The 108534-nt window shown below is 66.7% G+C and carries 118 protein-coding genes (2 of these 118 running past the window's edge); 74 read left to right on the forward strand and 44 right to left on the reverse strand.

Annotated elements, in window-relative coordinates:
* A protein-coding gene (gene clpB, locus ACRDNQ_RS09220) for an ATP-dependent chaperone ClpB (protein WP_431828358.1) crosses the window boundary here: on the forward strand, positions 1-644 show its 3' end. The gene continues 1972 nt to the left of window position 1, outside the view; only the last 644 of its 2616 coding nucleotides appear in the window; the start codon falls outside the window, past its left edge; the stop codon is at positions 642-644.
* Between the two features lie 457 nt (positions 645-1101).
* Here the strand turns inward: clpB and rpmE are convergent, their stop codons facing one another.
* The 4 genes from rpmE to ACRDNQ_RS09240 form a co-directional block, all read right to left on the reverse strand.
* Positions 1102-1323: a 50S ribosomal protein L31 gene (gene rpmE, locus ACRDNQ_RS09225; protein ID WP_431828359.1), complete on the reverse strand. Its 222-nt coding sequence runs from the start codon at positions 1321-1323 to the stop codon at positions 1102-1104.
* Positions 1324-1336: 13 nt separating this feature from the next.
* Positions 1337-1720: a 50S ribosomal protein L19 gene (gene rplS / locus ACRDNQ_RS09230; protein ID WP_431828360.1), complete on the reverse strand. Its 384-nt coding sequence runs from the start codon at positions 1718-1720 to the stop codon at positions 1337-1339.
* A 537-nt stretch (positions 1721-2257) separates the two neighbouring features.
* Complete coding sequence (locus tag ACRDNQ_RS09235) at positions 2258-2641, reverse strand: HIT domain-containing protein (RefSeq protein WP_431828361.1); 384 nt, start codon at positions 2639-2641, stop codon at positions 2258-2260.
* An 8-nt stretch (positions 2642-2649) separates the two neighbouring features.
* Positions 2650-4227, reverse strand: coding sequence for a DUF5928 domain-containing protein (locus ACRDNQ_RS09240; RefSeq protein ID WP_431828362.1), 1578 nt, complete (start codon positions 4225-4227; stop codon positions 2650-2652).
* 154 nt (positions 4228-4381) lie between these two features.
* Between ACRDNQ_RS09240 and ACRDNQ_RS09245 the strand changes: the two genes are divergently transcribed.
* A complete protein-coding gene (locus tag ACRDNQ_RS09245) occupies positions 4382-5185 on the forward strand; it encodes a sulfotransferase family protein (RefSeq protein ID WP_431828363.1) in 804 nt (267 codons plus the stop codon).
* Between the two features lie 71 nt (positions 5186-5256).
* Here the strand turns inward: ACRDNQ_RS09245 and ACRDNQ_RS09250 are convergent, their stop codons facing one another.
* Entirely contained in the window at positions 5257-6243 is a 987-nt protein-coding gene (locus ACRDNQ_RS09250) for an adenosine kinase (protein WP_431828364.1), read from the reverse strand.
* Positions 6240-6884 (reverse strand): endonuclease III, encoded by a 645-nt coding sequence (gene nth / locus ACRDNQ_RS09255; RefSeq protein ID WP_431828365.1) that lies wholly within the window; start codon positions 6882-6884, stop codon positions 6240-6242. The genes ACRDNQ_RS09250 and nth overlap by 4 nt, the downstream gene beginning before the upstream one ends.
* A 111-nt stretch (positions 6885-6995) precedes the next feature.
* On the opposite strand from nth, the gene ACRDNQ_RS09260 reads away from it, so the two are divergent.
* From ACRDNQ_RS09260 to ACRDNQ_RS09280, 5 genes are all read left to right on the forward strand, one after another.
* Positions 6996-7847: a methylated-DNA--[protein]-cysteine S-methyltransferase gene (locus tag ACRDNQ_RS09260; protein WP_431828366.1), complete on the forward strand. Its 852-nt coding sequence runs from the start codon at positions 6996-6998 to the stop codon at positions 7845-7847.
* A gap of 104 nt (positions 7848-7951) precedes the next feature.
* Positions 7952-8605: an OmpA family protein gene (locus ACRDNQ_RS09265; RefSeq protein ID WP_431828367.1), complete on the forward strand. Its 654-nt coding sequence runs from the start codon at positions 7952-7954 to the stop codon at positions 8603-8605.
* 173 nt (positions 8606-8778) lie between these two features.
* The gene (locus tag ACRDNQ_RS09270) at positions 8779-9546 is read left to right on the forward strand and encodes a FadR/GntR family transcriptional regulator (RefSeq protein ID WP_431828368.1); all 768 of its coding nucleotides are present in this window, start codon (positions 8779-8781) and stop codon (positions 9544-9546) included.
* Positions 9547-9649: 103 nt separating this feature from the next.
* Positions 9650-11092 carry a dihydropyrimidinase gene (hydA, locus tag ACRDNQ_RS09275; RefSeq protein WP_431828369.1) on the forward strand — a complete coding sequence of 481 codons (1443 nt, stop codon included), beginning with the start codon at positions 9650-9652 and terminating at the stop codon, positions 11090-11092.
* Positions 11093-11094: 2 nt separating this feature from the next.
* A complete protein-coding gene (locus ACRDNQ_RS09280; protein ID WP_431828370.1) occupies positions 11095-11484 on the forward strand; it encodes a VOC family protein in 390 nt (129 codons plus the stop codon).
* A gap of 8 nt (positions 11485-11492) precedes the next feature.
* Here the strand turns inward: ACRDNQ_RS09280 and ACRDNQ_RS09285 are convergent, their stop codons facing one another.
* From ACRDNQ_RS09285 to ACRDNQ_RS09310, 6 genes are all read right to left on the reverse strand, one after another.
* Positions 11493-13154, reverse strand: a complete 1662-nt coding sequence (locus ACRDNQ_RS09285; RefSeq protein ID WP_431828371.1) for a tetratricopeptide repeat protein — start codon at positions 13152-13154, stop codon at positions 11493-11495.
* Between the two features lie 154 nt (positions 13155-13308).
* Complete coding sequence (locus tag ACRDNQ_RS09290; RefSeq protein ID WP_459117291.1) at positions 13309-13893, reverse strand: F0F1 ATP synthase subunit B; 585 nt, start codon at positions 13891-13893, stop codon at positions 13309-13311.
* Positions 13890-14414: a F0F1 ATP synthase subunit B' gene (locus ACRDNQ_RS09295; RefSeq protein ID WP_431828373.1), complete on the reverse strand. Its 525-nt coding sequence runs from the start codon at positions 14412-14414 to the stop codon at positions 13890-13892. The genes ACRDNQ_RS09290 and ACRDNQ_RS09295 overlap by 4 nt, the downstream gene beginning before the upstream one ends.
* Positions 14415-14496: 82 nt before the next feature.
* Complete coding sequence (locus tag ACRDNQ_RS09300; protein WP_368476381.1) at positions 14497-14733, reverse strand: F0F1 ATP synthase subunit C; 237 nt, start codon at positions 14731-14733, stop codon at positions 14497-14499.
* Positions 14734-14783: 50 nt separating this feature from the next.
* Positions 14784-15491: a F0F1 ATP synthase subunit A gene (locus ACRDNQ_RS09305; RefSeq protein WP_431829102.1), complete on the reverse strand. Its 708-nt coding sequence runs from the start codon at positions 15489-15491 to the stop codon at positions 14784-14786.
* Positions 15492-15539: 48 nt separating this feature from the next.
* A complete protein-coding gene (locus tag ACRDNQ_RS09310; protein WP_431828374.1) occupies positions 15540-15866 on the reverse strand; it encodes an AtpZ/AtpI family protein in 327 nt (108 codons plus the stop codon).
* Positions 15867-16121: 255 nt separating this feature from the next.
* On the opposite strand from ACRDNQ_RS09310, the gene ACRDNQ_RS09315 reads away from it, so the two are divergent.
* Positions 16122-16472, forward strand: a complete 351-nt coding sequence (locus ACRDNQ_RS09315; RefSeq protein WP_431828375.1) for an ArsR/SmtB family transcription factor — start codon at positions 16122-16124, stop codon at positions 16470-16472.
* Positions 16473-16532: 60 nt separating this feature from the next.
* Here the strand turns inward: ACRDNQ_RS09315 and ACRDNQ_RS09320 are convergent, their stop codons facing one another.
* On the reverse strand, positions 16533-17150 hold the full coding sequence (locus ACRDNQ_RS09320) for an outer membrane protein (RefSeq protein WP_431828376.1): 618 nt from the start codon (positions 17148-17150) through the stop codon (positions 16533-16535).
* Positions 17151-17388: 238 nt separating this feature from the next.
* Here ACRDNQ_RS09320 and ACRDNQ_RS09325 point away from each other — a divergent pair, with 238 nt between their 5' ends.
* On the forward strand, positions 17389-18117 hold the full coding sequence (locus ACRDNQ_RS09325) for a BUD32 family EKC/KEOPS complex subunit (RefSeq protein WP_431828377.1): 729 nt from the start codon (positions 17389-17391) through the stop codon (positions 18115-18117).
* Between the two features lie 7 nt (positions 18118-18124).
* On the opposite strand, the gene ACRDNQ_RS09330 is transcribed toward ACRDNQ_RS09325, so the two are convergent.
* Both ACRDNQ_RS09330 and ACRDNQ_RS09335 read right to left on the reverse strand, forming a co-directional pair.
* Positions 18125-19009, reverse strand: a complete 885-nt coding sequence (locus ACRDNQ_RS09330; protein WP_431829103.1) for a LysR family transcriptional regulator — start codon at positions 19007-19009, stop codon at positions 18125-18127.
* Positions 19010-19161: 152 nt separating this feature from the next.
* Positions 19162-19992 (reverse strand): hypothetical protein, encoded by an 831-nt coding sequence (locus ACRDNQ_RS09335; RefSeq protein ID WP_431828378.1) that lies wholly within the window; start codon positions 19990-19992, stop codon positions 19162-19164.
* Positions 19993-20256: 264 nt separating this feature from the next.
* Here ACRDNQ_RS09335 and ffh point away from each other — a divergent pair, with 264 nt between their 5' ends.
* Genes ffh through rimM form a run of 6 tightly spaced genes read left to right on the forward strand, consistent with a single transcriptional unit; the run spans position 20257 to position 23848 of the window.
* A complete protein-coding gene (ffh, locus tag ACRDNQ_RS09340; RefSeq protein WP_431828379.1) occupies positions 20257-21741 on the forward strand; it encodes a signal recognition particle protein in 1485 nt (494 codons plus the stop codon).
* Between the two features lie 17 nt (positions 21742-21758).
* The gene (locus ACRDNQ_RS09345; RefSeq protein WP_431828380.1) at positions 21759-22361 is read left to right on the forward strand and encodes a GNAT family N-acetyltransferase; all 603 of its coding nucleotides are present in this window, start codon (positions 21759-21761) and stop codon (positions 22359-22361) included.
* Complete coding sequence (locus tag ACRDNQ_RS09350) at positions 22358-22660, forward strand: chorismate mutase (protein ID WP_431828381.1); 303 nt, start codon at positions 22358-22360, stop codon at positions 22658-22660. The genes ACRDNQ_RS09345 and ACRDNQ_RS09350 overlap by 4 nt, the downstream gene beginning before the upstream one ends.
* A 51-nt stretch (positions 22661-22711) precedes the next feature.
* Entirely contained in the window at positions 22712-23122 is a 411-nt protein-coding gene (gene rpsP / locus ACRDNQ_RS09355; RefSeq protein WP_431828382.1) for a 30S ribosomal protein S16, read from the forward strand.
* 40 nt (positions 23123-23162) lie between these two features.
* A complete protein-coding gene (locus tag ACRDNQ_RS09360; protein WP_431828383.1) occupies positions 23163-23339 on the forward strand; it encodes a hypothetical protein in 177 nt (58 codons plus the stop codon).
* Positions 23336-23848 carry a ribosome maturation factor RimM gene (gene rimM, locus ACRDNQ_RS09365; RefSeq protein ID WP_431828384.1) on the forward strand — a complete coding sequence of 171 codons (513 nt, stop codon included), beginning with the start codon at positions 23336-23338 and terminating at the stop codon, positions 23846-23848. Before ACRDNQ_RS09360 ends, rimM begins: the two co-directional genes overlap by 4 nt.
* A gap of 34 nt (positions 23849-23882) precedes the next feature.
* Here rimM and ACRDNQ_RS09370 read toward each other — a convergent pair whose 3' ends face one another.
* Positions 23883-24494, reverse strand: coding sequence for an NAD(P)H-dependent oxidoreductase (locus ACRDNQ_RS09370; RefSeq protein WP_431828385.1), 612 nt, complete (start codon positions 24492-24494; stop codon positions 23883-23885).
* 172 nt (positions 24495-24666) lie between these two features.
* Between ACRDNQ_RS09370 and trmD the strand changes: the two genes are divergently transcribed.
* Positions 24667-25497 (forward strand): tRNA (guanosine(37)-N1)-methyltransferase TrmD, encoded by an 831-nt coding sequence (gene trmD / locus ACRDNQ_RS09375; RefSeq protein WP_431828386.1) that lies wholly within the window; start codon positions 24667-24669, stop codon positions 25495-25497.
* Between the two features lie 77 nt (positions 25498-25574).
* Here the strand turns inward: trmD and ACRDNQ_RS09380 are convergent, their stop codons facing one another.
* On the reverse strand, positions 25575-26519 hold the full coding sequence (locus ACRDNQ_RS09380; RefSeq protein ID WP_431828387.1) for an ABC transporter ATP-binding protein: 945 nt from the start codon (positions 26517-26519) through the stop codon (positions 25575-25577).
* 80 nt (positions 26520-26599) lie between these two features.
* On the opposite strand from ACRDNQ_RS09380, the gene ACRDNQ_RS09385 reads away from it, so the two are divergent.
* The 5 genes from ACRDNQ_RS09385 (at position 26600) to ACRDNQ_RS09405 (ending at position 31171) form a co-directional block, all read left to right on the forward strand.
* Positions 26600-26791: a zinc-finger domain-containing protein gene (locus ACRDNQ_RS09385; protein WP_431828388.1), complete on the forward strand. Its 192-nt coding sequence runs from the start codon at positions 26600-26602 to the stop codon at positions 26789-26791.
* Positions 26792-26888: 97 nt separating this feature from the next.
* On the forward strand, positions 26889-27359 hold the full coding sequence (locus ACRDNQ_RS09390; protein WP_431828389.1) for a hypothetical protein: 471 nt from the start codon (positions 26889-26891) through the stop codon (positions 27357-27359).
* Between the two features lie 59 nt (positions 27360-27418).
* The gene (gene polA, locus ACRDNQ_RS09395) at positions 27419-30217 is read left to right on the forward strand and encodes a DNA polymerase I (protein ID WP_431828390.1); all 2799 of its coding nucleotides are present in this window, start codon (positions 27419-27421) and stop codon (positions 30215-30217) included.
* Position 30218: 1 nt separating this feature from the next.
* A complete protein-coding gene (locus ACRDNQ_RS09400; RefSeq protein ID WP_431828391.1) occupies positions 30219-30593 on the forward strand; it encodes an MmcQ/YjbR family DNA-binding protein in 375 nt (124 codons plus the stop codon).
* Positions 30590-31171: a YdeI/OmpD-associated family protein gene (locus ACRDNQ_RS09405; RefSeq protein WP_431828392.1), complete on the forward strand. Its 582-nt coding sequence runs from the start codon at positions 30590-30592 to the stop codon at positions 31169-31171. Before ACRDNQ_RS09400 ends, ACRDNQ_RS09405 begins: the two co-directional genes overlap by 4 nt.
* A 12-nt stretch (positions 31172-31183) precedes the next feature.
* On the opposite strand, the gene ACRDNQ_RS09410 is transcribed toward ACRDNQ_RS09405, so the two are convergent.
* Positions 31184-32026: a bestrophin-like domain gene (locus ACRDNQ_RS09410; protein WP_431828393.1), complete on the reverse strand. Its 843-nt coding sequence runs from the start codon at positions 32024-32026 to the stop codon at positions 31184-31186.
* Between the two features lie 160 nt (positions 32027-32186).
* Here ACRDNQ_RS09410 and ACRDNQ_RS09415 point away from each other — a divergent pair, with 160 nt between their 5' ends.
* Positions 32187-33110, forward strand: coding sequence for a cation diffusion facilitator family transporter (locus ACRDNQ_RS09415; RefSeq protein WP_431828394.1), 924 nt, complete (start codon positions 32187-32189; stop codon positions 33108-33110).
* Between the two features lie 11 nt (positions 33111-33121).
* Here ACRDNQ_RS09415 and ACRDNQ_RS09420 read toward each other — a convergent pair whose 3' ends face one another.
* Positions 33122-33349: a DUF2798 domain-containing protein gene (locus ACRDNQ_RS09420; RefSeq protein WP_431828395.1), complete on the reverse strand. Its 228-nt coding sequence runs from the start codon at positions 33347-33349 to the stop codon at positions 33122-33124.
* A complete protein-coding gene (locus ACRDNQ_RS09425; RefSeq protein ID WP_431828396.1) occupies positions 33346-33948 on the reverse strand; it encodes a DUF1285 domain-containing protein in 603 nt (200 codons plus the stop codon). The genes ACRDNQ_RS09420 and ACRDNQ_RS09425 overlap by 4 nt, the downstream gene beginning before the upstream one ends.
* 64 nt (positions 33949-34012) lie before the next feature.
* On the opposite strand from ACRDNQ_RS09425, the gene ACRDNQ_RS09430 reads away from it, so the two are divergent.
* The 12 genes from ACRDNQ_RS09430 to ACRDNQ_RS09485 all read left to right on the forward strand — a co-directional run bounded on the left by ACRDNQ_RS09430 (position 34013) and on the right by ACRDNQ_RS09485 (position 48527).
* Complete coding sequence (locus ACRDNQ_RS09430) at positions 34013-35020, forward strand: AAA family ATPase (RefSeq protein ID WP_431828397.1); 1008 nt, start codon at positions 34013-34015, stop codon at positions 35018-35020.
* On the forward strand, positions 35017-35889 hold the full coding sequence (locus tag ACRDNQ_RS09435) for a DUF58 domain-containing protein (protein ID WP_431828398.1): 873 nt from the start codon (positions 35017-35019) through the stop codon (positions 35887-35889). Before ACRDNQ_RS09430 ends, ACRDNQ_RS09435 begins: the two co-directional genes overlap by 4 nt.
* The gene (locus ACRDNQ_RS09440; protein WP_431828399.1) at positions 35889-38684 is read left to right on the forward strand and encodes a DUF4159 domain-containing protein; all 2796 of its coding nucleotides are present in this window, start codon (positions 35889-35891) and stop codon (positions 38682-38684) included. The genes ACRDNQ_RS09435 and ACRDNQ_RS09440 overlap by 1 nt, the downstream gene beginning before the upstream one ends.
* 2 nt (positions 38685-38686) lie before the next feature.
* Entirely contained in the window at positions 38687-40774 is a 2088-nt protein-coding gene (locus ACRDNQ_RS09445) for a hypothetical protein (protein WP_431828400.1), read from the forward strand.
* 29 nt (positions 40775-40803) lie between these two features.
* Complete coding sequence (locus tag ACRDNQ_RS09450; protein WP_431828401.1) at positions 40804-41346, forward strand: GNAT family N-acetyltransferase; 543 nt, start codon at positions 40804-40806, stop codon at positions 41344-41346.
* Between the two features lie 57 nt (positions 41347-41403).
* Positions 41404-42852 carry an FAD-linked oxidase C-terminal domain-containing protein gene (locus ACRDNQ_RS09455; RefSeq protein WP_431828402.1) on the forward strand — a complete coding sequence of 483 codons (1449 nt, stop codon included), beginning with the start codon at positions 41404-41406 and terminating at the stop codon, positions 42850-42852.
* 65 nt (positions 42853-42917) lie between these two features.
* Positions 42918-44036, forward strand: coding sequence for an FAD-binding protein (locus tag ACRDNQ_RS09460; RefSeq protein WP_431829104.1), 1119 nt, complete (start codon positions 42918-42920; stop codon positions 44034-44036).
* On the forward strand, positions 44036-45355 hold the full coding sequence (gene glcF, locus ACRDNQ_RS09465) for a glycolate oxidase subunit GlcF (protein WP_431828403.1): 1320 nt from the start codon (positions 44036-44038) through the stop codon (positions 45353-45355). Before ACRDNQ_RS09460 ends, glcF begins: the two co-directional genes overlap by 1 nt.
* A gap of 64 nt (positions 45356-45419) precedes the next feature.
* Positions 45420-46241, forward strand: a complete 822-nt coding sequence (locus ACRDNQ_RS09470) for a trypsin-like serine peptidase (RefSeq protein WP_431828404.1) — start codon at positions 45420-45422, stop codon at positions 46239-46241.
* A 1-nt stretch (position 46242) separates the two neighbouring features.
* Positions 46243-47118 carry a trypsin-like serine peptidase gene (locus ACRDNQ_RS09475; RefSeq protein ID WP_431828405.1) on the forward strand — a complete coding sequence of 292 codons (876 nt, stop codon included), beginning with the start codon at positions 46243-46245 and terminating at the stop codon, positions 47116-47118.
* A gap of 85 nt (positions 47119-47203) precedes the next feature.
* Complete coding sequence (locus tag ACRDNQ_RS09480; RefSeq protein WP_431828406.1) at positions 47204-47944, forward strand: trypsin-like serine peptidase; 741 nt, start codon at positions 47204-47206, stop codon at positions 47942-47944.
* A gap of 118 nt (positions 47945-48062) precedes the next feature.
* Positions 48063-48527: an Hsp20 family protein gene (locus tag ACRDNQ_RS09485; RefSeq protein ID WP_431828407.1), complete on the forward strand. Its 465-nt coding sequence runs from the start codon at positions 48063-48065 to the stop codon at positions 48525-48527.
* Positions 48528-48603: 76 nt separating this feature from the next.
* Here ACRDNQ_RS09485 and ACRDNQ_RS09490 read toward each other — a convergent pair whose 3' ends face one another.
* Both ACRDNQ_RS09490 and rpe read right to left on the reverse strand, forming a co-directional pair.
* Positions 48604-50772, reverse strand: coding sequence for an esterase-like activity of phytase family protein (locus tag ACRDNQ_RS09490; protein WP_431828408.1), 2169 nt, complete (start codon positions 50770-50772; stop codon positions 48604-48606).
* 115 nt (positions 50773-50887) lie between these two features.
* A complete protein-coding gene (rpe, locus tag ACRDNQ_RS09495) occupies positions 50888-51577 on the reverse strand; it encodes a ribulose-phosphate 3-epimerase (RefSeq protein WP_431828409.1) in 690 nt (229 codons plus the stop codon).
* A gap of 154 nt (positions 51578-51731) precedes the next feature.
* Between rpe and deoC the strand changes: the two genes are divergently transcribed.
* Together deoC and ACRDNQ_RS09505 are read left to right on the forward strand one after the other, a co-directional pair.
* Positions 51732-52733: a deoxyribose-phosphate aldolase gene (gene deoC / locus ACRDNQ_RS09500; protein ID WP_431828410.1), complete on the forward strand. Its 1002-nt coding sequence runs from the start codon at positions 51732-51734 to the stop codon at positions 52731-52733.
* 4 nt (positions 52734-52737) lie between these two features.
* Positions 52738-55089 carry an aldehyde dehydrogenase family protein gene (locus ACRDNQ_RS09505; RefSeq protein ID WP_431828411.1) on the forward strand — a complete coding sequence of 784 codons (2352 nt, stop codon included), beginning with the start codon at positions 52738-52740 and terminating at the stop codon, positions 55087-55089.
* A 9-nt stretch (positions 55090-55098) separates the two neighbouring features.
* Here ACRDNQ_RS09505 and ACRDNQ_RS09510 read toward each other — a convergent pair whose 3' ends face one another.
* Positions 55099-55734 carry a DUF1523 family protein gene (locus ACRDNQ_RS09510; RefSeq protein WP_431828412.1) on the reverse strand — a complete coding sequence of 212 codons (636 nt, stop codon included), beginning with the start codon at positions 55732-55734 and terminating at the stop codon, positions 55099-55101.
* 58 nt (positions 55735-55792) lie between these two features.
* Here ACRDNQ_RS09510 and ACRDNQ_RS09515 point away from each other — a divergent pair, with 58 nt between their 5' ends.
* The 3 genes from ACRDNQ_RS09515 to ACRDNQ_RS09525 are packed head-to-tail and all read left to right on the forward strand — an operon-like array spanning position 55793 to position 57863.
* A complete protein-coding gene (locus ACRDNQ_RS09515) occupies positions 55793-56533 on the forward strand; it encodes a glucose 1-dehydrogenase (protein ID WP_431828413.1) in 741 nt (246 codons plus the stop codon).
* Complete coding sequence (locus ACRDNQ_RS09520; protein WP_431828414.1) at positions 56530-56874, forward strand: hypothetical protein; 345 nt, start codon at positions 56530-56532, stop codon at positions 56872-56874. Before ACRDNQ_RS09515 ends, ACRDNQ_RS09520 begins: the two co-directional genes overlap by 4 nt.
* Positions 56868-57863 (forward strand): P1 family peptidase, encoded by a 996-nt coding sequence (locus ACRDNQ_RS09525; RefSeq protein ID WP_431828415.1) that lies wholly within the window; start codon positions 56868-56870, stop codon positions 57861-57863. Before ACRDNQ_RS09520 ends, ACRDNQ_RS09525 begins: the two co-directional genes overlap by 7 nt.
* Here the strand turns inward: ACRDNQ_RS09525 and ACRDNQ_RS09530 are convergent.
* Positions 57855-58652, reverse strand: a complete 798-nt coding sequence (locus tag ACRDNQ_RS09530) for an alpha/beta hydrolase (protein ID WP_431828416.1) — start codon at positions 58650-58652, stop codon at positions 57855-57857. The two genes, ACRDNQ_RS09525 and ACRDNQ_RS09530, sit on opposite strands and share 9 nt — an antisense overlap.
* 65 nt (positions 58653-58717) lie before the next feature.
* On the opposite strand from ACRDNQ_RS09530, the gene ACRDNQ_RS09535 reads away from it, so the two are divergent.
* Positions 58718-60193, forward strand: coding sequence for an NAD-dependent succinate-semialdehyde dehydrogenase (locus ACRDNQ_RS09535; RefSeq protein WP_431828417.1), 1476 nt, complete (start codon positions 58718-58720; stop codon positions 60191-60193).
* Between the two features lie 17 nt (positions 60194-60210).
* A complete protein-coding gene (locus ACRDNQ_RS09540; protein ID WP_431828418.1) occupies positions 60211-60720 on the forward strand; it encodes a DUF4329 domain-containing protein in 510 nt (169 codons plus the stop codon).
* Between the two features lie 83 nt (positions 60721-60803).
* On the opposite strand, the gene ACRDNQ_RS09545 is transcribed toward ACRDNQ_RS09540, so the two are convergent.
* The gene (locus tag ACRDNQ_RS09545) at positions 60804-61115 is read right to left on the reverse strand and encodes a hypothetical protein (RefSeq protein WP_431828419.1); all 312 of its coding nucleotides are present in this window, start codon (positions 61113-61115) and stop codon (positions 60804-60806) included.
* A 63-nt stretch (positions 61116-61178) separates the two neighbouring features.
* Positions 61179-64448, reverse strand: coding sequence for a carbamoyl-phosphate synthase large subunit (gene carB / locus ACRDNQ_RS09550; RefSeq protein WP_431828420.1), 3270 nt, complete (start codon positions 64446-64448; stop codon positions 61179-61181).
* A 129-nt stretch (positions 64449-64577) separates the two neighbouring features.
* Here carB and ACRDNQ_RS09555 point away from each other — a divergent pair, with 129 nt between their 5' ends.
* Together ACRDNQ_RS09555 and ACRDNQ_RS09560 are read left to right on the forward strand one after the other, a co-directional pair.
* On the forward strand, positions 64578-64907 hold the full coding sequence (locus ACRDNQ_RS09555) for a DMT family transporter (RefSeq protein WP_431828421.1): 330 nt from the start codon (positions 64578-64580) through the stop codon (positions 64905-64907).
* 4 nt (positions 64908-64911) lie between these two features.
* The gene (locus ACRDNQ_RS09560) at positions 64912-65565 is read left to right on the forward strand and encodes a CPBP family glutamic-type intramembrane protease (RefSeq protein ID WP_431828422.1); all 654 of its coding nucleotides are present in this window, start codon (positions 64912-64914) and stop codon (positions 65563-65565) included.
* On the opposite strand, the gene ACRDNQ_RS09565 is transcribed toward ACRDNQ_RS09560, so the two are convergent.
* Entirely contained in the window at positions 65562-66257 is a 696-nt protein-coding gene (locus tag ACRDNQ_RS09565; protein WP_431828423.1) for a cyclic nucleotide-binding domain-containing protein, read from the reverse strand. The two genes, ACRDNQ_RS09560 and ACRDNQ_RS09565, sit on opposite strands and share 4 nt — an antisense overlap.
* A 128-nt stretch (positions 66258-66385) precedes the next feature.
* The gene (locus tag ACRDNQ_RS09570; protein WP_431828424.1) at positions 66386-67615 is read right to left on the reverse strand and encodes a class I SAM-dependent methyltransferase; all 1230 of its coding nucleotides are present in this window, start codon (positions 67613-67615) and stop codon (positions 66386-66388) included.
* A 213-nt stretch (positions 67616-67828) separates the two neighbouring features.
* Here ACRDNQ_RS09570 and bchE point away from each other — a divergent pair, with 213 nt between their 5' ends.
* From bchE to ACRDNQ_RS09590, 4 genes are all read left to right on the forward strand, one after another.
* Complete coding sequence (gene bchE / locus ACRDNQ_RS09575; RefSeq protein WP_431828425.1) at positions 67829-69493, forward strand: magnesium-protoporphyrin IX monomethyl ester anaerobic oxidative cyclase; 1665 nt, start codon at positions 67829-67831, stop codon at positions 69491-69493.
* Positions 69486-70076 (forward strand): bacteriochlorophyll 4-vinyl reductase, encoded by a 591-nt coding sequence (bchJ, locus tag ACRDNQ_RS09580; protein WP_431828426.1) that lies wholly within the window; start codon positions 69486-69488, stop codon positions 70074-70076. Before bchE ends, bchJ begins: the two co-directional genes overlap by 8 nt.
* Before the next feature lie 123 nt (positions 70077-70199).
* Positions 70200-71975 (forward strand): aspartate--tRNA ligase, encoded by a 1776-nt coding sequence (gene aspS, locus ACRDNQ_RS09585; protein WP_431828427.1) that lies wholly within the window; start codon positions 70200-70202, stop codon positions 71973-71975.
* A gap of 337 nt (positions 71976-72312) precedes the next feature.
* Entirely contained in the window at positions 72313-73026 is a 714-nt protein-coding gene (locus ACRDNQ_RS09590; RefSeq protein WP_431828428.1) for a GNAT family N-acetyltransferase, read from the forward strand.
* Between the two features lie 3 nt (positions 73027-73029).
* On the opposite strand, the gene ACRDNQ_RS09595 is transcribed toward ACRDNQ_RS09590, so the two are convergent.
* Positions 73030-73749, reverse strand: a complete 720-nt coding sequence (locus ACRDNQ_RS09595) for a response regulator (RefSeq protein ID WP_431828429.1) — start codon at positions 73747-73749, stop codon at positions 73030-73032.
* Between the two features lie 135 nt (positions 73750-73884).
* Between ACRDNQ_RS09595 and ACRDNQ_RS09600 the strand changes: the two genes are divergently transcribed.
* The gene (locus ACRDNQ_RS09600) at positions 73885-74661 is read left to right on the forward strand and encodes a creatininase family protein (protein WP_431828430.1); all 777 of its coding nucleotides are present in this window, start codon (positions 73885-73887) and stop codon (positions 74659-74661) included.
* Here the strand turns inward: ACRDNQ_RS09600 and ACRDNQ_RS09605 are convergent.
* The 7 genes from ACRDNQ_RS09605 to ACRDNQ_RS09635 form a co-directional block, all read right to left on the reverse strand.
* On the reverse strand, positions 74658-75284 hold the full coding sequence (locus tag ACRDNQ_RS09605; RefSeq protein WP_431828431.1) for an NAD(P)H-dependent oxidoreductase: 627 nt from the start codon (positions 75282-75284) through the stop codon (positions 74658-74660). The two genes, ACRDNQ_RS09600 and ACRDNQ_RS09605, sit on opposite strands and share 4 nt — an antisense overlap.
* Positions 75284-75865 (reverse strand): NAD(P)H-dependent oxidoreductase, encoded by a 582-nt coding sequence (locus ACRDNQ_RS09610; protein ID WP_431828432.1) that lies wholly within the window; start codon positions 75863-75865, stop codon positions 75284-75286. The genes ACRDNQ_RS09605 and ACRDNQ_RS09610 overlap by 1 nt, the downstream gene beginning before the upstream one ends.
* Positions 75866-75956: 91 nt before the next feature.
* Positions 75957-77357: an FAD-binding oxidoreductase gene (locus ACRDNQ_RS09615; protein WP_431828433.1), complete on the reverse strand. Its 1401-nt coding sequence runs from the start codon at positions 77355-77357 to the stop codon at positions 75957-75959.
* On the reverse strand, positions 77354-78628 hold the full coding sequence (locus tag ACRDNQ_RS09620) for a cytosine deaminase (protein ID WP_431828434.1): 1275 nt from the start codon (positions 78626-78628) through the stop codon (positions 77354-77356). The genes ACRDNQ_RS09615 and ACRDNQ_RS09620 overlap by 4 nt, the downstream gene beginning before the upstream one ends.
* On the reverse strand, positions 78625-79500 hold the full coding sequence (locus tag ACRDNQ_RS09625) for an ABC transporter permease (protein ID WP_431828435.1): 876 nt from the start codon (positions 79498-79500) through the stop codon (positions 78625-78627). The genes ACRDNQ_RS09620 and ACRDNQ_RS09625 overlap by 4 nt, the downstream gene beginning before the upstream one ends.
* Positions 79501-79504: 4 nt before the next feature.
* Positions 79505-80233 (reverse strand): ABC transporter ATP-binding protein, encoded by a 729-nt coding sequence (locus ACRDNQ_RS09630; RefSeq protein WP_431829105.1) that lies wholly within the window; start codon positions 80231-80233, stop codon positions 79505-79507.
* Between the two features lie 95 nt (positions 80234-80328).
* Positions 80329-81342: an ABC transporter substrate-binding protein gene (locus ACRDNQ_RS09635; RefSeq protein WP_431828436.1), complete on the reverse strand. Its 1014-nt coding sequence runs from the start codon at positions 81340-81342 to the stop codon at positions 80329-80331.
* A 232-nt stretch (positions 81343-81574) separates the two neighbouring features.
* Here ACRDNQ_RS09635 and ACRDNQ_RS09640 point away from each other — a divergent pair, with 232 nt between their 5' ends.
* The 3 genes from ACRDNQ_RS09640 (at position 81575) to trxC (ending at position 83207) form a co-directional block, all read left to right on the forward strand.
* Positions 81575-81970 carry a RidA family protein gene (locus ACRDNQ_RS09640; RefSeq protein ID WP_431828437.1) on the forward strand — a complete coding sequence of 132 codons (396 nt, stop codon included), beginning with the start codon at positions 81575-81577 and terminating at the stop codon, positions 81968-81970.
* Between the two features lie 112 nt (positions 81971-82082).
* Positions 82083-82712 carry a ParA family partition ATPase gene (gene parA, locus ACRDNQ_RS09645; RefSeq protein ID WP_431828438.1) on the forward strand — a complete coding sequence of 210 codons (630 nt, stop codon included), beginning with the start codon at positions 82083-82085 and terminating at the stop codon, positions 82710-82712.
* A 63-nt stretch (positions 82713-82775) separates the two neighbouring features.
* The gene (gene trxC / locus ACRDNQ_RS09650) at positions 82776-83207 is read left to right on the forward strand and encodes a thioredoxin TrxC (protein ID WP_431828439.1); all 432 of its coding nucleotides are present in this window, start codon (positions 82776-82778) and stop codon (positions 83205-83207) included.
* A gap of 23 nt (positions 83208-83230) precedes the next feature.
* Here trxC and ACRDNQ_RS09655 read toward each other — a convergent pair whose 3' ends face one another.
* The gene (locus tag ACRDNQ_RS09655; protein WP_431828440.1) at positions 83231-83437 is read right to left on the reverse strand and encodes a cold-shock protein; all 207 of its coding nucleotides are present in this window, start codon (positions 83435-83437) and stop codon (positions 83231-83233) included.
* Between the two features lie 165 nt (positions 83438-83602).
* Here ACRDNQ_RS09655 and ACRDNQ_RS09660 point away from each other — a divergent pair, with 165 nt between their 5' ends.
* From ACRDNQ_RS09660 to ACRDNQ_RS09670, 3 genes are all read left to right on the forward strand, one after another.
* The gene (locus ACRDNQ_RS09660; RefSeq protein ID WP_431828441.1) at positions 83603-83872 is read left to right on the forward strand and encodes a DUF167 domain-containing protein; all 270 of its coding nucleotides are present in this window, start codon (positions 83603-83605) and stop codon (positions 83870-83872) included.
* Between the two features lie 103 nt (positions 83873-83975).
* Complete coding sequence (locus ACRDNQ_RS09665) at positions 83976-84263, forward strand: sll1863 family stress response protein (protein WP_431828442.1); 288 nt, start codon at positions 83976-83978, stop codon at positions 84261-84263.
* Positions 84264-84369: 106 nt separating this feature from the next.
* Positions 84370-84573, forward strand: a complete 204-nt coding sequence (locus tag ACRDNQ_RS09670) for a YgaP family membrane protein (protein ID WP_431828443.1) — start codon at positions 84370-84372, stop codon at positions 84571-84573.
* Positions 84574-84787: 214 nt separating this feature from the next.
* On the opposite strand, the gene ettA is transcribed toward ACRDNQ_RS09670, so the two are convergent.
* Complete coding sequence (gene ettA / locus ACRDNQ_RS09675; RefSeq protein WP_431828444.1) at positions 84788-86443, reverse strand: energy-dependent translational throttle protein EttA; 1656 nt, start codon at positions 86441-86443, stop codon at positions 84788-84790.
* A 135-nt stretch (positions 86444-86578) separates the two neighbouring features.
* On the opposite strand from ettA, the gene ACRDNQ_RS09680 reads away from it, so the two are divergent.
* Positions 86579-86827, forward strand: a complete 249-nt coding sequence (locus tag ACRDNQ_RS09680) for a hypothetical protein (protein WP_431828445.1) — start codon at positions 86579-86581, stop codon at positions 86825-86827.
* 7 nt (positions 86828-86834) lie between these two features.
* On the opposite strand, the gene ACRDNQ_RS09685 is transcribed toward ACRDNQ_RS09680, so the two are convergent.
* Positions 86835-88685 (reverse strand): extracellular solute-binding protein, encoded by a 1851-nt coding sequence (locus tag ACRDNQ_RS09685; RefSeq protein WP_431828446.1) that lies wholly within the window; start codon positions 88683-88685, stop codon positions 86835-86837.
* Between the two features lie 132 nt (positions 88686-88817).
* On the opposite strand from ACRDNQ_RS09685, the gene ACRDNQ_RS09690 reads away from it, so the two are divergent.
* On the forward strand, positions 88818-89417 hold the full coding sequence (locus tag ACRDNQ_RS09690; RefSeq protein WP_431828447.1) for a nicotinate-nucleotide adenylyltransferase: 600 nt from the start codon (positions 88818-88820) through the stop codon (positions 89415-89417).
* Between the two features lie 93 nt (positions 89418-89510).
* Positions 89511-91016: a D-alanyl-D-alanine carboxypeptidase/D-alanyl-D-alanine endopeptidase gene (dacB, locus tag ACRDNQ_RS09695; protein ID WP_431828448.1), complete on the forward strand. Its 1506-nt coding sequence runs from the start codon at positions 89511-89513 to the stop codon at positions 91014-91016.
* Between the two features lie 54 nt (positions 91017-91070).
* Here the strand turns inward: dacB and ACRDNQ_RS09700 are convergent, their stop codons facing one another.
* Complete coding sequence (locus ACRDNQ_RS09700) at positions 91071-91442, reverse strand: tellurite resistance TerB family protein (RefSeq protein ID WP_431829106.1); 372 nt, start codon at positions 91440-91442, stop codon at positions 91071-91073.
* A 157-nt stretch (positions 91443-91599) separates the two neighbouring features.
* Here ACRDNQ_RS09700 and ACRDNQ_RS09705 point away from each other — a divergent pair, with 157 nt between their 5' ends.
* Positions 91600-93177 (forward strand): lysine--tRNA ligase, encoded by a 1578-nt coding sequence (locus ACRDNQ_RS09705; protein ID WP_431828449.1) that lies wholly within the window; start codon positions 91600-91602, stop codon positions 93175-93177.
* On the opposite strand, the gene ACRDNQ_RS09710 is transcribed toward ACRDNQ_RS09705, so the two are convergent.
* Positions 93174-94019, reverse strand: coding sequence for a CHAD domain-containing protein (locus ACRDNQ_RS09710; RefSeq protein ID WP_431828450.1), 846 nt, complete (start codon positions 94017-94019; stop codon positions 93174-93176). The genes ACRDNQ_RS09705 and ACRDNQ_RS09710 overlap by 4 nt on opposite strands.
* Positions 94020-94132: 113 nt before the next feature.
* Between ACRDNQ_RS09710 and ACRDNQ_RS09715 the strand changes: the two genes are divergently transcribed.
* Both ACRDNQ_RS09715 and ACRDNQ_RS09720 read left to right on the forward strand, forming a co-directional pair.
* Complete coding sequence (locus tag ACRDNQ_RS09715) at positions 94133-94543, forward strand: DUF4864 domain-containing protein (RefSeq protein WP_431828451.1); 411 nt, start codon at positions 94133-94135, stop codon at positions 94541-94543.
* A 173-nt stretch (positions 94544-94716) separates the two neighbouring features.
* Positions 94717-97008: a glycosyl hydrolase family 28-related protein gene (locus ACRDNQ_RS09720; protein WP_431828452.1), complete on the forward strand. Its 2292-nt coding sequence runs from the start codon at positions 94717-94719 to the stop codon at positions 97006-97008.
* A gap of 23 nt (positions 97009-97031) precedes the next feature.
* On the opposite strand, the gene ACRDNQ_RS09725 is transcribed toward ACRDNQ_RS09720, so the two are convergent.
* Positions 97032-97523 (reverse strand): HugZ family pyridoxamine 5'-phosphate oxidase, encoded by a 492-nt coding sequence (locus ACRDNQ_RS09725; protein WP_431828453.1) that lies wholly within the window; start codon positions 97521-97523, stop codon positions 97032-97034.
* A gap of 122 nt (positions 97524-97645) precedes the next feature.
* Here ACRDNQ_RS09725 and ACRDNQ_RS09730 point away from each other — a divergent pair, with 122 nt between their 5' ends.
* From ACRDNQ_RS09730 to ACRDNQ_RS09770, 9 genes are all read left to right on the forward strand, one after another.
* Positions 97646-98053: a universal stress protein gene (locus ACRDNQ_RS09730; RefSeq protein ID WP_431828454.1), complete on the forward strand. Its 408-nt coding sequence runs from the start codon at positions 97646-97648 to the stop codon at positions 98051-98053.
* A 48-nt stretch (positions 98054-98101) separates the two neighbouring features.
* Positions 98102-98422 carry an antibiotic biosynthesis monooxygenase family protein gene (locus ACRDNQ_RS09735; protein WP_431828455.1) on the forward strand — a complete coding sequence of 107 codons (321 nt, stop codon included), beginning with the start codon at positions 98102-98104 and terminating at the stop codon, positions 98420-98422.
* Positions 98423-98484: 62 nt separating this feature from the next.
* Positions 98485-99081 carry a carboxymuconolactone decarboxylase family protein gene (locus ACRDNQ_RS09740; protein ID WP_431828456.1) on the forward strand — a complete coding sequence of 199 codons (597 nt, stop codon included), beginning with the start codon at positions 98485-98487 and terminating at the stop codon, positions 99079-99081.
* Positions 99082-99094: 13 nt separating this feature from the next.
* Positions 99095-99679, forward strand: coding sequence for a rhodanese-like domain-containing protein (locus tag ACRDNQ_RS09745; RefSeq protein ID WP_431828457.1), 585 nt, complete (start codon positions 99095-99097; stop codon positions 99677-99679).
* Positions 99680-99681: 2 nt separating this feature from the next.
* Positions 99682-100245 (forward strand): hemerythrin domain-containing protein, encoded by a 564-nt coding sequence (locus tag ACRDNQ_RS09750; protein WP_431828458.1) that lies wholly within the window; start codon positions 99682-99684, stop codon positions 100243-100245.
* An 88-nt stretch (positions 100246-100333) separates the two neighbouring features.
* A complete protein-coding gene (locus ACRDNQ_RS09755; protein WP_431828459.1) occupies positions 100334-100723 on the forward strand; it encodes a c-type cytochrome in 390 nt (129 codons plus the stop codon).
* 134 nt (positions 100724-100857) lie between these two features.
* Complete coding sequence (locus tag ACRDNQ_RS09760) at positions 100858-101163, forward strand: TFIIB-type zinc ribbon-containing protein (RefSeq protein ID WP_431828460.1); 306 nt, start codon at positions 100858-100860, stop codon at positions 101161-101163.
* Between the two features lie 61 nt (positions 101164-101224).
* The gene (locus tag ACRDNQ_RS09765) at positions 101225-101842 is read left to right on the forward strand and encodes a carbonic anhydrase (protein ID WP_431828461.1); all 618 of its coding nucleotides are present in this window, start codon (positions 101225-101227) and stop codon (positions 101840-101842) included.
* Positions 101843-101868: 26 nt separating this feature from the next.
* A complete protein-coding gene (locus ACRDNQ_RS09770) occupies positions 101869-102642 on the forward strand; it encodes a DUF6782 family putative metallopeptidase (RefSeq protein ID WP_431828462.1) in 774 nt (257 codons plus the stop codon).
* A gap of 13 nt (positions 102643-102655) precedes the next feature.
* Here ACRDNQ_RS09770 and ACRDNQ_RS09775 read toward each other — a convergent pair whose 3' ends face one another.
* Positions 102656-103087, reverse strand: coding sequence for a hypothetical protein (locus ACRDNQ_RS09775; RefSeq protein ID WP_431828463.1), 432 nt, complete (start codon positions 103085-103087; stop codon positions 102656-102658).
* A gap of 5 nt (positions 103088-103092) precedes the next feature.
* Complete coding sequence (locus tag ACRDNQ_RS09780) at positions 103093-103482, reverse strand: GFA family protein (RefSeq protein ID WP_431828464.1); 390 nt, start codon at positions 103480-103482, stop codon at positions 103093-103095.
* 160 nt (positions 103483-103642) lie between these two features.
* On the opposite strand from ACRDNQ_RS09780, the gene ACRDNQ_RS09785 reads away from it, so the two are divergent.
* The 5 genes from ACRDNQ_RS09785 to ACRDNQ_RS09805 all read left to right on the forward strand — a co-directional run.
* Entirely contained in the window at positions 103643-103897 is a 255-nt protein-coding gene (locus ACRDNQ_RS09785) for a GlsB/YeaQ/YmgE family stress response membrane protein (RefSeq protein WP_431828465.1), read from the forward strand.
* A 197-nt stretch (positions 103898-104094) separates the two neighbouring features.
* On the forward strand, positions 104095-105723 hold the full coding sequence (locus ACRDNQ_RS09790) for a peptide ABC transporter substrate-binding protein (protein WP_431828466.1): 1629 nt from the start codon (positions 104095-104097) through the stop codon (positions 105721-105723).
* A gap of 66 nt (positions 105724-105789) precedes the next feature.
* Entirely contained in the window at positions 105790-106713 is a 924-nt protein-coding gene (oppB, locus tag ACRDNQ_RS09795) for an oligopeptide ABC transporter permease OppB (RefSeq protein WP_431828467.1), read from the forward strand.
* Between the two features lie 3 nt (positions 106714-106716).
* The gene (locus tag ACRDNQ_RS09800; protein WP_431828468.1) at positions 106717-107646 is read left to right on the forward strand and encodes an ABC transporter permease subunit; all 930 of its coding nucleotides are present in this window, start codon (positions 106717-106719) and stop codon (positions 107644-107646) included.
* Position 107647: 1 nt separating this feature from the next.
* Positions 107648-108534, forward strand: partial view of an ABC transporter ATP-binding protein gene (locus ACRDNQ_RS09805; RefSeq protein ID WP_431828469.1) — the 5' end (the start) only. It continues 961 nt past the right edge of the window; the window shows 887 of its 1848 coding nt (coding positions 1-887); it begins with the start codon at positions 107648-107650; its stop codon lies off the right edge, out of view.

The following is a 108534-nucleotide window of genomic DNA, read 5'->3' on the forward strand; positions in this document are numbered from 1 at the left end:
GTGTGCTGACCGAGGCGGTGCGGCGCCGGCCCTATCAGGTCGTGCTGTTCGACGAAGTCGAGAAGGCTCACCCCGAAGTCTTCAACGTGCTTTTGCAGGTGCTTGACGACGGGGTGCTGACCGACGGCCAGGGACATCGGGTCGATTTCAAGCAGACCCTGATCGTTCTGACCTCGAACCTTGGGTCGCAGGCGCTGAGCCGGCTTCCCGACGGGGCGGATGCGGCCGAGGCCAAGCGCGATGTCATGGAAGCGGTGCGGGCCCATTTCAGGCCCGAGTTCCTGAACCGCCTCGACGACATGATCGTCTTCGACCGGCTGACGCGGTCCGACATGGATGGTATCGTCGCAATCCAGCTTGGGCGTCTTGAAAAGCGTCTGGCTCAGCGGAAGATCACGCTCGACCTAGACGAGGGCGCGCGCCTGTGGCTGGCCGACGAGGGCTATGATCCGGTCTATGGCGCCCGGCCCCTGAAGCGCGTCATCCAGCGCAGCCTGCAGGATCCGCTGGCCGAGATGATCCTGGCCGGCGAGGTCGCCGAAGGCGCCACCATCCAGGTCACGGCCGGACCCGATGGCCTGATCGTGGGCGAGCGTGTGTTGTCCTCGAACCGTCCGCGCCCCGGGGACGCGGTCGTCCACTGAGCCATCGACCCTGATGGCAAAGGCCCCGCGCGTGGCGCGGGGCCTTTTGCATCCGGCAGGCCTTCGGCCCGCCTCGCCGTTCGCCTTGTCCTCAAGCCCGCCGAGGACCAGCTGGCAACACACGGCAACACTGACCGGGCCTGGGAAGATGCCGACGATCCCCTGGTGATCAGACCCCCGAGGGCAACGGGAATGGCAAGGATCGCCGGGACATTCGCGCCGAACTGTTCGCGCTCCGCATCACGATCGCCACGATGGGTTGCCCAGTCCGACGGCGCCTCGGTTCCGGCATTGATGCGCTTTCTGCAAGGCCTCTCGGGTCATGCGCCAAGCCGCTGCACGGACGCAGGGGCCGGGCTGAGAGCGGGGCTTCAGGTCCTTGCCCGGGGGCCACGATCACGAAATGAAAACGCCGCCTCGAGTGGGCGGCGTTTCCAAATCTTCAAGGCGAGGCTGATCAGAAGCCGAGGCCTTCGTATTTCTTCTTGAACTTCGACACGCGGCCGCCGGTATCCATCAGGCGCGTGCCACCGCCGGTCCAGGCCGGGTGAACGCTGGGATCGATGTCAAGCGACAGCGTGTCCCCTTCCGAACCCCAGGTCGACTTCATCTTCAGAATCTCGCCGTTCGTGAGCTTCACGTCGATCAGGTGGTAGTCGGGATGAATGTCTTTTTTCATTGCGTGATCCCCCTTACGCGCCAGCGCCCGACTGGGCCTTGTAGGTGGTGTCCTCGGCGATGCGCGCCGACTTGCCGCGACGCGAACGGAGGTAATAAAGCTTCGCCCGGCGGACCCGGCCGCGGCGCACCACGGTGATCGAGTCGATGTTGGTCGAGTGAAGCGGAAAGACGCGCTCGACGCCCTCGCCAAAGGAAATCTTGCGGACGGTGAAGGATCCGGCGATGCCCTTGCCGTTCTTGCGGCTGATGCAGACACCTTCGTACATCTGCACGCGCGACCGCGTGCCTTCCGTCACCTTGTAGCCGACGCGGATGGTGTCGCCGGGCTTGAAGTCCGGGATATCCTTGCCGAGCGCGGCCACCTGCTCGGCTTCCAGTTGCGCGATCAGATCCATCTGACCAACTCCTATCTGCCTCCGGTTTTCCCGGAGAGGTTTCGTCCGCCTCAGAGCTCCGCGTCTTCGCCTGGGTCCGCCCCAATCCCGTGAAAGGGGCGCCCGCCGGAGGTTCAGGTCGTCGTTCGCTTGTTCCGCCCGCTTGCCCCGGAATGGCCGCAGAAGCATGCGGCCGGACAACGCCAGACGGGTCCGCCGGCCGATTCAGCCGCGAACCCGCGCCGTATAGGGCGGGGCAAGCGGCGAAGCAAGTCCAAACCGAGGGGTGCTGGGGGCTCTGCCCCCGGCCCCGCCTTGCGGGGCCACCCCCGGGATACTTCCAAGTCGATGGAAACGGGGGCGGTCCGCTGGAACCGCCCCCCAGGGCAAGGACGGTTCTTTCGAACCCGCCTCCACCGACCGCGGTCATCGGCGTCCCCGCCTGTACCGCGGGATCAGCATGCCGCCGTCGCCGTTAAGAAACCCCTAAAGTCCCTCCATCGACCCGAAAGTATCCCGGGGGAGGCGAAGCCGGGGGCAGAGCCCCCAATCCACCGTCTATCCAGCGCGCATCAGCATCGGGCCAAGAGGCCGGCCCGCAAGGATGTGCATGTGGAAGTGCGGAACCTCCTGCACGGCGTCCGCGCCGGCGTTGGCGATCGTGCGAAAGCCGTTGCCGCCCTCGCCCGGACAGACCCCCAGCAATTCGCAGACCCGGCCAAAGGTGCGCGCGAAGTCGACGATCTCGGCCTCCGACGCCTTGGCACAGAAGTGGTCGTGCGTCACATAGGGGCCTTTCGGGATCACCAGCACATGCTGAGGCGCCTGCGGGCGGATGTCGCGAAAGGCCAACGTGTACGCGGTTTCAAGAACGGTGTCGTTCGGGATCTCTCCACGAAGGATCTTCGCGAAGATGTTCTGGGGGTCATAGGAATAGGGCATCTCTCTCCTCAATCTGCAAACAGGGTGGGGTGGCTGGCGATGCGCAGGGCGCTTTCGGCGGGAATCCCGAGGAACCCCTCAATGGCCCTGGCGTTTTCTTCAGGCGATGCCCGTTCGCGGATCCTGAAGACCCCGGCCAACCCACAATCGCGGATGGCGTCGACTTCGGCATGCACGGTATTGCGCAGGGTCGGCAACAGCTGCCGGACGGTCGCGGGTGGCGTGTCCTGGCTGACAAGCCCGATCCGCAGCGCGTGCCCGATCAGGTAATGGTCGGACAGGTCGCACTCGATCGCGAGCGTCCGCGTGGCGTTGCGGTCGGCATGAACATCGCGCAAAAGGTCGATGTTCGCCGGATCGAGGCAGATCAGAAGGCGGTCTGTGGCGAAATGCTCGAAGAGCAGACGCAGGAATGCGCGGCGGTGCCGCGTCCGTTTGCCGATCGTCATGCCGATTCCCCCAAGGTCGGGCAGGGCGACATCTTCCTCGTCGAAGATGTAGTCGAGCATCGCGACATTCGAGACGAAGCTGACGTCGTCGGCAAAGCGGCGGGCAACATGCCATTTCTTGCACACGACGATCAGAAGTTCGCGCCCGGCCCCCACGCTGGTGTCGCTTTCCCAGAAGCGTCGGCCGTGCCGGCGACCGATCCGACCTTGCCGCGTCACGAAATCGTAAAGCCGTCGGGCGTCGGTGGCAGGCGGGAAGACGTGCCCCGTCTCGGAATAGAGCCGCCCAAGCCGTTCCTTCAGGGCAGTCGCCCCGGGCGAGATCTTGCGGGCGAAGAACTCTTCCTGTCCCAGAAGCAGGTCGCCGTGGTCGTTGTAGAAGGTCACCGGCATCCCGTAATCCGAGAACATCAGGAAGGTGGGTGGCCGCAGGCGGATCTCGTCGCGCGGCACCAGGTGGTGCACAAGGGTCTGGAAGAAGATTTCGTCAGGGATCCATGTGCGGCGGAAGAAGCGGATCACCTCGGGCCGGCGCTGGCAGAAATCGAGGATCGCGTCGACCGTGGCGCGGCGCAGGCACCACCACTGGCTGCCGATCCGGATCTGCAGACCCGGCGGCGGACGGCGGCGCAGGCCAAGCGCCTTCTGCGCTGCGATCGAGGCATAATAGAGCCGCTTGTGCCGTCGCTCGTTGAAGATGTGCCGGTAGATCAGGCGTTCTTCCTGAAAGCCCGTCTTGATCCAGCCCGAGGTGTGGAAGTCGACGCTTTCGATGCGGTCCGCGTCGTCGCGGTCAAGCGCGGCGTGAACATGCTCGGCCGACTTGATCGGCCGGCAGTCGCCTGAGATCAGGTAGAAATGCGTGGCTTCCGGGAAGGCGTCGCGCGCGGCCGACAGCGCCTGAAGTGTAGCTTCGACCAGGCTCCACTCTCCCCAGCCGCAGCGGATCCGACGACGGGCGAAAGTGACGCTGGGGTTGTTCTTCAGCGCATCGGCAAGGATCTGGAACTCGGCCTTCGGCGCCCGGGCGTCATAGTGAATCGCCACAAGATCGCCGGGGGCGGTCAGGTCGGCGACCAGTTGCAGCACCCCGGCGGGATCCCGATGGCAGAGAAGAAGGAAGGCGATCCTGGCCATGTGAAGATGCGGGGGCTCGTCAGGCTGTCCGGGGTGGCCTACCTGTTACCCGTGAACGGTCGTTGAAGAAACAGTCGTTTTTTGCTTGTTTCCTTCATAGCGTATGCGTGTGCCTGCCTGCCCCGCCAGACCGGCGCCCGACTTGGGAGAGAGAATGGGTTTTCCCGGCACCTGGATGACCGAGAGCGAGAGCATGGTCTATCGCGTGGTGCCGAAATGCGCCTGCTCGACCATTGGGCAGATCATGTTCCATTCCGATCACGGTCGCTACTTCGATGGCGATATCCATGACGCCACGGAGGGGCTTCACAAATGGGCGCAGGAGCGCAGCCAGCCCCTGATCGAGGCGAACGTCCGCGGGCATGGGTCCTACACCTTCACCTGCGTGCGCAATCCCTACACGCGGATCCTGTCGTCCTTCTTCGACAAGATCTGCGGCATCCAGCGCAACGGGCAGCGCTATCGGGGCAACCTCGTGCCGCAGATGGCGCTGAAATACGGGATCGAGGTCGAGGGCGACTTCGATCAGATCAAGGCGTTCCGGCGCTTTCTTCTGTTTGCGCGCGACACCATCCGCTTCCGCAAGCCGATGGACCCGGACATCCACTGGTCGCCCATGTCGGGGCATGTCGCGACGCTGATCGCGGGCGGTGGGCGCTATGACCACATCTTCTTCACCGAGCGGTTCGACGAGGGGATGAAGGTCGTCCTCGACAGCGTGACGACGCCTGTGACCGTCGATCTGGCCAAGGTGCCGCGTTTCAACGAATCCTCGGGCCACGGGCCGAAGCGGGCGCATCCGGTCGAGGCGTTCTTCGACGACCTCGCCATGCACCTGACCTACGAGATCTACAAGCGCGACTTCGAGCTGTTCCGCTATGACCCCTGGGATCCGTCGAACAAGATGCCCACGGGCGAGATCGACCTCGACGAGGTTCACAAGAAGCTGGCGGACTGAGGCGAAGCGCCTTGCCCCCGGACGCGTGGGACATGTCGCGGTCGACGTCGCACGGGCGCAGCGCCCGCGCGTCAGATCAGCCCGTCCTTCCGGAAAAGCGCCTTCAGATCGGTTTCGGGTCGGGCGCCGAAGTGGCTGATCACCTCGGCTGCGGCGACGACGCCCATCCGACCGCAGATCTCGAGGCTTTGACCCGTGGCGATGCCATAGAGAAAGCCCGCGGCGAACTGGTCGCCCGCCCCGGTCGCGTCGACCGGGACGACGCGGCGCACGGGCACCACCGCTTCCTCGTCTCCGCGCACGATCACCACGTCCGCGCCTGACCGGGTGCACACGATCAGGCGGCCTTCCCCCGCGGCGGTTTCAAGCGCGGCACCAAGGTCGTCGGTCTCGTAGAGCGACTGCCATTCGGCCTCGTTGCCGATGACGAAGTCGAGGTCTTTCACAAGCCGGCGGAAGTCGCCGCGGTGGCGGTCGACGCAGAACGGGTCGGACAGCGTGATGCCGGCCTGCCCGCCGGCTTCGCGGCAGAGTTTCGCGGCGCGTTCGAAGGCGGCCTTCCCCTTGTCCTTGTCATAAAGATAGCCTTCGAGAAACAGGATCTCGGCCCGCCCGGCGACGTCGTCGCTGACGTCCTCGGGGCCAAGCTCGGCCGAGATGCCGAGGTAGGTGTTCATCGACCGCTCGCCGTCCGGCGACACGAAGATCATCGAGCGCGAACTGGGTAGCTCGCCCCCCGCGACCGGCGGGTTCGGGAAATCGGTGCCGCCCGCGATCATCTCGCGCGCATAGAAGCGCCCGAGCGCATCGTCGTGGACCCGTCCGATGAACGCGGTCGACAGCCCAAGGTTGCCAAGGCCGGCAAGCGTGTTGGCGACCGAGCCGCCGGGCTGCTGCACGGGCGACCTCATGGCGCCATAGAGCATCTCGCCCCGGTTGCGTTCGACAAGCTGCATGATCCCCTTCTCGATCCCCATCAGGTCGAGAAAGCTGTCGTCGCACTGGGTCAGCACGTCGACGATGGCATTGCCTATGCCGACAACCTGGTAGGTCTTCATGGGGTCTTGTCCTCGTAGGAGCAGAGATCGCGGATCAGGCAGGCGCCGCATTTCGGCTTTCGCGCCACGCAGGTGTAGCGGCCATGCAGGATCAGCCAGTGATGGGCGTGTTGCTGGAATTCGACCGGCACGTTGTCCTCGATCGCGCGCTCGACGGCGATCACGTCCTTTCCCGGCGCGATCCCGGTGCGGTTGCCTACCCGGAAGATATGCGTGTCGACGGCCTGCGCGGGGTAGTGGAACCACATGTTCAGAACCACGTTCGCGGTCTTGCGCCCCACGCCGGGAAGCCCTTGCAGCGCGGCGCGCGACGACGGCACCTCGCCGCCGTACGCGTCGACCAGAAGGCGCGAGAGCTTCATCACGTTCTTCGCCTTGTTGCGGAAGAGGCCGATCGTCCTGATGTGCTCGACCAGCCGCTCTTCGCCCAGATCCAGCATCTTCTGGGGCGTGTCGGCGATCTTGAACAAGGCCCGCGTCGCCTTGTTGACGCCCGCATCCGTGGCCTGCGCCGACAGGGCCACCGCGACCAGAAGGGTGAAGGCGTTCACATGCTCGAGCTCTCCCCTCGGCGCCGGCTCGGCGGCCTGGAAGCGCAGGAAGACCTCTTTCATCGTGGCGTAGGGAAGCTGTGCGACCATGCGAGGCGTTATGGCCGCTGGCCCGGGCGTGGGCAAGCCGTGCTTTGCCGCAGGATTCGGGTCGCGGGTCGTAAGCGGCGCGACTATCTCTGTGGCATGAGGATGGATGCCATGACGACGATGACCACGCCCGAGGACAGCTATTACTACAAGCTGATGCGCCGCGCGATCGACCGGATCGATGCCGAAGACGGGCGCGAGTTGCGGCTTGAGGATCTGGCCGCCGAGATGAACCTGAGCCCCGCGCATTTCCAACGCATCTTCAGCCGCTGGGCTGGCGTCAGCCCCAAGCGGTTCCAGCAGTGGCTGACGCTCGAGCACGCCAGACGACTTCTGGCCGAGCGCCACACCACGCTCGAGACCGCCGATGCCGTCGGGCTGTCGGGGTCGGGCCGTCTACACGACCTCTTTCTGCGCTGGGAAGCGATGAGCCCCGGCGACTATGCGCGCGCCGGAGCCGGGCTGACGATCCGGTGGGCCTGGGTCGACAGTCCGTTTGGCCCAGCCCTTCTGATGGGCACGGATCGGGGCATCTGCGGAATCGGCTTCGCCGCCGAAACGGGGGCCGACGCCACCATGGCCGACATGAGGGCGCGCTGGCCGAAGGCCACCTTCGTCGAGGACCCGGCGACGATTGGGCCCCTGGCCGGGCAGGCCTTTCCGAAGGTGGCAGGCGCGGGGAAGGCCCCCCTTTTCCTGATCGGCGCACCCTTCCAGATAAAGGTCTGGGAGGCCCTTCTTCAGATCCCGACCGGTCATGTCACGACCTATTCTGACATCGCACAGGCCATCGGGCACCCGCAGGCTGTGCGGGCCGTGGGAACGGCGGTCGGGCGCAATCCGGTCAGCTGGCTCATTCCCTGCCACCGGGCGCTGCGCAAGTCGGGCGGGCTTGGCGGCTATCACTGGGGGCTGCCGGTCAAGCGCGCGATGCTGGCCTGGGAGGCGGCCGAAACCGCCTGATGGGCGGGGATTTGCCGAATCCCGATGATTTGCGCCTGTTTCCGTCTGATCAAACGCGGTATATCGGCGTTGGAGATGCCATGCATCATCAAGGGGTAACGAGCATGAAAAAGACGAAACCGATCCTTGCCGCCGTCGTGGGCCTTGCGGCGCTGACCGCCTGTACCGACGCGCAACTGGCCAATTCGAACCCGAGCGCCGGTGCCGGCGCAGCCGTGGGCGCGGTGACAGGCGCGCTGATCGGAACCGCCCTGTCGGACGGCGACAACCGCAGCCAGGGCGCCATCGTCGGCGCGGCGCTGGGCGCGGGTGCGGGCGCGCTGATCGGGCAGGACCTGGCCCGTCAGAAGGCCGAGCTTGACAACAGCTTCGCCAACGGGTCGATCGATGTGATCAACACCGGGTCGGAGCTGATCGTGCGGATGCCGCAGGATATCCTGTTCCCGGTCAGCGGCTTCACGGTCACGCCCGCGCTCGAAAGCGACCTTCGGGTGCTTGCGGGCAGCCTCAACCGCTATCCCAACAGCATTGTCACGGTCACGGGCCACACCGATTCGACCGGGTCGGCGGGCTACAACCAGACCCTGTCCGAGCGACGGGCCGAGTCGGTTGCCGCGATCCTGCGTGCCAGCGGCGTGAACGCGGCGCGGGTGCGCACGGTCGGCGCGGGCGAGAACCAGCCGATCGCGTCGAACCTGACCGAAGAAGGTCGCGCGCTGAACCGCCGGGTCGACATCACCATCACGCCGCTAAGCTGATCGCCGCGCCCGGCCGCAAGGCCGGGCGTCCGGCGGCATCACACCTCAGGGAAGGCAGGCTCCGGGAAACCGGGCCTGCACGCGGTGAGCGATCACGGCGGCCCGAGGCCTGCGTCAAGCGAATTGCCGAGGGCCCGGATTGGTCATATGTGTTTACCGATGAGGAGGGGTTCATGCCGTTCGAGAAGGTCGAGCAGGGCAAGCTTGCCGACGCCGTGGTGCGCCAGATCGAGCTTCTGATCCTGCGCGGTATCCTGCAGCCGGGCGAGCGCTTGCCCTCGGAACGGGAGTTGAGCGAGCGCATGGGCGTCTCGCGCCCGTCGCTGCGCGAAGCCGTGTCCGCGTTGCAGCGGAAGGGTCTTCTGACGGCCCGGCCCGGGGCTGGGATTTTCGTGTCGGACGAGCTTGGCGCACAGTTCTCGCCGGCGCTGACATCGCTGTTCGCCAGCCACGAAGAAGCCCTGTTCGACGTCATCGCGTTCCGCCGCGACATCGAGGGGCTTGCCATCGAACGCGCGGCCCGGGCCGGATCGGACACCGACCTCAGGGTGGTGGACGCGATCTTCACCAAGATGGAAGCCGCCCATGCCCGCCGCAGTGCCGCCGAGGAGGCTGCGCTGGACGCGCAGTTCCACATGGCCATCGTCGAGGCAAGTCACAACGTGGTCATGCTGCACATGATGCGGTCGATGTTCGAGCTTCTCAAGAAGGGCGTCGTCGTCAACCGGCAGGTGATGTTCCGCCAGCGCACGACGCGCGACACGCTGCTTGACCAGCACCGGGCCATCAACGCCGCCTTGCAGGCGCGCGATCCGGTGGCCGCACGGGCGGCGGTCGAGGCGCATCTCGACTTCGTCGAGGCGGCCCAGCGCCTGCAGGTCAGGGCCGACCGGAACGAGGCCGTCGCCCGCAAGCGGTTCGAGCACGAGCAGTCGCGCTAGGTGGGGGCGCTGCCCCCCGGCGGCACGCCGCCGTCCCCCGGAGTATTTCGGCAAGAGAAGAAGGGGCTTGCGCGGGCCGTCGCGGGCAGGTGAACTGCCGGGCATGCCCGATGCTTTCGACCTTGTCCTGCGCGACGCGCTGATCGTCACCGAAGACGGGGTGCAGGCGGGCGATCTGGGCGTGCGGAACGAGACGATCGCCGCGATCGGGGCGGTCGGCGGCCGGGGGACGCACGAGATCGACGCCGGCGGGCGGCCGCTTCTGCCGGGCGGGGTCGATCCCCATTGCCACATCGAGCAGATGTCGGGGATGGGCCTGATGAACGCCGACACGTTCGAGACGGCGACACGCGCGGCGCTTCTGGGCGGGACGACCACGGTGATTTCCTTCGCGGCCCAGGCCAAGGGCGAGGCGCTGTCCCGGACGCTGTCGGACTATGCCGCGCGCGCCCGACGCGGGGCGATGATCGATCACGCCTTCCATATCACCGCGACCGACCCCGGCGTTCCCGACTTCGCCGTGGACCTGATCCGCGCGATCGGCGCGGGGCACCGGTCGGTCAAGGTCTTCACGACCTACGCCATCCGTCTGTCGGACCGGCAGATCCTGGACATTCTTGCGCTGGCGAGGCGTGCGGGTGCGCTGGTCTGTGTCCATGCCGAGAACGACGCGATGATCGGCTGGATGAAGGACGCGCTGCTGGCGTCCGGCCTGATCCGGCCCGAGCACCACGCGCTGTCGCACCCGCGTCTGGCCGAGGTCGAGGCGGTCGAACGGATGATCCGCTTCGCCGAGTTCCTGGCCCAGCCGGTGATGCTGTTCCATATCTCGACGGCCGAGGCGCTGGCGGCCATCCGTGCCGCGAGGGCGCGCGGCGTGCCGGTCTGGGCCGAGACCTGTCCGCACTATCTTCTGAGCACCGCCGAGGTGCTGAAGCAGCCCGGTGTCGAGGGCGCGAAGTGGATGTGCTCGCCGCCGCAGCGCGAGGCGGCCGATTGCACGGCTCTTTGGGACGGTCTTTCGGACGGGACGCTTGATCTTGTCTCGTCGGACCACGCGCCCTACCGGTTCGATGCGACGGGAAGGCTGGCGGCGGGACCGTCGCCGCGATTCGACCAGATCGCGAACGGATTGCCCGGCTTGCAGACGCGGTTGCCGCTTCTGTTCGACGCCATGGTCAGCGCGGGTCGGGGCGGGCTTGAGGCCTTCGCGAGGGTGACGGCCACGGCGCCGGCCCGGGTCTATGGTCTGGAAACCAAGGGTCGGATCGCGGTGGGGGCGGACGCCGACCTCGTGCTTTGGGACCCCGAGCGTCAGTCCACCTATGGCGCCGACGATCTGGACGACAACGTGGGCTACAACCCCTGGGCGGGTACGACCGTGACGGGCTGGCCCGATATCGTGATCCAGCGCGGGCGGGTGATCGCCGAGGGCGGGCACTGCCGTGCGCGGCCCGGAGACGGGCGCTGGCTGCCACGGACCGCGATCGGATGCCGGACCGCATGCGCCCCCGCGCCCGAGGTCCGAACCGTTATGGAGGAGTGACCATGCCACCCCCGAAGATGCGCACCGAACTGGCCATCACCTTCCTCTACTACCGCGATTTGCCGACGGCGGCCGCCTTCTACGAGGAGGTGCTTGGGCTGACCCTGGCCATCGACCAGGGCTGGTCGAAGATCTATCGCCTGTGTGATGGCGCGCATGTCGGCCTTGTGGACGAGGCGCGGGGGATGCACCGCGCCGCCGATCCCAAACCGGTGCAACTGTGCCTTCGGGTGTCGGATGTCGATGCCTGGTATGCCTATGCCTTCGAGCGGGGACTGCCGAACCTTTCGCCACGGTTCGAGAACCACGCGCTTGGCATCCGCGCCTTCGTCTTCGAGGACCCCGAAGGCTATCAGATCGAGATCCAGCAGGCGACGCGACCGGGCGCCTGACGCTGGCCCTAGGCCTGGTGCGCGGCAGCCCGGGCGCAGAAGCACGACGCGCCCACGGACACGTCCGCGCGCGCCAGCGCGATGTCGAGCCGGGGCCGGAGTGCGGCGGCTTCGGCAACGCGGCCCTGTCGGGACAGACAGTCGTGAAGGCCCTTCAGGCTCCAGACGTTGTCGGGATGGATCGAGGACCGGGGAAGGTGGCCGCCAAGGCCCAGATCTTCGCGGTAGACGGCTTCGGCCTCGTCGAGCCGGCCCTGTTCCAGAAGAAGCGCGCCAAGCGCGTGGCGCGCAGGCTGCATCCAGCCCCAGGGTTCGTCATAGGGCAGTCCGTCGTCCAGCGTGACCGAGCGCCTGAGGTGATCGAAGGCCACATCGTGGTCGCCCTTGCGATAGGCGATCTCGCCCGCAAGCATTTCAGCCGCGATCCCCAGCAGGTCGACGCAGCGGTTGTTGTGCAGAAGCCGGGTCTCGGGGACGCGCGCCCAAGCGGCGTGAAAGTCCCGTTGGTGCGCCTCGGCCTCGGCGATGCGGCCCAGCGCCGCGCAGGCCACGCCCTTGGCGTAATGCAGTGTCGCCGTGAGATTGGCGTAAAGCTCCGCGTCATGCGGCAAGGGCTCGGCGATCAGCTCGTGCCACTTGCCGAAGCGGATGAAGACATGCGGGCGCATGGCCAGATAGCTTTCCATGTAATCGGCCATGGGCGGCGAGGGCATGCGCAGTAGCGCCTCGGGCGTGGTGGCGATCATTTCGTCTGCAGCGGCCAGCGCGGGCGCGTATTGGCCAAGGAACATCGCCCCGTAGATCGCGAAGTGATAGTCGTGCTGGCGGTAGGCGGTGTAGAAGTCCATCCCGCCTTCGCGGTCGTACCACTTCCGGTCTGCGGCGATGGCGGCATGGTTTGACCGCAGGACGTCCGAATAGGCGCCCACCAGAATGTCGATATGACTGGCCATGTGAACCAGGTGCCCGGCATCCGGCACCAGCGTCCGCAGCCTGTCCGCATGCCGCAGCGCCTTTTCCGGGACGGGCGACATCTCCATCAGGTGGACGTAGAGGTGCAGAAGCCCGGGATGATCCCAGGCCGCCGGCGTGCGCCGAAAGGCGGTTTCGAGGACCGCGCGCGCCTCGGCCGTATCGGCTCCCGGGGCGGGGCCGCCGGTGGTCAGGTCCCACATCCGCCAGGGCGTGCGGTCCATCAGCGCCTCGACGAAAAGCGCGGCGATGTCGAGATCCTCGGGGTAGGCGGCATGCACCGCCCGCATGGCGTCGGCATAGGCATCGTTCCAGCACGACATGTCGTCGATCGGGTCGGCCTGCGGATAGCGCGCGGAGAGCGCTTCAAGCAGGGCGCGCTCTTCTGCGCTGGCACCAGCGGCGCGCAGCCCGGCCGCTGTGGCCGCGTGCGCCTCGGACAGGACGGCGGCCCGGGTGGGGCCATCCATCAGATCCCACGTCAGGTTGTAGTTGGGGCCGGTCGCGTAAGCGATACCCCACCAGGCCATGGCACAGTCCGGGTCGGCCTCCAGCGCGCGCCTGAAGCAGGCGATGGCTTCGGCGTGGTGGAACCCGTAGGTCCAGACGAGGCCCCGGTCGAACCAGGCCTGCGCCTTGGCCACGGCGGTGGTGACGGGGCGGCCATGCGCGCCGAGGTCAAAGGGATAGTCCGACATGCCGGAAGTGTCCGCCGAGTCGCGGTCCGGTGCAAGCCGGGGGCTCTGCCCCCGGACCCCCGGGATACTTCCAGGTCGATGGAGAGGCTTGGGTCGCCCGAATGAAAAAGGCCCGCCACGAGGGGCGGGCCGATCTCTGGAGCGCGGGGCCCGATCAGTGCAGGCGGGCTTCGACGGTCTTGATCGCGTCGTCGATCAGCCCGGCCGCGCTTTCCTTGGTCATCTGCTTGGCCAGCACGTCGCCGGCGGCCGCGATGGCCACCTGCACCGCCTGATCACGCACGCCGCGAATGGCCGAGGCCTCGGCCGAGGCGATCTTTTCCTCGGCGGCCTGCAGACGGCGGGCGACCGACTTCTCGAGGTCGCGCTTAGCCTCGTCGGCGGCAAGCTGCGCTTCTTCCCGCGCCTGAGCGACGATGCGCGCGGACTGTTCGGCCACTTCGCGCTGCTTGCGCTCGTAGCTGGCGAGAAGCGACTGCGCCTCGTCCCGAAGGGCGCGGGCTTCGTCGAGGTCCGAGCGGATCTGGACGGCGCGCTTGTCGAGCAGGCCCGCGATCATTCCCGGAACCTTGAAGTACCACAGCACGCCCATGAAGATCAGGAACGCGATGGTGACGATGAAGTCCGTGTTCGTGAGCTTGTAGAACTCGGCCGAGAAGATGTTCTTCGTCGCCGCCGACGCCGGAAGTGCTGCGGCCACGAGGACGGCGGAAAGGAGAAGCCTGTTCATCCGTCTCACTCCTTGATCCGGGCGTTCACGGCTGCGGTGACGGTGCGAGCGTCGGCCTTGCCGCCAAGCGCCGCGACGATTTCCTTGGCGGTATCGCGGGCGACTTCCTTGACGGCGTCCATCGCGCCGTCGCGGATTTCCGCGATCCGGGCTTCGGATTCGCTGGCGCGCGCCGCGATCTCGGCGTCTGCCTTCGCCAGGGCAACGTCAAGGTCGGCCTGGATTTCGGCCCGGGCCTCGGCGGCGATCTTCTGCGCCTCACTGCGTGCGTCGGCCAGCGCCTTTTCATAGGCCGCTTCCGCCTCTTGCGCGCGCAGCTTGAGCTCCTCGGCCGCGGCGATGTCGTTGGTGATCGTTCCCTGACGCTCGGCCAGAACCGCAGAGATGCGCGGCAGCGCGACGCGCGTCAGGATCAGGTAGATCACGACAAGCGTGACCACCAGCCAGAAGATCTGGTTGGAAAAGGTCGAGAAGTCGAGCTGCGGAAGTCCGCCTGCCGCTTCTTCGGCCCCGTGGGTTTCGGTTGCCATCGTGCTGTCCTCGCGCGCGCTTCAAGGCCTGACACCGGACGCCCGCGGGGCGGACGTCCGGCCGTAAGGATCGAAGGACGTCTTAGACCGCGAACATCAGCAGAAGCGCGACTAGGAACGCGAAGATCCCCAGGGCTTCCGCGAAGGCGATGCCGATGAAGAGCGTCGCGGTCTGGCCGGCGGCGGCCGACGGGTTGCGCAGGGCGCCGGCAAGGAAGTTGCCGGCGACGTGGCCCACACCGATGGCGGCCGCGCCCGAACCGATGGCGGCGAGGCCGGCACCGATGAATTGACCCATGCTTGCGATATCGCCTTCCATGTCGTGTTTCTCCTTACGTTGGAATTGGCAGAATTGGGTTCGCCTGACCGTCAGTGATGCGGATGCAGCGCATCCTTGAGATAGACGCAGGTCAGGATGGTGAAGACGTAGGCCTGGATCGCGGCGACCAGGAACTCGAGCGCGTAGATCGCGACCATGCCGCCGATGGCGATCGGTGCGATCAGCGCGGCGCCGGCGAAGGCGGCGAAGACCTTCATCACCGCGTGGCCCGCCATGATCGCGCCGGCAAGTCGGACCGAATGGCTGAGCGGGCGCACGAAGAACGAGATCAGTTCGATCACGGCCAGGATCGGCCGCAGGCCGAGCGGCGCGGACGAGACCCAGAAGAGGCTGAGGAACGAGGCGCCATTCTTGACAAAGCCCACCACGACCACCGTTGCGAACACCGCAAGCGCCATGACCGCCGTGACCGCAATGTGCGATGTCGGGCTGAAGCTTGTCGGGATCAGCGCGAGGTAGTTCGAGAACAGGATGAAGAGGAACAGCGTGAAGATGTAGGGAAAGAACTTCAGCGCGTCCTTGCCGGCCACGTCCTCGACCATCTTGTGAACGAAGCCATAGACCAGTTCGGTGACGGACTGGGCGCGGTTCGGGACGATGGCGCGGCCACGGGTGCCAAGCAGGAACAGCGCCGCGATCGCGGCGACGGCCAGCGCCATCCAGAGGGTGGCATTGGTGGGCGTGTACCAGTGAATTGCGTCGCCGCCGAAAAGCGGCTTCACGATGAACTGGTCCATCGGGTGAAACTCGAGCCCGCCACCGCTGTGCGCTTCGTCCGCCACGTCCTAGCCCTTCTTCTTCGCGGCCTCGTCGGCCAGTCGTTTCTCCTGGATCTCGCGCGCCGAGCGGACCATGGTCAGCACCCCGGCGGCGAAGCCCAGCAATGTGAACAGCATCAGGAAAATGGGCTGCGTTCCGAAGAGCGTGTCCAGCCCCAACCCGATGCCGAAGCCGATCAGAAGACCGGCAACCAGTTCGATCACCATCCGCCACGCCAGTTGCGCCTGCGAATAGTGTTCCTCCGTATGGGGTTTGGGCGCGTCGCCTCCCTTGGCTTTCGCGATCCGCTGCTCCAGCGCCTTCAGGCGGTCCGCATCGTGATCGTCAGCCATGAGAAAAACCCCATTGGACAGTCGCGGGATGTCTAGGCAGCGAGGGGGGGCGAGTCAATGGGGCCGGCGATTGCTGTCGTCGGTCATTAACGCATTGAAATAGAGGAACTCTATCTACCGCCACCTCGCATCGGTCCTTCCGTTCCGGGCTTCGGGATCGTCAATCGCGCGGTTTCGGCATATTCAACCCGGAAGTTGAATTTGCGGCGCCGACCGGGATTGACGGGCAGGCACCCGCGCCGCTAGGGCGGGGTCGTGACGCGTACATCCACCCTAGACGTCGTTTTCGCCGCGCTGTCGGACCCGACCCGACGCGCGATCCTGACCATGCTGCTTGAAGACGATATGGCGGTGACCGACGTGGCCGAGCCGTTCGAGATGTCGTTGGCCGCGATCTCGAAGCATCTGGCCGTTCTGGCAGAGGCTGGTCTGATCAGCCAGGAGAAACGCGGGCGGGTGAAGTGGTGCAAGCTCGAACCCGACGCACTGCGGGGCGCAAGCGTCTGGATGCAGGGCTTCGGACAGTTCGAGCCTGTGCACCTTGACGCTTTCGAGCGGTTTCTTGCGGCCGAGCTTCACGATGGCGGGGACGAGGACCCCGCCTGACGAAGATCGACGCGGCCCCAGCTGATCAAGCCGGGCCGCGCCGTTGTGCTGAGCGGATCGTCAGAACCGGTACATCGCGCGAAGGTAGACGGCGTTCACGTCCACGTCGCCGCCCGACGATCCGATGCCGTCGAAGGAGTTGTAGATGTATTCACCGCCGAGCGTCCACGCGTCGCTCATCCGCCAGTCGTAGCCCAGGCCAAGCGAATAGCCGTCCGAGCTTCCGTCGATGAAATCGGACACCCCGTCGACGCTGGTATAGGCAAAGCCCGCGCTGCCGAAGAGCAGGCCGTTGCCCACCTCGTAGCCAAGGATCAGCTTCAGCCGCGCCATCTGGTCAAGGCTTGCGGATTCGCCGGTGTCGGGGTCGGTCACCGTCAGGTCGGTCCAGTCGTATTGGAACTCGGGCCCCAGATACCAGCCGCTCCCCAGGCTCCAGAGATAGCCGGCGGTAAGGCCGCCGATGACGTTGTTTTCGTCGAAGTCGTTGATGTCGAGGCTGAAGTCGCCGTAGGCATAGCCAAGCTGGCCACCGATGTAGCCGCCTTCCCAAGCCGCAGCCACCGGTGCCGGCGCGACGATGACAACCTCTTCGGCCGGAACGGGTGTCGGCCCCGCCGCGAAGGCTGCGCCGGCGGCAGTGGAAAGAAGGATGGCAAGCGATGCTTGTCTGAACATTGTGTGCTCCTTGTCAAATGCGGAACAGGGCCTGCTGTCGTCCCGCAAGCCCCGTGAACCATTGATGAGTTTCTTACATATAGGAACGACTACGCATTGACCTCGGTCAACCGGTGAACTTTCGGCGGAAAGCTGCCGGTGAGCCGCTACCGGGCCGCAAGGTCACGCGGTCGTGGCAATCACCCACGCTGCGTTTCGATATCTTTTCACGCCTGCCGGCAGCCCCTAGGTTCAGGACATGACCGCTGCTGCCGATACCGATCCGGACCTGATTGCCCGTGTCGCACAGACCACGGACCGGATCGAGCGTCTTGAGCATCAGGGCCAGGTGGTCTGGGTCAAGCGCGAAGAACGACTGTCGCTGCGGATGCGGCTTCAGAAAGGCGCGGGCGCCTCGGCCTTCGAACGCGAGCGCGCGGCCCTGCATCGCCTTGCCGGGCTTGATGTGCCTGTGCCGCCGATCCTTGCCGAGGGGCCCGATTTCTTCATGACGCCCGATAGCGGCGTCTCGCTTCAGACCATGGTGCGTGACGATCTTGGCGCAGACGGCGAACGTCGCGCGGCCTTCGTGGCCGCGGCCCAGGGTCTGGCCGGACTGCATGCCCGCCGGATCTCGCACGGGCATCCGCGTCTGAAGGATATCTGCTGGAAGGACGGGCGCATCACCTTCATCGACTTCGAGCGCTTCAGCGACAAGCTCAACACGCCAAGCGGCCACGCCCGCGATTTGGCGACCTTCGTCTTCAGCGCGATTGCCGAAGCGGGCGGGCCGACGGGCGATCTTGACGCCGCCCGCGACGCCTACCGGACCGCGGACGAGCAGGGCATATGGGAGCGGACGCGCACGCTGGTGCGCCGGCTGCGCTTCATCGACTGGCTGACGAAGCCCCTTCAATTCCGCCCCGACGGCAAGTCGCGCGAGTTCAAGGCGATTCCGGCCACGTTGCGCTATTTCGAACGGGGCTGACCCGGCCTCAGACGCCGATGTTCCAATCCCTGGCGCTGGCCTTCAGATGCTTGAGGAACGTCTGAACCTTCGGCGTACGGTGCAGATCGACATGGGTCACCAGCCAGAGGCGTGCGATCCATTCCTCACGCGGCGGGACGACCATGGTCAGCCCGTCAAGACGCTCGGCCTCCCATGTCGACAGAAAGCCGATGCCGGCGCCGGCAAGCACCGCGTCGCGGATCGTCTCGGTCTGCGAGGCGCGATAGACCATGGCAGCGGCCGGAACATGCGCGCGCAGCCAGGCGTTGAACGGTGCGCGCGAGGTATCGTTGTCGTGGGCCACGAATTCGTGGCCGGCAAAGTCGCCGTCGTTCTTCGGGCAGCCCTTGCGTCGGACGTAGCCCTGGCTTGCATAAAGCGCGACCTCGATGCGGCCGAAGGGTTGAACGACGTTGTCGGGCTGTTCCGGGGCCTGGCCGGCGCGGATCGCCACGTGCGCCTCGCCGTATTCCAGGCGGAAGACGCGGTCGTCGGTCAGGTAGCGCACGCGCAGGCCGGGGTGATCCTGCTGGAACGACACCAGCGTGGGCGTGACCAGCGGCGAGAGCGACCCAAGCGAGGTCACCACAAGATCGCCCGTGACGCTTTCGCCTTGCCCCTTGATCCGGCTGACCAGTTGCGAGAACTGGTCGTCCGTCGCCTGTGCGACCTGCAGAAGGTCCTTGCCCGCCTCGGTCGCGGTATAGCCCCGGGCGTGGCGCTGGAACAGTTTCACGCCAAGCTGCTCTTCCAGCGCGTCGATATGGCGGATCACGGTGGCGTGGTGGACGCCCAGCACCTCGGCGGCACCGCTGACCGTGCCCTGGCGGGCCACGTGATAGGCTGTCCGGATTTCGTCCCAGGTGCTGATCGACATCGTGAAGCGCCTCTTGTCCTGCGGGGGCGTTCTGCGATGCGGCGTACCGGATTGCAAGGCGCGGCCCCGTGTCGGAGCATCACATTTTCGCACATCTTCCGTGAAATCGACCGCCCGACTTGCACGTATGCATGGTCGTGACTGGGTCAGACCGCGGCCTTCCGCAGCCTTGCGGGCCGTGTCTCGCGGACCGGGGGCATTCCCAGAAGGGCCAAGAGCCGTTCGGTGTCGCGCCGGCCGTCTTCGTCAAGGCCGAGGGTGGCCCACTCGGCAGCAAGCGCCGCGCGTTCAAGTGTCACCACCTCGCCCAGGCTGCGCACGCGCGGCACGCCAAGTCTGCGCAGGTGGTCGAGCAACCGGTGCGAATGCAGGATCGTCGGGCGCGCGTCGAGCGGCTCCCACGCGTCAAGCAGCGTGACACGGCGCAGGTTGAATTCGGTCGGCAGGACATAGAACCGCAGGTCCGAGGCCCAGAGCAGGTCCTTCAGCGCGACCTGGTCGCGGGTCGCGCCGGCGGCGCGGTATCGTGCGGCCCAGTCGGCGAAGAACCGCGCCATGGCGGGCGAGTTCCGGTAAAGCACGACGCCCGAGTTGAGCTGCGGAAAGGCATAGGGCGTCCGCTCGGCATGGCCTTCCTGCACAAGATCCGACGCCCGGCGCATGTCATGGGCCAGCGCAAGGTCGAACCGCTGCATCAGGTCGAAGAGATCGCCGAACGGCGCCAGGATCAGCGTGTCGCAATCCAGGTAAAGCGTGCGATCGAACCGCGACAGCGGCATGCAGTCGATCTTGGCGCGGGGATGGACGCGCGCAACGGTATGGACGGCGTCGAAGACCTCAAGGCCGGGTGCGTCGGGGCAATCGGTGAAGACATCGACCGGCAGGCCCGGGTTGTGGTGCCTCAGCGTTGCAGCCGATGCCCGCGCAAGATCGAGGTAATCCTGGCCCGTGGCCACGTAGATCGCGCCGTCTGTCATCGTATCCGGTCCCGGACGTGCCTCCCGAAGCGCGAAGGCTAGCACGCGGCGGCGTCTCGGCAATGGGGATTTCGCCTCGCGCTTGACTCGCGGGCGTGTCGGGCCTATTGCGCGCCGGTCAGCCGGAAGCGTCCAGTCTTCCGGTCCCCGCCCAAGCGGGGATCGCCCCCCACCAGCGAGTTTCGCCCGTGGGGGCGTTTGGGCTTTGAGCGGTCCCCGCCTATCTTGGGGGCCAGATCGCCAACCGCGGAAGGAGCGCGCGAGATGTTCGAGAACCTGTCAGAACGCCTCTCTGGCGTCTTCGACCGGCTGACCAAGCAGGGCGCGCTGTCGGACGACGATGTCAGGACCGCCCTGCGCGAGGTGCGGGTGGCGCTTCTGGAGGCCGACGTGTCGCTGCCCGTGGCGCGCGACTTCGTCGCGGCCGTGCAGGCCAAGGCGACCGGGCAGGCGGTGACGAAATCGGTCACGCCGGGCCAGCAGGTCGTCAAGATCGTCCATGACGAACTGGTTCATGTCCTGGCCGGGGATGACGACGATCCGGGCGAACTGAAGGTCGACAACCCGCCCGCGCCGATCCTGATGGTCGGCCTCCAGGGCGGCGGCAAGACGACGACCACCGCGAAGCTGGCCAAGCGGCTGAAAGAGAAGAACGGCAAGCGGGTTCTGATGGCCTCGCTCGACGTGAACCGCCCGGCGGCGATGGAGCAGCTTCAGATCCTTGGGACGCAGATCGGCGTCGATACCCTGCCCATCGTGAAGGGCGAGACGCCGGTGCAGATCGCGAAGCGCGCCAAACAGCAGGCGACGCTGGGCGGCTACGACGTCTACATGCTCGACACCGCCGGCCGGCTGTCGATCGACGAAACCCTGATGGCCGAGGTCGAGGCGGTGCGCGACGTGGCCCGGCCGCGCGAGACGCTTCTGGTCGTCGACGGCCTGACCGGGCAGGACGCGGTCAACACCGCGCAGAACTTCGACGACCGCATCGGCATCTCGGGCGTGATCCTGACGCGGATGGACGGCGACGGGCGCGGCGGCGCGGCCCTGTCGATGCGCGCCGTCACCGGCAAGCCCATCAAGTTCGTCGGCCTTGGCGAGAAGATGGACGCGCTCGAGGAATTCCGCCCACAGCAGATCGCGGGCCGGATCCTTGGCATGGGCGACATCGTGGCCCTGGTCGAGAAGGCGCAGGAAGTGCTCGAGGCCGAACAGGCCGAGCGTATGATGAAGCGCTTCCAGAAGGGTCAGTTCAACATGAACGACCTCAGGGGGCAGCTTGAGCAGATGCTCAAGATGGGTGGCATGGAAGGCATCATGGGGATGATGCCGGGGATGTCGAAGTACAAGGGCCAGATGGATGCGGCCGGCCTCGACGACACCGTCCTGCGCCGGCAGATCGCGCTGATCAACTCGATGACGAAGAAAGAGCGCGCCAATCCGCAACTTCTTCAAGCCAGCCGCAAGAAGCGCATCGCGGCCGGCGCCGGCCTTGAGGTGTCGGAACTCAACAAGCTTCTGAAGATGCACCGTCAGATGGCGGACGCGATGAAGAAGATGGGCCAGATGGGCAAGAAGGGCATGCTGAAGAACCTTGGCGGCCTCTTCGGCGGCAAGGGCGACGCACCGAGCGAGGCCGAGATCGAGGCCGCGCGCAAGCAGGTCGGCGCACTGCCCAAGGGATTTCCCGGCATGGGCGGCGGGATGCAGCTGCCGCCAGGCCTGTCGGGCTTCGGGAAGAAGAAGTGACGGGGGCCCAATCTCATATGGCGGCGCCGACGCCGGCAGACGCGCCTTGGCTTCGGCCGGTGCCCGAGGCGGCGACGCTTCGGGGTGCGCTGGCGCGGGCCGTTCCCGTCATCGAGACCGAGCGGCTGCGCCTGCGCGCCCCGCGGGTCGAGGACTGGCCGGCGCTGGAGGAAAGCTGGACAAGTGCGCGCGCAGTCTATCTTGGCGGTCCCTTCACGCCCGAAGAGGGCTGGAGCGACTTCTGCAGGATGGTGGCGGGCTGGCTCCTGCGCGGCGTCGGCTACTTCACGGTCGAGCGGCGCGAGTCCGGCGAGGTGCTGGGCTTCGTCGGCATCAACCACGACTGGGGCGACGCCGAACTCGAGGAAGGCTGGCAGGTCACCGCCGAGGCCGAGGGCAAGGGCTATGCCACGGAAGCCGCGCGTGCGGTGCGTGACTGGGCCTTCACGACGCTGGGCCTTCGCGGCTTCGTCAGCTACGTCGATCCCGCGAACGCGCGGTCGCAGGCTCTGGCCCGTCGCATCGGCGGCGTCCTCGACCCCGAGGCACCGCTGACCGGCCCCAACGACGACGGACACACCATCGTCTTCCGCCACCGTGCAGAAGGGATCGCCCGATGACAGATCATGCCGCCCGCGCGGCCGAGCTTCTGGCTGGCCATCGCGCCTCGATCGACCGGCTGGACGCGATCCTTGTCTATACGCTGGCCGAGCGCTTCAAGCACACGCAGGCCGTCGGGCGGCTCAAGGCCGAACACGGATTGCCGCCCAGCGACAAGGCGCGCGAGGCGCAGCAGATCGAACGGCTTGAATGGTTGGCCAAGGAGGCCGACCTCGACCCCGAATTCGCCAAGAAGTTCCTGGGTTTCGTCATCCAGGAAGTGATCCGGCACCACCAGAGACACCAGAACCAGACCTGAAATCGGCGGGTCATGCCCGCCCTTGCAACGCCATCCGAAGGAGACACGACAATGGCAATGAAGATCCGACTGGCCCGCGGCGGCTCGAAGAAGCGCCCGCATTACTCGATCGTCGCCGCCGATTCGCGCATGCCGCGCGACGGCCGCTTCATCGAGAAGCTGGGCACCTACAACCCGCTTCTGGCCAAGGACAGCGAAGACCGCGTGAAGATGGATGTCGAGCGGGTGAAATACTGGCTGGGCGAAGGCGCGCAGCCGACCGACCGCATCAGCCGCATGCTGGAAGCGGCCGGCATCGTCGAGAAGAAGCAGCGCGCCAACCTCAAGAAGGCCGAGCCGGGCAAAAAGGCCAAGGACCGCGCCGCCGAGAAGGCCGCGAAGGCTGCCGCCGCTGCCGAAGCCGCGGCCGCCCCGGCCGCAGAGGCTACGCCCGAGGCCACCGAAGAGCAGGCGGCGGAGTGATCCGCCGCGCCCCTGGGCGACATGGCCACCTGATACGGCGATGACCCTGCTTGGCGTTCCCGGACTCGGCACCCTGCGCCGCCTTCTGACGGTCGCGCTTTGCGGCGCGGCTTTCTGGGCCGGTGGCGAGGTTCAGCGTGCCGCCATGATCGACCGCTGTCTCGACGCTGGCGGGGCGGTCGATGCCCGGGGTCTGTGCCGGGGTCTGGCCCGATGACGGCCCGGATTTGCGTGGGGGCCATCGCGGGCGCCTTCGGTGTGAAGGGCGAGGTGCGGCTGAAAAGCTTTTGCGCCGAGCCCGCCGCGATCGTGGACTACGGGACTCTGACCGACGAGGCCGGCACGCGCCGTTTCGACGTCACCCTGACGGGGCAGGTCAAGAACGGGCTCTCGGCCCGGCTTTCTGGCGTGCGCACGAAGGAAGAGGCGGACGCGCTTCGGGGTGTCCGGCTTTATGTCGAACGGGACCGCCTGCCTGACGTGGGCGAGGACGAATTCTACCACGCCGATCTTATTGGGTTGCGCGTCGTCGACACCGGCGGCACCGAAATCGGCACCGTCCGCGCGGTCCTCAACCATGGGGCATCCGATCTTCTCGAGGTGCACGCTCCCGGGAAGAAGGTGACGGTCCTGTTGCCCTTCACCCGCGCCGTGGTGCCGACGGTCGATCTGGCCGGCGGGCGGATCGTCGCCGACCCGCCCGAGGGACTGTTTCCCGAAGACTGACGTCCCCGCGGGAACGCCAGTCTTCGGCCGTGGTTCAGGCCGCGATGCGGTTTGCCTCTTCGGTCTGGCGCGTGAACTGCACCAGACGCCGCGACTGATGAGCGACGGCGGCCTTGCCGGCCTCGTCGAAGGCGCCGGCGGTGGTCGAGAAACCGTAGGGGTTGCCGCCGGCGGCGAACAGCACCTGGTCGGTGTAGCCCGGCGCGACGATCACGGCTCCCCAGTGCATCACGGAGGTGTAAAGGCCAAGAAGCGTGGATTCCTGGCCGCCATGGGTGTTTTGCGCGCTCGTGGTGGCAGTGAAAGTCTTGTTCGCAAGCTTGCCCTTCATCCAGAGCGGCCCGAGCGTGTCGATGAACGCGCGAACCTGGCTCGGGAACGAGCCATAGCGCGTCGGGGCGGACCAGAAGTATCCATCGGACCAGACCATGTCGTCATGGCTGATGACCGGGATGTCGCTGACCTTCTCGGTCTGTGCCTTCCAGGCGTCCTGCCCGGCGACGACCTCGGCCGGCGCCGTTTCGGCGAAGCGGACAAGGCGCACCTCGGCTCCCGCCTCGCGCGCGGCCTCGGCGGCGGCAAGGGCGACCTGGTGGTTGGTGCCGTAGGTGGAATAGAAGGCGACAAGGATCTTGGGGGTGCTCATGTGCGGTACTCCAATCGGGTGGTGGTCAGCGTTGACGAACACCTATGCCGCGCCTCAATTCGTTGAAACACGCATACCCGCTCGCCCCATGTGCGGGAATGCGCAGACTGGGGTGTCTGTTGCCGATGGTCCGGCGGGGTCGTAGAGAGGGGCAGGTCCGAAGGGTGAGCAGATGACGGAAAAACCAGCGGAAAAACCTGTGAAATCCCATGGCCGCCTCGCGATTGGTGCCTCGGCCCGTCCCCGAGAACTGATGACCGACACGCCGGTGATCGCCGGGGCCTGGGAGGCGCGCGTGATCACCCTGTTCCCCGAGGTGTTTCCCGGCGTTCTCGAGGCCTCGCTGACGGGCAAGGCGCTGAAGGACGGGCTGTGGCGTCTGGCGACGTTGGATCTGCGCAGCTTCGGGCTGGGGCGGCATCGCGACGTCGACGATACGCCCGCGGGCGGCGGTGCGGGGATGGTGCTGCGGGCCGACGTGGTGGGGCGCGCGCTCGAGACGGCCGCCGAAGGAACGCCGGACGACCGGACGCGCTGGCCGGTGCTGGCGATGTCGCCCCGGGGGACGCCCTTCACCCAGGCGATGGCGCACCGGCTTGCGGGGGCCGAGGGCGTCACCATACTGTGCGGCCGGTTCGAGGGGATCGACCAGCGGGCGCTCGACCATTTCGGCGTCGAAGAGGTGTCGATCGGCGATTTCGTCCTGACCGGCGGCGAGATCGCCGCGCAGGCGGTGATCGACGCGTCGGTGCGGCTGCGGCCCGGTGTGCTGGGCAACGCGGCGTCGACCGAAGAGGAAAGCTTCTCGCGGGGGCTTCTCGAGCATCCGCAGTTCACCCGCCCGGCGGTCTGGGAAGGCCGCGCGATCCCCGAGGTGCTGACCTCGGGCAATCACGGCGCCGTGGCGCGCTGGCGGCAGGAGCAGGCCGAGGCGCTGACGCGCGCGCGGCGGCCGGACCTCTGGCACGACTGGGTGGCGGCGCGCGAAGGCGGCAAGGGGTAGGGGGCACTGCGCCCACGCCCCGCCTGCGCGGGGCAGGGCCAAGGACACTTGCAGATCGAAGGGGATGCAGCCGCGCGTCAGGCGGCGCCGGAACGGGCGCGGGTGATTTCCAGGAAGACGTCCTGCAGGTCGGGCTCTTCCGTCGCCACGTCCCGCAGGCGGATGCCGGCGGCGCGCACCGCGGCCAGAATATCTTCCGGCGAGGTGCGGCTGCGCCGATAGGCGATGGCGATCGATCCGTCGGGGCGACGGGACGCGGTGCAGCCTTCGGGCAGGGGAAAGTCGGCCGGGGCCGGGTCTTCGCCGTGGACGACAAGGGTCTTGGCGTCCATCCGCCCCAGAAGGGCAGCGGTCCGGTCACGGGCGACGACCTGGCCGTGATTGATGATCGCGACCTCGTCGCACATGTCCTCGGCTTCCTCGAGGTAGTGCGTGGTCAGGATCACCGTCATGCCTTCGGCATTGAGCTTGCGCACATTGCGCCACAGCATCTGGCGCAGCTCGATGTCGACGCCGGCCGTCGGCTCGTCGAGGACAAGGATCGGCGGACGGTGGACCAGCGCCTTGCCCAGAAGCAGACGCCGACGCATCCCGCCCGACAGGGTGCGGGCATAGGCCTCGGCCTTGTCCTCGAGCCCGATCATGCGCAGGATCTCGTCGGTGCGGCGGCGCGACTTCGGCACACCGTAAAGCCCGGCCTGCACCTCGAGCGCGGCGCGCGGGGTGAAGAAGGGGTCGATGTTGAGCTCCTGCGGCATCACCCCGATCGAGGCGCGGGACTGGCGCGGGTTCACATCCTGGTCGAAGCCCCAGATGCGCACGCTGCCCGAGGTCTTCAGCACCAGACCGGCAAGGATGTTGATCAGCGTCGACTTGCCAGCCCCGTTCGGCCCCAGAAGGCCGAAGATCGACCCTTGGGGAATGGCGAGGTCGATGCCTTTCAGCGCCTCCTTGGGCGGTTCGCCCGCCGAGGCCGCATAGGTCTTGCGCAGGCCCGTGATCTCGATCGCGTTTTCGGTCATGGCCTGTCCGCGTGCTCTTGTTCCCGTCAGGCGCTTCGCTATCATGCCCGGACCAGCCTTTCCACAGACGAGGATGCAAGGTGCCCCCGACGCCAATCGACGCCCCGGAAACCGAGATCGTAAGCCAGTGGCGCGTCGCCTGCGACGGCGGGGAAGGCGCGCTTGGGCATCCGCGCGTGTGGTTGTCGATCCCCCATGACAAGGGCTGGGTCGAGTGCGGCTATTGCGACAAGCGCTTCGTGCACGAGGATTTCGCGGACAAGCCAAAGTAGACCGCGCTGTCGCGGCCGCCGACCAAAGTCCCCTTCCGGTTTCACAGAATGGCCACAAACGCCGTGCATGGGGCGTGGTTGCAGTGTGGAGGCCGGAATGTTCGAAGACGCGCGACACAATCTGTTCGGCACGTGGGGTTTCTGGAGTGTCCTGGTGGGCGGACTTGCGGTGATGCTGGTCTTTCTCCAGATTGCCGGGCCGTCGCTCGAACCGCAGCCGTCGATCGGAAACCAGATCGGAGAGATTGCCGGGGACATCGCCCGCAGCGCCTGGGAATCCTTCCGTGGGGAATATTTTCCTGAACCTGAGCCTGCCGCGCAGTCGAAGTGGATCGCGGTTGGGCTTCTGGCACCGCTCATGGGTGTCGTCGCCATCGTCCTTTCCCTGATTTCCGCCGTTCGCCGCGAGAACTGGCATTATCCCTTCTACGGGGCCGGGCTTGGGGGCGCTGCCATCGTCTTTTACTTCTTCTGGTGGGTGGCGGCCCTGATCGCCGGGGCGATGATGATCGTCGCGATCGTCGAAAACCTCGGTTCGATCTTCGATGGCGGTCTCTTCGGCGGATAGGCGTCTGGACTTCGCGGCTTCGCTGTCCCATGCCTGTGGGGCACCGAGAGGAGTCCAACATGGCATTCGGCAAGGGACATCACCTTCAGCTGATCGACGGCTCGGCCTTCATCTTCCGGGCGTTCCACGCGTTGCCGCCGCTGACGCGAAAATCCGACGGGCTGCCGGTCGGCGCGGTATCGGGTTTCGTGAACATGCTGTGGAAGCAGGTCGAAGAGGCGAAGGGGGCGGATGCGCCAACCCACGTGGCGGTGGTATTCGACAAGGGCTCGCACACGTTCCGCAACGACATGTACGATCTTTACAAGGCCAACCGCGAGGCGATGCCCGAGGACCTGCGCCCGCAGATCCCCCTCACGCGTGAGGCGACGCGGGCCTTCAACATCGCCTGCCTCGAGCAGGAGGGGTTCGAGGCCGATGACATCATCGCGACACTGTCCTGCAAGGCGCGCGACGCCGGCGGGCGGGTGACGATCATCAGCTCGGACAAGGATCTGATGCAATTGGTGGGCGACGGCATCGAGATGTTCGATGCCATGAAGAACAAGCGCATCGGCGTCGACGAGGTGGCCGAGAAGTTCGGCGTCGGTCCCGACCGGGTCGTCGACGTGCAGGCGCTGGCCGGGGATTCGGTCGACAACGTGCCCGGTGCGCCGGGCATCGGGATCAAGACCGCCGCCCTTCTGATCAACGAGTTCGGATCGCTCGAAGACCTGCTGGCCCGGGCCGAAGAGGTGCCGCAGCCCAAGCGCCGGCAGGTGCTGATCGACCACGCCGACCAGATCCGCCTGTCGAAGGAGCTTGTGAAACTCGATTGCGACATGGATCTCGACTACGACCTCGACAGTCTTGAGGTGAAGGAACCCGATCCGGAGGCGTTGCTGGGCTTTCTGGCGTCGATGGAATTCCGCACCATCTCCAAGCGGGTGGCCGAGAAGCTGGGGGTCGAGGCACCGGTGATCGCCGAGGCGCCGCTCGAGACGGTGTCGGAAGACGCGCCGGCCGACACCCTTCCGTTCGATGTCGACGCCTACGAACGGGTGACGGACGCCGAAGCGTTGCGGCGCTGGATCGCGCTGGCCCATGGGCGGGGATACGTGGCCGTCGACACCGAGACGACCGGCCTGAACGAGATGACGGCGGATCTTGTCGGCATCTCGCTTTCCGTCGAGCCGGGGCAGGCGTGCTACATCCCGCTGGCGCATAAAGCCGGGGCGGCCGACGATCTGTTCGGGTCCGACGCCCTGGCCCAAGACCAGATGCCGATGGATGCTGCGCTGACCCTTCTCAAGCCGATGCTCGAGGACCCGGCCGTCCTGAAGATCGGCCAGAACATGAAATACGATGCCAAGATCTTCGCGCGCTATGGCATCGCGGTGGCGCCGATCGACGACACGATGCTGATGTCCTACGCCATGTTCTCGGGCCTGCACACGCATGGCATGGACCTGCTGAGCGAGCGCTATCTCGAACACACGCCGATCCCCATCAAGTCGCTTCTGGGGACGGGCAAGGCGCAGGTGACCTTCGACCGGGTGCCGATCGACGAGGCGGTGAAATACGCAGCCGAGGATGCCGACGTCACCATCCGGCTTTGGCAGGCGCTGAAGCCCCGGCTGCACCGCGAGCAGGTGACGACCGTCTACGAGACGCTCGAACGTCCGATGGTCGCCGTGCTGGCCGAGATGGAAATGGCCGGCGTCAAGGTCGACCGCGACACGCTTTCGCGGATGTCGAACGCGTTTGCCCAGAAGATGGCCCAGCTCGAGGACGAGATCCAGACGCTGGCGGGCCAGACTTTCAACGTCGGCAGCCCTGCCCAGGTGGGCGAGATTCTGTTCGAGAAGATGGGCCTGCCCGGCGGCGAGAAGGGCAAGACGGGCAAGTACTCGACCCCGGCCGATGTCCTCGAGGATCTGGCGACCGAACACGAGCTGCCCGGCCGCATCCTTGACTGGCGTCAGCTTCAGAAGCTCAAGTCGACCTATACCGACGCGCTGCAGGACCATGTGAACCGCGACACCGGGCGGGTGCATACCTCTTACGTGATCTCGGGGGCGGCGACGGGGCGGCTAGCCTCGACGGACCCGAACCTCCAGAACATCCCGATCCGCACCGACGAGGGCCGCCGCATCCGCGAGGCCTTCGTGGCGCCCGAGGGCCGGGTGCTGGTCAGCCTGGACTACAGCCAGATCGAACTGCGCATCCTGGCCCATGTCGCCGGGATCGACGCGTTGAAGCAGGCCTTCCGCGAAGGGCAGGACATCCACGCGGCGACCGCATCCGAGATGTTCAACGTGCCCCTCGACCAGATGACGCCCGAGGTGCGGCGTCAGGCGAAGGCGATCAACTTCGGCGTGATCTACGGGATCTCGGGCTTCGGCCTGGCGCGCAACCTGCGCATCCCGCGCGACGAGGCGCAGGGCTTCATCGACCGTTACTTCGAACGCTTCCCCGGCATCCGCGCCTACATGGACGCCACCGTTGCCTTCGCGAAGGAGAACGGACATGTCCGCACGCTTTTCGGGCGCAAGATCCACACGCCCGAGATCAACGCCAAGGGTCCCCACGCGGGTTTCGCCCGGCGCGCCGCGATCAACGCTCCGATCCAGGGCACGGCGGCCGACATCATCCGCCGCGCGATGATCCGCATGCCCGCGGCGATCGACGGGCTTCCCGCGAAGATGCTGCTTCAGGTGCACGACGAACTTCTGTTCGAAGTCGACAACGCCGCCGCCGACGACCTGATCGGCATCGCGCGCGACGTGATGGAAGGGGCGGCCGCCCCGGCCGTGCACCTTGACGTGCCGCTCGTGGTCGATGCGGGCAAGGGCGCCAACTGGGCCGAGGCGCACTGAGATGGAAGCCGGCGCGCCGCTGTCGTCCTATGACGACCTGCGCGCGTTCGCGCTGTCGCTCGGCCTGCCAGAGGTCGAGGACGGAACCGCCTGGGGTCATCCCTGCCTGCGCGCGCATGGCAAGATGTGGGTCTGGTGGTCGCCCTATGCGGATGCGGCGGTCTTCAAGGCGGGCAAGGACGAGCGCGAGATGCTGATCGCGGCGGACCCCGAGACCTTCTTCCTGCACCCGCACTATGCGCCGTACACCCTCGTGCTTGTCCGGGGCGGTCGGATCGACCGTGGCTGGGCGTGGGCACGCCTCATCGCGCAGTGGCGCGACGCCGCGCCGAAGCGCTGGCTCAAGGCGTGGGACGCGGCGAAGGAAGACCCATGATGGCGCGGGCCGCCGAAGGCGCGCCCAGGATCGAGGTTCGCTCGCGCGCCGAGCTTCGCGACTGGCTTGCCGGCAACCATGGTTTGGGCGATTCGGTCTGGCTCGTTACCTTCAAGAAGCACATGCCAGACTATCTGCCGTACGGCGACCTGATCGAGGAGCTGCTGTGTTGGGGCTGGATCGACAGCCAGACCCGCGGCGTCGACGCGGACCGGACCAGCGTGCTGATCGCGCCGCGGAACCCGAAGTCGGCCTGGTCGGCTGTCAACAAGGCAAAGGTCGAGGCCGCCCGCGCCTCGGGCGCGATGACCGAGGCGGGCGAACGCCTGGTTCGCATAGCGCAGGAGAACGGCATGTGGACGTTTCTTGACGATGTCGACCGGCTGGAGGTGCCCGATGACCTTGCGGCGGCGCTGGGTGACCTGCGCGCGGCCTGGGACGCCTATCCCAGGTCGGTCCGGCGTGGGACGCTGGAATGGATCAAGACGGCGAAGGCCGACCAGACGCGGGCGACACGGATTGCGGGCGTCGTGACGTCCCTGCACGCCGGTCTGCGCCCACCGCCCTTTCGGCGCTGAGACGCGGTCCGATCAGATCCTGCCCTTCAGCGCCTGCTCCATATCGAAGATCGTGGCGCTGATCGGGGCGGTGCTGACGCGGATCAGGCCGTCGTTGGTTCGCTGGGTGTCGACGATCGTCAGCATCACGACGAACAGGATCGAGGCAAGAACGAAACTGCGCCAGTTCAGTGTCCGACCCTCATGCCCGGCTTGGTTGCCGATCAGGTAAAGCGACACAAGGGCCGCCACCAGCATCATGGTCTGCGCCACTTCCGACACCGGGATCGCCAGCGTCTCCACGCGGTAGAGATGCGCGTCGAGCGCATCGTTGACCGCGCCGGCGACGAAGGCCTGCAATGGCGCCGGCAGGGGGTCGGCGGTGGCCGAAAGCGTCAGCGGCCAGATCTTTTCCTGTTCGCGCAGACTATTGTCGAGAAAGGCGCGCACAGAGGCCATGTCGTTCAGCGGCTCCGGCGGGGCGACCCTGGTCCTGGCATAGTCGAGAAGCGCCGTCTGAAGGTTGGTTCGCCCGGGGTCCGGAAGATAGTCGGCGCGGAGGAAGGCGGTGCCAAGCGCGGCGGCCTCGTTCGTGATGGCCGATTTGGTTGCCTGGCTCGTGCTGAGCGCGTTCCCGAAGCTGAAGGCGAGGAGCAGCCCGAGAAGGGCAAGGATCGCCCCCACCTCGACGTCGTTGCCCGGGGCGTCATCGATGCGCCCCACCGCCGCGCGCCGCCGACGTGCTGCGGACCCGACCTTGTGGCCGACGATCACCGCCGAGGGCAGCAGGACAACCAGCACGATCGTGACCCAGTAAAGTCGCATGAAAGGCAGGGTGATATTGGTGAAAAGCGCCGCCGATGTCGTCGTATCCATCCCCGCCTCCCCGGACCGCATCCCAACTGACTGCCGAAACTCCTACATAGTCGCGGCGACGACGCCAGCGAAGAAATCGGCGCCGATGCTGCAGCGCCGCAGCGGACACGCGAAGGCGGGATGCATTGGCAAATCATGGGGCGCGCCTTAGGACAACGCCATGGCCCACGACCATGCCCATGTTCATCGACCCGATCCCGCTGTCGGCGACCGCAGGGTGCTTTGGGCCGTGATCATCAATCTTGCGCTGACCGTCGTGCAGGTGGTGGCCGGGATCGCGTCAGGATCGCTCGCGCTGATCGCGGACGCGGTCCACAACCTGGCCGATGCCATGTCGCTGGTAATCGCCTTCGCGGCGCGGAAGGTGGCGCGGCGGCCGTCGGATGGCGACATGACCTTCGGTTACGGCCGGGTCGAGGTGGTGGCGGCGCTGGTCAACTATACTACGCTGATCGTGATTGCCCTTTACCTTGCGTCCGAGGCGGTGATGCGCTTCGCCGATCCGCCGGGGGTCGAGGGATGGATCGTCGTTGCGGTCGCGGGGGTCGCGCTGCTGATCGACGCGGCGACCGCCCTGCTGACCTGGCGGTTGTCGAAGGACAGCGTGAACATCCGCGCCGCCTTCCTGCACAACCTGACCGACGCGCTGGGATCGCTGGCGGTCATCGTGGCGGGGTCGTTGATCCTTCTTTACGACTGGCGCCTGATCGATCCGATCGTGACGCTGGGCATCGCCGGGTACATCCTGTGGCTTTCGGTCGCCGGCATCGTGCCGGTCGCGCGCATTCTGATGCAGGCAAGTCCCGATGGCGTCGAGACCGACGCCGTCTGCGCCGCGATCGAGGCGGTTCCCGGGGTGCGGTCGGTGCATCACCTGCATCTGTGGCAAATGGACGAACGCACCGCCTCGCTCGAGGCGCATGTCGTCCTCGACGGAGGCGGAATGGGCGACGCCGCGCGGGTGAAGGACCACATCCGCGCGCGTCTTCAAAAGAGCTTCGGCATTTCTCACGCCACGCTCGAGACCGAATTGCCCGACCAAGGCTGCCCCGACACGCAGCGCATCGGGCACGCGGACGCCTGACGCCTGCCGGCCTACGGCTTTGCGGTGATCCGCGCGATCAGCCGCGTCACGATCGGGCGGAAGATCACGAGTGTCGGAAAGGCCACGGCCCAGGCAAGGGCCCAGGCACCCATCCAGGCCCCCCCGAAGCCCGGTCCTGTTCCAAGCGCCCGGGCCGTTGCGATGCCGGTGACAAGGAAGGACATGATGCCCGAAAGGATCAGGGCGATGGCGATCGGGGCAAGACGGGCGGGAATCATTCGGGGTGGTCCTCGTAAACGGTCGATGATCGCTCTATCGGGAAAAATGCGCCACCGGACCAGAGGCCGAACCAGCCCTTCCTGTCGCAGCCAATCTCGACAAGGCGGTAGAAACTCTTGCGGTCGATCAGGGCCTCGAGGTTCGCGCGCACAAGGACATAGGGTGCCGGTTCACCCGTGATCGGGTCGTGGGCGACGCGGATCGGGGCGTCCGGCCCCGCCGTCGTGCGGTCGCCGGTGTTGGTCGTGAAGGTCAGGGTCTGGCCCGGTCCGGTTCCCGCAACTTCGAAATCGACGGCGACGAAGGGCGCGTCGTCGACCCTGATGCCGACCTTCTCGACCGGAGTGACAAGGAAATAGTCGTCACCGTCCCGTCGCAGAATGGTCGAGAATAGCCGAACAAGCTCTTTCCGCCCGATCGGCGTGCCAAGATAGAACCATGTGCCGTCCCGCGCGATGCGCATGTCGATGTCGCCGCAGAAGGGCGGGTTCCACAGGTGCACCGGCGGCAATCCGCCCTTGGATGCGGCAGATGCGCTTGCGGCGAGGGTCTCGGCTGAAGGTTTCACGATCATTTGTGCGCTTTTCGATTTTGCCATTTGGCGCGTCCGGCATAGTTCGGTCTAGTATCGCACCAAAGATACCGCTTGATGAGGATTTGTCATGACCCAGCCGAACGACCTTGTGACCGAGATCGAGGTGCTGGGCGGCAAGCTTGCCGAAGCGAAGGCCAGCATCACCCGTCGCTTCATCGGGCAGGAAAGGGTCGTGGACCTTGTGCTGTCGGCCATCCTGTGCGGCGGGCACGGTCTTCTCATCGGCCTTCCGGGCCTTGGCAAGACCCGGCTGGTCGACACCCTGTCGACCGTTCTCGGGCTGGATGGGGCGCGCGTGCAGTTCACGCCCGACCTGATGCCCGCGGACATTCTCGGGTCCGAGGTGCTTGAGACCGCGGCCGACGGCAGCCGGTCGTTCCGCTTCATCGAGGGGCCGGTCTTCTGCCAGCTTCTGCTGGCCGACGAGATCAACCGCGCCAGCCCCCGCACCCAGTCCGCGCTTCTGCAGGCGATGCAGGAGAAGTCCGTAACGATCGCCGGCAAGGCCCATCCGCTCGACAAGCCGTTCCACGTTCTGGCCACGCAGAACCCGATCGAGCAGGAGGGCACCTATCCCCTGCCCGAGGCGCAGCTTGACCGGTTCCTCGTGCAGATCGACGTGCCCTATCCCGACCGAGCGACCGAGCGCGAGATCCTGCTGGCCACGACCGGCGTCGACGAGGCCGAGGCGGTCAACGTCTTCACCGCGGCGGAACTGATCGCCGCGCAGACGCTAGTGCGGCGGATGCCCGTGGGCGAGGCCGTGGTCGAGATGATCCTTGATCTTGTGCGCGCCTGCCGTCCCGGCGACGCGGCCGCGCCGGCCATCGTGAACGATGCCGTAGGCTGGGGCCCGGGTCCGCGCGCGGCGCAGGCGATGATGCTGACGGTTCGCGCCCGGGCGCTTCTGGACGGCCGTCTGGTGCCATCGGTCGACGATGTCGCGGCGATGGCGACGCCGGTCCTCAGCCACCGCATGGCGCTGACCTTCGCAGCGCGGGCGCGCGGCGTGGCGCTTGCCGACGTCATCGCCGAGGTGACCGACCGAACGACGCGGATCGAGGCCGCGGCGTGAGCGCATCCCTCTCGCTTCGGTCGGCGGCGGAAACCCTTGCCGCGCCGCTTCCGCCACTTCTGGCTGCGGCCGAGCATCTGGCCGCGAACGTGATTCTTGGCGCCCATGGCCGGCGCCGATCGGGGCTGGGCGACGAGTTCTGGCAGTACCGCCCGCTTCACGCCGGTGACGAGGTGCGAACGATCGACTGGCGCCGCTCGGCCCGGTCGGACGCACTGTTCGTGCGCGAGAAGGAATGGCAGGCCGCGCAAAGCGTGGCGATGTGGGTCGACCGTGCGCAGTCGATGGGGTTCACCTCCTCAAAGGCGCTGCCGCCCAAGGGTGAACGCGGGGCGACACTTGCGCTGGCTCTGTCGGTGCTTCTGATCCGCGGTGGTGAACGGGTGGGTCTGTCCAACCTCTCCACCCCCCCGCGCACAGGGCAGCTGCAGCTTCTGCGGCTGGCCGACGCCCTGAGCCGCGAGGGTGACGAGGATTTCGGCGCGCCTGAAGTGCGCGGAATGGTCTCGCAGTCGCGGGCGGTCTTCGTGTCGGATTTCCTGGGCGACGTCTCGGCGGTCGAAGCCGCATTGACGACCGCCGCCGACAAGGGCGTGAAGGGGGCGATCCTGCAGGTGCTCGACCCGCAGGAAGAGGCGTTCCCCTTCGACGGGCGAACGATCTTCGAATCGATGGGCGGCGGACTGCGCCACGAGACGCTGAAGGCGGGCGATCTGCGCGACCGCTATCTCGAACGGCTGGCCGCGCGCAAGGCGGCCCTGGCCGACCTCGCCCGGATCACCGGCTGGCAATACCACTGCCACCACACCGATGCCCCGGCGACGTCGGCGCTGTTGTGGCTTTACGGCGCGATGGAGCGGGATCACTGATGTTCACCCTGGGCGGCATAGGCTTTACCGCGCCCTGGCTGCTTCTGGGCCTCGTCGCGCTGCCGATCCTTTGGCTTTTGCTGCGCGTCGTGCCGCCGGCACCGATCCGGCGGCGGTTCCCGGGGGTCGCCCTGCTTCTGGGACTGAAGGACGACGAGAACGAAAGCGACAAGACCCCGTGGTGGCTGCTCCTGCTGCGCACGCTGGCGATCGCCGCGCTGATCCTTGGCTTTGCGGGACCCGTCCTGAACCCCCAGTCGGAACGCGCAGGGACCGGTCCGCTTCTGGTGGTCATCGACGGCACCTGGGCCGATGCCCGTGACTGGCCGCGCCGGATCGAACGGCTTGACGATCTTCTGGCCGAGGCAAGCCGGGCGGGGCGCACCGCGGCCGTGGTGACCCTGACCGACCTGCCGGCCGACGGGGTCAGCTTTCAGGCCGCCGAGACCGTGCGCCAGCGCCTGCCAAGTCTTGCCCCCGCAGCCTGGACGCCCGAGTCCGACGGCGTCGTGGCATGGGCGGAGGCGCTTTCGGACGGCGTGCTCCCCGGTGGGGCCGAGGTCTTCTGGATGTCGGACGGGCTGGAACAGCCCTGGCGGCCCGATCTGCTTGCCGCTTTCGAACGTCTGGGTCCTGTGACGGTCTTCGAATCGCCGCGCCCCGTGGTCGCCCTGCGGCCCCCGGTTTTCGCAGACGGGGTCGTGACCCTGACGGCGATCCGGGCCGACACCGCCGGCGCGGCCGAGATCATCGTGAACGCCCACGGGCTTGATCCCGCGGGAACCCCGCGCACGCTGGCTTCGGCGCCGGTCAGCTTCGCGCCCGGGTCCGCCGAGGCGTTGGTCGAACTGTCGTTGCCGCCCGAGCTTCGCAACCGGGTCACACGCTTCGAAATCGACGGGCTTCGGTCGGCCGGGGCGGTATCGCTGACCGACGATTCGCTGCGGCGGCGCGAGGTGGCGCTGGTCGCCGGCATCGACGACCGCGAGGGCCTGCAGCTTCTGTCGCCGACGCATTACCTCGAGCAGGCGCTGGAACCCACGGCCGACCTGATCCAGGGCTCGCTCGAGGACATCCTTCTGGCGAACCCGGACGCCATCATCCTGGCCGACGTCGCGGTCCTGACCGAGGCCGAATCCGAAGGCCTGCTTGCCTGGGTCGAGGGCGGTGGATTGTTGGTGCGCTTCGCCGGGCCTCGGCTTGCCGCAAGCGATGTGAGCCGTGATGTCGAAGACCCGCTGATGCCTGTGCGGCTGCGCGCGGGCGGGCGCAGCGTCGGCGGCGCGATGAGCTGGGGCGAGCCGAAGACCCTTCGCCCCTTCGGGCCCGAGTCGCCCTTCTTCGGGCTGCCGGTGCCGGAAGAGGTCAGCGTCTCGGCGCAGGTCATGGCGCAGCCCGACCCGACGCTGGCCGAGCGTGTCATCGCGGCACTCAGCGACGGCACGCCCCTTGTGACGCGCAAGCGGGAAGGGGCAGGGCAGGTGGTTCTTTTCCACGTGACCGCCAATGCCGAGTGGTCGACGTTGCCGCTGTCGGTGCTTTTCGTCGAGATGCTGGACCGGCTTGCCATTTCCACCCGTCCGGCCGACCCCACGGCCGAAGATCTGGCCGGCACGACCTGGGTCGCCGACGAAGTTCTCGATGCCTTCGGAGAGGTCGACGAGGCCGGCACGATGGCGGGCGTTCCGGGCGAGGTGTTGGCCGAGGGGCGGATCGGCCGTGACCTGCCGCCGGGGCTTTACGCCGGCGAGGATCGTCGTATCGCGCTGAACGTGATCGACGCCGCGACCGAGATCTCGGCCACGGCCTGGCCTGACCGGATCGCGGTCGAGGGGCTGGCCGTCGTGCCCGAGCGGGCGCTGAAGGGTCTTCTGCTGTCGCTGGCGATGGTGGCGCTTCTGATCGACATTTTGGCTTCACTCTGGCTTGCGGGACGGCTGACGGGACCGCGGGCCTCCAGCGGCCGCGCGGGTCTGGCGGTGCTGGTCCTTGCGGCGCTGATCCTGCCCGGTGAAGGCCGTGCCCAGGACAGCGCCTCCGACCAGTTCGCCATCGAGGCCACGTCGAACGCCGTGCTGGCCCACGTCGTCACCGGAAACGCCCAGGTCGATGCGATCGCAGAAGCCGGTCTGCGCGGCCTGTCCGACGTGCTATACCGGCGCACTTCGATCGAACCCGCCGCGCCAATGGCGGTGAACCTTGAAACCGACGAGCTGTCGTTCTTCCCCCTGCTTTACTGGCCGGTCACGCCCGACCAGCCGACCCCGTCCGCCGAAGCCTATCAGCGGCTGAACCGGTATCTGCGGACCGGCGGCATGATTTTGTTCGATACGCGCGACGCAGATGTCGCGGGGTTCGGCGGCGCGACCGAAAACGGACGCAAGCTGCAACAGCTGGCCGCGCCGCTTGATATCCCGCCGCTCGAGCCGATCCCCGCCGACCATGTGCTGACACGGACCTTCTATCTTCTTCAGGACTTCCCGGGGCGCTTCACAAGCCGCGACGTCTGGGTCGAAGCCGCGCCCGCCGATGCCGAACTGGTCGACGGAATGCCGTTCCGCAACCTCAACGACAACGTGACGCCGGTGGTGATCGGCGGCAACGACTGGGCTGCGGCCTGGGCGACGGACGAGGCCGGCAACCGGCAGTATCCGGTGGGGCGCGGCTATGCCGGCGAGCGCCAGCGAGAGATCGCCTATCGCTTCGGCGTGAACCTTGTGATGCATGTGCTGACCGGCAACTACAAGTCCGACCAGGTCCATGTGCCGGCGCTTCTTGACCGGCTGGGACAATAGGGATGAACACCACAGTCATCTTCGACCCGCTGGTGCCGGTGATGGCGCTGTGGATCGCTGCGGCGGTCGCGCTGGTGCTGTTGACGGTTGCGGTCTGGCGGGGGCTTTCGGGCTGGTGGCTGCGGGCGCTGTCGCTTGCCGTTCTTGTGGCCGGCCTTGCCAACCCGTCGCTTCAGGTCGAGGACCGCAGCCCACTGACCGACATCGTGATTCTTGTCGTCGACGAAAGCGCCAGCCAGCGCATCGCGGACCGACCCGATCAGGTGGCCGAGGCGCAGGCCGCCCTCGAGGCCGAGATCGCGGCCCTTCCCAACACGGAATTGCGCGTGGTGAGCGTCGGTGATGGCGAGGGCGACAGCGGCACGCTTCTGATGCGCCGTCTTGCCGAGGCCATGGCGGATGAGCCGCGCGGCCGGCTTGCCGGGGCGATCCTGCTGACGGATGGCCGGCTTCACGACATCGAGCATCTGCCGGACCTACCCGCGCCGCTTCACGCCCTGCTGACCGGCCGCGACGAGGACTGGGACCGCCGGCTGATCGTGCGCAACGCGCCGGCCTTCGCGATCTTGGGCGAGCCGGTGACCCTGACGCTGGAGGTCGAGGATCAGGGGACCGTGCCGCGCGACCTTGCCGATCTGGCCGAGCTTCAGATTTCGGTCGACGGGGACGAGCCGCTGACCTTCACCGTTCCGGTGGGCCAGGAGCTTGAGTTACCGGTGACGCTGCCGCACGGCGGCCTGAACGTGATCCAGTTCTCGATCCCTGCGTCCGAGGGCGAACTGACCGATCGCAACAACAGCGCCGTCGTCCAGATCAACGGCGTGCGCGACCGGCTGCGGGTACTTCTGGTGTCGGGCGAGCCCCATGCCGGCGAGCGGACCTGGCGCAATCTCCTGAAGTCCGACGCCTCGGTCGATCTTGTCCACTTCACGATCCTGCGCCCGCCCGAAAAACAGGATGGCGTGCCGGTGGCCGAGCTGTCGCTCATCGCCTTCCCGACGCGCGAGTTGTTCCTCGAGAAGATCGAGGAATTCGACCTGATCATCTTCGACCGCTACAAGCGGCGCGGCATCCTTCCGGCCGTCTATCTCGACAACGTGCGCCGCTACGTCGAGGACGGAGGCGCGCTGCTGATCGCGGCGGGGCCGGACTTCGCCGGAGCGGATTCGCTTTATCGCTCGCCGCTGTCCGACGTCATCCCTGGACGGCCGACCGGCCGGGTGATCGACGCGCCCTTCGTGCCGGAGATCACCGACATCGGCGCGCGGCACCCCGTGACCGAGGACCTGCAGGCGCATTCGCCCGAAACCGGGATCGAGGGTCAGATCTGGGGGCGCTGGATGCGAACCATCGACGTCGAGACGACGGGCGGCAATGTTGTGATGAGCGGGATCGACGACCGGCCGCTTCTGATCCTCGACCGCGTGGGCGAGGGGCGGGTGGCGCTGATGGCGTCGGACCATGCCTGGCTCTGGTCGCGCGGCTATGAAGGCGGGGGGCCACAGCTTGAACTGCTGCGGCGGCTGGCGCACTGGATGATGAAGGAACCCGAGCTCGAGGAAGAGGCCCTGACGGCCTCGGCCGAGGGGCAGAGGATGACCATCCTGCGCCGGACCCTGGGCGATGCCGTGGGGCCCGTCGAAATCACGGGGCCGGATGGCGTCACCGTCACTGTGGACCTTGTCGAAGAGGCGCCGGGGCGCTTCACGGCGACCTACGAGGGGCCCGAGATCGGGCTCTACCGTCTGCGTGAAGGCGACCGCGAGACGGTGATGGCCCTTGGTCCGGCCGCCCCGCGCGAGTTCGAGCAGACGATCGCCACGGGCGAGATCCTGCAGGCAGCCGTGCGCGACAGCCGGGGCGGGATCCTGCGACTTGAAGAGGGCGTACCCGATGTGCGCGCCGTGCGCGAAGGCCGACCTGCGGCGGGACGTGGCTGGATCGGGATCACCCCGCGCGAGGCCTATGTGACCACCGATGTCACCGTGACGCCGATCCTGCCGGCGTGGCTTTTCCTTCTGGTTGCCGCGCTACTGGCCGTGGGGGCCTGGGTGTGGGAAGGTCGTCTGGGACGGCGGGGCACGGTCTGACGCGCCCGGTCGTTACGAAGGAGCCCGTGATGACCATCACCATCACCTCGGTCGACCGTGTCGTCGACCCGGACGAACTTTCCGACATCCTGCGCGACTATCTGGGGCCGGTCGTCGAGGCCTTTCGTCAGGAAGCCGGACTGGATCTCGAGGTCGCCCCCGTGGTCCGGGCGACGATGGACAATCTTGGCGCCTACCTGCCGCCGGACGGCCGCCTGTTTCTGGCGCGCGATGCCGGCGACAGGTTGGTCGGGACGATCTTTCTCAAGCGCATCCGTCCCGACGCGGCCGAGATCAAGCGGCTTTTCGTCCGCCCCGAGGCGCGCGGCACGGGGCTTGGACGGCGCCTGAGCGAGGCCGCGATCGCCGAAGCCCGCGCCATGGGCATGAGGTCGGTCCTGATCGACACAAGCCTGTGGCAGACGGCGGCCCAGGCGCTTTACAGCTCGATGGGGTTTCGCGATGTCCCACGATATCCGGAATCCGAGAACGACATCTCGATGGACCCCTGGCTTGTCTATATGGAATTGATGCTCGGCACGGGGTCGCAGGGGACGGCTACGGAAAGTTGAGGATTGTGCGGTCGGCGAATTGGTAATAAGTTCTTACCAATCCTAGGGAGGATCACCATGGAGATGCCCACCCCCAATCCTGCGATCCTGTCTCGCAAGGATCGGATCGTCGCACGGCTCCAGGCCGTCCTGCCTCGGGACGCGGTCATCCATGACGAGGCGGAAACCCGCGCCTATGAATGCGACGCCCTGACCGCCTATCGCTGTCCGCCGTTGTGCGCCGTTCTGCCCGCTTCGACCGACGAGGTCGCGGCGGTCCTGCGCGTTTGCCACGAGGAAGGCGTGCCGGTGGTGCCGCGCGGGTCCGGCACCTCGCTGGCCGGCGGCGCGCTTCCCACTGCCGACAGCGTGATCCTAGGCGTGGCGCGTCTGAACGACGTGCTCGAGGTCGATTACGACAACCGCTTCATTCGGGTGCAGTCGGGCCGCACGAACCTCAGCGTCACCGGCGCCGTCGAGGAAGACGGTTTCTTCTACGCCCCCGATCCGTCCAGCCAGCTGGCCTGCGCCATTGCGGGCAACATCGCGATGAACTCGGGCGGGGCGCATTGCCTGAAGTATGGCGTGACGACGAACAACCTTCTTGGCGTGCGCATGGTGTTGATGGACGGCACCGTGGTCGATATCGGTGGCGCGCATCTGGACGCCCCCGGCCTTGACCTTCTGGGCGTGATCTGCGGATCGGAGGGGCAGCTTGGCGTCGTGACCGAAGCTACGCTGCGCATCCTGCCCAAGCCCGAGGGCGCGCGGCCGGTCCTGATGGGCTTCGATTCGAGCGAGGTCGCCGGGGCCTGCGTCGCCGACATCATCAAGGCCGGGGTGCTGCCCGTGGCGATCGAGTTCATGGATCGTCCCTGCATCCGCGCGACCGAGGCCTTCGCCCATGCCGGGTATCCCGACTGCGAGGCGCTTCTGATCGTCGAGGTCGAAGGGAGCCCCGCCGAGATCGACGAGCAGCTTGGCCTCATCCTTCAGATCGCGCGGCGCCACGATCCGATCGAGCTGCGCGAAGCCGAGACCGAGGACGAGGCCAAGCGCATCTGGCTGGGCCGCAAGTCCGCCTTCGGCGCGATGGGGCAGATCAACGATTACATGTGCCTCGACGGCACAATCCCGGTTTCGGCGCTGCCGCTGGTGCTGCGCCGGATCGGCGAGATGTCGACGGAGTTCGGCCTTGACGTCGGCAACGTCTTTCACGCGGGCGACGGCAACATGCATCCGCTGATCCTGTTCGACGCCAACAAGCCCGGCGACCTGGAGAAGTGCGAAGCCTTCGGGGCCGAAATCCTGAAGCTCTGCGTCGAGGTCGGCGGCTGCCTGACCGGCGAGCACGGCGTGGGCATCGAGAAGCGCGACCTGATGACGACGCAGTTCGGCCCCGACGATCTGGAGGCACAGATGCGGGTGAAGGATGTCTTCGATCCCGACTGGCTTCTGAACCCCGCCAAGGTCTTTCCGTTGGCGGCAAGCGAGGGCCGGCGCGCGCGCCCTGCGAAGGCGGCCTAGCGGGGGCTGTCCGCCCCCGCGCCCCCGAAGGTATTTTCCGCCAGAAGAAGAGGACCGGTCCTGTGCTGACCCCCAAGGACGAGACGGAACTGGCCGACGCCGTGGCCCAGGCGAAGGGACCGCTGCGCATCCGGGGCGGCGGCACGCGCCCGGTCGGACGCGTTGCGGCCGCGGACACCCTGTCGGTGGCGGGGCTGGCCGGCGTCACGCTTTACGAGCCCGGGGCGCTGACGATCGTCGCGCGGGCCGGAACGCCCCTGGCCGACGTCGAGGACATCCTGTCCGCCGAAGGGCAGCGGCTGCCCTTCGAGCCCATGGATCACCGCAGGCTTCTTGGAACCGAGGGCACCCCGACCATTGGCGGGGTGGTCGCGGCCAATGTCTCGGGTCCGCGGCGGGTGCAGGCCGGGGCCTGCCGCGACAGCCTGATCGGGGTGCGCTTCGTCGATGGCGGCGGCACCGTCATCACCAACGGCGGGCGGGTGATGAAGAACGTCACCGGCTATGACCTTGTGAAGCTGATGGCGGGGTCTTGGGGGACCCTTGGGGTGCTGACCGAGGTATCCTTCAAGGTGCTGCCCGCGGCCGAGGCCGTCGCGACCGTTCTGATCGGCGGGCTTGACGCGGGTCAGGCCGTGGCCGTGATGACGCGCGCGCTGAGGTCGCCCTTCGAGGTATCGGGCGCGGCATATGCCGCGACCGGGCCGGACGGGTCTCGGGTCGCGATGCTTCGGATCGAGGGGTTCGCGGAGTCGGTCCGTTATCGCGCGGAAAAGCTTGTGGCGCTTCTGGGGGACGCCGGCGAGATCCGCATCGAGTCGAACCCCGACAGGGTGCGCCGGATCTGGACGTGGGTGCGGGATGCCGAGCGTTTTGCCGGCACGCCGGGCGATGTCTGGCGGCTGTCGGTCAAGCCTACGGATGCGGCCCGGGTGGCCGATCGCCTTGGCGCCGAGGACCTGCTTCTTGACTGGGGCGGGAGCCTGATCTGGGCCGAAGTGCCGCCGGGGACGGACCTGCGCGGCCGGCTGGCCGGCATCGCGGGTCACGCGACGCGAGTGCGTGGGGCGGGCGGCGGCCTGCCGGCGTTCCATCCCGAACCTGCGCCGCTTGCGGCGCTTGCGGCAGGCTTGCGGGCGAAGTTCGACCCGCGGGGCATTCTGAACCCGGGGATCATGGGCTGATGCAGACGAATTTCTCTTCCAAGCAACTCGAGGATCCCGCGATCGCCCGGTCGAACGAGATCCTGCGCACCTGCGTGCATTGCGGGTTCTGCACGGCGACCTGCCCGACCTACCAGGTGCTGGGCGACGAGCTCGACAGTCCGCGGGGGCGCATCTACCTGATCAAGGACATGCTCGAGAACGACCGGCCGGCAGACGCCAGGACGGTCAAGCACATCGACCGGTGCCTGTCCTGCCTTGCCTGCATGACGACCTGCCCCTCGGGCGTGCACTACATGCACCTTGTCGATCATGCCCGGGCGCATATCGAGCGAACCTATACCCGACCACCGATGGAACGCGTGCTGCGCTGGACGCTGGCGCGGATCCTGCCCTATCCGATGCGGTTCCGCGTCGCGCTGTTCTTCGCAAGGCTCGGCCGGCCCTTCGCGGCCCTGATGCCCGATGCGCGGCTTCGGGCGATGCTGGAAATGGCGCCGAAGCAGATCCCGCCGGTCAGCCGGAACGACGATCCGCAGGTCTTTCCGGCGATCGGCCCGCGCAGGATGCGGGTGGCGCTGATGACCGGGTGCGCGCAGAGGGCGCTCAACACCGACATCAACGACGCGACGATCCGTCTTCTGCGGCGGCAGGGCTGCGAGGTCGTGATCGCGCGCGGCATGGGCTGCTGCGGGGCGCTTGTCCATCACATGGGCAAGGAGGACAAAAGTCATGACGCGGCCGCGCGGAACATCCGCGCCTGGATGGCCGAGGCACGCGGGGCCGGTCTTGACGCCGTGGTGATCAACACCAGCGGCTGCGGGACGACGGTGAAGGACTATGGCCACATGTTCCGCAACGATCCGCTTGCCGCCGATGCCGCCGCCGTCAGCGCCATGGCGATGGACGTGAGCGAGATCCTGAAGCAGCTTGACCTGCCCGAGGGCGCGCCGAAGGGGCTGCGCGTGGCCTATCATGCGGCCTGTTCGTTGCAGCATGGCCAGCAGATCAAGACCTATCCCAAGGATCTTCTGAAACGCGCGGGTTTCGAGGTGGTCGAGCCGCGTGACAGCCATCTGTGCTGCGGCTCGGCGGGAACCTACAACCTGATGCAGCCCGAGATCTCGAAGGAGCTGAAGAGCCGCAAGGTCGCGACGCTCGAGGAAAAACGCCCCGACGTCATCGCAGCGGGCAACATCGGCTGCATGATGCAGATCGGCTCGGGCACGGGCGTGCCGGTCGTGCACACCGTCGAGCTTCTCGACTGGGCCACGGGCGGACCGGTGCCGCCTGCGCTTCGCCGGTCACAGTCGGCCCTTGCTTCGGGCGAGGCGCCTTAATTCCGCCCCCGCCCCGTGCTAACCACCAAGGGCGGCCTGGGGGGGCAGCAGGGCGGGAATGGTGATGCGAAGACTGCTTTGGGCCCTCGTGGTTCTGCTTTGCGCCGCCGAGGTGTCGGCGCAGCAGGAGGCGGGTCTGACAAGCCTTGTGACGGGCGATGACAGCCGCGGCTGGGAAGCCGTGGGTCGCCTGAACATCGGCCGGACGGGGTTCTGCACCGGGGCGCTGATCGCCCCCGACGTCGTGATCACCGCGGCGCATTGCCTGTACGATCAGGACAGCGGCGGCGTGGTCGCGGCCGACGAGATCGAGTTTCTGGCCGGATGGCGAAATGGCCGTGCCACGGCTTATCGCGGGGTCCGCCAGGCCATCCCTCACCCGGACTATCAATTCGGCGACACGCGCGGCCCGGAGTCCGTGGACCACGACCTGGCGATCCTCAGGCTTGACAGTCCGATCCGCAAGACGGGCGTCGTTCCCTATGCCACCGCCGAGCGCCCGCGAAAGGGCGATCCGGTCGGTGTCGTCTCTTACGCCCACAACCGGGCCGAACGTCCGTCGCTGGAGAAGGCCTGTCACGTGCTGGCGCGTCCCTCGGACAGCCTTGTGCTGTCCTGTTCGGTCGACTTCGGGTCGTCGGGCGCGCCGATCTTTGTGCTTGATGGTGAGACGCCCCGCATCGTCTCGGTCGTCTCGGCCAAGGCCCAGGTCGGGGGACGTCCGGTGTCGCTTGGCAGCGGGCTGGAGCGGCCTCTGGCCGATCTGCGCGCGCTTCTCGAAGCGAACGACGGGATTTTCGCCCCCGCCGAGGCAAGGCCGCAAGTGCGGCGGATGACGATCGAAGAGGTCCCCACGGGTGGCGGGGCGAAATTCCTTCGGCCCTGAGATGCACGGCCTGACCCGCGCCCTGGCAGGCCTGCTGGCAGCCTTGTCCGCCTTGCCCGCGCTGGCGCAGTCGGACGATCTGCGCCGCCTGACGCTGCGCGGCGACGTGCTGGGATGGGAGGCGGTCGGTCGCCTCGACATCGGGGCCTCCGGGTTCTGCACCGGCGCGCTGGTCGCGGGCGACATTGTCCTGACGGCCGCGCATTGCCTGTTCGATCCCCGCACCGGTCAGCGGCTTGATCCGCGGGATCTCACGTTTCGTGCTGCCCTCAGCGATGGCGCCTCGGTCGCCGAACGAAGGGGTCGCCGCGCGGTCGTCGCGGCGGGCTATGACTATCTCTCGCAGGATGCAGCGGCGCGGATCCGCCATGACGTGGCGCTTCTTCAGCTCGAGGCGCCGATCTCGGTCGCCGACGCCGATCCGTTTCGCACCGACGCCCTTGCGCCGGGTCGGGGCAGGGTCAGTGTGGTGTCCTACGGGCAAGGGCGCGAGGGCGCGCTGTCACGGCAGGGCGAATGCACGATTCTCGGCGCCGAGGCCGGGCTTCTTGCCTTCGATTGCGACGTCACCTTCGGATCGTCCGGCGCGCCCGTCTTTCAGGACCGGGACGGCCGCATGCGGATCGTCTCGGTGATCTCGGCCATATCCGATGCGGGCGGCGCAAGGGCCGGGGACATGGTCTCGCTTGGGATGGAGTTGCCCGGGGTCTTCGACGAATTGATGGTCGCGCTGCGTGCCGGTCGCGGCGTCTGGCCGGAGGAAGGGGTTGAAACCCGCCGTCTGTCGGTTGGATCGGACAGGAGTTCAGGCACAACGCCGGGCGCGACGTCGGGCGCGACGTCGGGCATGGGCGGGGCGCGCTTCCTCAAACCGTGATCGGTCCCGGGGCGTCCGGCGGCGTTTGTCCGGCGACATGCGCCTTCGAAACCGCTAGTCTTGCCGCGCGCATGAGGACCCCGCGATGAAACGCCGCTGGATCGCCGGACTGCTGCTTTGCCTTCTTGCGCTGCCGCCCATGGCCGCGCGGGCCGAGTCTGCGTTTCCGATGGCGGCGGTGGGTGTGCTGAGCGCCCGCGCCGAAGGCGGGTGCTCGGCCGCGCTGATCGCGCCCGACGTCGTCCTGACCGCGGCCCATTGCGTCGACGCGCGCGGAAAGCCCGGCGGCCTGACCTTCCGGACGGGCGCCTATCCCGGCCTTCCCCGGATCTCGGTGCCGGTGGCCGCGACGGCGTTCCACCCGCTTTACGATCTGAACCTCCCGCGCGAGATCACACGAATCCGCTTCGACCTTGCGCTGGTGCGCCTGGCGCATCCCATCGACACCCCCGGAATCGTGCCCCTGAGGCTGGGACCGGCGCCCGAGGTGGGCGAACGCCTGATCCTTGCCAGCTATCGCGGCGGCCGGGGCGAACGCGCGCGCGAGCGGCGGTGCGAAATCTTCGCAGGCCCGCCCGACGTGGCCGCGCTGGGCTGCGAAGTCGCCTCGGGCGAATCCGGGTCGCCCGTGCTGCGTCTGTCGCCGCAAGGCCCCGAGATCGCGGCCGTGCTGTCAAGCCGCAGCCGCTTCGACCAGCAACCGATCGGCTTTGCGCCGCCTGTGCTGCGCCGGATCGGGCCTGTCATGGACCTTCTGCCCGAGGCGGCCGAGGTCACCCCTGCCGGCGAGGGCGCCCCCGCGACCGAGATCGTGGCTGACCCTTGAACGCCTGAAAACGCCTGCCTATCTGCAAAACGCGGACGCCCGATTGGGGTCCGCAGACTGACGAACGCCCGTCCATGTCGGAGGGCGGAACCCGTTATCGCTCGATGGAGGATGACCCATGCGAACCTATGACCTTGCACCGCTTTACCGTGCGACCGTCGGCTTCGACCAGATCGCCGACCTGATGGACCGGTTGCTGACCGACGGCGCCAGCACCACGTCCTACCCGCCCTACAACATCGAAAAGACCGCAGACGACGCCTGGCGCATTTCCGTCGCCGTCGCCGGTTTCGCCGACCGCGACCTGTCGGTCGAGGTGCGCGAGAACGCGCTGATCGTCTCGGGCCGCAAGTCCGACGAGGACAAGGACCGCCGGTTCCTGCACCGCGGCATCGCCACCCGCGCCTTCGAACGCCGGTTCCATCTTGCCGACCACGTGCGCGTGACGGGCGCCAGCCATGCCGACGGGATGCTGAACATCGACCTTGTCCGCGAGGTGCCCGAGGCGCTGAAGCCGCGCCGGATCGAGATCACCAACGGCGACACCTTCGAAGGCAAGGCGGTCGAGCACGTCGCGAACTGACGTCCGCCCACGGTCTGAAATGCAGAACGCGCGGGGGCATCCCCCGCGCGTTCGTGTTTTCGGAAAGTGCCGGAGATTACATGTTTTCCGGCGTTATCGCGAAGAACAGCGTCTCGCCCGAGTGATCGTCGACCCCGTCGTTGTCGGTCGAAACCCAGATCGTGCCGTCCTCCATGATGGCAAGCCCCTCTACCTTGTCGAGGACATAGCCGCCAGTCGATCTGAGGTCGGGGATCAGGTCGCGCACCGCTTCCTTCGTCACCACCGGCAGCGTGCCGCCCAGGGGCGCCGCCACCATCTCGGCCGCGGGGATGCGGTAGATCATCTTCGTCACCGCCGCGTCGCCGACCTGGTTGTCGCGCTCGACCACATAGACCCAGTCGCCGTGGGCCACGATCTCGGACAGGCCGACCCAGCCCGTCGCGGGTTCGGCCTTGGGATAGTGGACCGCGCCCCATTCGGCGCTTTCGATGTTGTAGGACACAAGCTTGGCGTGGTTGGCCGGGTCATCACCCCATTCGCGCTGGATCGCGATCCACAGCGTGTCGCCCACCCGCGTGATGCCTTCCGCGCCAAAGCGCGTTTCAACGGCAAGAAGCGCTGTCGGGAAGGCGATTTCCTCTTCGATGGCCCCGTCGGCGCCGATGCGGAAGATCGCGTGCGGGGTCAGTTGGTCGGTGCGCCCTTCCGAGGCCACCCAGAACCCACCGTCGCCGTCCAGCGTGATGCCTTCGAGGTCAAGCTTCTGCGCCGGCATGCCGTCGCGGGTGATGCGGATCACGTCGACGATGCGCGCGAGCGTCTGGCTGACGTCGACCTTGAAGATCGATGGCTGCTGGCCAAGGTAGCTGTCGTTCACGAACCAGACGAACCCGTCTTCGTCCGCGACCATGCCCGAGTTAGCCACCCAGCCAACAGGGCGTCCGTCTTCTTTCAGGCCCGCCGAGGTGAGGTGCGGATAGGACGCCGGCGCGTTCTGGTATTCGTAGACCGTCACGTGGGCACGGGCGAGGCCGTCCTCGCCCAGGTCGACCTCATTGGCCACGGCGACAAGGTTGCGCGAGGGGATCGCCACGGCGCCTTCTGGCGAGATGCCCGAGGGAAGGATCTGCGCAAGCACCGGGTTCGCCGGGTCGGTCATGTCATAGACGCCGACGACCGAGCCACGTTCGGACAGAAGGAACATCATTGGCACGCCGCCGAAGGTGGCGACTTCCATGCCCTCGGGTTCGACGCCCTTGGCGTCGGACCGGCCTTCGGGATAGTGTCCGATCTCGGCCACCGCGTGTTCGAAGGACAGCCCCGAGTCGTAGACCACCGTTCCGTCCTTGCGGAACACGGTGAAGCCGCGGCTGCCGCCGTCCATGTCGCCTTCATTGGCGACGACGAAATGATCGCCGTCGATCCACTGAAGCGCGTCGGGTTCGCGGACAACGTCCTGAAGCGTCTCGGTGAAGGCGATGCGCCCGTCTTCCCGGGTGTCGACGCCGTCAAGCGTGACAGCGCCGGCGTTGAAATGCGACAGCACTTCGCCCGCGGCGTTCATCACGACGATGTGGTTGTTTTCCTGAAGCGTCACCGCGATCTCGCCCGTGGGCGAGACATCGACGAATTCGGGCTCGGGGTCGTCCGGCGCGATTTCGGCAAGGCCGGTGAGGTCAACCTTGATCAGGCCTTCGCAATTCATGCGGCCCTCCACCAGGGGAACGATGGCGACATGGCCCGGGGGCATCTGTCCGACCCGACCGTCGCCCGCGTCTTCGTCCCGCTCATTCTCGACGGCGACCGTCACGAAGGACCCGTCCGGTGCCACGGCGGTCGAATCAGGCTGACCGCCGATGTCGCAATCGGCCACGGCCTGACCTGTGGCCAGGTCGATGTGCAGTAGGTGGCCCGACGGATTGGTGAAGCTTTCGCTCGTGTTGATGCCGACGAAGACGGTGTTGCCAAGGGCCGACACGGCTGTCGGTTCGCCATCAAGCGCGATGTTGCCCTTCGGCGCCGGGTTCGCGGGATCCGAGATATCGATCACGCCGATCACGCCCAGCGGGCTGTCGGAATAGACCAGCGTCATCCCGTCGTCGGTCGCCGTGATGATTTCGGCCGAGCTTTCGCGCGACAGGTCTTCGCCCGCGGCCATGTTGGCGGGGGTGGCGAAGCTTGCGACTCGGTTGAAGTTCATGTCGGCCATGGCCCCGCCCGCGCAAAGCGCGAGGACCGAGGTCAGCCCCAGCAATCGTGTCATGTGGTGGACTCCCCAGAGTGTGTGACGACTTGGGAAGTGCCCGCAGGCGGTGACGCGCGCGTAACCGTTTTGTTTCGTTTCTGTGAAACTGCGTGGGGCGGGCGGGCGACCGTGCTCAGGTCGCTGCCGTCGCGGCGTCCCGGATCGCACGGATGTTGGCGCCATAGACCTCGGGCGTGTCGACCGAGCCGCCCCTGAAGACGGCCGAGCCCGCCACCAGAACGTCGGCGCCGGCTTTGGCGACAAGCGGCGCGGTAGTCGGGTCAATGCCGCCATCGACCTCGATATGGATGGGCCGGTCGCCGACCAGTGCCCGCGCGGCCGCGATCTTGGGCAGCATCGAGGGCGTGAACTTCTGCCCGCCGAAGCCGGGGTTGATCGTCATGACAAGGATCAGGTCGATCTGGTCGAGGATGTGTTCGATATGGCCGAGGGGCGTCGTCATGTTCAGCGCGACGCCGGCCTTCTTGCCATACCCCCGGATCGATTGGAGCGTGCGGTGCAGATGCGGGCCGGCCTCGGCATGAACGGTGATCATGTCGGACCCCGCCTTGGCGAAGGCCTCGATATAGGGGTCGGCGGGCGCGATCATCAGGTGTACGTCCATGAAGGTCGTCACATGCGGACGGATCGCCGCCACGACGTTTGGGCCGATGGTCAGGTTCGGAACGAAATGCCCGTCCATCGGGTCCACGTGGATCCAGTCGGCGCCCTGCGTTTCGACGGTGCGGATCTCGGCGCCGAGATTGGCGAAATCGGCCGACAGGATCGACGGGGCGATCTTGATCGAACGGTCGAAGGACATCTGCGGCACTCCCCTTTTGGCGGCGTCCTAGCGCGGCGCGGGGCAGGTGTCACGCCCCGGGGGCCGCAAAAATTTGACCAATTGGTCAAGCTTGCGTTAGGCGGGCGCGCGTGCGACGCTCCGCGTCGATCCAGCCCTTCAGGGATTGCCGCCCGTGTCCGCCGTTTCCACCTCGACCGAGTCCGCCCTTCCCACCCGGCTGCCACAGCTGGGACATGCCCGAAATCCGGGGATGGAACTGGACATGGACTGGGTGCGCGCGGTTCAGGCCAATACCTCGGCCATCGAACGGCGCGCGGCGACCTTGCCGGGGCGGCGCACGGTCAAGAAGGATCATCAGGCGGCCTGGCTTCTCAAGGCGATCACGCTGATCGACCTGACGACGCTGGCGGGCGACGACACCGAGGGGCGCGTGCGGCGGCTTTGCGCGAAGGCCGCGCATCCGGTGCGGCAGGACTTGCTGGATGCGCTGGGCATGGGGCCGATCACCACGGGCGCGGTCTGCGTCTATCACGACATGGTCGCCACGGCTGTCGACGCGCTGAAGGGCACGGGCATTCCGGTTGCGGCGGTCTCGACCGGGTTTCCGGCGGGCCTGTCGCCCTTCCATCTGCGCGTGGCCGAGATCGGCGAAAGCGTGAAGGCAGGCGCGCAGGAGATCGACATCGTCATCTCGCGCCGGCACGTCCTTCAGGGCGACTGGCAGGCGCTTTATGACGAGATGCGCGAATTTCGCGCGGCCTGCGGCGAGGCGCATGTGAAGGCGATCCTTGCCACGGGCGAACTTGGCACGCTGCGCAACGTCGCGCGCGCCAGCCTTGTCTGCATGATGGCCGGCGCGGATTTCATCAAGACCTCGACCGGAAAGGAAGCGGTCAACGCCACCCTGCCCGTGAGCCTTGTCATGATCCGCGCGATCCGTGCCTATCACGCCCGTACCGGCTACCGCGTGGGCTACAAGCCCGCGGGCGGGATATCAAAGGCGAAGGACGCGCTTGTCTACCTGAGCCTCATGAAAGACGAACTGGGCGACCGCTGGCTTCAGCCCGACCTTTTCCGCTTCGGCGCCTCGAGCCTTCTGGGCGACATCGAGCGGCAGCTTGAACACCATGTCACCGGCCGCTATTCGGCCGGCTGGCGGCACGCGATGGGATGACCCGATGACCGTCTCGCAGATCTTCGCCACGATGGACTACGGCCCGGCCCCCGAAAGCGCGGCCGAGGCGATGGCCTGGCTTGACAGCCATGACCGGCACTTCGGCCAGTTCATCGGCGGCGCCTGGACCAGGCCGGGCGAGACCTTCGAAAGCCGCAACCCGGCCACCGGCGAGGTCCTGGCCCATGTGAGCCAGGCAACAGCAAAGGACGTCGACGCGGCCGTTGTCGCGGCGCGTAAGGCGCAGAAGGGCTGGGGCGCGCGGCCCGGGCATGAACGGGCGCGGGTACTTTATGCCCTGGCCCGGCTGATCCAGAAGCAGTCGCGCCTTTTCGCCGTGCTCGAGACACTGGACAACGGCAAGCCGATCCGGGAAAGCCGCGACATCGACATACCCCTGGTCGCACGGCATTTCTACTATCACGCAGGCATGGCGCAGCTGCAGGACGCCGAATTGCCGGACCGCGAGGCGCTGGGCGTCTGCGGCCAGATCATCCCGTGGAACTTCCCGCTTCTGATGCTGGCGTGGAAGATCGCGCCGGCCATCGCCATGGGCAACACGGTGGTTCTGAAGCCCGCCGAATACACCTCGCTCACTGCGCTTCTTTTCGCGGATCTCTGCCGCGAGGCGGGGGTGCCGAAGGGGGTCGTCAACATCGTGACCGGTGACGGGGCGGTGGGCGAGGCGATCGTCGCGCATCCGGGCATCGACAAGATCGCCTTCACCGGATCGACGGCTGTCGGCCGCCGTATCCGCGCGGCGACCGCAGGGTCGGGCAAGGCCCTGACGCTCGAACTTGGGGGGAAGTCGCCCTACATCGTGTTCGAGGACGCCGACCTCGACAGCGCGATCGAAGGTCTGGTGGACGCGATCTGGTTCAACCAGGGCCAGGTCTGCTGCGCGGGCTCGCGCCTGCTGGTGCAGGAAGGGATTGCCGAGGCGTTTCACGAACGGCTGCGCGCGCGGATGAACGGGCTGCGGCTGGGCGATCCGCTGGACAAGTGCATCGACGTCGGTGCTGTCGTGGACCCGGTGCAGCTGATGACCATCACCGAACTGGTGGCGGGCTCGGGCGGCACGGTTTTTCACGCAGCGATTCCGATGCCGGAGCAGGGCTGCTTCTATCCGCCGACGCTCATCACCGGCCTCGCCCCGGCCGACCGGCTGATGCAGGAAGAGATCTTCGGCCCGGTGCTCGTCTCGACGACGTTCCGCACGCCGGGCGAGGCGGTCGAACTTGCCAACAACACGCGCTATGGATTGGCCGCAACCGTCTGGACCGAGAACGTGAACCTTGCGCTCGACATCGCGCCGAAGCTGGTGGCGGGCGTCGTCTGGGTGAACGCCACGAACCTGTTCGATGCGGCGGCGGGGTTCGGCGGGGTGCGCGAAAGCGGGTTTGGCCGCGAGGGCGGTTGGGAAGGGCTGCTGGCCTATACCCGGCCGCGTGGCAAGGCCAGGGCGCTTGCGCCCCTGACGGCGATGCCCGCGCCGAAGGACGCCACGGTCGACACGCTGGACCGGACCGCGAAGCTTTATGTGGGCGGCAAGCAGGCGCGGCCCGACGGCGGCTATTCGAAGGCGGTCTGGTCGAAGTCGGGCCGGCTTCTGGGACACGCCGGCCTTGCAAACCGCAAGGACCTGCGCAATGCCGTCGAGGCTGCGGCGGGCGCGGCGTCCTGGGCGAAGACCACGGGGCATGGCCGGGCCCAGATCCTTTTCTACATGGCCGAAAACCTGTCGGCCCGGGCCGACGAGTTTGCCGGCCGCCTTCGCGACCTGACCAACGCCGGCGCGCATGCCGCGCGGGCCGAGGTCGAGGCATCGATCCAGCGGCTGTTCACCTATGCCGCTTGGGCCGACAAGTTCGATGGCGCCGCGAAGGGCGTGCCGCTGCGTGGCGTGGCGCTTGCGATGAACGAACCGGTCGGGCTGATCGGGGCCCTCTGCCCGGACGAGGCCCCGCTTCTGGGCCTGATCTCGGTCATCGCCCCGGCGATGGCGATGGGCAACCGGGTCGTCGCCGTCGCGTCCGAGCCGTTTCCACTGGCGGCCACCGACTTCTACCAGGTGCTCGATACCTCGGACGTGCCCGCCGGCGTGGTCAACATCCTGACCGGCATCCATGCCGAACTTGCGCCGCAGATGGCCGGGCACATGGCGCTGGACGCGGTCTGGAGCTTTTCGTCGTCAGACTTGTCCACGGTGATCGAGCGCGAGGCTGCCGGCAACCTCAAGCGCACCTGGGTCAACAATGGCCGCGCGCGCGACTGGATGGGGGCCGAAGGCGAAGGCCGGGCCTTCCTGCAGGCCGCGACCGAGGTCAAGACGATCTGGGTGCCCTACGGCGAATAGGCGGCAGGTCTATTTCGTCCCGCGCCACCACCGGCTGAGCCGGCCGCGCGCCTCGTCCGCGCGTTCGTCGATCCGGTCCCATGTTTCGGCGGCGTCGTCGAGCACGGGTTCGATCCGGCGTTCGCGGAAGTTCACCCACTTCCGCCACAGCCACAGGAAGACACCCGCCAGCAGCGTCAGGAAGATGATGTTGAACCAGGGGATCAGAGTCACGTCCGGGCTGTCGATCGGGCGCATCGAGACGGCGTTCTGGTAGATCGTGAGGAACCGGTTGCGCCAGCCGTAGTAGCGGACCACGACCCAGCGCGGGGCTTCGGCCGAGGACACGAAGTCCTGCGCCTGCGTCTGAAGATCGGCGCTGTCGAACTTGAAGTAGGGCGGCCAGAATCCCGTATCCTCGTTGCGGAAGACCCGGGTGCCGCCGTTTGGCCGTACCGTATTGATCAGCCGCACGTCCGTGCCGATCAGGTTGCCCTGCGCGTCGCGCATCCGGTTGGCGTAGAAAAGGCCGTTCCAGCCCACGTTGATCCGCTGAATCTCGGTTCCCGTCACGCGCACGATCTCTTGCCGGGGCAGGGTGTAGTGCAGGAAGGCGGCGAAGGTGCCGAAGATCAGGACAAGCAGGGTCCACTTGACGTAACGCATCGTGGGGGCTTCCTTTGGCGCTTTTCGGGTTCGGGCTTTCGTGCCAGAACTTGCCCCCATGAGACTAGCGGAAAAAACGGCGATCGTAACCGGGGCGGCCTCGGGCTTTGGCGCGGGCATCGCGCGGCGCTTCGCCGCGGAAGGCGCGGCCGTCATGGTGGCCGACGTCAACGCAGGCGGCGCATCGGCGCTGGCTGACGAGATCGGCGGCCTTGCGCAGGGCGTCGACGTGTCGGATGCCGCGTCGGTCGCGGCGATGGCGGCCGCGGCCCGGGCCGCCTGGGGGCGGATCGACATCCTTGTGAACAACGCGGGGATCACGCATCTGCCCAAGCCGATGGAGGACGTCACCGAAGAAGAGTTCGACCGCGTCTTCGCGGTGAACGCGAAGTCGGTCTATCTGACCGCGCGCGAGGTGGTGCCGATGATGAAGGCGGCGGGGCGGGGCGCGATCCTGAACGTTGCTTCTACCGCAGGGGTGTCGCCGCGGCCGCGGCTCAACTGGTACAACGCCTCGAAGGGCTGGATGATCACGGCGACAAGGGCGATGGCGATCGAACTTGCGCCCTTCGGCATCCGGGTGAACGCCCTCAACCCCGTGGCAGGCGAGACCCCGCTTCTGAAAAGCTTCATGGGCGAGGACACGCCCGAGATGCGGGCGAAGTTCCTTGCGACCATTCCCCTCGGCCGCTTCTCGACGCCCGAGGACATGGGCAGCGCCGCGCTGTACCTGTGCTCGGACGAAGCGAGCATGGTCACGGGCGTGGCGATGGAGGTCGATGGGGGGCGGTGCATATGAGGCTTCCCGAACGGCGCCCTGCGGACATTGCCGTGATGGCGGGGACGATGGCGAGCCAGCAACTGGCCTTCGCGCATCTTCTCGATCTGGCCGACCGGGCGGGACTGGCCCCGGACATGGACGCCATCGAAGTGCTGCGCGCGCCGGACCTGGAGCGAAGGCTTGCGCATTACTTCGACCCGAAGACCGCGACCCGGATCGTGGGCGCCGCCGGAGGGTGCGATACGGTCATCCTTCTGACCGATCCCGGCGCCCTTCCCGCCTGCGACAGCGATCGGCTGCGCTGGCTGGGGATCTTCCCCGGCCAGCTTCTTCGTGCCCTGCCCGAGCGGCCATGCTGACACAGGGGCCGCGCAACCTGATCACCGATGTCCCGGGTGTCCTTGTCGGCAATGCCCGGGACGCGCGGCTGAAGTCAGGGGTGACGGTGCTGACGTCGGACCGCCCCTTCACCGCGGCGGTGCATGTCATGGGGGGCGCCCCCGGCACGCGCGAGACCGATCTTCTGTCGCCCGAAAACACAGTCGAGTCGGTCGACGCGCTGGTGCTGTCGGGCGGATCGGCCTTCGGACTCGACGCGGCCTCGGGCGTGACAGCGGCCTTGCGACGGCAAGGTCGGGGCTTCGTGGCGCGCGGGCACGCCGTGCCCATCGTGCCGGCGGCCATCCTGTTCGATCTGGCGAACGGTGGTGACAAGGGCTGGGAGGTGTCTCCCTATGCGGCGCTGGGCGAAGCTGCCTTCGCCGCGGCGGGTCCGGCGTTCACGCTGGGGACGGCCGGCGCAGGAAGCGGCGCGATGACGGCAACGCTGAAGGGTGGTCTTGGGTCTGCCTCTGCCGTGCTTGCGGACGGAACGACGGTCGGTGCGCTTGTCGCGGTGAATGCCATCGGCGAGGTGACCTATGGCGACGGGCCGCATTTCTGGGCGGCACCGTTCGAGATCGGGGGCGAGTTCGGCGGTCTTGGCCCGGCACCGAAGGGCCCCCCGCCGCCGATGCGGCTGAAGGGCATGGGGCCCGGAGAGGCCACGACGATCGCGATCGTGGCGACAGATGCCGCGCTGACCAAGGCGCAGGCCCGGCGTGTCGCGGTCGCCGCGCATGATGGTATCGCGCGGGCGATCGTGCCGGCGCACACGCCCCATGACGGCGACCTTGTCTTTGCCGCCGCGACCGGACGGCGGGCGCTGGTGGACCCCGCCGGCGGGGTTCTGGCGATCGGCCACGCCGCCGCGCTGTGCCTGTCGCGCGCCATCGCGCGGGCGGTTCATGCGGCAAGTGCGGAAGAGGGCGACCTGTTGCCGACCTGGCAGACGCGGTTCTCAGCCTAGAAGGCGGGCGATCATCTCGCTGTCCGGATTGGCAAGGCCGTCGATCACGTCGAAATGGTGGCGGCCGTCCTCGATCACCAGATCCGCGTGCGGCCAGGCCTTGGCCAGCCAGCGGGCCTGCTCGACGAAGGCCGGGCGTTCGTCCGCGCCGACCCAGACCGTCACCGGAACCTCGCGTGGCGCAAGGCACAGGGCGGGGCTTTCCCGCGCCGCTTCGTCCGCGTCGAGGCCGAGCGTCGCGTTCATCGAGGTCTCGAGAAGCGGGCGCAGGTCGGCGACAGGCGAGATCGGCATGACCCGGGCGAGGCGGCCCAGAGCCTCGGGCGGAAGCGGCACGTCCGGGCAGAGCATCCGCGCGACGAGATGCCCGCCCGCCGAATGGCCGGTGAGGCGGATCGGACCGCCGACTCGGCTGGCGGCGTGCGCCACGGCCTGCGCGATCTCTCGGGTCATGGCGGGAATGCGTGCATCGGGGGCAAGCGTGTACGAGGGCATCGCCACCGCCCAGCCCCGCGCCGTGGCCCCATGGGCCAGATGTGACCAGAAGCTACGGTCGAACCGCATCCAGTAGCCGCCGTGCACGAAGACGACGAGGCCCTCGGCGCGTCCGGCGGGGTGAAAGATGTCCATCTTCTGACGCTCGCCCGGGCCGTAGGGGTCGTTCAGGCGGGCGCGCCCGATCGCGGCCTCGACCTCGCGCCGGTCGCGCGCAAGCGTCGCCCATCGGTCGGGGTAGCTTGCGCCATCGGGGATGAAGTCGCTGTTCGTGTAGGCGAGATCGTTTTTCATGCTGTCGGCCTTCTGCGGGCTTCTGTATACCTCGGCCCGATCCTTTGCCAACCGGGAGAAGACCCATGCTCGACACCGTCACCGACCTTGCCTCGCGGCTGAAGGACCCGGGGCTTCTGGCGACGCAGGCCTACCTCGCGGGCGACTGGGTCGATGCCGCGGATGGCCGGACCTTCTCGGTACGGAACCCCGCCCGCGGCGACGTCATCGCCGAGGTGGCCGACATCGGCCGGGCGCAACTGGCCCCCCTCATCGCTGCCGCCGGCGCCGCGCAGAAGGCCTGGGCCGCGCGCACCGCGAAAGAGCGGGCGAACATCCTGCGCCGCTGGTTCGACCTGATGGTCGCGAACGCCGACGATCTTGCGACGATCCTGACGGCCGAACAGGGCAAGCCGCTGGCCGAGGCCCGGGGCGAGGTTCTTTACGGCGCCTCGTTCGTCGAGTGGTTCGCCGAAGAGGCCAAGCGCATCTACGGCGAGACGATCCCCGGCCACATGCCCGACAAGCGGCTGAGCGTCCTGCGCCAGCCCATCGGGGTCGCCGCGGCGATCACGCCCTGGAACTTTCCCAACGCCATGATCACGCGCAAGGCCGCGCCGGCGCTGGCGGCGGGCTGCGCGATGCTGGTGCGTCCCGCGACGCTGACGCCGCTGTCGGCGCTTGCGCTGGGCGTTCTGGCCGAGCGTGCCGGCATTCCAAAGGGCGTCCTGTCGATCGTGCCGTCGAAATCCTCGTCCGAGATCGGCAAGGAGTTCTGCGAAAACCCGATCGTCCGAAAGCTGACCTTCACCGGCTCGACCGAAGTCGGTCGGATCCTGCTGAAGCAGGCGGCGGATCAGGTCATGAAATGCTCGATGGAGCTGGGCGGGAATGCCCCCTTCATCGTCTTCGACGACGCCGACCTCGATGCCGCCGTCGAAGGCGCGATCGCCTGCAAGTTCCGCAACAACGGTCAGACCTGCGTCTGCGCGAACCGGCTTTACGTGCAGGATGCGGTCTATGACACCTTCGCCGAGAAACTGGCGAAGCGTCTGGGGCAGATGAAGGTGGGCGATGGCCTTGAAGGCGCCGACCTTGGCCCGCTGATCGACGCGGCGGCTGTCGAAAAGGTGCGCGAGCATATCGACGATGCCACGTCCAAGGGCGCGACCGTCTTCTACGGCGGGTCCGCCCACGAGCTTGGCGGCACCTTCTTCCAGCCGACCATCGTCACAGGTGTCACGCAGGACATGCAGGTCGCCAGCGACGAGACCTTCGGCCCGCTGGCGCCGCTGTTCCGTTTCTCGACGGAAGACGAAGTGATCGCGATGGCCAACGACACGATCTTCGGCCTTGCGTCCTATTTCTATGCCCGCGACATCGGCCGGATCACCCGCGTGAGCGAGGCGCTGGAATACGGAATCGTCGGCATCAACACCGGCATCATCTCGACCGAGGTGGCGCCCTTCGGGGGTGTCAAGCAGTCGGGACTTGGCCGGGAAGGCTCGCGTCATGGGATCGAGGATTACCTCGAGATGAAATACGTTTGCCTCTCGGTCTGAGCCTTTTTCGGTCCGCCGTGATCGCCGCCGCCCTGACCGGGTGGGTCGGCGCGGCGTGCGCGCAGACGCCGGACGAGATCGCCTTCGCGCGGGCGCATCTCGATGCGTTGCAGAAGCGGTCGCTGCGCAGCGGCCGCGAATACTGCGGCTTCTTCGGCCGCGACCCCTCTGGAACGATCGTCGCGGTGAAGGCCCGCCCCGGGAGCGAGACGACCTGCGTCGCCTACTGGCCGCATCCGCGGATCCGTGTCTTCGCCTCCTTCCACACGCATGGCGTCTGGGACGGCGTGTCCGATGGCGAAGTGCCGTCGGTCGAGGATATCGAAGGCGACATGTCCGACGGCATCGACGGCTATGTGTCGACCCCGGGTGGACGGTTCTGGTTCATCGACGGCGATGCTGGCATCGCGCGGCAGATCTGCGGCGAAGGATGCCTGCTGAGCGATCCCGATTACGATCGCGAGGCCGAGGGTCCGGTGCCCGAGATGCTCACGCTTGACGACCTGAAGGCCCGTCAGGGCGAGTGACGCCCCCGCGTTTCCGTCCCGCCCCTCCGAAGAGCCGGTTTCAGGTGGCCCGCAACGCGGCACTCGGTGCCAGAATGCCGTCGTCAGCGGCGTGGCACGCTGAAGAGGATCCAGCCGTCCAGGCGGCCGACCTCTCGTCCGCCGGTCTCGAAGGTGAAAAGCCCCGGGTCCGTGCCCGGCGGGCAAGCGACCAGGTCGGCGGCGTCATCGAGGAACTGGTTCGTGAAGGCGCTTTCCCCGGCGCGGCGGCACAGATCGCCCTCGCTGCGGTAACCTGCGCCGAAAAGTGGCAGTTCGGCCGGAACCGTCGCGCCCTGGCCGGTCTCGGGCGCGGACACGACGCAGGCGGACAGGGCAAGGGTCGCAGACGTCGCGACGAGAATCGAACGGCGCAATGGAAATCTCCTCTACCTCGGATGCGGGCAGTCTAGCAGACCCACGCCGGCGCGAAAGCCGGCCTAGCGGTCCTGCAGGGCCCGCACGCTGAGTTCGCCTTCACCGGCGGCCTTCATCGCCAGCGCGGCGGCATGGCTGGCCGCGGCGGTGGTGAAGTAGGGGATCTTGTCCATCAGCGCGACATTGCGCATCGACCGCGAGTCCTCGACCGCCTGGGTGCCCTCGGTCGTGTTCATCACAAGCGCGATCTCGCCGTTCTTCATGACGTCGACGATATTGGGTCGCCCCTCGTACACCTTGTTCACGATCTCGCAGTCGACACCGTTCGCGGACAGGAAGCTGGCGGTGCCGCGAGTCGCGGTGATCGTCAGGCCGAGGTCGACAAGCACCCTTGCGGTCTCGATCAACTGCGCGGTCTTGTCGTCGTCCTTGATCGACAGGAACACCTTGCCCGAGGTCGGCAGGATCGTGCCCGCGCCAAGCTGAGCCTTGAGGAAGGCGCGGTGGAAGTTCGGGTCCGACCCCATCACCTCGCCGGTCGAGCGCATCTCGGGGCCGAGAAGCGTGTCGACGCCGGGGAACCGGGCGAAGGGCAGCACGGCTTCCTTCACCGCGAACGTGTCGATCTCGGGGTCGACAAGATCGAAGTTCGACAGCGGTTCGCCCGCCATCAGCCGCGCCGCGATCGACGCGATCGGGCTGCCCACGGCCTTGGCGACGAAGGGCACGGTGCGCGAGGCACGGGGGTTCACCTCGATCAGGTAGATGACCCCGTCCTTGACGGCGAATTGCACGTTCATCAGGCCCACGACGTTCAGCGCCAGCGCCAGCGCTTCGGTCTGTGCCTTGAGGTCGTCGATGACCTTGCGCGGCAGCGAATAGGGCGGCAGCGAACAGGCGCTGTCGCCCGAATGAACGCCGGCCTCTTCGATGTGCTGCATGATGCCGGCGACATGGACCATCGTGCCGTCGCACAGCGCATCGACGTCGATCTCGGTCGCGCCGGACAGGTAGCTGTCCAGAAGCACCGGACTGTCGCCCGATACCACCACCGCCTCGGCGATGTAGCGTTCAAGCTGGGACTGGTCGCGCACGATCTCCATCGCGCGACCGCCCAGAACGTAGGAGGGCCGGATCACCAAGGGAAACCCGATCTTGGCCGCCGCGTCGAAGGCCTCGGCATCGGTATGGGCGATGGCGTTGTCGGGCTGGCGCAGGCCCAGGTCGTTGACAAGTTTCTGGAACCGCTCGCGGTCCTCGGCCAGGTCGATGGCGTCGGGAGTGGTGCCAAGGATCGGGATGCCCGCCTCGTTCAAAGCATCCGCAAGCTTGAGCGGCGTCTGCCCGCCGAACTGGACGATCACCCCATGCAGCGTGCCGTTCTGCTGTTCGACCCGCAGGATCTCCATCACATGCTCGAAGGTCAGCGGCTCGAAATAGAGGCGGTCCGAGGTGTCGTAGTCGGTCGACACGGTCTCGGGGTTGCAGTTGATCATGATCGTCTCGTAGCCCGCCCCGGTCAGCGCGAAGCAGGCATGACAGCAGCAGTAGTCGAACTCGATCCCCTGGCCGATCCGGTTCGGCCCGCCGCCCAGGATGACGACCTTCTTCGCGCCCGACGGCCGCGCCTCGCATTCGACGTCGCCCATCGCGGGGCTCTCGTAGGTCGAGTACATATAGGGTGTCTGCGCTTCGAACTCGGCGGCGCAGGTGTCGATGCGCTTGAAGACGGCGTTGACCCCAAGGTTCAGCCGCGCGCGCCTCACGTTGTCCTCGGTCCGGCCGGTGAGTTTCGCCAGCCGCGCATCGGTGAAGCCCATCATCTTCAGCCGGCGCAAACCCTCTTCCGTCACCGGAAGCCCGGACTTGCGCACCTCGGCCTCGGTTTCGACGATCTCGCGCACGCGGGCTAGGAACCAGGGGTCGAAGCTTGTGACCTGCTGGATCTCGTCGTCGCTGAAGCCAAGGCGCATGGCCTGGGCGATGATGCGCAGCCGGTCGGGCGTCTGGCGCGACAGGGCCATGCGGACCTGCGCGGGGTCGGGGGCGCCGGGGATGTCGATCTCGTCGAAGCCGGTCAGCCCGGTTTCGAGGCTGGCCAGCGCCTTCTGCACGGATTCGTGGAAGGTCCGGCCGATCGCCATCGCCTCGCCCACGGATTTCATCGCGGTCGTCAGCTCCGGCTTGGCACCCGGGAACTTCTCGAAGGCGAAGCGCGGGATCTTGGTGACGACGTAGTCGATCGTCGGTTCGAACGAGGCCGGCGTCACCTTGGTGATGTCGTTGTCCAGCTCGTCAAGCGTGTAGCCCACGGCAAGCTTCGCGGCGATCTTGGCGATCGGAAAGCCCGTGGCTTTCGACGCCAGCGCGGACGAGCGGCTGACCCGGGGGTTCATCTCGATCACCACCATGCGCCCGTCGACCGGGTTGATCGCCCATTGCACGTTCGAGCCACCGGTTTCGACGCCGATCTCGCGCAGCACGGCGATGCTGCCGTTGCGCATGATCTGGTATTCCTTGTCCGTCAGCGTCAGCGCGGGGGCTACGGTGATCGAGTCGCCCGTGTGCACGCCCATCGGGTCCACGTTCTCGATCGAGCAGACGATGATGGCGTTGTCGGCGCGGTCGCGCACGACTTCCATCTCGAATTCCTTCCAGCCCAGAAGCGACTCGTCGATCAGGATCTGCGCCATCGGCGAGGCTTCGAGTCCGCGGCGGCAGATGTCGAAATAGTCGTCGCGGTTGTAGGCGACACCGCCGCCAGTGCCGCCCAGCGTGAAGGCGGGGCGGATGATCGCAGGAAGGCCGACCTCGTCCAGCGCCTCCACCGCCTGCTCAAGGCCCTTGGCGATATCGTAGCGGCCATTCTCGCCCTTCGGCGCGGCGATGATGGTGGCCTTGGGGTTCTCAAGCCCGATGCGATCCATCGCTTCGCGGAAAAGCTTGCGGTCCTCGGCCATTTCGATGGCCTCACGCTTTGCCCCGATCATTTCGACGCCATACTTCTTGAGGACGCCCATTTCCTCGAGCGCGAGCGAGGTATTCAGACCTGTCTGACCGCCCATGGTCGGCAAAAGCGCGTCGGGCCGTTCCTTTTCGATGATCTTGGCGACGATCTCGGGGGTGATCGGCTCGATGTAGGTGGCGTCGGCCATGTCCGGGTCGGTCATGATCGTAGCCGGATTCGAGTTGACGAGGATGACCCGATAGCCCTCCTCGCGCAGCGCCTTGCAGGCCTGGGCGCCGGAGTAGTCGAACTCGCAGGCCTGTCCGATGACGATGGGCCCGGCTCCGATGATCATGATCGACTTTATGTCGGTTCTTTTCGGCATCGTGGCCCCCCGGGCTGGCAAATTGTCGTGGGTTATAGGGATGGGGGCGGCAGGCGCAAGGCCTCAGGCGCCTTGCCAGTGTCCCGGGGAAGGCTAGGCTGTGGTCCGGGGCGCATATCGGAGTCGCGGATGACCTGGGTCTATCTTGCCATCGCCATCACGGCGGAAGTCATCGCGACGGCCGCGCTCAAGGCCACGGACGGGTTCACGCGGCTGGGGCCGACGGTCGTTTCCCTTACGGGCTATGTCGTAGCCTTCTACTTTCTCGCGATCGTGCTGCGCACCATTCCCGTGGGCATCGCCTATGCGATCTGGGCCGGGGCCGGGGTGGCGCTGGTCGCGCTGATCGGTCTGGTCGTCTATGGCCAGAAGCTCGATCTGGCCGCCGTGGTCGGGATCACGCTGATCGTTGCGGGGGTTGTCGTGCTCAACACGCTGTCGGACAGCGTCCGGCACTGACAAGATGCGCGTCGTCCCGTCGCGCCGACGCCTTGCGGTGGAATTCGCGGGCCTTTTCGTGGTGGCGCCCGTCGTTCTGGCCGTGTTCCTTCCGCCATCCGCGATGTTTCCGGCGCTCTTTGCCGTCACGGGTGCGGGGCTTCTTCTGCTGCATCGCACCCCCGGGTTTCGTTGGCGCGAGCTTTTGCGGGGCGCGGACCGGATCGGATGGGGGCGCGTCGTGGCGCTGGCGCTTGCCACCGCGGCGGTTGGCTATGGCGTCGTGCAGGCCACAGCGCCCGCCTCGTTCCTTGCCCTTCCGCGCCGCAATCCGCAGCTTCTGCTGATGATCGCGGCGTTTTATCCGGTGCTTTCGGCCCTCCCTCAGGAAATCGTGTTCCGGCCGCTGTTCTTCCGCAGGTACGGCGCGCTGCTTCCCCAGGGCCGTGTGGCGCAGATCCTGATGAACGCCGCCGTCTTCGCGCTCGCGCATCTGATGTACTGGAACTGGATCGTCGCCGCGATGACCTTTGCCGGTGGTCTGGCCTTCGCCTGGTCCTATCGGGTGCGCGGAAACTTCCCCGAGGCCGTCGTGACGCACAGCATCGCCGGCGTGATTCTTTTCGCGTTGGGCCTGGGGGTCTTCTTCTATTCGGGCAACGTCGAGCGGCCGTTCTAGGCCAGGCCGGCCATCGCCGCCGCGCGGACGTTCGCCGCGATGAGCTTCGTCCGCGCTTCGGCCCCGATCCCTGCATCAAGCGCGATGCGGATCTCGGGCGCCTGCGCCATGAGCTTGCGCAGCGCCTCGGCGGGGACAGCGAAGATGCGGCCGGGTTCGGTAAGCGTGACCGTCGCGATCGCCGGACTGCCGCTTGCGACGCCCAGTTCGCCCACCAGGGCTCCGGCCTTGCAGTCGGCCACCTCGCGCCCGCCCACCACGACAGAGGCGCGCCCCTCTGCAAGGTAGACCAGCGCGGGGACAGGCGCGCCTTCCTCGGTGAACACGGTTCCCGCCTCGGCCTCGCGCCAGTCTCCGGCGGCGAAGACCCGGCGGGCGAGGTAGGGTTCCAGACCCGGAAGCTTGGCGTCGAGAAACTGCCGCTCGTCCGTCGAGAAGCGCAGGCCGCTTGTCAGGAAGTAGTAGCGTGCAAGCCCCACGATGCTGAGGGCGATCCAGCTTGTCTCGATCGTCGCGGACCAAAGGTTGAAGCTGCCCATGAGCGAGGTCAGCATCAGCGACGACGCAAGGAGGTTCAGCGCCGGGTAGGCGTATCCCCTGTTGTTCAGCAGCCCCAGTTGCAGGGCGCCGTAGGACCCAAGATATAAGGAAGCGCCAAGGACGCCGGCGATGTCGTGGATGATCGGTGCCATCAGGGGCGCCCCTCACGGTCACCGGGCTGAGGCCGACTCGGCTTCATGATCGATTATCCCGCGCCGTTTTGCGGGACTATGTGCTGGACGCCCTGAAGCAGGCAAGCGCAGTCGCCAGTCGCGGAGGGTCACTCGGCGGCGTGGCGCATCACGTCGGCATCGGCGCGATAAAGATAGTCGCGGGTCAGCGGCACGGCATCCTGTCGGTGCGCCAGTTGCACCTGGAAGACACATTGCCGGCCATGGCGAAAGGTCTGTTCGCAGGCGACAAGATAATACTTCCACATCCGGCAGAACCGTTCGTCGTAAAGTCGGGCCGCCTCGTCGATCCGCGCCACAAACCGGTCGTACCAGCGGCGCAGCGTCTCGGCGTAGTGAAGGCGCAGGTATTCGATGTCCGTGGTGTAGAGGTCCTCTTTCTCGATGGCGCCGATCATCTCGGACATCGAGGGCACATAGCCTCCCGGGAAGATGTACTTCTCGATCCAGGGGCTGGTGTAGCTGGGCGGCGCGGTCCGACCGATCGTGTGGATAAGGGCGACGCCGCCGGGGGCGAGGCGATCGTGCACGGTTCGGAAGTATTCGCGGTAATGCGGCAGGCCGACGTGTTCGAACATGCCGACAGACACGATGCGGTCGAAGGTTTCATCCACGTCCCGATAGTCCGTCAGCCGAAAGTCGATGCGTTCGGCAAGGCCAGCCGCCCGTGCGCGCGCGGTCGCGATCTTGTGCTGCTCTTCGCTAAGCGTGACGCCCACGACCCGCGCGCCATAATCCCGCGCCAGCGTAAGGCCCATGCCGCCCCAGCCACAGCCGATGTCGAGGACGCGCATCCCCGGCTCGATCAGAAGCTTGCCCGCGATGTGATGCTTCTTGGCCTCCTGCGCTTCGTCCAGGGTCATGTCCGGCCGCGCGAAATAGGCGCAAGAATATTGCTTGTCGGCATCCAGAAAGAGATCGTAAAGCGCCGCGGACAGGTCGTAGTGATGGGCCACGTTCCGCCGCGCGCGGGCCGCCGGATTGAACTGCCGAAGGCGGCGCGACAGGTGGCGGGACGCTTCCGCCGGCTGCAGCCAGGCCGGTGCGCCACGGGCGGAGGAGTTTTCGATCGCCAGTCGGAAGAATCCGTGCAGGTCGTCGCCGTCGATCGTGATCAGGCCGTCGGTGTAGCCTTCGCCCAGCGCGAGTTCGGTGTTGGTGACGAGACGCTTGAAAAGTCCGTCATCCCCAAGGCGAACGGTCACCGGCGTTCCCGTGCCGTCGCCATACTGCCGCACCTCGCCATCCGGCATGTGCAAGACAAGGGTCCCGTGCCGGACCACGGTTTCCACCATCCGAATGAACAAAGACCGCCACATGGCCACCCCCTGTGGGCGCCACCCGCGCCCGGCTCGGTTTGCATGCTCACGGCGTCCGGACATCGCTGCCACGACGCCTTCCGGTCAGAGAGTGTGTGCGGGAATCACTGATTCGTAAAGGTTTTGCGATGCTTCGGCCTGCCTCGCTTGATCCATGTCAATTCAAGTTGTCAACCATAATGTAAACTAAGACTTACAAATAGGGAGGCCGGCATGCGGATTCTGTTCGTTCACCCCAACTACCACTCGGGCGGGGCGGAGATCGCCGGCAACTGGCCGCCCGCCTGGGTCGCCTATCTTGCGGGCTCGCTGAAGGCGGCGGGCTTCGACGACATCCACTTCATCGACGCAATGACCAACCACCTCGACGACGAGGCGCTAAAAGCTCGCATCGCCGAACTGCAGCCCGACGTGATCGGAACCACCGCCATCACGCCGTCGATCTATGTGGCCGAACGCGTCCTTCAACTTGCGCAGGAGGTGGCGCCGAATGCCCTGCGGGTCCTCGGCGGCATCCACGCGACCTTCATGTTCAAGCAGGTCCTGTCCGAAGCGCCCTGGATCGACGTCATCGTCCGGGGCGAGGGCGAAGAGATCATCACCGAACTGATGCTGGCCGTGGAAGACGGGCGCTGGCCCGCCGACCGTCACAGGATCCACGGTCTCGCCTTCCTCGACGGCGAGGACATCGTCGCCACGCCGGCGGCCTCGACCGTCAAGAACCTGGACGGGCTTGATCCCGACTGGACGCTTCTCGAGTGGGAAAAGTACATCTACGTCCCCCTGGGCGTGAAGGTCGCGATCCCGAACATGGCGCGGGGGTGCCCCTTCACCTGCTCGTTCTGTTCGCAATGGAAATTCTGGCGCGACTACCGCGTGCGCGACCCGAGAAAGGTCGTCGACGAGATCGAGCGGCTGGTGACAGACCACGGTGTCGGTTTCTTCATCCTTGCCGACGAAGAGCCCACCATCAATCGCAAGAAGTTCGTCCAGTTCTGCGAAGAACTCATCGCGCGCGGACTGAACGAGAAGGTGAAATGGGGCATCAACACCCGCGTAACCGACATCTACCGCGACCGCGAGCTTCTGAAATTCTACCGCAAGGCCGGCCTCGTCCACGTCAGCCTCGGCACCGAGGCCGCGGCACAACTCAAGCTTGACCAGTTCAACAAGGAAACCAAGGTCGAAGAGAACAAGGAGGCGATCCGCCTGCTGCGCGAGGCCGACATCTTCGTCGAAGCCCAGTTCATCGTCGGCCTCGACAACGAGACGCCCGAAACGCTGGAAGAGACCTTCCAGATGGCCTGGGACTGGCAGCCCGACCTTGCCAACTGGGCCATGTACACGCCCTGGCCCTTCACCCCGCTATTCCAGGAGTTGAAGGACAAGGTCGAGGTCTTCGACTTCTCGAAGTACAACTTCGTCACCCCGATCATGACACCGGCCGCGATGACACGGGGCGAGTTGCTGGACGGGGTGATGAGGAATTACCGGCGCTTCTACATGCGCAAGGCGCTGTTCCACTATCCGTGGCGCGGCACCGGCTTCCGGCGGCGGTATCTTCTGGGTTGCCTCAAGGCCTTCCTCAAGGCCGGCGTCGGCCGCACTTTCTATGACCTCGGCAAGGCGGGCTATTGGGGCCCGCAGACGAAGGACAAGGTGCATTTCGACTTCGACGAGTCCCGCACCATCGCCGAGGCGCAGATGGAAGACTGGGAAGCCGCCGCCGATCGCGCCGCACGCGCGGCCGAGCGGCGCGAGGCCGTGCGCGCCCAGATGAAGGATCGCGCGGCCGAACGCAGCGGGTCCTTCAGGATGCCGAACGGCGCCGAGGTGCGGGTCTGCGGCGGCGGGACCGAGCAGATGAGCGATGCCTGACGGGGCGGACCACGCCGGGCTCATCGGGCCGAACGCCCTGACGCAGCTTCTGCCGCTGCTGGAAAGGGCGGGCGGCGCCCGTCTGCGCGACAGGCTTCTGGCCGAGGCCGGCATCTTCGTGCTGCCCGACATGACGGGTCTGGTCGACGAAGCGCCGGTCGCGCGCCTGCACCAGGCGATGCGGGCGCAAATTCCCGACCTTGCGCCCGCGCTGGCCTGGGAAGCCGGTGTGCGGACGGCCGACTACATCATCGCCAACCGGATCCCCGGCCCCGTGGTTGTGCTCCTGCGGGGTCTGCCCGTTCCGCTTGCCGCGCCGCTTCTCGTCCGCGCGATCGCGCAGCACGCCTGGACCTTCGCCGGATCGGGTCGGTTCGAAGTGCTCTCGCGCCGACCGCTGCGGGTCGCGATCCACGACAACCCCGTGGTGCGCGGTGAAATCGCGTCGCACCGCCTGTGTCACTGGCACGCGGCCGTCTTCGAGCGGCTCTTCACCAGTCTCGTCCATGGCGGCTGGCGCGCGCGCGAGGTCGAATGCTGCGCCATGGGGCACCCCGCCTGCGTTTTCGAGATCGGCCCCTGAGCCTTCGTCTTGGCCCAAATATCCCCGCCGGAGGCACGCCGCGTCAGCGGCGTTCCCTTGACTTCCCGGCCCAACCCTAGTGTATCGGCCCGACGGATTTCCGGCCCCGAAGGAGCCCCAAGGATGCACGCCTATCGCAGCCACACCTGCGCCGAACTGAACACGTCGCATGTCGGCCAGACGGTCCGCCTGTCGGGCTGGGTCCACCGGGTGCGCGACCACGGCGGGATCCTTTTCATCGATCTGCGCGATCATTTCGGCGTCACACAGGTGCTGGCCGACCCCGACAGCCCGGCCTTCGCGGCGGTCGAGAAGGTGCGCAGCGAATGGTGCATCCGCATCGACGGAGAGGTGAAGGCCCGCGACGCCTCGCTCGTGAACCCCAAGATCCCGACCGGCGAGATCGAAGTCTTCGTCCGCGACCTCGAGGTTCTGGGCGCGGCGGAAGAACTGCCGCTGATGGTCTTCGGCGATCAGGACTATCCCGAAGAGACGCGGCTGCGGTATCGCTTCCTCGACCTGCGGCGCGAGAAGCTGCAGCGCAACATCACGCTTCGGTCGGACGTCATCGCCTCGATCCGGCGGCGGATGTGGGACAAGGGCTTCCGCGAATACCAGACGCCGATCATCACGGCGTCCTCGCCCGAAGGCGCGCGCGACTTCCTCGTGCCGTCGCGGCTGCATCCGGGCAAGTTCTATGCGCTGCCGCAGGCGCCGCAGATCTTCAAGCAGCTGATCATGGTCTCGGGCTTCGACCGCTATTTCCAGATCGCGCCCTGTTTCCGCGACGAAGACCCGCGCGCCGACCGCAGCCCGACCGACTTCTACCAGCTCGACATGGAGATGTCCTTCGTCCGCCAGCAGGACATCTTCGACACGGTGCAGCCGGTGATCCAGGGCATTTTCGAGGAATTCGGCAAGGGCCGGCCCGTCGACAAGGTCTGGCCGCACATCGCCTACGCGGACGCGCTGAAGTGGTATGGCACCGACAAGCCCGACCTGCGCAACCCGATCAAGATGCAGGACGTGTCCGAACATTTCCGTGGCTCGGGCTTCGCCATCTTCGCGAACCTGCTCGAGCACGAGGGCAACGAGATCCGGGCGATCCCCGCCCCCGGCGGCGGCAGCCGCAAGTTCTGCGACCGGATGAACGCCTATGCCCAAAGCCAGGGTCTTCCGGGCATGGGCTATATCTTCTGGCGCGACGGCGAGGACGGGATGGAGGCGGCTGGCCCACTGGCCAAGAACATCGGCCCCGAACGCACCGACGCGATCCGGCATCAGATGAAGCTCGGCAAGGGCGACGCGGTCTTCTTCCTGGGCGGCAAGCCCGAGGATTTCGAAGGCGTGGCGGGGCGCGCGCGCACCGTCATCGGCGAAGAGCTGGGACTGACGGACCACAACCGCTTCGCCTTCTGCTGGATCGTCGACTTCCCGATGTACGAAAAGGACGCCGAGACCGGCAGGATCGACTTCAGCCACAACCCCTTCTCGATGCCGCAGGGCGGGGTCGAGGCGCTTGCAGGTGATCCGCTGAAGGTACTGGGCTATCAGTACGATCTTGCCTGCAACGGCTACGAGCTGATCTCGGGCGCGATTCGCAACCACAAGCCCGAAATCATGTTCAAGGCCTTCGCCCTGGCCGGCTACGCCGTGGACGAGGTGCGCCGCCGGTTCCCCGGTCTCATCAACGCCTTCCGCTTCGGCGCGCCGCCGCATGGCGGCTGCGCGGCGGGGATCGACCGGATGGTGATGCTTCTGGCCGACGAGGCGAACATCCGCGAGGTCATCATGTTCCCGATGAACCAGCGCGCCGAGGACCTGATGATGGGCGCCCCATCCGAGCCCACGGCCGAGCAGCTGATGGACCTGAGCCTGCGGGTGGTGCCGCGCGACTGACGCGTCATCGGCCGAGCGGATCTTCCATTTCCGCCGAAAGTGCCGAATGACGACGATCGGGAATGCTTCGAACCCCCGAGGCTTCCCTTGCTTGGCCCGGTGCGGCGGACCCATGGGCTGGATATCTGCCCACGTCAGGCGCCCACCCGCCAGGATCGGGACACGCCGGCCCGACGTCACCTCGTCATGAACGAGATGGCAAACCGCGTGCACGATCCGCAGCCGGGTTTCTGCGGCGGCGACGGTCGCTGTCGATCGGCTTGTCACCGGGCCATCGGCCTTTTGGCTTGGCGTGCCTTGCGTCATGGGGCACGACTGGCGCGAAAGGACCCGACCCATGCACGACCCGAACCAGGCCCTTCCCGACTGGGCGCCGCCGCCGCGCCCGTCACGCGCGCCCATGACGGGCCGGTATGTGCGGCTCGACCCCCTCTCGACGGCTCATGCGGCCGACCTGCACCGCGCCAATGCGGAAAGCGACGCGATCTGGGAGTATCTGCCCTACGGCCCCTTTCCAGACGCGGCCGCTTATCGCGCCTGGGTCGAGACGGTCGCCGGCCGGGACGATCCCCTGTTCTTCGCGATCCGCAACCTTGAAACCGGACGGTGGTGTGGGGTGGCAAGCTGCCTTCGGATCACGCCAGAGGCAGGGACGATCGAGGTTGGGCACATCAACTTCGCCCCCGCACTGCAACGCACACGGGCCGCGACCGAAGCGATGTCGCTCATGATGGCCCGCGCCTTCGAGACGGGGTACCGGCGCTATGAATGGAAGTGCAACGCACGGAACCTCGGATCGCGCCGGGCGGCGCAGCGGCTGGGCTTCAGCTATGAAGGCGTCTTCCGTCAGGCGGCGGTCATCAAGGGGCGAAATCGCGACACTGCCTGGTTCGCGGCGATCGATGCGGAGTGGCCGCGCCTTCGGGCGGCGTTCGAAGCCTGGCTCGATCCCGCGAATTTCGACGGTGCGGGCCGGCAGCGAACGCCGCTGTCCGATCTGACGGCCCCGATCCTTGCCGCGCGCGATCCGGCGCTTCAGGCCGGCGCTTGAGACTTAAACCACGGCGCGTCGCCTGAGCCGGTCTTCGACAAGGCCCGTCAGTCGGCCGATCCGGACAGGGTCGCCCTCTCCGTCGCCGTCCCGGCCGGCAAAAGCCTCGGCCGCCGCCGCAAGTTCGGCATCCTCGGCCGACCGGGCGAGTCCGGCCAGAAAGCGCGAGGCATAACGCAGGGTGCCGGCGTCCTGCGCGCCCCCCAGGAGGTTGAGGATATGCTCAAGATCGTCGCGCAGCGCCAGCCGGTCGGGGCGTACGTGTTCGTCCGGCAGGGCGCGCAATCCGGTGGGGCGCGCCGCGTCCGGCAGGCGCGACAGCACCGCTTCCTGAAACTGCGCAAGCGAGGTGATCGGCTTGGCGAGAAACCCGTCCGCCCCCGCAGCCCGCGCCGCATCCACCAGAGAGACGTCCCCCGACGTTGCAAGGATGACCAGGGCCCGCGCGGAAGGGGCGGCAAGCTCGGCGATCAGGTCAAGTCCGGACCCATCCGGCAGGCCCAGGTCGACGATGACCACCGACGGATGGTAGGCGCGCAGGTGGCGGCCGGCAGCCCGCAGACTGTCGGCCCTTCGGATACGCGCGCCCGAACGCAGGCACAGAAGCCGCATCGCTTCCGACGCGAAGCGGCTGTCTTCGACCAGAAGGATGGTATGGCCCATCAGCGGCCGTTCGGCCGTAGGCCGCGCGTTGTGCAGGAAATCGGCAATCGAGTCGGGCATGCGTCACCTCTGCGTCGGTTCGCAGCGATTAGGGCAGCGATTACCTAAGCACTGGTAAACGCCGCTGGCGAAAGGTCCTGTCGCATGCTGGAAATCGGGCTAAGCTGATGCCAACCCGAACAGATCGAGTGCCCCATGACCCCTGCCCGTTTCTGGCGCGACATGCCCTCTTCCGCCTTCGGTGACCACACCAAGGACTGGATCGCCGTTCTTCCCGTGGCCGCGATCGAACAGCACGGCCCGCACCTGCCGGTAGGCGTCGACGCCATCGTCGCCGAAGGCCTAGTCGCACGCGTCGCCGCCGCCCTGCCCCCCGACCTGCCGGTCACGTTCCTGCCGGTCGAGGAGGTCTGCAAGTCGAACGAGCATATCGCCTTCCCGGGGACGCTGACGGTTGACTGGGACGTGGTGATCCGCACCTGGGTGCAAATCGGCGAAAGCGTCGCGCGGGCCGGGGTCAGGACGCTGGTCATCGTCACCAGCCACGGCGGCAATGTGCCGCCGATGGAGATCGCCGCGCGAGAGTTGCGCCAAAGGCTGGGCATGCGCGCGGTCACCACGGCCTGGGGCCGGCTGGGAAGCGCCGCGCCGAAGCCGCAGGGCCTTGTCATCGACATCCATGCGGGGCAGGCGGAGACCTCGTGGATGCTGGCCCTGCGTCCCGATCTGGTGGACATGGCGAAAGCCCGGGATTTCCGCAGCGCGCAGGAACAGGTCGTCGATGCCAGCGGGCGGCTTGGCTATCACATGATGGCGGCGAACATGGCCTGGCTGTCGCAGGACCTCAATCCCGCGGGGGCGGTCGGAAACGCCGCCGCGGCGACGGCCGAGGCCGGCGAGGCCGACATAGCTGCTATGGTCGAGGGGTTCGTCGCGCTGATGCGCGATCTTGCCCGCCTGCCGCCGCCCTAGGCGGTTGCTGTCGCCCGCGCCGGCAGACGCCCGATCAGCTTGTCCATCTGACGCGCGACCTTGGCGAGGTGCTTCGTGCGGCTTTCCGGGGTCGAGCTGTCCATGAGGTAATGCGCCGCGAAGGCCGTGCGCTTGCCCTTCGCGCACAGAAGGCCCACGCCGCGCAGAAGGGTGCGCCGGCCGGGCGCGCCGACAAGCCGCGTCAGCCACCAGCTTGCGCCACAGGTGGTGAACACGCCAAGGCGGGTGATATGCGTGAGGCCGGGCCCGATCGTCTCGCCCGGGCCCTTGGGCATCAGGAAGGCAAGACCCGGCACCATGACCCGGTCAAGCCAGCCCTTCAGCATCGCCGGCAGGCCGTACCACCAGGTCGGATAGACGAAGATCAGCGTATCGCACCACTTCAGATCCGCGCAGTCCTGTCGCAGGGCCAGCTGGTTTGCGGCCTCGTCTTCGTAGATTTCGAGATCGTGGGCCGTCAGACGCGGATCGAAGCCGCGTGCGTAAAGGTCCGTCAGCCGCACCTCGGCCCCAGCCGCGTGCAGCTTTTCAAGAACGACGTCACGCACGGCGGCGGTGAAGCTTGTCTCGCGCGGATGGCAATAGACGATAAGCGCGCGCATCAGAACCTCTCCATCTCGCGCCCGACCTGGTCGAGGAAGGCCACGCGTTTCGCATCGCTGGCGCGGTTCATGTCGTAAAGGGCAAGATAGCGCATCCGCTCTGGCCGGCAGACGTGCCAGACGGCCCGGGTGACCGACCTGCGCGGCGGATCGCCCGCCATCATCGCGCGCAGGCGCGTTCCCCCGTAGGTCGTCACCGCCGCAAGCTTGCGGATGTGGGTGAGGTTCGGCTTCACCTTGCCGTCCTCGAGCCGGAAGGACACGCCCGGCAGGAAGACCCGGTCGAGGAACCCCTTGAGGATCGCGGGATAGCCGAAATTCCAGACCGGGAAGACCAGGATCAGCGCCTCTGCGGCCCGCAGGCGGTCGACGTAGCCGGCGACCGGGGCGACATTCGCGCCCACATCGTGATAGCGGCGCCGTTCGTCCGTGGTCAGCACGGGCGAGAATCCTTCGGCGTTCAGATCGCAATCGTCCACCTGCCAGCCGCGGCGCGACAGCGTTTCGACCACCCTGCCATGAAGGGCTGCCGAAAAGCTTTCGGGGCAGGGGTGCGCGAAAAGGACCAGCGCCCGGGTCATGCACGCCACCGCGTGTCCGTCGAGCCGGACCCATCACCGGGGGGCTCGGCGCAGCCGAGCGGGGGCAAACAGCCCGCTCTGGCCGCGTCCGTCATTCCGCCGTCTTCAGTCCGGGCCAGGCATACATCCGGTCGTAACCCCAGTCTGGATCGTCCCAGGCGATCATCTTGCCCGGGTTCAGCAGGCCTTTGGGATCGGCCTCGCGCTTGAAGGCCAGCTGGCGGTCGTCCACCGTCTGCCGGCCGCCCTCTTCCAGCGTATAGCGGTGAGGGTTGAAGATCATCGCGCCGGCGGCCTCGTGCAGGTGAATGATTTCGTCCAGGCGTTCCTCGGTCGTGAACTTCACCAGAGAGAGGCCCGCGAACATGACCTTGCCGCCTTCGCGCATCACCTCCAGGTGCTGGAGCACCTCGGGCGAGAAGTCGTTGCGGATCCGCTCGACAAGTTCCAGATGTCGCGGGAAGGCATAGCGCACCTGAAGGTAGGTGATCGAGGGGTCGACCTTCAGGGCCCTTAGTGTGGTGTGGTTCCATCCGTATTCGAAGACAGGCCCCGGCCCGCGCGCCCAGTCGTTGTCGTCGGATCGATAGACCATCCGCGCGTCGGGCCGGCGGGCCATGAAGGTCAGGAAACCATCCATCGAATGAGGAGCGACCATGAGGCCCACAAGATGCGTTCCCTCGGTCACATGGGGCTTCACGCGCTGGAAATAGTCGAAGGCCGTCGGTGCCTCGAAGACGCTGGCAAGCTTGATCAGGATGCCGTCCTCGTTCGCGACGCCCTCGGCAAATCGGGCTGCCTTCATGAAGTCGTCGAAACCCACGAACATCTCGACCCAGTCATAGGCCGGGGCCAGCGGCATCTCGACCTCGGTGATGATCCCGTTCGTGCCGTAGGCGTGGCTGACGCGGGCCAACTCTTCGCCCCGGAACTCGAGGATGCGGGGCTCGGCCTCCATCGTCACGACGCGCAGCCGGATAATGTTGCCCAGGTCGCGCAACGCGCCCCAGGTGCAGGATCCGACCCCGCCCGAGCCACCGGCGATGAAACCGCCGATCGTGGCCGTGGCCCAAGTCGACGAGAACATCCGCAACTCCTGCCCCGACTGTGCCTTGCAGGCTGCGTCGAGGTCCTTGAGCAGGACGCCCGGTTCGCAGATCACCCGGCCGGGATGGACCTCCTTCACGCGGTCGAGGTGCTTGAGGTGCATCACGCAGCCCCCGGCAAGTGGCATGGCCTGACCATAGTTCCCCGTGCCTGCGCCGCGTGTCGTGACCGGCACGTCGTGGGCATGGCAGACCTTCAGCACCTCGATCACCTCGGCTTCGGTGCGCGGTCGGACGACGAAATCGGCCACGACGTGGTCGAGCCGGGCTTTCAGCACAGGCGAGTACCAGAAGAAATCGCGCGAATTCGCGCGGATCGCGGCATCGTTTCCTTCGATGTCAAGGTGGGACAGGGCGGCCTTGGCCGCGGCGACGTTGGCGTTCATCCGATCCTCATCAGGTCGTCAAGTTCAGCATGGTCGGGAAGGGTGCGGTCAATGGCACGGCCGCCACGCAGCACAATCCGGTCGGCCTGCGGCCGGGCGAAGAGTTCGGTCCAGCCGCGGGCCTTGCAGATCACCAGATCGGCGGGCGCGCCGGGCGCCAGTGATGGCGCCTCGAACCCGCAGGCAGCGGCGGGCGTGGTCAGGAAGGCGCGCGTCCAGTCGCTGTCGGAATGGTCAAGGTGGCCGATGCGCGTCGCCTCGCGCATCACCTCGATCATGTCCATGTCGCCGTAGGCGTAGAACGGATCGCGCGTGTTGTCCGAGGCGAACGACACGGGAATGCCGCGTGCCTTCATCTCGTGCACAAGCGTGATGCCCCGCCGGCGCGGCGTGCGACCCGGCGCGCGGTCCTGAAGGTAAAGGTTGCACATCGGCAGGCTGACCACGTTCAGCCCCGCCTTCGCCACGAGGTCGAGTGTGTCCATCGCCCGCGCCTCGTCCTGCGCCGAAAGCGAACAGCAGTGACCGACCGTGACCCGGGCCGCGAACCCGGTCTCGAGCACCGTCTCGGCGATCAGGCGCAGGGTCTCGGCGTCCGGGTCCATCGTTTCGTCGACGTGGAAGTCGGCCTGAAGGCCCCGGTCGGCCGCAAGCCGGAAGAAGGCGCGCAGGCGCTGGGCGAGGTCGGGCATGGGATAAGTCACCATGCCCAGCACTCCGCCCGGCGTCGCCGCCACGATGTTGGCCGTGTTCAGGAAGGCGCCGTCGGCGTCGAAGCTGTCGCAACCGATCAGGCAGGCCGCCTGAAGCGCGATGCGGCCTTTCCAGTCTTCGGCCACCTCGCGGAAGACAGGGAAGCTGATCCCGTCCTGCGGCGGGATCGCATCAAGGTGCGTGCGGATCGCGCGGGTGCCGTGGGCGAAGGCACAGCGCAGGCTGAAGTCCATCCGGCGCCGGACATCCTCGGCGGTCCAGTGCGCGGCACGATCCTCGCCCACCGTGGTCAGGGCGCCCATGAAGGTGCCATCGGGGTTCGGGGCGCGGCCCCAGATATGCCCCTTGTCGAGATGCGTGTGCATGTCGACGAAGCAGGGAAAGACCATCGCCCCCTTCATGTCGACCTCGACCCCGGCCGGCGGGGCGAGCTTTCCCGCGACGATGCCGAGGTCCGCGCGGACGAGGTCGGCCGTTTCGCCCAGAAAGAAGCCGGGCACGGTGACGTTGGCCAGCGTGAAGGGCGCGGCGGGAAGGGTGCGGAAGTTCATGGTCATTCCCGTCTGATCGCGCTTTCGTGCCACTTGTGCAGAAGCAGCCAGCTGACCCAGGACAGCACGAGGTAGATCGCGACCCCCGTGAGGATCACCAGCAGAAGTGCCGCGAACATCCGCGGCACGTTCAGTCGGTAACTCGATTCCAGGATGCGGAAGGCAAGCCCCGCCGCCTGCCCGCCCGAGCCCATAGTGAACTCGGCCACGACCGCCCCGATCAGCGACAGGCCTCCGGCGATACGCAAGCCGCCCAGGAAGTAGGGCAGGGACGAGGGCAGTTGCAGGAATCGCAGCCGCTGCCAGCGGCTGGCGTGGTAGATCGTCATCAGGTCGCGCAGGTTGTGGTCGGACGATTTCAGCCCAAGCGCCGTGTTGGACAACACCGGAAAGAACGCGACGATCCAGGCGATGAAGAGCACCCGCGCGATGTGGCTGTCGATGTAGATGAAGATCAGCGGCGCGATCGCGATGATGGGGGTCACCTGCAGCACGACCATGTAGGGAAACAGGCTCATCTCGACGAGGCGGGACTGGGTGAACAGGATCGCCAGTCCGCCGCCGCCGATGATGGCAAGCAGAAGCGCAAGCACCGTCACGCGCACGGTCGTCCACCAGCTTCCGGCCAGCGACGGGAAGTCGGCGATCAGCGTCTCGATCACCAGAAGGGGGCTGGGAAGCTGGTAATGCGGGATTTCCCGCGCGACGACATACCACTGCCATGTCCCGATGAGGGCGACGAAAAGGAAAAGGGGCAAAGCCCAGCGACCGATCCGCTCAAGCCGGGCGGCGCGCAGGCGCGCGTCCTCTTCGCGGTCGATGACACGGGCGGCCATGTCGTCCCCGCGAAGCTGTTCGGCGCTGTCGGTCGCGGTCATGGGGTCATCCTTCGTGGGCGACGCCGTCCATCGCTATCGCCAGCGCGTCCGAGGCTTCGCGGCAATGGGCGACGTATTCCGTCGATGTGCGGAACTCTTCGGTCCGGGGATAGGGTTCGTCGACGCCAAGTTCGCGGATCACCCGTCCGGGACGCGCCGCCATGATGACGATCCGATCGGACAGGAAGACGCTTTCGAACACGGAATGCGTCACGAAGATCACCGTGCAATGCAGCTTGTCGCGCATGGCGAGCAGATCGTTGTTGAGCTTGAAGCGCGTGATCTCGTCAAGCGCGGCGAAGGGCTCGTCCATCAGGATCAGGCGGGGATGGGTGACAAGCGCGCGCGCGATCGAGACGCGCATCTTCATGCCCCCCGAAAGCTCGCGCGGGTAGGCGTCTTCGAAACCGGTCAGTCCGACCGTCGCCAGTGCCTCTTCGATGTCGGGACGAACATCCTTCCGGGTCTTTCCCTTCAGGCGCAGCGGCAGCCAGACGTTGTCGGCCACCGTCGACCACGGCATCAGCGTCGGTTCCTGGAAAACCACGCCCAGCGTGTCGCGCGCCGTGGTGTCCGCCCAGCGAACCCGGCCGCGGGTGGGCTGCATAAGCCCCGCGATCAGGCGAAGCACCGTCGACTTGCCGCACCCCGAGGGGCCGAGAAGCGAAATGAAGTCTCCCTGCCTGACCTCGAGCGACATGTCGCGCAGGGCGATCGTGCTCTGGCCAAACATCTTGTCGACGTGATCAAGCGACAGGAGCACCTGCCGGGAGGCGCGCGCAGTTCCCGCGGCGGCGACCGCCGCGGGAGAGGGTGCACCTTGTGCCGTCACTGGCCAAGCGCCGCCTTCACTTCGAGCGAGGCACCGCTGTTGGCGAAGTCGAGCGTGTACGCCTGCTTGTAGTCGAGGTCGGCGGGCAGCACGCCCACGTCGACCATCTTGGTGAAGAAGTCTTCCATGCGCGCGTCCGTCATCGCGCCGATGCCCATGGTCAGGGCATCGCCCGAGTCGACGATGCCGTACTGCTTCATCGTCTCGATCGAGAAGGCGAGCTTGTCGTCGCTCATGTCCGGGTTGTCTTCCTTGATCTTCGCCAGAGCGGCGGCGTTGTCGCCATAAAGGAAGTTCGCCCAGCCGATGGCCGAGCCATCGACGAAGCATTTCACCACTTCGGGGTTGGCTTCGATGTAGTCGCGCATGCCGACGATCGTGGTCGAGTATGCCGTGTAGCCATTGTCGGCCAGCACCCAGACGTCCGGCTTGAAGCCGCCTTCCTGTTCGACGGCAAAGGGTTCGGACGTGACATAGCCCTGCTGTGCCGCGCGGGCGTTGGCGATGAAGGGCGCCGGGTTGAAGGTGTACGGGACACGCTTTGCCGGATCCCAGCCGTTCGCCTTCTCGAAGAACTTGAAGTAGGTGACGAAACCCTCGTCCCCGATGATCAACTGGTCGAGCGTCGAAATCTCGTCGAAGGACGAGATCGCGCCCGGATGTGTCATCAGGATCTGCGGCTCTTTCTGGAAGCTCGCGGCAACGATCAGCATCGGCACGCCTTCGTTGACCGCGCTCAGCGGGCCAAGTGTGCCGCCCATGTAGAACTGGATCCGTCCGGCGATGAGCTGCGCCGAGTTGTTGACCTGCGGGCCGCCGGGAAGGATCGTAACGTCAAGCCCGCAGGCCTCGTAGGTTCCGTCGACGACGGCCTGGTAGTACCCGCCGTGTTCGGCCTGGGCGACCCAGTGGGTGCCGAAGGTCACTTCGGTCAACTCCTGCGCGCTTGCTGCCGAAGAAATCGCCACGGCGGCCGCAGCCGTCGAGAGCTTCAGGTATTTGGAAGACATCCTAACCTCCGTTGGTGATCTGGTCTTAACTTCGGCTTGCCGCTGGCGAAGGAAAGGGGTCGCCCCGTCGTGCCGCGCGCCGGGTTTCATTTCGCCTATTGCTTAGACGGTTCCGCTCGATTCGCACATCTTTTGGTCGCCCGCCATTTGGGGCGCCTCTTGTGGCGATTGACCCGAGTCGGAGGATGCGGCCTCATGCGCGCGACCGTCAGCCTGCCAGCCGGAGATCGCCATGCACGAACTCACCCCAGCCGGGATTGCGCCTCCCTTCGCGCGATACGCACACGGGGTCATCGTGCCGGACGGGTATCGCCTGATCCTGACGTCCGGACAACTGGGCCTTGCCGCTGACGGGTCGGTGCCCGAGGACGTCGGCGCCCAGGCGCGGATCTGTTTCGCCAACATCGACGCCATCCTTGGCACGGGGGGCGCGGGCCGCGGGGACGTGGTGCGCATCAACGCCTTCGTCACCGACCGCGCCTTCATGCCTGACTACATGGCCGAGCGGGACGCCTGGCTGGCGGATGTCGGCAGGCTTCCCGCCTCGACCCTGGTGATCGTCTCGGGCTTCACCCGCCCGGAATTCAAGGTCGAGATCGAGGTGACGGCGGCCGTTCCGCCGCGCTGACCGCGCCGCCCGTGGCCGACCGGGCGGCGGGGTGGCCGGAGCGACCCCACGGCGCTTGCGACTCTGCGCTCCGCCCGCTATGCTGCGGTGCAGCAAAGTCGTGGAGGCGCCGATGCCGGGGAAAGTCATCACGGTCGCCCAGCAGAAGGGCGGATCGGGCAAGACGACGATCGCCGCCAACCTTGCGGTCGCCCTGGCCCGGTCGGGATACAGCGTCGCTCTTCTTGACACCGATCCGCAAGGCTCGCTCGGGCGCTGGTTCATGACCCGGCGCGAGCGCGGGGACCCAGGTCTCGAGTTCGCCACCGCAAGCGCCTGGGGCGTCAGCTATGAATGCGACAAGCTTCGGAAACTGTACGATTTCATCATCGTGGACACGCCGCCGAAGGTCGACGCCGACCTGCGCCCCGCGCTGCGCGAAAGCGATCTTGTCCTCGTTCCGGTCGCAGCCAGCCAGGTCGACGTCTGGGCGACCGAGTCGGTTCTTGACCTTGCCCGGCGCGAGAACCGCCCCGCGATGGTCGTCCTGAACCGTGCCAAGGCAGGGACGCGGGTTCTGGAGGAGGTAATCGCATCGGTTGCCGCCATGGAGATTCTGCAGGCGCATACAGTCCTTGGTCACCGCGTGGCCTATGCCGAGACCCTTGGCCAGGGGCGCGGCGTCCTTGAACATGGGAAGGGCGCCTGGACAGCCGAGGTCGAAGGACTGGCGGCTGAGATCGTGGCCGCGCTGCGCGCCTGAGCCACTTGGCGCAAGCCCTCGCCCACATTATATTCCTAAAAAGATATATTAGGAGGGGTGGCGATGGCCGCGCTCAAGCTGACCTGTCTCGACTGTGGGCAGGTGAACCGGGTCCCCGGTGAGAAGATCGCCGACAGCCCGAAATGCGGGACCTGCGGCGCGACGCTGATCGATGGAAAGCCGCACGAGGTGGATCTTGCGACGCTCGAGAAGGCGGCGCGGACCGACGATCTGCCGCTGGTTGTCGATTTCTGGGCGCCGTGGTGCGGGCCCTGCCGGATGATGGCGCCACACTTTGCGCAGGCCGCGGGTCAACTTCGCGGGCGGGCGCGTCTGGTGAAGCTGAACACCGAAGCGAATCCGCAGGCTGGCGGAAAGTACGGGATCAGGGGGATTCCGATGCTCGCGGCCTTCAAGGGCGGGCGAGAGACAGCGCGTCAGGCAGGGGCCATGCCGGCGCCACAGATCGTGGATTGGGTGAACCGGGCGGTCTAGGCCGCCCGGTCCCGGTCGATCGCTCAGGCGAGGGCGAGGTTGGTCGCCGACTCGCGGCCATCACGGCCGGCTTCGATGTCGAAGGTCACGGCCTGGCCGTCCTTCAGTTCGCGCAGACCCGCACGCTCGAGCGCGGTGATGTGCACGAAAACGTCACGCTTGCCGCCTTCGGGGGCGATGAAGCCGAAGCCTTTGGTGGTGTTGAACCATTTCACGGTGCCTTTGGCCATCCGTAAGTCTCCTTCTGGTGTCGCTGCCCGCGGTGTGCGGCAGCCCGGCCTGTCAGTCTGTGATCGATGGACTGAAGCCGTGTTAGGGAGACAGTGGTCGATAGAGAGTAACGTAGCGCGTCGGATATGATGGAATCGGGGCCAAAAGTCAAGGTTCCGGGGCAGATGGAGGGACGGGTGACACCGCGCGGGGGACTTTCCCATCTGGTCGTGCCGGGGCGCGAAATCACCGTGCGCGTCACTCCCGGAGCCGCGCGGACGACCGTTGAAGAAGTCCCCGCCGGTCTTCGGGTGCGGGTGACAGCGCCACCCGAGGCCGGCAAGGCGAACGCCGCGGTGCGCGAGGCGCTGGCCCGCGCGCTGGGCATCGCCAAGGGCCGGCTGACGCTGGTCCGGGGCGGGACGAGCCGGATCAAGGTCTGGCGGGTCGACTGACCGGTCTGGTGCGCATCCGGCCCTGATCCCGCCTTGACCCCCGTCAATGCAGCGCGCGTGTCCCGGGTGCAGCGTTGCCGCGGATTTGAACGGAGGACCGACGATGACCGATCGGCAAGCCTATATCGACAAGGCGAAGGCGCGGCTTGACCAGTGGGAGGCCGAAATCGACAAGCTGAAGGCAAAGCTTGAAGAGGCCGGGGCCGACGCGAAGATCGAGTACGCCGAACAGCTCAAGAAGCTGGGCGCGCAACGCGAGGAGGCGAAGGAAAGGCTTCACAAGCTGCGCGACAGCGGTGACGAGACCTGGGACGACGTCAGGGAAGGCCTCGAGACGGCGTGGGAACGTGTCGAGAAGGCCTGGAAGGACGCGAAGTCGAAGATCGGGTAGGCCTTCGGCCGATCTGATCCTGGTCAAGGCGCGGAACCCGATTCTCGTATTCCACTTCAGGAATGTTTCATGCCCCGACACCCGGGGCCAGGGAAGGAGACCCGAAATGACCCTTGATCGTGCCGTTCTTGCCTTCGCCGGCGTCATGGTGCTGCTGAGCGTCGTGCTGACCGTCTATGTCTCGCCGGTGTGGATGTGGTTCACTGTCTTCATCGGGCTGAACCTGCTCCAGTCCGCCTTCACCGGCTTCTGTCCGGCGGCGACGGTGTTCCGGTGGCTGGGGGTGAAGGCGGGGACGGCGTTCGGGTGAGGGAAGTTGCATCCGGCGACCAAAACACAGGGCAGGGTGGGGTCCACCCACCATCTCCGGTAATGTCTACGGAGGCAAACAATACCCTAACGGGCAAGTCCAGCGTTTCCCGCATCCCAAAAAGTCGACCTACCCAGACTACCACGCTGACGGTATCCAAACGAAGCATCCCTCACTCCAAGCGGCCTATGCCTTGGCAGCCTGGAGTTCCCCCTCACCTCACGAACTTCTTGTACTTGATCCGCTTCGGCTCGACCGCGTCGGGGCCCAGGCGGCGCTTCTTGTCTTCCTCGTAGTCCTCGAAGTTGCCTTCGAACCATTCGACATGCGCTTCGCCCTCGAAGGCGAGGATGTGGGTGCAGATCCGGTCGAGGAAGAAGCGGTCGTGGCTGATGACCACGGCGCAGCCGGCAAAATCGACAAGTGCGTCTTCCAGCGCGCGCAGGGTCTCGACGTCGAGATCGTTGGTCGGTTCGTCAAGCAGCAGCACGTTTCCGCCCGACTTCAGAAGCTTGGCCATGTGGACGCGGTTGCGTTCGCCGCCCGACAGAAGTCCCACCTTCTTCTGCTGGTCGCCGCCCTTGAAGTTGAACGCGCCGCAATAGGCGCGACTGTTGATCTCGGCATCGCCCAGCTTGATGAGTTCGGCCCCGCCCGAGATTTCCTCCCACACCGTCTTGCCGGCGTCGAGCGCGTCGCGCGACTGGTCGACGTAGGACAGCTTGACCGTATCGCCGAACTCGACGCTGCCGTCGTCGGGCGTCTCTTGCCCGGTCAGCATGCGGAACAGCGTCGTCTTGCCGGCGCCGTTCGGACCGATGACGCCGACGATGGCGCCGGGGGGGATGGCGAAGGACAGATCCTCGATCAGCAGCTTGTCGCCCATGGCCTTCTTCAGGCCTTCGACCTCGATCACCTTGCCGCCAAGGCGCGGGCCGTTCGGGATGACGATCTGCGCGCGGCCGACCTTCTCGCGCTCGGACTGCTCGGCCAGTTCGTTGTAGCGGTCGATCCGCGCCTTCTGCTTGGACTGGCGGGCCTTGGCGCCCTGCCGGATCCAGTCAAGCTCGCGCTCGAGAGTCTTCTGGCGGGCCTTGTCCTCGCGCGCTTCCTGTTCAAGGCGCTTGGCCTTCTGCTCAAGCCACCTGGAATAGTTGCCCTCGTAGGGAATGCCCCGACCGCGGTCGAGTTCCAGGATCCATCCGGTGATGTCGTCGAGGAAGTAGCGGTCGTGGGTGACGATCAGGATCGTGCCCTTGTAGTCGATCAGGTGCTGCTGGAGCCAGGCGATGGTTTCGGCGTCAAGGTGGTTGGTCGGTTCGTCCAGAAGCAGCATGTCGGGCGCTTCGAGCAGAAGCTTGCACAGCGCCACGCGGCGCTTCTCGCCGCCCGAGAGGCTGTCGACCGAGGCGTCGTCGGGCGGGCACCGCAGCGCCTCCATCGCGACGTCGACCTGGCTGTCGAGATCCCACAGGTTCTGGCTGTCGATCACGTCCTGAAGCTGCGCCATCTCTTCGGCCGTCTCGTCCGAATAGTTCATGGCAAGCTCGTTGTAACGCTCGAGGATGGCGCGCTTGGCGGCAACGCCTTCCATCACGTTGCCGCGCACGTCGAGCGCGGGGTCGAGATCCGGCTCCTGGGGAAGGTAGCCCACGCGCGCGCCCTCGGCCGCCCAGGCTTCGCCCGAAAAGTCCTTGTCGATGCCGGCCATGATGCGCAAGAGCGTCGACTTGCCCGCGCCGTTCACGCCCACGACGCCGATCTTCACACCGGGAAGGAAGTTCAGGCGGATGTTCTCGAAACACTTCTTGCCGCCCGGGTAGGTCTTCGAGACGCCGTCCATGTGATAGACGTACTGGTAGCTGGCCATCGGTCGCGTGCCCCTGATGTCGGAAATCCGCCTTCACATAGCCAAGGGGCGGGGCAAGGGCAATGCGGGCGTTCCTCCGGGCTTGTGCCGGCGCCCGCGAATGATCACCTGTGGCCGGCACGCGCGGGGAAACCGATGACCGAGACCTGGAAAGAGAAGGGCGAACGCACCTACCGCACCTGGATGCGGTGGATACGGACGAACGTCAGGCCCGGGTTGCGCAGCCTGCTGGGCGTGCTTCTGATCGTCGGCGGCATCTTCGGGTTTCTGCCCGTTCTGGGCTTCTGGATGGTGCCGCTGGGGGTCGCGGTCATCCTGCTGGATGTGCGGGTGTTCCGGCGTTGGCGCCGGCGCAAGCTGAACGGGCGGGGGACTGCGGACTGACGCTGCCCTAGCGCAGCGCGCCGGCCGCCTGAAGCGCGTCGTATTTCGCCTTGTCCCACCACCAGTAGTCCGTTCCCCGGTCATAGGGTGGTTTCGTTTCGGGGCGGCCGAAGACATCCCAGTAGGCCAGCCAGTGCGTGCCCTTGTACCAGTTCGGCACCCAGATCCTGCGGTCGCGCAGCACGCGATCAAGGGCGCGGACGCGGGTTTCGAGCGTCGCGCGGTCGCTGGCCAGGACCACCTCTTCGATGATCTCGTCGATCACCGGATCCGCGAGTCCCGAAAGATTGAAGGTTCCCGGAGCATTGGCGCTGTCCGACCCGAAAAGCTCGCGCAGTTCGATCGAGGGCGACAGCGGCAGGACGAAGCGCCCCGAGACGATATCATAGTCGAAGTCTTCCTGCCGCTGTTCGTACTGGGCGAAGTCGACAAGGGTGTGGACCGCGTCGACCCCGATGGCGCGCAGGTTTTCGACATAAGGCAGGATGATCCGCTCGAAGGTGGGGCTTGCGTTCAGGAATTCCACCCGCAGGGCCTGCCCCGAGGCGTCGCGGCGCATCCCGTCGTCGCCCACTTCCCAACCGGCCGCATCCAGAAGGGCGCCCGCGCGCCGGGCCATGGCGCGGTCAAGGGCATTGGGCGCGCTGACCGGGGGCGTAAAGGCCGGCCCGGAGAACACGGTTTCGGGCAGGCGGTCGCGCCAGCGTTCGAGGAAGACTAACTCGTCGCCCTCGAGCGGGCCGGACGCCTGCAGGACCGAGTTTTCCCAGAAGCTGTCGGTGCGTTCGTAGAGGCCGGCGAACAGCGTCTGGTTCGACCATTCGAAGTTGAACATCATCCCAAGCGCCTCGCGCACGCGGGCGTCTTCGAACTGCGGACGACGCAGGTTGAACCAGAAGCCCTGCGCGCCCGACGGGCGGTCGTCGGGGATGGTCTCGCGGATCACCCAGCCGCTCGCGAGGGCGGGAAAATCATAGCCCGTCGCCCACTGGGCCGAGAAATTCTCTTCATGGAACAGGTACGCGCCTGCCTTGAGCGCCTCGAAGGACGCGGTGTTGTCGGCGAAATATTCATAGCGGATGCAGTCGAAGTTGTTCTTGCCGATGTTCACCGGAAGATTGGCGCCCCAGTAGTCGGGGTTGAGGCAGTAGGTGATGGTGCGGCCGGCGGTGAGGTCGCGCACGATGTAAGGGCCCGAGCCCAGGGGCGGAACCAGGGTCGAGGACTCGAAGTCGGTCGTCTGGTAGTAATGCGCCGGAAGAATCTCGTACTGGCCCACCGTGGCGATGAGGTCGCGCGTCGCGGCGCCCTCGGCGAAGTCGAAGCGGACTTCGCGCTCGGACAGCGCGGTGACCAAGGCGACGTCCCTGAGGTCAAGCTGATAGCGTGGCGCACCCTTTTCCTTGAGCGTCTCGAAAGTGAAGACGACGTCGTCTGCCGTCACGGCCGTGCCATCAGCGAAAGCGGCGCCCTCGCGCAGGGTGAAGACCACCCAGGACCGGTCCTCGGGGTATTCCAGCCGTTCGGCGAGAAGGCCATAGACCGCGTCGGGTTCGTCGTAGGCGCGGGCCAGAAGCGTGTCGTAAAGCCGGGTCAGACCCTGCGCAGGTTCGCCCTGAAGGATGAAGGCGTTGAGGCTGTCGAAGGTCTGGGACGCGCCGGTGCCGCGAAAGCTCATGATTCCGCCCTTGGGCGCCGCGGGGTTGACGTAGTCGAAGTGCGGGAAGTCCGCGGGATACTTCAACTCGCCGAAGGTCGAGATGCCATGGCTGACAGTGGTCTGCGCCGGCGCCGGATGGGCGGTGGCAAGGATCAAGGCGGCCGAAAGAGCGAAGGTCAGGCGGGCGGCGGCGATCATCGGCGTCTCCGTGCGGGTTCGAGGCAAACCTAGCACGGGTCCCCGGCGTGGGAAGATGCCTTGCGCGGGCGGCAACGATTGACAGCCCGGCCGCGCCGTCCGACAAGCCCTTGACAGGAAAGGGAGGCGCCCATGACGGCGGGGTTTCCGCCGGCGCGGCCGGGCATGTGCATCGGACTTCTGGGCGGCTCGTTCGATCCGCCCCATGCCGGGCATGTCCACATCACCCACGAGGCGCTGAAGCGCTTCGGCCTTGATGCGGTCTGGTGGCTGGTCAGTCCGGGCAATCCGCTCAAGCCGCGGGGACCGGCGCCGCTGGAGCGGCGGATGGCGGCCACGCGCGCGATCATGCAGCACCCCGGGGTCGTGGTGACCGACATCGAGGCGCGGCTGGGAACGCGCTATACCGCCGGGACGCTTGCGGCCGTTCTTCCGCGCTATCCGGGTGTGCGCTTCGTCTGGCTGATGGGCGCGGACAATCTGGCCGGCTTCCACCACTGGGAGAGGTGGGACTGGATCATGGAGCATGTGCCCGTGGGTGTGATGGCGCGACCGGGTCAGGGACTGCCGGCCTGCCTGTCGCCGGCGGCGATCAGGTACCGCCGCTGGCGGCTGCCCATGCGCGAGGCCGCGCGCCTGTGCCTTGCGCCTCCACCAGCCTGGTGTTTCGTGAACCTGCCGATGGTCGACATCTCGTCGACCGAGATCCGCGCCCGCGGCGACTGGACCTGACGGCGCGGCTTCCGGGCGACATCGGGCGGGCACTTCGCAGTTGTGAACAGGTCGCGCTTGCCGGGAGATGCGCGTCGTGGCTTTACTTTCGCAATGACGCACAGCGTATCGCGACGGGCCGTTCTGGGTGGTCTTCTTGCAGGGGCTGTCGCGGGGCCGGCGCTTGCGTCGGCGCCGCTTGCCTCGCTTCGGCCGTTGCCGCGCGGCACTCTGCCGCCGCCGCCCGCGCCGCCTGCCGCCGATGCCATCATCGCCGCGGCCCGTCTGGGCGGGCAGGTCAGCTTCGCGATGGCCGATCTTGACGACGGTCGAATGATCGAGGTCCGCGACCCGTTTCTGGCGCAGCCGCCCGCGAGCGTGGCGAAGACGCTGACGGCGCTTTACGCGCTGGACATCCTTGGGCCGGACTTCCGCTTTCCGACGCGCGTCATCGCCACCGGTCCGATCCTGAACGGCCGGGTCGAGGGCGACCTTGTTCTGGCAGGCGGCGGCGATCCCACGCTGGACACCGATGGTCTGGGCGATCTGGCCGCTGCGATGAAGGCCGCCGGCGTGCGCGAGGTGGCGGGGCACTTCCGCATCTGGGGCGGGGCGCTGCCCTTTCTGCCGGGGATCGACGCCGACCAGCCTCCGCATGTGGGATACAACCCTGCGATCGGCGGGTTGAACCTCAACTACAACCGCGTGCACTTCGAATGGAAGCGCGGTGCGAACGGCTATGACGTGTCGATGGAGGCGCGGGCCGAGCGTTTCAGCCCCAGGGTCCAGATCGCGCGCATGTCGATCGGGGCCGAACAGGGTCCGGTCTATCTTTACCGACAGGAAGACGGGATCGATCGCTGGAGCGTGGCGCGCAAGGCACTGGGCGACGGCGGGTCGCGCTGGTTGCCTGTGCGGCGCCCCGAGGCCTATGCCGGAGAGGTCTTCCAAAGCCTTTCGCGATCCTACGGGATCGAGCTCAAGCCGGGCGGGCCGCTGACAACCGCGCCTGAGGGCACCGTCGTGGCCGAGCGGCACAGCGACGACCTGCGCACGCTCATGCGCGACATGCTGAGGTGGTCGACGAACCTGACGGCCGAGGCTTCGGGCCTCATGGCGTCGCAGGCGATCGGGCCGCAGCCGGGCGATCTTGCCGCCTCGGCGGCGCGGATGAATGCCTGGGCCGGGGCGCGCTTCGGGGCCGAGCGCGCGGCCCTGATCGACCATTCCGGACTTGGCTATGGATCGGCCATCTCTGCGGCGGACATGGTACGGGTTCTGTCGGCGGCCGAGCGCGACATGGGTCTGAGCGCGATCCTGCGGGACTTCCCCGTCTCCGGCGCCGACGGCGACCGCGGCCCGATCGCCGGGCTGGAGGTGTCGGCGAAGACCGGAACCCTGAACTTCGTGAGTGCCCTTGCCGGCTTTGCCCGCACGGAAGCAGGAGCGGGAGCACGTCGCGGCATGGCCTTCGCGATCTTCACCGCGGACACGGCGCGGCGCGACGCGGTGCCGATCGAGCAACGCGAACAGGCGGAAGGCGCCCGCGAATGGGCGCGCCGATCGCGGCGACTGCAGCAGGATCTGATCCTGCGCTGGGCGGACCTTCAGGGGGCCTGAGACAGGGCGAGGGACAGGGTCAGAGACTGGGCCAGAGACAGGGCCCGGACGGCGTCAGAGCCGCAAGTGCCGCGCCCGGGCGCCGCGTTCGATGGCGGCGGCATGCAGGCGGTCGATGGAAAGCTCGTATCGCATTTCCTCAAGCAGGCGCAGTTCGGTCTCGCGAATTGTGCCGTCGGCGGCGGCGATGTCGCAGGCCATCGCGTAGGCCGTCTCCCACAGCCGATTGGGCAGGTTCTCGCGAACAAGTCCGAACAGGGCGTCAAGACCTTCTTCCTCGGCGAAGAGGTCGGCCACCGTCTGCGCGATCACGCGGATGCGGTCGACGTCGTAAGACGCGAAGACGGGCAGGTGGTTCACCGTACGCTCGATCGCGACAAGTTCGGAGGTGCGGATCTGCTCGTCCGACAGGGAGACGGCGATCATGATCGCGACGAGGCAGTCCTCGGGCGTAAGTGAGTGGGGAAGATCGGGCACGGGGGCATCCTTGGGTGTGACGGTCCGAGAATATTGACGGGGGGGGCACCGTTCAATAGGAAGCGGGGCCTGCCCGATCCCCCTGTCACGAAAGTGAAGCTGCACGATGTCCGATCTGCGCGACGCCGCGATGAATTCGAAAGCCTGGCCCTTCGAAGAGGCGCGTCGGGTTCTCAAGCGCTATGAGGCCGCGCCGCCCGAGAAGGGACATGTGCTGTTCGAAACCGGCTATGGGCCTTCCGGCCTGCCGCATATCGGCACTTTCGGCGAGGTGTTGCGCACCACGATGATCCGCCGCGCCTTCGAGGCGATCAGCGATATCCCGACGCGGCTGATCTGCTTCTCGGACGACATGGACGGGATGCGGAAGGTGCCCGAAAACGTCCCCAATCCCGAGATGCTGCGGGAACATCTGCAAATGCCGCTGACCAGCGTCCCGGATCCGTTCGGCAAGTTCGAAAGCTTCGGCCATCACAACAACGCCATGCTGCGGCGGTTCCTCGACACTTTCGGGTTCGAGTACGAGTTCTATTCCGCGACGGACTTCTACAAGTCCGGCCAATTCGACAAGACCCTTCTGCTGGCCGCCGAGCGGTACGACGCGATCATGGAGGTCATGCTGGCGTCCCTGCGCGAAGAACGGCAGCAGACCTATTCCGTCTTCCTTCCGATCCACCCCGAGACTGGACGGGTTCTGTACGTTCCGATCAAGCACGTCGACGCCAGGGAAGGCACGGTCACCTTCGACGACGAGAGCGGGCGGGAATGGACGCTTCCTGTCACGGGCGGCCAGTGCAAGCTGCAGTGGAAGCCCGATTTCGGGGCCCGCTGGGCCGCGCTGGGCGTGGACTTCGAGATGTACGGCAAGGACCATTCCACCAACACGCCGATCTACGACCGGATCTGTGAGATCCTTGGACAACGGGCGCCCGAACATTTCACCTACGAGCTGTTTCTTGACGAGAGCGGCGAGAAGATCTCGAAATCGAAAGGCAACGGCCTGTCGATCGACGAATGGCTGACCTACGCCGCGACCGAAAGCCTGTCGTATTTCATGTATGGCAAGCCCAAGACAGCGAAGCGGCTGTGGTGGGACGTGATTCCCAAGGCGGTCGACGAGTACCACCAGCAATTGCGTGCCTTCCCCGAGCAGACGCTGGATCAGCAACTGGCGAACCCCGTCTGGCACATCCACAACGGCACCCCGCCCGAGTCGAAGATGGTGGTGCCCTTCGCGATGCTTCTGAACCTTGCCAGCGTCAGCCACGCCGAGGACAAGGCGAAGATGTGGGGCTTCATCCGGCGTTATGCGCCCGACGCCAGCCCCGAGACGCATCCCGATCTTGACGCGGCGGCGGGCTTTGCCGTGCGCTACTACAACGACTTCGTGAAGCCCTCGAAGGTCTTCCGCGCGCCCGACGCAAAGGAGCGGGCGGCGATGGAGGATCTGCTTGTCCGGCTCAAGGCCTGGCAGGGCGGGCTTGATCCCGAAGAATTGCAGTCGATGGTCTTCGCAGTCGGAAAGGATCACGCGTTCGAGCCGCTGCGTGACTGGTTCAAGGCACTTTACGAGGTGCTTCTGGGGGCAAGCCAGGGTCCGCGCTTCGGCGGCTTCATCGCGCTTTACGGCATCGACGAGACGATCGCCCTGATCGAGGCGGGGCTGAAGGGCGACCTGAGCTAGGCGTTCCGCCAGATTTTCCAGAGCGCACCCCAGCGGGCGGCAAGCGCCTTGGGCTTTTCGGCGAAAAGCCGCGCGCCGAGAAGATCGGCCTCGGCCCAGATCTCGACCTGCCTGTTGCGGGCGCGGTCGATCATCTGCGTGGCGCGGGGATCGCTGAGGCGGCGCAGTCGGTGGGCCAGAACGGCAAGATCATGATGGGCTCCCAGAAGGTCGCCCAGCCGGTTGGCGGCCTCGATGTGGGGCGCCATGACCTCGGGCCAGATCGGTTCCAGAAGGCGTGACTGGTAAAAGTGGTTCTTCACCCGTGTGCGCCAGGCGTGGAGCGTCTCGTCATCCGGGTTTTCCCGCGCCTCGCGGTGGCGCCGGCGGGCCAGCCTGACGGTGCTGGCAAGGCCGGCCGCGACCGGATCGAAGCCCGGGGCGCCAAGTCGCCAGCCGGACGCGCGCTGGCGCAGCCCGGTGATGTCCCGGACGTAGGCGGCAACCGGCCCGGCCGGATCGGCCGCGTTCGGATGCACCTCCCAAGGCAGAAGGCCGCTGGCATCCTGATCACCTGCAAGTTCGGTCAGGGTGATCTCAACCACATGCGTGTCGCGCAGCGGAGACAGGTGCCGTGCCGCATCTCGAAGCGCCGCGTCCTCATTTCTGAAGTCGGGGAACGCAGGTTTGACCAGACGGATCAACCCGCGAAGCTTTTTCACCGCCAGACGCATGTCGTGCAGACGTTGCGGAAGCGGGCCGCTGTCAGAGGCGCGCGCAAGCCCGAATTCGGTCTGCTCGATAGCGATTCGGCGCAGCGCGGCCTGCACGGATTTGTCGGAACGGGAAAACGCGTAGCTCACGGACGGGCCTCCAACCCCACATCTGGGCATTCGGGCCGGTCGTGCCAATCCCCGGCTTGCCAGAGCGCCTGCGGGAGCTATCTGTTGGCGGGTCCTCGGGGGAGAGACTGCCCATGCGCCGCGTCCTGGCAACCGTATTCGCGACCGCCCTCTTCATCGTGCCGCTGCACGCGCAGGAGGGATCGGACAGCGCCATCACCGGCGTGATCCAAAACCAGATCGACGCCTTCCTGCGGGACGACTTCGCCTCGGCCTTCACCTATGCCTCGCCATCGATCAAGCAGCTGTTCGGCACGCCCGAGAACTTCGGCGTCATGGTGCGGCAGGGCTATCCGATGGTCTGGCGGCCGGCGGACGTGCAATACCTGGAGCTTGAAGAGATCGGCGGGCGTCTGTGGCAGAAGGTGATGATCACGGATCAGTCAGGCACGGTGCACGTGCTTGGCTATCAGATGATCGAGACGCCGGACGGCTGGCAGATCAACGGCGTTCAGGTGTTGCAGGCGCCGCAGGTCGGCGCCTGAGGGCGCACGCCTTGCAAGCCCATCGTTAACGATCGCTTGATACTTCTTTCCGCGCCGGGCGCGACGGGCGTGCCCGCGGCATGATTTCCGACAGTGCAGCCGCTGCGGCGGGGGCTTCGGCCCCTTTCCGGCTGCGCGCCGCGGTCGGTGTCGGCGAGAAGGAAGGAATTTCGATGAACAAGGCCATCACCGACGGGCTGGAGCTGATGCCGCCGGCCTTTGCGACCGGGCTTGCCGTCTGGTCGCGCGAGGACGGAACGCCGGGATCCGCCACCTATGCCGACGCGCCGGACGCGGCGTTCGTGCCGGCGGATCAGGACTTCGGCGGCGCCATCGAGATCGTCAAGACCGAGGGTATCCAGCGGCTGCGCTGGACTGGCGAGACGCCGATCCTTCCGGGCTGCTACCTGCGCATCCGTGCCCGGGTGAAGGCGCTTTCGGGCAACATGCCCTCGGTGCGCATCGCCGGCTGGGCCGGAGGCGCAGGTGGCGCCGCAGTGACCGGTGTGCCACTGGCCGGACCCTCGGTCGCACTGGCCGCCTATGGCCAGGTCGTCGAGGTCAGCGCCATCGTCGGAACCGGGGCGCGCACGGGCGTCGATCTTCAATGGACGCCAGAGGTGCTTTACGGCCATTTCGGTCTTGACCTGACCGGGCCCAATGGCGGCGCAGTCCGGATCGACGACATCGTGATCGAGGACGTGACCGCCGTCTTCCACCGCAAGATGATGGACTGGGTCGACGTCAAGGACTACGGCGCGGCGGGCGACGGAGTGACCGACGACAGCGCCGCCTTCGAGGCCGCCGATGCCGCCGCCAATGGCCGGCAGGTGCTGGTGTCCGAAGGCATTTTCCTTCTGGCCGATCACGTGACCTTCGAGAACGCCGTCCGTTTCGAAGGGCGGGTGACGATGCCGGAGGACAAGCGGCTGATCCTGCGCCAGAACTTCCGGCTTCCCACCTATATCGACGCCTTCGGAGACGAGGTCCTGGCCTTCCGGAAGGCCTTTCAGGCGCTGCTGAACTTCAGCGATCACGAAAGCCTCGACCTTGGCGGGCGGCGAATCGAACTGGTGGCGCCGATCGACATGCAGGCGGCGGTCGCCACCGAGGATATCTATGAGATCCGCCGCGTGATCCGGAATGGGCAGTTCAATTGTCTTCCCGGCGCGGGGTGGGACACGGAGGTTCATGCCAGCCAGGCCAGCTACAGCACGGCCGATCCGCTGCGCCTGACCGCAGTCGCGAACGTCGCGAACATCCCCGTCGGCGCCCTGGTCGAGGGCCCTGGCGTCGGGCGCGAGGTCTACGTGCGGTCGAAGGACATCGCTGCCGGCACGATCGATCTGAGTCAGCAGCTTTTCGGGCCCGCGGCCAGCCAAGTTTATACCTTTCGCAGGTTCAAGTACGCGCTGGATTTCTCGGGCTTCTCGAAGCTGTCGAAACTGACGCTGACCGACATCGATTTTCAATGTCAGGGCGCGGCCTCGGGCATCCTTCTTGCCCCCGACGGCAACACCTTCCACGTCAGGGACTGCCACATCACGAAGCCGCGCTACCGCGGCATCACCTCGATCGGGATCGGCTGTCAGGACCTTCAGATCGACCGCTGCCACTTCACCTCGGACGAGCAGCAGACCCCGGCGACCGAGCGCGAGTCGATCGGCTTCAACGTCAACGCCAACGACGCCAAGATCCGCGACAACCGATTTCAGCGCTTGGGCACGACGATGGTGCTTCATGGCAACGGCCACCTGATCGTCGGCAACCACTGGTTCCAGGGCGACAACGTCACCGACGGGCCACGGGTCGCGGGCCTGGTTTTCACCGAAACCAACGTGAAGTCCGTGGTCACCGGCAATTACATCGACAACTCCTTCATCGAATGGACCAACGAACACGACGCGACGCCCGCAATGGGAGCCGAGTTCTCGTTCGGCGGACTGACGGTGACCGGCAATATTTTCACCGTCAACGATGCCGCCCCCTGGTTTTCCTGGTTCGTCGTCAAACCCTATGGCGCGGGACACTTCATCCAGGGGCTGTCGGTCACCGGAAACACGTTCAAGTCGCTCAATGGCACAACCACGCGGATCGAGCGGGTGGATTCGAGCATTGCGGGGCTCGATTTTTCGCGCACCCGGAATGTCGAATTCTCGGGCAACACGTTCAACGGGATCGGCCAGAACACGATCAACCCCGTCACACTCGAATTCAACCAGTCTGGGGCGGCGACGAACTGGGTCCTGGATGTCAGCGGCTACCTGCCTTTCGGTGGCTGGTCGCGCGAGGTGACCGCCCTGGTTATCGAAGGGCCGTTGCGCAATGGCAGCGGGCAGACCGTCTTCGCGACGCCCTACGTCACCACGCTGGATGGCGCGGGGAACAATCTTGTCCGTCTGACCTGGCCGCAGGCGCTGTCCGGGCGGGTCCACGTCACGGCGCGCGTCGACCGGCCGATCTGACCGACGGCGCCTGCCTCGGATGGTCAGCCTTTGGCAAGGTCTTCGGGCGTCAGCACGAAGGCCTTGCCGAACCCGCCGTTCAGATAGGCGCCTGTGGGCATCAGCCGGACAAGCGAGAAATCCCCGAAGTCGATGTAGAGCTTCGCCTTCGGCTGTTGCGCAAGGTAGTGCGCGCGAAGGGCGGCCTGACCGGGGCCACGGCGGTCGATGAAGGCCGCGTGCGCCTGGATCGTCAGGCGGGGATGGGTCAGCGGATCGCCCTTCGGCCCCGGCTCTCCCACCAGAAGCGAACAGGCGGGATCGGCCCGAAGCGCGCGGGTGTGCTGCGACAGGTCCGAGATCAGCGTGAGCGGTGCGCCGTCGGGCGTGGTCGCCACCGCGATGCGGGTGACCACGGGCGCGCCGGTTTCGGGATCGCGGACGCCGAGGGCCCCGAATCGCGCGCCGTCAAGAAGGCGGCGAGCCAGCGCGCGGGCCTCGTCGTCAGTGGGGCGGATCGGGGACGTTTCAGCCATGGTGGGCCGAAGGTGGCGCAGCACGGGCCCCTTGCCAAGATCCCTGGCGGCTTCCTGACCCAAATCAAGGCGCAGCGCCGCAGACTCTGCTTGGCTCGTCCCGAAGACAGGGAGGGTCCGGGATGTACAGACATGTGCTTGTGCCGATCGCGATCGAGCATGGCGAAGGAACGAAGACGGCGCTGGCGGCCGCCCGGCTGCTGGCCGACAAGGGGGCGCAGATCACCGCTCTGACGGTGCTAGAGCCCGTGCCGGCCTTCATCGCGAACGAGTTGCCCGAGGGGCAGATCGAACGGACCTCGATCGACGTGATGGCCGCGCTTCGCGACGAGCTTGAGGGGAACGATGACATCAAGCCGGTGGTCATCACCGGGCATCCGGGGCGCGCCATCGTTGCGTTCGCCGACGAAAATGGCGTGGACTGCATCGTGGTGGCGTCGCACAAGCCGGGGCTGGCGGATTACTTCCTGGGCTCGACCGCGGCGCGGGTCGTGCGCCATGCGCGCTGCGCCGTGCATGTCGTGCGGTAGGCGGCCCATGGCCATCCATGCTAGGGTGGCCAACAGGGAGGGCCGCCGATGCCGATGATCACGCCTGGCGCGGACATCCAGACCGTGCTGACGACCTTCGAGGTGACGCCCGGCACTTGCGACGATCTGCTGGACGAGTTGCGCGACGCCTACGCCAACGTCATCTCGAACCAGCCGGGCTTCGTCTCGGCCGCGCTGCATGTGAACGATGCGCGCACGCGGATCGCCAACTATTCGCAGTGGCGCCGGCGCGAGGATTTTCAGGCCATGCTGCGCACCGACGAGATGCGCGTGCGCAACCGCCGGATCACGGCGCTGTGCCGATCGTTCGAGCCCGTCATGGTCGAGGTCGTGGCCGTGTTCGACTGAGGTTGCGCAGCGGCTGAGGGCCGGGTCATATGGGTCGGATCGCCGCGACGGAGAAAGGCACCATGGCGCTTGTCGAGCCACTGACCGAAGACGACATGGACCCTGCGCTGCGCGCGGCGGTTCAGTTCTTCAAGGGTCCCCTGGGCGTGATCCCGAATTCGGTCCGCACCATGGCGCACCGGCCCGAGATCGCGGCCGCCTTCACCAACCTCAATGTCGCGGTGATGCGCGATACCGGAACCGTCGCGCCCGAGTTCAAGCGGCTTCTGGGTTATGTGTCGTCCTTCGCGTCGGGTTGCCTCTATTGCCAGGCGCACATGATCCTTGCGTCCGAACGCTTCGGCGCCTCGGAAGATCGTCTTGCGGGGGTCTTCGACTTCGAGGACAGCCCGCAGTTCACCGAGGCCGAGAAGGCGGCGCTGGCCTTCGCGCAGGCCGCGACGCAGGTGCCCAACGGGGTCACGTCCGAGGTCGGCGATCGGCTCAGGGCGCACTGGAGCGCAGAGGCGATCGTCGAGATCATGGGCGTCGTCGCGCTTTTCGGTTTCCTCAACCGCTGGAACGACTCGATGGGATCGGCGCTTGAGGATCTGCCCCTGTCGAAGGGCGAGGCGCGGCTGGCCGGGGCCACCGGATGGACCGCGGGAAAACACGTCTGAAGGAGGAGAAGACATGCGATATCTGGCCATTGCCGCCCTCATTGCGGCCGGACCGGCCTTTGCCGACGGCGTCAACATCGCCCCCGGCATCGCAAGTGTGACGGTCGAGACGCCATCAGGCCCCGTCGAGATCAGCCGCATCCAGGACGTCGAGAACGTGGTGACGGGCGAATGGGCGAAGACGTCGCGCCCGTGCCCCAACTTCTGCATCCAGCCGATGAGCCCCGCCGAAGGCGTCACGACCATCGGCGAACTCGAACTGATCGCCTTTCTCCAGGACCCCGAGGTGACGGTCGTCGATAGCCGGACGCCTGACTGGTACCTGGGTGGCACCATCCCCGGTGCGGTAAACATGCCCTATACCGAGATGACCGACCGGCTGGGCGAACTGGGCTGCGAGCTTGATTTCGAAGGCTGGGAGTGTGCCGAGGCGCGGAAAGTCGCGATGTTTTGCAACGGCCTGTGGTGCGGGCAGTCGCCCGAGGCAATCCGGCGGATGATCGACGCGGGCTATCCGGCCGAGCGCATCTTCTACTACCGCGGAGGCATGCAAAGCTGGCGAGTGCTGGGCCTTACGGTCACGCAGCCGGGGGGCTGAGGGTGGATCTTGCGCTTGAGACCCGGACGGGTCTGCCGGACGCCCTGCGCGTGCTTCTGGACGAGGTTCCGCGCGACGCCTGGGAAAGTCATCCGAATTTCGGCGGGATGGTCCAGTTCTGGCTGGAACGCCACCTGATGTTCCGCCAGCTTTTGGCGCAGTTGACGACCGACTCCGAGGCGCTGATCGACGGCCGCGCCGGGATCGACAGCTATGCCCCGCGTCTGTCACGGTTCGGCGGGTTCTTCCTGAACCAGCTGCACGGTCATCATCAGATCGAGGATGTGCACTATTTCCCGCATTTGATGTCGATCGACCGGCGGATCGAGCGTGGCTTCGGAATCCTCGACGCCGATCACCATGCGCTGCATGGCCACCTCGACGCCTTCGCGCACGGGGCGAACGCCGTGCTGTCGCGCCAGAACGACGCGGCTGCCGCGCGCGAGGCGGTGAGTGACTTTCACACCCTGCTCGGACGGTTCCATCTCATGCTCGAGAGGCATCTCACCGACGAGGAAGACCTTGTCGTCCCGGTCATCCTGAAATCGGGCTTCGACCACGGCTAGACTTCGGGCCGGTTGACTGTCGTCAATGCCGCCGCTTCGATCCCGTGTTGCCATGTCCCTACGTGGATATGTCAGCACGGAGGAGAACATGCGACACCTGGTTTTCGGTAGCCTTGCGCTGTGTCTCGCGGCCTTGCCAGCCATGGCGGATGACGCGGGCCAGGCGGCATTCGGGCAGTACTGCGCCACATGCCATGGCGCCGACGCGAAGGGTGCTGGCCCGCTGGGGCAGCTGATCTCGATCCCGATCCCGGACCTGACCCAGCTCAACGCGCGGAACGACGGTGTCTTCCCCATGCTCGACGTCATTCACGTCATCGACGGGCGCACCGGTGTGCGCGCGCATGAGCAGCCGATGCCGGTCTATGGCGCGGTGTTCAAATCACGGCTGTCCGAAATTGGGCCCTACGCGGCGGAAATCGCCGTCCGGGGCGAGGTTCTTTCGATCGCCTATTACCTCGAAAGCATTCAAGAGTGACCTAATCATTTTCCGGGTGGGGGTAACGAGTGGGTTGGTCAGCGCGGGGCGTCCGGGAGATCCGGGCGCCCCGGCTTGATTCCGGGGGGCGCGGGGCCATCTGAAGAGCGGACCCGAATGAAAGGAACGTCCTCATGCTTTGCCCGATCGACGGAACCCAGCTTGTGATGACCGAACGGCAGGGGGTCGAGATCGACTATTGCCCGCAGTGCCGGGGCGTCTGGCTTGACCGTGGGGAGCTTGACAAGATCGTCGAGCGCAGTGCCCCGGCCGCAGTCCCGCCACCGCCACCTCCACCCGCTGCGTCGCGTCGCCCCGACGACCGCGGCTTTGACGACCGGGGCGGGTACGACCGGGGGGGTGACGACAGAGGCTACGACGATCGGGGCATCCGGCGGAAGAAGCGCGGCGGGTTCCTCGAGGAGTTGTTCGACTTCTGATGCCGGGTCTCGCCAAGCGCGCGGCGGCCGTGTTATCGCGTCGCTGACACGGAGGGCGCGGATGGTTCAGGATCTTCTCAGGCGCAATCGCGAGTGGGCGGCAGAACGTCACCGCGCCGAGCCGGAGTATTTCAGGCGCCTGGCGGACCAGCAGACGCCCGAATTCTTCTGGATCGGCTGTTCCGACAGCCGCGTGCCCGCCAACGTGATCGCGGGCCTCGACCCGGGCGAGATCTTCGTGCACCGCAACGTCGCCAACGTGGTGCATTCCGCCGATATGAACCTGCTGTCGACGCTGGAATACGCGGTCGAGATGCTGGGCATCCGCAAGGTCATCGTGACCGGGCACTACGGCTGCGGCGGCGTGAAGGCCGCCATGGCCGAGTTGAGCCACGCGTTGTCCGATCACTGGCTTGAACCGATCCGGCAGCTTGGACGGACCCATCGCGAAGAATTGCGCGGATTGACGAAAGAGGCGCACGAGAACCGTCTTGCCGAACTGAACGTGATCGCGGGGGTGGCCGCCGTGGCGGCCACGCCGATCCTGCATCGGGCCTGGAGCCGGGGCGCCGAGGTGGTGGTGCATGGGCTGATCTACGGGCTGAAGGACGGGCTTCTCAGCGATCTCGGCTGCTCGGTCAGTCGCGCAGACTGGCTGCGAAGCCAGTCGGAGGGATGACGCGGCCGGCAGCTCTTTGTGTCGTCGTGGCTGTCGCGGTGACGGCGGGGGGCGCGGTGCGGGTGCCGGCGCAGACCTTTCCGGCGCGGGACTGTCTGGGCCCGCCCTATTCCGATCCCGTCACACCGGGTCAGCAGGTGATCGCGGACGCCGTGGGGCGGCTGCGGGATGCCGCGGCGGCCTATCCCTCGTTGGTCGCGGCGCTGGAGGCGCGCGGACCCGAGATCTGCCTTGACGCGCGATCGGTCGGTGCCCGGGGGCATTTCGACCTTGGGGCGAACGTCATTGCGATCAACCGCGGCCTCGAGCCGGCCGAGGTCCTGGCGATCCTCATCCACGAGGTCCGGCACCTTGACCAGATCGGCCGGGGCATCTGCCCCTCGGACGGGTTGGCGATGGAAGAGGTGGCGCGCGCCACCTTCGCGATGGAAGCCGATGCGAACGCCGTTCTGGCCCATGTCGCCTGGGAGCTGCGCGCGGCGGGCGAGGGGGCGGTCTGGGACGCGTTTCTGGGCTTCGAGCATTACGCCGACATCGGCCCGGCCTACGCCGCCGCGCGCGAAGCCGGCGGATCGGTCGCCCAGGCATTGGGATCGGCGTTCGAACAGTGGTACGCGTCGGACTGGCGGAGGGAACGCTATTACGTGGCCAGTTGCAGCGACTATCTCGACCGTGCCGACGCCACCCACAGGGTGCCCGAATACGGGATGATCGACGACGACTTCTTCGCGCGCCTCTGTCGACTTCCCGATGGCTCAGGCTATGACTGCACCCCGCCCGTGTCCTCTCTCCGGCCCTGAACGGGGCCGCGGATCAGGCCAATGCCGCCTCGGCGCAGGCCCGGAACTTCTGCACCTCGCCGGCGGCACCGGCAAGCGGCAGGGTCACGGCGCGGTCTGCGGTCAGGGCGGTGGCGGTGTCGTTGAACTCAAGCCCGGTCAGCACGTTGCCGAAGCCCGCATCCGACACCGACAGCGTTCGCCCGCCGTCCGACAGGACGTGCCGGTTGGTGGTGATGGTCAGCGGCCTTGGACCGTCGAAGCGGATCGAGAAATCGGGTCCGGCGGGCCAGGTGTCCGTCAGGACAAGCGCGAAGGTATAGGGCAGTGCAAGGCGCGGGTCATGGGTAACGGACACGCGGGCCTCGGCCGTTTCATGGAACAGGGTGCAGACCGGAAAAGGCGTGAATTCCCAGGCCTGTGCCGGCCCGGCGGCAAGAAGCGCAAGCAGGACCACGGCGCGCATCCGGGCTAGAACCACAGGTCGCGCACGGTGTGCCCGTCATGCGGCAGATCCTTGAAACGATCGAGTCCGTCGAAATGCCGGATCGGCAGATGGGCGACCGCTTCCGGTTCGGCCATCCGGGTGTTCACCGCGATACGTGTGCGGCCGTCGGGGCGTGGACGCAGCCCCCGCCACCAGGTCACGCAACCGCAGGATGGGCAGAAGTGAAAGCCGATGCCTTCCCCCCGGACATAGGTCATGGTTTCGCCGAAAGTTTCGACCCCGTGACCCTCCCATCCATAGATCCAGAGGGCGCCGTAACGGCGGCAGATCGTGCAATTGCAGGCGGTCGCCGATCCCGGGTCGCCCTTGAAGCTCCAGCGGACGGCGCCGCAGTGGCAGATGCCTTCGATCATGGTGATACTCCAGCGATGCACCAACGATAGACGGGGGCGCAGTTTTCGCAAAGGGCTTCCAGACCGACCAGGGAACAGGCCGAAAGGCCCATACCCGCTTGCGGACGGGGGCGGTTGGGTGCTCTGATGTCAGTAAGCAGTGCGGGAAAGGGGAGCAGCCATGGGACTTGGGTCGATACTGGCGATGCTGATCGTCGGCGCCGTGGCCGGATGGCTGGCGGGGCAGATGGTCAAGGGCGAGGGGTTCGGACTTCTCGGGAACATGGTCGTGGGCGTGGTGGGCGCGGTGCTTGCCGGGGTGATCCTGCCGCGGCTTGGCTGGGCCGCCGGCGGCGGGATGATCGGGTCGATCGTCCATGCCACGATCGGCGCGGTGATCCTTCTTGTCCTGATCCGGATCGTGAAACGGATCTGAAGCGTCCCGGGGCATCTCGGGGTGCCCCGGGCCGTGAAGGCAAGTCTGGCCGCGGTCCGCGGATTTACGCTACGACACGCGCTTGCGTGAGTTGCTTGGACGGATGCCACGGGTCTAGAGTTCGCGTATCAACCGGTGTCTGCCGGAGGGCGCTGAACTTGCCCGCCGGGGACCGACGACCCCACAGGGAGACAACAATGATCCAGCTTTCGCGCACGGCCGCAGCGGTCCTTCTGGCCAGCACCTTCCTTGCTTCGCCGCTTCTTGCGGCAGGTACACATCCCGTCACCGGCGAAGCGCTTGCCGACGACCAGACCTTCACCTACCGCGTCCTGGACGAGCATTCGTCCGTCGACCCCCAGGTGGTCGAGGACGTCTCCGGATCGGAAATCGTGCGTGACCTCTTCGAGGGCCTCCTGAACCAGAACGAGCTTGGCGAACTGGTGCCCGGCGTCGCGCTGGGCTGGGAAGCCAGCGACGACAAGCAGACCTACACCTTCACGCTGCGCGACAACGCGAAATGGTCGAACGGCGACCCCGTCGTCGCGGGCGACTTCGTCTACGCCTGGCAGCGGGCCGTCGACCCCGCACTTGCCTCGCCCTACGCGTGGTTCATGGAACTCATGTCGATCGAGAACGCCGCCGCGATCATCGCGGGCGAAAAGCCGATCACCGATCTTGGCGTGACCGCCATAGACGACCGGACGCTTGAGGTGCGGCTGTCGGCCCCGCTTCCCTACTTTGCGCAGATGGTGACCCATGCCACGACCTTCCCTGTGCATCGCGCAACTGTCGAGGCGCACGGCGCCGAGTGGACGAAGCCCGGCAACATCGTCTCGAACGGGGCCTATGTCCTGACCGAGCATGTGCCCGCCGAACGGTCGGTGCGCGAGCGCAATCCGATGTACTGGGACAACGACAACACGATCATCGACAAGGTCGTGGCGCTGGTGATCAACGACGAGAACCAGGCCCTGACCCGCTATCTTGCCGGCGAACTTGACCGGACCGAAATTCCGGCCGGCCAGTATCCCCGCATGATGACCGAACACCCCGACGAGGCGGTCAGCTTCCCGCGGCTGTGCAACTACTACTACACCTTCAACCTGAGCGAGTCCGGCCCCGAAGCCTTCAAGGACGTGCGTGTCCGCCAGGCGCTGGCGCTGGCGGTGGACCGCGAGATCATCACCGAGAACGTGCTCGCCGGCGGTCAGCCCGAAGCCTACACCTTTACGCCGGCCGCCGTCGCCGGTTTCGCGCCACCGCAGACCGAGATGGCGGGAATGAGCCAGGCCGACCGCGACGCGAAGGCGAAGGAGCTTATGGCCGAGGCGGGCTTTGGCCCCGACAACCCGCTGACGTTCCAGATGATCTACAACACTTCGGACGACCACGAGAAGATCGCCGTGGCCATGAGCCAGATGTGGAAGCAGAAGCTTGGCGTCGAGGCCACTCTGGCCAACATGGAATGGAAGACCTTCCTCGATACCCGCAGCGCGCAGGACTTCGAACTGGCGCGCGGGGCCTGGTGCGGGGACTACAACGAGGCCTCGACCTTCCTCGACCTGCTGACGACGCCGTCGGGCTACAATGACGGCAAGTATTCGAACGCGGAAGTCGACGCGCTGATGACCGAGGCGAAGACTGCGGCCGACACCACGCCGCTTTACACGCAGGTCGAACAGATCATCGCCACCGACATGCCGGTGATCCCGGTCTATCACTATGCGGGCGTCTACATGCTCGACACTGACGTGGGCAACTGGCCCGTCAACAACGTCGAGCAGAACTGGTACTCGAAGAACCTCTACAAGACGGCCGAGTAACAGGGCCAACCCTGCCGTTGCCGCCGCCGAAGCCAAATTCGGCGGCGGCCCTCTTGGGACATCTCGATGCTCAACTACATCGCGCGGCGGATGCTTGTCGCCATTCCGACCCTGCTGGTGCTGATCGTCATCTGCTTTCTGCTGATGCACGCTGCACCCGGGGGTCCCTTTACCTCGGAGCGGCCGCTGCCGCCGCAGGTTCTGGCGAACATCGAGGCGCGCTACGGCCTTGACCAGCCGCTGTGGAAGCAGATGTGGGACTATCTCGCCAACATCGTCCTGCGCTTCGATTTCGGGCCGTCGTTCATCTACAAGGATCGCGACGTCAACGACATCATCGCGCAGGGGTTCCCGGTCACGCTGACCTACGGGACGATCTCGTTCGTGATCGCGACGCTGGTCGGGATCTCTCTGGGCGTGCTGGCGGCCGTCCGGCACAACACGCTTCTCGACTATATCGCCGTTGGCGCCACCTTTTCCGCTCAGGCGCTGCCGAACTTCGTGATGGCGCCGATCCTTGTCATCATCTTCACCTGGCAGCTTGGCTGGCTTCCCGGCGGCGGCTGGAACGGCGGGCAGTGGCAATACGTGGTCATGCCGGTGATCGCCCTGTCGACCAGCTATATGGCCTCGATCGCGCGGATCACGCGATCGTCGATGCTCGAGGTGCTGACGTCGAACTTCATCCGCACCGCCCGCGCCAAGGGACTGCCTGGTCGCACGATCCTGTGGCGGCACGCGATGAAGCCCGCGATGCTGCCCGTGGTCAGCTATCTCAGTCCCGCCTTCGTCGCCATGATCACCGGCTCGGTCGTGATCGACCTCTACTTCTCGACCGGCGGGATCGGGCTGTCCTATGTCAACGCCGCGCTCAACCGCGACTACGCCGTGATGCTGGGGGTCACGATCCTGTACGGCGGGCTGACCGTCCTGTTCAACCTTGTCGCCGACGTGACCTACGCCTGGCTTGATCCGAAGATCCGGTACTAGGCCATGACCGACACACGGATTCGCGACGAACGCATCATCGAGCGCCTGGCCGAAGGCGAAGAGATCAAGGGCCGGTCGCTTTGGCAGAACGCCGCGCAGCGCTTCGCGCGCAACCGCGCGGCGGTGGGGGCGAGCGTGGCGCTGGGTCTGGTCGTCCTTTTCACTCTGGTCGGGCCATTCTTCGCCCAGTGGTCGAACGAAGAGATCGACTGGGCCTTGATGGGCGACATCGCCGGGCAGGGGGCGCCGTCGATTGCCAACGGGCACTACTTCGGACTGGACGATCTTGGGCGCGACCTCTTCGCGCGCACCGTGCAGGCCACACGGACGTCGCTGGTCGTCGGCATCATCGGGGCGCTGGTCGCGGTGGTGATCGGCACGCTTTACGGTGCGGTGGCGGGGTTCGTGGGCGGGGCGGTCGACAACGCGATGATGCGTTTCGTCGATATCATGGTCGCCATCCCCTACATGTTCATCATCATCCTTCTGATGGTGATGTTCGAGCGGTCCTTCTTCATGCTCTTCGTCGGCATAGGGATCATCAGCTGGCTCGACATGGCGCGGATCGTGCGCGGGCAGACCCTGTCGCTGAAGCATCGTGAATTCGTCGAGGCGGCACAGGCCGCGGGGCTGGGCTGGTTCCGCATCGTGCTGCGCCACATCGTGCCGAACCTTCTGGGCATCGTCGTGGTCTATGCAACGCTTCTGGTGCCGCTGATGATCCTTGTGGAAAGCTTCATCTCGTTTCTGGGACTGGGCGTTCAGGAGCCCAACACCTCGCTTGGTCGGCTGATCGCCGAAGGGGCGGGCACGATCATCTACGGCACGATCTGGCAGCTTCTCGTGCCGCTGTTCTTCTTCCTCGTGACGATCATCAGCCTCTTCTTCATCGGGGACGGATTGCGCGACGCGCTTGATCCGAAGGATCGCTGAGATGGGCGTTCTCGACATTCGCGATCTGACGGTCGAGTTCGACACGAGCGATGGGCTTGTGCGCGCGGTGGATGGCGTGTCGCTGTCGGTCGCGGCCGGCGAATGCCTTGGTATCGTGGGCGAATCCGGGTCGGGCAAAAGCCAGACCTTCCTTGCGGCAATGGGACTTCTGGCGAAGAACGGCCGCACCAGCGGGACCGCCAGTTTCGAAGGGCAGTCCCTTCTCGATCTGACGACCGAGCAGTCGAACCGGATCCGTGGCTCGAAGATGACGATGATCTTCCAGGATCCGCTGACGGCGCTGACCCCGCACATGCGGATCGGCGAGCAGATGCGCGAGGTGCTCGAGGCGCACAGGGGTCTTGGCGGTGACGCGGCGACGCGCCTCTGCCTTGACTGGCTTGAGAGGGTGCGCATCCCCGAGGCGGCGCGACGCCTGCGCCAGTATCCGCACGAACTGTCGGGCGGCATGCGCCAGCGCGTGATGATCGCGATGGCGATGCTGTGCGAACCGCGCCTTCTGATCGCGGACGAACCGACGACCGCGCTGGACGTGACCGTGCAGGCCGAGATCCTTGACCTGATCGCATCCCTGCAGACGGAAACGGGCGCGGCCGTGGCGCTGATCACCCACGACATGGGCGTGGTGGCCCGGATGTGCGACCGGGTCGAGGTGATGCGGAACGGCGTCTTCGTCGAAAGCGGCGGGATCGACCAGATCTTCCATGCGCCGAAACATCCCTACACCCGGATGCTTCTTGACGCGATGCCGAGGATCGACCAGCCCGGGCCGGTGCTGCGCCCGCGCGCCGCCGATCACGTTGGCGACGGTCCGTTCCTTCAGGTGCGCGACGTCAAGGTGCATTTCCCCGTTAAGGAATCGGCGGG

The organism is Saliniferula longa (assembly GCF_050789285.1).
GTDB lineage: Bacteria > Pseudomonadota > Alphaproteobacteria > Rhodobacterales > Rhodobacteraceae > CAVPWP01.

Coding starts and splice junctions, on each gene's coding strand:
- rpmE (WP_431828359.1), bottom strand. CDS start 1,323: ATGAAAAAAGACATTCATCCCGACTACCACCTGATCGACGTGAAGCTC.
- rplS (WP_431828360.1), bottom strand. CDS start 1,720: ATGGATCTGATCGCGCAACTGGAAGCCGAGCAGGTGGCCGCGCTCGGC.
- ACRDNQ_RS09235 (WP_431828361.1), bottom strand. CDS start 2,641: ATGCCCTATTCCTATGACCCCCAGAACATCTTCGCGAAGATCCTTCGT.
- ACRDNQ_RS09240 (WP_431828362.1), bottom strand. CDS start 4,227: ATGGCCAGGATCGCCTTCCTTCTTCTCTGCCATCGGGATCCCGCCGGG.
- ACRDNQ_RS09245 (WP_431828363.1), top strand. CDS start 4,382: ATGGGTTTTCCCGGCACCTGGATGACCGAGAGCGAGAGCATGGTCTAT.
- ACRDNQ_RS09250 (WP_431828364.1), bottom strand. CDS start 6,243: ATGAAGACCTACCAGGTTGTCGGCATAGGCAATGCCATCGTCGACGTG.
- nth (WP_431828365.1), bottom strand. CDS start 6,884: ATGGTCGCACAGCTTCCCTACGCCACGATGAAAGAGGTCTTCCTGCGC.
- ACRDNQ_RS09260 (WP_431828366.1), top strand. CDS start 6,996: ATGACGACGATGACCACGCCCGAGGACAGCTATTACTACAAGCTGATG.
- ACRDNQ_RS09265 (WP_431828367.1), top strand. CDS start 7,952: ATGAAAAAGACGAAACCGATCCTTGCCGCCGTCGTGGGCCTTGCGGCG.
- ACRDNQ_RS09270 (WP_431828368.1), top strand. CDS start 8,779: ATGCCGTTCGAGAAGGTCGAGCAGGGCAAGCTTGCCGACGCCGTGGTG.
- hydA (WP_431828369.1), top strand. CDS start 9,650: ATGCCCGATGCTTTCGACCTTGTCCTGCGCGACGCGCTGATCGTCACC.
- ACRDNQ_RS09280 (WP_431828370.1), top strand. CDS start 11,095: ATGCCACCCCCGAAGATGCGCACCGAACTGGCCATCACCTTCCTCTAC.
- ACRDNQ_RS09285 (WP_431828371.1), bottom strand. CDS start 13,154: ATGTCGGACTATCCCTTTGACCTCGGCGCGCATGGCCGCCCCGTCACC.
- ACRDNQ_RS09295 (WP_431828373.1), bottom strand. CDS start 14,414: ATGGCAACCGAAACCCACGGGGCCGAAGAAGCGGCAGGCGGACTTCCG.
- ACRDNQ_RS09300 (WP_368476381.1), bottom strand. CDS start 14,733: ATGGAAGGCGATATCGCAAGCATGGGTCAATTCATCGGTGCCGGCCTC.
- ACRDNQ_RS09305 (WP_431829102.1), bottom strand. CDS start 15,491: ATGGACCAGTTCATCGTGAAGCCGCTTTTCGGCGGCGACGCAATTCAC.
- ACRDNQ_RS09310 (WP_431828374.1), bottom strand. CDS start 15,866: ATGGCTGACGATCACGATGCGGACCGCCTGAAGGCGCTGGAGCAGCGG.
- ACRDNQ_RS09320 (WP_431828376.1), bottom strand. CDS start 17,150: ATGTTCAGACAAGCATCGCTTGCCATCCTTCTTTCCACTGCCGCCGGC.
- ACRDNQ_RS09325 (WP_431828377.1), top strand. CDS start 17,389: ATGACCGCTGCTGCCGATACCGATCCGGACCTGATTGCCCGTGTCGCA.
- ACRDNQ_RS09335 (WP_431828378.1), bottom strand. CDS start 19,992: ATGACAGACGGCGCGATCTACGTGGCCACGGGCCAGGATTACCTCGAT.
- ffh (WP_431828379.1), top strand. CDS start 20,257: ATGTTCGAGAACCTGTCAGAACGCCTCTCTGGCGTCTTCGACCGGCTG.
- ACRDNQ_RS09345 (WP_431828380.1), top strand. CDS start 21,759: ATGGCGGCGCCGACGCCGGCAGACGCGCCTTGGCTTCGGCCGGTGCCC.
- ACRDNQ_RS09350 (WP_431828381.1), top strand. CDS start 22,358: ATGACAGATCATGCCGCCCGCGCGGCCGAGCTTCTGGCTGGCCATCGC.
- rpsP (WP_431828382.1), top strand. CDS start 22,712: ATGGCAATGAAGATCCGACTGGCCCGCGGCGGCTCGAAGAAGCGCCCG.
- ACRDNQ_RS09360 (WP_431828383.1), top strand. CDS start 23,163: ATGACCCTGCTTGGCGTTCCCGGACTCGGCACCCTGCGCCGCCTTCTG.
- rimM (WP_431828384.1), top strand. CDS start 23,336: ATGACGGCCCGGATTTGCGTGGGGGCCATCGCGGGCGCCTTCGGTGTG.
- ACRDNQ_RS09370 (WP_431828385.1), bottom strand. CDS start 24,494: ATGAGCACCCCCAAGATCCTTGTCGCCTTCTATTCCACCTACGGCACC.
- trmD (WP_431828386.1), top strand. CDS start 24,667: ATGACGGAAAAACCAGCGGAAAAACCTGTGAAATCCCATGGCCGCCTC.
- ACRDNQ_RS09380 (WP_431828387.1), bottom strand. CDS start 26,519: ATGACCGAAAACGCGATCGAGATCACGGGCCTGCGCAAGACCTATGCG.
- ACRDNQ_RS09390 (WP_431828389.1), top strand. CDS start 26,889: ATGTTCGAAGACGCGCGACACAATCTGTTCGGCACGTGGGGTTTCTGG.
- polA (WP_431828390.1), top strand. CDS start 27,419: ATGGCATTCGGCAAGGGACATCACCTTCAGCTGATCGACGGCTCGGCC.
- ACRDNQ_RS09400 (WP_431828391.1), top strand. CDS start 30,219: ATGGAAGCCGGCGCGCCGCTGTCGTCCTATGACGACCTGCGCGCGTTC.
- ACRDNQ_RS09405 (WP_431828392.1), top strand. CDS start 30,590: ATGATGGCGCGGGCCGCCGAAGGCGCGCCCAGGATCGAGGTTCGCTCG.
- ACRDNQ_RS09410 (WP_431828393.1), bottom strand. CDS start 32,026: ATGGATACGACGACATCGGCGGCGCTTTTCACCAATATCACCCTGCCT.
- ACRDNQ_RS09415 (WP_431828394.1), top strand. CDS start 32,187: ATGGCCCACGACCATGCCCATGTTCATCGACCCGATCCCGCTGTCGGC.
- ACRDNQ_RS09420 (WP_431828395.1), bottom strand. CDS start 33,349: ATGATTCCCGCCCGTCTTGCCCCGATCGCCATCGCCCTGATCCTTTCG.
- ACRDNQ_RS09425 (WP_431828396.1), bottom strand. CDS start 33,948: ATGGCAAAATCGAAAAGCGCACAAATGATCGTGAAACCTTCAGCCGAG.
- ACRDNQ_RS09430 (WP_431828397.1), top strand. CDS start 34,013: ATGACCCAGCCGAACGACCTTGTGACCGAGATCGAGGTGCTGGGCGGC.
- ACRDNQ_RS09440 (WP_431828399.1), top strand. CDS start 35,889: ATGTTCACCCTGGGCGGCATAGGCTTTACCGCGCCCTGGCTGCTTCTG.
- ACRDNQ_RS09445 (WP_431828400.1), top strand. CDS start 38,687: ATGAACACCACAGTCATCTTCGACCCGCTGGTGCCGGTGATGGCGCTG.
- ACRDNQ_RS09450 (WP_431828401.1), top strand. CDS start 40,804: ATGACCATCACCATCACCTCGGTCGACCGTGTCGTCGACCCGGACGAA.
- ACRDNQ_RS09455 (WP_431828402.1), top strand. CDS start 41,404: ATGGAGATGCCCACCCCCAATCCTGCGATCCTGTCTCGCAAGGATCGG.
- glcF (WP_431828403.1), top strand. CDS start 44,036: ATGCAGACGAATTTCTCTTCCAAGCAACTCGAGGATCCCGCGATCGCC.
- ACRDNQ_RS09470 (WP_431828404.1), top strand. CDS start 45,420: ATGCGAAGACTGCTTTGGGCCCTCGTGGTTCTGCTTTGCGCCGCCGAG.
- ACRDNQ_RS09475 (WP_431828405.1), top strand. CDS start 46,243: ATGCACGGCCTGACCCGCGCCCTGGCAGGCCTGCTGGCAGCCTTGTCC.
- ACRDNQ_RS09480 (WP_431828406.1), top strand. CDS start 47,204: ATGAAACGCCGCTGGATCGCCGGACTGCTGCTTTGCCTTCTTGCGCTG.
- ACRDNQ_RS09485 (WP_431828407.1), top strand. CDS start 48,063: ATGCGAACCTATGACCTTGCACCGCTTTACCGTGCGACCGTCGGCTTC.
- ACRDNQ_RS09490 (WP_431828408.1), bottom strand. CDS start 50,772: ATGACACGATTGCTGGGGCTGACCTCGGTCCTCGCGCTTTGCGCGGGC.
- rpe (WP_431828409.1), bottom strand. CDS start 51,577: ATGTCCTTCGACCGTTCGATCAAGATCGCCCCGTCGATCCTGTCGGCC.
- ACRDNQ_RS09505 (WP_431828411.1), top strand. CDS start 52,738: ATGACCGTCTCGCAGATCTTCGCCACGATGGACTACGGCCCGGCCCCC.
- ACRDNQ_RS09510 (WP_431828412.1), bottom strand. CDS start 55,734: ATGCGTTACGTCAAGTGGACCCTGCTTGTCCTGATCTTCGGCACCTTC.
- ACRDNQ_RS09515 (WP_431828413.1), top strand. CDS start 55,793: ATGAGACTAGCGGAAAAAACGGCGATCGTAACCGGGGCGGCCTCGGGC.
- ACRDNQ_RS09520 (WP_431828414.1), top strand. CDS start 56,530: ATGAGGCTTCCCGAACGGCGCCCTGCGGACATTGCCGTGATGGCGGGG.
- ACRDNQ_RS09525 (WP_431828415.1), top strand. CDS start 56,868: ATGCTGACACAGGGGCCGCGCAACCTGATCACCGATGTCCCGGGTGTC.
- ACRDNQ_RS09530 (WP_431828416.1), bottom strand. CDS start 58,652: ATGAAAAACGATCTCGCCTACACGAACAGCGACTTCATCCCCGATGGC.
- ACRDNQ_RS09535 (WP_431828417.1), top strand. CDS start 58,718: ATGCTCGACACCGTCACCGACCTTGCCTCGCGGCTGAAGGACCCGGGG.
- carB (WP_431828420.1), bottom strand. CDS start 64,448: ATGCCGAAAAGAACCGACATAAAGTCGATCATGATCATCGGAGCCGGG.
- ACRDNQ_RS09555 (WP_431828421.1), top strand. CDS start 64,578: ATGACCTGGGTCTATCTTGCCATCGCCATCACGGCGGAAGTCATCGCG.
- ACRDNQ_RS09560 (WP_431828422.1), top strand. CDS start 64,912: ATGCGCGTCGTCCCGTCGCGCCGACGCCTTGCGGTGGAATTCGCGGGC.
- ACRDNQ_RS09565 (WP_431828423.1), bottom strand. CDS start 66,257: ATGGCACCGATCATCCACGACATCGCCGGCGTCCTTGGCGCTTCCTTA.
- ACRDNQ_RS09570 (WP_431828424.1), bottom strand. CDS start 67,615: ATGTGGCGGTCTTTGTTCATTCGGATGGTGGAAACCGTGGTCCGGCAC.
- bchE (WP_431828425.1), top strand. CDS start 67,829: ATGCGGATTCTGTTCGTTCACCCCAACTACCACTCGGGCGGGGCGGAG.
- bchJ (WP_431828426.1), top strand. CDS start 69,486: ATGCCTGACGGGGCGGACCACGCCGGGCTCATCGGGCCGAACGCCCTG.
- aspS (WP_431828427.1), top strand. CDS start 70,200: ATGCACGCCTATCGCAGCCACACCTGCGCCGAACTGAACACGTCGCAT.
- ACRDNQ_RS09590 (WP_431828428.1), top strand. CDS start 72,313: ATGCACGACCCGAACCAGGCCCTTCCCGACTGGGCGCCGCCGCCGCGC.
- ACRDNQ_RS09595 (WP_431828429.1), bottom strand. CDS start 73,749: ATGCCCGACTCGATTGCCGATTTCCTGCACAACGCGCGGCCTACGGCC.
- ACRDNQ_RS09600 (WP_431828430.1), top strand. CDS start 73,885: ATGACCCCTGCCCGTTTCTGGCGCGACATGCCCTCTTCCGCCTTCGGT.
- ACRDNQ_RS09605 (WP_431828431.1), bottom strand. CDS start 75,284: ATGCGCGCGCTTATCGTCTATTGCCATCCGCGCGAGACAAGCTTCACC.
- ACRDNQ_RS09610 (WP_431828432.1), bottom strand. CDS start 75,865: ATGACCCGGGCGCTGGTCCTTTTCGCGCACCCCTGCCCCGAAAGCTTT.
- ACRDNQ_RS09615 (WP_431828433.1), bottom strand. CDS start 77,357: ATGAACGCCAACGTCGCCGCGGCCAAGGCCGCCCTGTCCCACCTTGAC.
- ACRDNQ_RS09620 (WP_431828434.1), bottom strand. CDS start 78,628: ATGACCATGAACTTCCGCACCCTTCCCGCCGCGCCCTTCACGCTGGCC.
- ACRDNQ_RS09625 (WP_431828435.1), bottom strand. CDS start 79,500: ATGACCGCGACCGACAGCGCCGAACAGCTTCGCGGGGACGACATGGCC.
- ACRDNQ_RS09630 (WP_431829105.1), bottom strand. CDS start 80,233: ATGTTTGGCCAGAGCACGATCGCCCTGCGCGACATGTCGCTCGAGGTC.
- ACRDNQ_RS09635 (WP_431828436.1), bottom strand. CDS start 81,342: ATGTCTTCCAAATACCTGAAGCTCTCGACGGCTGCGGCCGCCGTGGCG.
- ACRDNQ_RS09640 (WP_431828437.1), top strand. CDS start 81,575: ATGCACGAACTCACCCCAGCCGGGATTGCGCCTCCCTTCGCGCGATAC.
- parA (WP_431828438.1), top strand. CDS start 82,083: ATGCCGGGGAAAGTCATCACGGTCGCCCAGCAGAAGGGCGGATCGGGC.
- trxC (WP_431828439.1), top strand. CDS start 82,776: ATGGCCGCGCTCAAGCTGACCTGTCTCGACTGTGGGCAGGTGAACCGG.
- ACRDNQ_RS09655 (WP_431828440.1), bottom strand. CDS start 83,437: ATGGCCAAAGGCACCGTGAAATGGTTCAACACCACCAAAGGCTTCGGC.
- ACRDNQ_RS09660 (WP_431828441.1), top strand. CDS start 83,603: ATGGAGGGACGGGTGACACCGCGCGGGGGACTTTCCCATCTGGTCGTG.
- ACRDNQ_RS09665 (WP_431828442.1), top strand. CDS start 83,976: ATGACCGATCGGCAAGCCTATATCGACAAGGCGAAGGCGCGGCTTGAC.
- ACRDNQ_RS09670 (WP_431828443.1), top strand. CDS start 84,370: ATGACCCTTGATCGTGCCGTTCTTGCCTTCGCCGGCGTCATGGTGCTG.
- ettA (WP_431828444.1), bottom strand. CDS start 86,443: ATGGCCAGCTACCAGTACGTCTATCACATGGACGGCGTCTCGAAGACC.
- ACRDNQ_RS09680 (WP_431828445.1), top strand. CDS start 86,579: ATGACCGAGACCTGGAAAGAGAAGGGCGAACGCACCTACCGCACCTGG.
- ACRDNQ_RS09685 (WP_431828446.1), bottom strand. CDS start 88,685: ATGATCGCCGCCGCCCGCCTGACCTTCGCTCTTTCGGCCGCCTTGATC.
- ACRDNQ_RS09690 (WP_431828447.1), top strand. CDS start 88,818: ATGACGGCGGGGTTTCCGCCGGCGCGGCCGGGCATGTGCATCGGACTT.
- dacB (WP_431828448.1), top strand. CDS start 89,511: ATGACGCACAGCGTATCGCGACGGGCCGTTCTGGGTGGTCTTCTTGCA.
- ACRDNQ_RS09700 (WP_431829106.1), bottom strand. CDS start 91,442: ATGATCGCCGTCTCCCTGTCGGACGAGCAGATCCGCACCTCCGAACTT.
- ACRDNQ_RS09705 (WP_431828449.1), top strand. CDS start 91,600: ATGTCCGATCTGCGCGACGCCGCGATGAATTCGAAAGCCTGGCCCTTC.
- ACRDNQ_RS09715 (WP_431828451.1), top strand. CDS start 94,133: ATGCGCCGCGTCCTGGCAACCGTATTCGCGACCGCCCTCTTCATCGTG.
- ACRDNQ_RS09720 (WP_431828452.1), top strand. CDS start 94,717: ATGAACAAGGCCATCACCGACGGGCTGGAGCTGATGCCGCCGGCCTTT.
- ACRDNQ_RS09725 (WP_431828453.1), bottom strand. CDS start 97,523: ATGGCTGAAACGTCCCCGATCCGCCCCACTGACGACGAGGCCCGCGCG.
- ACRDNQ_RS09730 (WP_431828454.1), top strand. CDS start 97,646: ATGTACAGACATGTGCTTGTGCCGATCGCGATCGAGCATGGCGAAGGA.
- ACRDNQ_RS09735 (WP_431828455.1), top strand. CDS start 98,102: ATGCCGATGATCACGCCTGGCGCGGACATCCAGACCGTGCTGACGACC.
- ACRDNQ_RS09740 (WP_431828456.1), top strand. CDS start 98,485: ATGGCGCTTGTCGAGCCACTGACCGAAGACGACATGGACCCTGCGCTG.
- ACRDNQ_RS09745 (WP_431828457.1), top strand. CDS start 99,095: ATGCGATATCTGGCCATTGCCGCCCTCATTGCGGCCGGACCGGCCTTT.
- ACRDNQ_RS09755 (WP_431828459.1), top strand. CDS start 100,334: ATGCGACACCTGGTTTTCGGTAGCCTTGCGCTGTGTCTCGCGGCCTTG.
- ACRDNQ_RS09760 (WP_431828460.1), top strand. CDS start 100,858: ATGCTTTGCCCGATCGACGGAACCCAGCTTGTGATGACCGAACGGCAG.
- ACRDNQ_RS09765 (WP_431828461.1), top strand. CDS start 101,225: ATGGTTCAGGATCTTCTCAGGCGCAATCGCGAGTGGGCGGCAGAACGT.
- ACRDNQ_RS09775 (WP_431828463.1), bottom strand. CDS start 103,087: ATGCGCGCCGTGGTCCTGCTTGCGCTTCTTGCCGCCGGGCCGGCACAG.
- ACRDNQ_RS09780 (WP_431828464.1), bottom strand. CDS start 103,482: ATGATCGAAGGCATCTGCCACTGCGGCGCCGTCCGCTGGAGCTTCAAG.
- ACRDNQ_RS09785 (WP_431828465.1), top strand. CDS start 103,643: ATGGGACTTGGGTCGATACTGGCGATGCTGATCGTCGGCGCCGTGGCC.
- ACRDNQ_RS09790 (WP_431828466.1), top strand. CDS start 104,095: ATGATCCAGCTTTCGCGCACGGCCGCAGCGGTCCTTCTGGCCAGCACC.
- oppB (WP_431828467.1), top strand. CDS start 105,790: ATGCTCAACTACATCGCGCGGCGGATGCTTGTCGCCATTCCGACCCTG.
- ACRDNQ_RS09800 (WP_431828468.1), top strand. CDS start 106,717: ATGACCGACACACGGATTCGCGACGAACGCATCATCGAGCGCCTGGCC.